The sequence below is a fragment of the Streptomyces shenzhenensis genome, from assembly GCF_003688995.1.
Classification (GTDB): domain Bacteria; phylum Actinomycetota; class Actinomycetes; order Streptomycetales; family Streptomycetaceae; genus Streptomyces; species Streptomyces shenzhenensis_A.
The window spans coordinates 1-114540 of sequence record NZ_PENI01000003.1; the positions used below are offsets into that span (position 1 = coordinate 1).

Consider the following 114540-nt stretch of genomic DNA (forward strand, 5'->3'; position numbering starts at 1 on the left):
CTTGATGGGGTAAGGCTCCCAGTAGACGACTGGGTTGATAGGCCGGATCTGGAAGCACGGTAACGTGTGGAGGTGACCGGTACTAATAGGCCGAGGGCTTGTCCTCAGTTGCTCGCGTCCACTGTGTAAGTTCTGAGGCAACGAACGGTTTGCCGGCTTCGAGTAGAAGAGCTGGAACAGACAACTGAAGAGTGTGCTTGTTCGCTCGAAACCATTAGGGTTTCGGTGGTCATAGCGTGAGGGAAACGCCCGGTTACATTCCGAACCCGGAAGCTAAGCCTTACAGCGCCGATGGTACTGCAGGGGGGACCCTGTGGGAGAGTAGGACACCGCCGAACAATCTTTGTAGGACCCCTGGTCACCAGCGTTCAGCTGGGACCAGGGGTCCTTTTTGTTTTTCCGAAGCGTGCCGGACACGTCCGACTGCGCGAGAATGACTTGCGGTACTGAAGACAGGAGTCACCGATGTCCACCAACTCTCCCGACGACCGACCGGAGCGCGATCAGCGGCGACGGGACAGTGGTGACCGTGACCGTGGCGGCTACCGCGGGGGCCCGTCTCGCGGCAACGACCGGGGCGAGCGCGGCAGTTACGTACGCCGTGACGACCGTGGCGGCGACCGGGACCGGGACCGTGGTTTCCGGCGCGACGGCGATCGACCGTCGTATCGCCGTGATGACCGCGACCACCGGGGCGAGCGGCGGGACGACGACCGTGGCGATCGCGGCGGGTACGGCGGGTATCCCCGCCGCGACGACCGCGGTGGGCACCGTGGCCGTGACGACCGCGGCGGCGATCGCGACCGTGGTTTCCGTCGCGATGACCACGGCGAGCGCGGTGGATTCCGGCGTGACGACAGCCGCGGTGAGCAGCGGGGCGACTACCGGGGTGACCGGGGCGACCGCGGAGGGTTCCGTGGCCGTGACGACCGGGACCGAGGCTTCCAGCGGGACGACCGTCGTGATGACCGGCGTGGCGGTGACCGTCCCGACTTCCGCCGTGATGACCGTCGCGGTGGCGACCGTCCCGACTTCCGTCGTGATGACCGTCGCGGTGGTGACCGCCCTGACTTCCGTCGTGACGATCGGCGTGGCGGTGACCGTCCCGACTTCCGCCGTGACGATCGGCGTGGTGGCGACCGTCCCGACTTCCGTCGTGATGAGCGGCGTGGCGGTGACCGCCCTGACTTCCGTCGTGACGATCGGCGTGGTGGCGACCGTCCCGACTTCCGTCGTGATGAGCGGCGTGGCGGTGACCGGCCTGAGTTCCGTCGTGACGATCGGCGTGGTGGTGACCGTCCCGACTTCCGCCGTGATGACCGCCGGGACGATCGCGACCGTGGTTTCCGCCGGGACGACCGCGGCGATCGTGGTGACCGTGGCGGATTCCGCGGGCGTGACGACCGCCGGGACGACCGTCGTGAGGACCGCCGTGACGATCGGCGGGACTTCCGGCGTGATGACCGCGGCGACCGTGGTGAACGCGGTGGTTTCCGTCGCGACGATCGCCGGGATGACCGCCGGGATGACCGGCGCGACGATCGCGGCCAGGGTTTCCGGCGGGACGATCGTGGTGGCCGTCCCGGTGGTGGATTCCGCGGGCGGGACGACCGGCGCGGTGGCGGTGGGCGCTTCCGTGAGGACCGTGAGCGCGACCGGGACCGCGAGCCGATCAAGCGGCTGCCGATCCCGGAGGACGTCACGGGCGACGAGATCGACAAGGACGTACGGCAGGAGCTGCAGAGCCTGCCCAAGACGCTCGCCGAGGACGTCGCCAGGAACCTCGTGATGGTGGCCCGGCTACTCGACGAGGACCCCGAGGGCGCATACGGCTACTCCAAGGTGGCCCTGCGTCTGGCGTCGCGCGTCGCCGCCGTACGGGAGGCGGCCGGGTTCGCGGCGTACGCCAACCAGAAGTACGCGGAGGCGCTCGCCGAGTTCCGGGCCGCGCGGCGGATGACAGGGAATGTCGACCTGTGGCCCGTGATGGCCGACTGCGAGCGCGGTCTTGGCCGGCCGGAGAAGGCGCTCGACATGGCCGGTGCCCCTGAGGTGCACAAGCTGGACAAGGCCGGGCAGGTCGAGATGCGGCTCGTCGCGGCCGGCGCCCGGCGTGACATGGGCCAGCTGGACGCGGCCATCGTGACGCTGCAGAGCCCCGAGCTGGCCTCCAACTCCGTGCAGCCGTGGACCGCGCGTCTGCGGTACGCCTACGCGGACGCGCTGCTCGCCGCCGGGCGGGAGGGCGAGGCCCGCGAGTGGTTCGCCAAGGCCGTCGAGGCCGACCGGGACGGCAGCACGGATGCCTCCGACCGGCTGGCCGAGCTGGACGGCGTGGAGTTCGTCGACGTGCTGGACGACGAGGCGGGCGTCGAGGAAGACGACGTCAAGGACGGCGCCACCGCCGAGGGGCCGCGCGACGCCTCGGCGAAGGACACCCAGGAAGGCGACGGCGACAAGGACTGACGTACGCCGTCGAACGGGGCAGGTCCGGTTCCGGGCCTGCCCCTTCTGTCGTCTCAGAGGTCCTGTTGTCGGTCAGCGGTCCAGCATCCGCAGCACCAGGCCCGACGCCGGCTTCGGGCCGAACGACGTCGATTTGCGGGGCATCGTCACGCCCTGGCGGGCCAGATCGCGTACGACGTCCTCGTGGACCGGGTGCATCAAGACCGCCGTACCGCCGTCGCGTTCCGCCTTGGCGACGGTGGCGGCCGTGTCGTGGATGTAGGCGATGTGCGCCGGGGAGTCCTCGGGGATGCGCCAGACGTGGTCGAGGAGCGTGGCGTGCAGGACCGTCGCGTCGAGGCTGCGCCAGGCCGCGGGACGGTCGGCGGGGACGGTACGGGCCAGCAGGCCGGGGTCCGGGCGGTCGACGAGGTGGAAGGCGCCGTCGCCGGCGAGCAGGAAGGCGTTGCCGGCGCCCGCCGCCTCGGCCAGGGCCGCCAGGGCGTCCGGCAGCGGTGTCGCCAGGTGGCGTACCCGGAAGAGCCCGTCCAGAGCGGACAGCGCGTCCGCCACCGGCAGCCCGTGCAGCAGGCGGTGGATGGCGCGGACGCGCAGCGGATAGCGGGCCGTGTCCACCAGGAGGACCAGACCGTAGTCCCAGGGGCTGGGCGACGGATGCTCCGTGCGAAGCCGCAGACAGGTGGCCCAGCGGTGGTGGCCGTCGGCGATCAGGGCCTGGTGGCGGGCGAGGTCGGTCTGTACGCGGGCCACGTCCTCGGGGTCGGTGACCGACCACAGGAGGTGGCGGAAGCCGTCCTCGGTCGTCGTGGCGAGCAGCGGGGTGCGCTCGACGGTGTGTTCCACGACATCGGCCGCGGCGCCGTTGCCGTGGTAGGTCAGCAGCAGGGGTTCGAGGTTGGCGGAGGTGGCCCGCATCAGCGCGGCACGGTCCGCGACGACGGGCGGCATGACCTCCTCGTGCGGCAGCACGACGCCCTCGGCCGGTTCCGACAGGCGCAGGGCGCCGATGATGCCGCGCTGGAGCATGCCGTCGCCGTCGCGCTGCTCGTAGACGTACAGACCAGGTTCGGGGTCGGGGATCAGCACGCCCTCGGCCAGCCAGTGGTGCAGGGTCTCGGCCGCCTGCTTGTTGCTCTCGGCGGGCGTGTCCGCCTGCGGAAGGATCAGCCGAACGATGTTGTGGGGGTCGGCCGACTGGAGGTGCCGCAAGCCGTCCGGACGTACCACGACGTCGTACGGCGGGGACGTCACGGCCGCCAGACTTCCGACCCGTTCGGGGTCGTAGCGCAGGCCGCGGAACGGGGTGAGTTCCAGGCCGCGGCGCGTCTTCGCTTCCGGGTGACCTGCTGTGTTCATCCCGGCATCGTACGTGTGTCGGTGGCATGCGGGATGATCGGAGGAAAACGGCGCAGCAAGGAGCGATGCGGAATGAGCCAGGGCGTCAGGACGAGGCCCGAGGGCAGTGGACAGCCCCTGAGCGAGGCGTACGACACGGCGCTGCTCGACCTGGACGGGGTGGTGTACGCGGGCGGGAACGCCATCGTGCACGCGGTCGAGTCGCTGGCGGCGGCCCGCACGGGCGGGATGCATCTGGCGTATGTCACGAACAACGCGCTGCGCACACCGGACACGGTGGCCGGGCACCTGACCGAGCTGGGGATCCCGGCGGGGGCCGAGGACGTCATCACCTCCGCGCAGGCGGTGGCGCGGCTGATCAGCGAGCAGTTGCCGCCGGGCGCGCGGGTGCTGGTCGTCGGCGGCGAGGGGTTGCGGTCGGCGCTGCGGGAGCGCGGTCTGCGACCGGTGGAGTCGGCGGACGACGATCCGGCGGCGGTCGCGCAGGGGTACGGCGGGCCGGACCTGGCCTGGGGCCGGTTCGCGGAGGCGTGCTACGCCGTCGCGCGGGGCGTGCCGTGGTTCGCCTCCAACACGGATCTGACGATTCCGAGCGGACGCGGTATCGCCCCGGGCAACGGCGCGGCGGTGGAGGTCGTACGGATCGCCACGGGCGCCGAGCCGCAGGTGGCGGGCAAGCCGCTGCCGCCCATGCACCGGGAGACGATCCTGCGGACCGGAGCGGTGCGCCCGCTGGTCGTCGGGGACCGGCTGGACACGGACATCGAGGGCGCGTTCAACGGCGGCGTCGACTCGCTGCTCGTGCTGACGGGCGTCACCGACGGGGCCCAACTGCTCGCCGCGCCGCCCCGGCACCGGCCCACCTATGTGGACGCCGACCTGCGCGGTCTGCTCACGGGACAGCCGGAGGTCGCCCAGGACGGCGCGGGCTTTCGCTGTGCGGGCTGGACGGCGACGGCCACCGACGGCCGGCTGGAGCTGACCGGGGACGGCGCGGCCCTCGACGGGCTGCGCGCCCTGTGCGCGGCGGCCTGGACGGCGGCCGGCGAGGGTTCCTGCGAGCTGGACGGGGGTAAGGCACTGGCGCGGCTCGCACTGTGACGCGGACGGTTCCGGGGCTCGGGTTCGGCATCGAGATGCGATGCGAGGGTAGGCTAACCTAACCCCGTGTTGGTCGACAGTCCTCCCGAAGAACGCGCGGAACATGCCTCCGCGCCCCCGACCCGCCGTACGGCGCGGGCCCTCGGGCTCCTCGTCGCCGTCGCGGTCCTGCTGCTCGTCGCCCTGGCGAGCATCGCGATCGGGGCGAAAGAGCTGTCGCCGGAACAGGTCTGGCACGGGTTGTTCCACGATACGGGCACATACGGCGACGTGGTCGTCGACGAGCGGCTGTCGCGCACGATCCTCGGGCTGCTCGTCGGTGCCGCGCTCGGTCTCTCCGGAGCCGTGCTGCAGGCGCTCACCCGCAACCCGCTGGCCGACCCCGGACTGCTCGGCATCAACGCGGGCGCGTCCGCCGCGGTCGTCACGGCCATGACCTTCTTCGGCGTCACCAGCCTGAGCGGTTATGTGTGGTTCGCGTTCGTCGGCGCCGCCGCCGTCGGCGCGCTGGTGTGGTTCCTCGGCGGCAGCCGGGGCGCGACCCCGGTGCGGCTGGCGCTCGCCGGAACGGCGATCAGCGCGGCCCTGTACGGCTACCTCCAGGCCGTGATGATCACGGACGACGCCGCGCTGGGCAAGATGCGCTTCTGGACGGTGGGTTCGCTGGCCTCGGCCACCGGCTCGACCATCGTGCAGGTCCTGCCGTTCCTCGCGGCCGGCACGGTCCTCGCGCTGCTGCTCGCCCGGCCGCTGAACGCCGTGGCGATGGGCGACGACACGGCCCGTGCCCTCGGCGCCAACCTCAACCGCACCCGCGCGCTGGCCATGCTCGCCGCGACCGTGCTGTGCGGCGCCGCGACCGCGGCCTGCGGGCCCATCGTGTTCGTCGGCCTGATGGTGCCGCACGCCGTGCGCTCGTTCACCGGCCCCGACCTGCGCTGGATCCTGCCGTACGCGACCGTCCTGTCGCCCGTGCTGCTGCTCGGCGCCGATGTCCTCGGACGGATCGTCGCGCGCCCCGCGGAACTCCAGGTCGGCATCGTCACCGCGATCATCGGCGGCCCGGTCTTTATCTTTCTCGTACGACGGCGGAGGACGGCGCAGCTGTGAAGACCCATCAGACGAGCCGTGCGGGCCGCGCCGTGCGTGCCGTGCGCGCCCCCGGAGGGCTCTCGCTGCGGCTGGACCCGCGCGCCCTGACCGTGGTCGTCCTGCTGCTCATCGCCGCCGGGGCCGCGAGCGTGCTGCTGATCGGCACCGGCGACGCCGCGATCCCGGCCGGCGACGTCGTGCGCACCCTGGCCGGGAACGGCACCGCGTTCCAGGAGTTCATCGTCAACGAACTGCGGCTGCCGCGCGTCCTGGTCGGCCTGCTGGTCGGCGCCTCGCTCGGGCTCGGCGGCGCCCTGTTCCAGTCCGTGTCGCGCAACCCGCTGGGCAGCCCGGACGTGCTGGGCCTCTCGCAGGGCTCCACGGCGGGCGCACTCGTCGTGATCGTGCTGATGTCCGGGTCCGCCGCCGCGGTCACCGTCGGGGCGCTCGCCGGCGGTCTGGTCACCGGGCTCGCCATCTATCTGTTCGCCTGGAAGCGGGGCGTGCACGGATACCGGCTGGTCCTGGTCGGCATCGGCGTCAACGCGATCGTCACCGCCGTCAACGGCTATCTGCTCACCAAGGCCGACCTGGTGGACGCCGCCCGCGCGGTCGTGTGGATGACGGGGTCCCTCAACGGCCGTGACTGGACCCAGGTCTGGCCGCTGCTCGGGCTGTGCGCCGTCCTCGTACCGGTCGTCCTCGCCAACGCGCGGGGGCTCAGGATGACGGAGATGGGCGACGACGTCTCGTACGCCCTCGGGGTGCGCGTCGAGCGGGTACGGATGCTGATGCTGGTGGCGGCCGTGCTGCTGACCGCGGGCGCGACCGCCGCCGCGGGCCCCGTCAGCTTCGTGGCGCTCACCGCGCCGCAGCTCGCCCGGCGTCTGACCCGCTCGCCGGGCCCCAACCTGGTGCCCGCCCTGTGCATGGGTGCCACCCTGCTGGTCACCGCCGACTGGGCCGCGCAGCGCGTGTTCGGCGCCGACCAGTTGCCCGTCGGTGTGGTCACCGGCGTCCTCGGCGGCGTCTATCTGCTGTGGCTGCTGGTCACCGAGCGCAAGGCGGGCCGGATATGAGCGGCGTCCACGAGAACGGCGGCGCATCGCACAAGAACACCCTAAGGAGCACCGTGAACCGCCTGTCCGCCGAGAACGTCACCCTCGCCTACGACCAGCGTGTCATCGCCGAGCAGTTGTCGGTGGAGATCCCCGACAACTCCTTCACGGTGATCGTCGGCCCGAACGCGTGCGGCAAGTCGACCCTGCTGCGGGCGCTGTCGCGGATGCTGAAGCCGGCCACCGGCCGGGTGCTCCTGGACGGGCAGGTCATCCAGTCGATGCCCGCGAAGCAGGTCGCGCGCACCCTGGGCCTGCTGCCCCAGTCGTCGATCGCGCCCGACGGGATCACCGTGGGCGATCTGGTGGGCCGCGGCCGGTATCCGCACCAGGGGATCCTGCGCCAGTGGTCGGCCGAGGACGAGCGGGTCGTACAGGAGTCCATGGCCCAGACCGGCGTCGCCGAACTGGCCGACCGCTATGTCGACGAGCTGTCCGGCGGTCAGCGGCAGCGGGTGTGGATCGCCATGGCGCTCGCCCAGCAGACCCCGCTGCTGCTGCTCGACGAGCCGACCACCTATCTGGACATCCAGCACCAGATAGACGTTCTCGACCTGTGCGCCGAACTGCACGAGCAGCAGGGCCGCACCCTGGTCGCCGTGCTGCACGACCTGAACCACGCCGCCCGGTACGCCACCCATCTCATCGCCCTGCGGGCCGGCCGGATCGTCGCCGAGGGCGCGCCCGACGACGTGGTCACCGCCGACCTGGTCGAGGAGGTCTTCGGGCTGCGCTGCCAGGTCATCGACGACCCGGAGACGGGCACCCCGCTGGTGGTACCGGCGGCCCGCAAGGCACGCGCCCGCGTACCGGCCGGCGACGCGAAGTAGCCCCTGTCGTCACCTTCAGCTACTAGAGGAGCTTTCGCAGGCGGAACAGGTCGAGCAGGTTTGCCTCCAGCTTCACCCGGCCCGAGCCCCAGGCCCTGGCGAAGTTCAGCTCGCCGTCGACCAGGGAGACCAGGTCCTCACCCGCCATGGCGAGTCTGATCTGCGCCTTCGCGAGCGGTGGCCCCTGGAGGGTGTCGTCGATCTTGATCCGGCCGTCGGTCATCCGGCCCGTGAAGGTGACGTCCAGGTCGGTGATGTGACAGCTCACCGAGCGGTCCAGGGCCGCGGCGTCGCGGACGTCGCCCTCGGCCGACTGCATGTTGTCCGAAAGTTTTTCGAGTGCCGCGCGGCACTCCTCGATCGTGGCCATCGCGACCGACGGTACCCCAGCGCTTCGGGGTAGCGTCTGGGCATGAGCGACACTGTGCCCGAGAGCGGGGCCCGGGCGGACGCGCCGGTCCCGGCACCGCAGCCCCCGGCCGGAACCCGGCACGAGACCTCGTACGAGCCCGAGGACGGCCGCGGGCCCGCGCACGCACCCGGGTGGCCCGTCGGCGCCCCCGAGCCCGACCCGGCCCCGGCCCCGCTGGGCGTCCCGCGCACCCCCACCGGCGACGCCGACGTCGACGCGGGCCTGGAGCGGCTGGCCGACGCCGACCACCTCGCCACCGACGGACATGTCGAGGTGTACGAGGATGTACACAGGGGGCTGCGTGACGCGCTCACCGCGCTCGACGCCCGCCCGGGTCCGCCGGCGCCCCCGAGGCCGTCGTACGAAGTCAGGAGCTGAACCGAACGTGGCAGGAGTCGCACGCCGCCGTCTCGACGCGGAGCTGGTCCGCCGCAAGCTCGCGCGCTCGCGCGAGCACGCCGGCCAGCTGATCGCCGCCGGGCGGGTGTCCGTCGGCAAGACCGTCGCGACCAAGTCCGCCACCCAGGTCGAGACCGCCGCGGCGATCGTCGTCACCGCCGACGGCAGCGATCCGGAGTATGTCTCCCGGGGCGGCCACAAGCTCGCCGGAGCCCTGGCGGCCTTCGTGCCGCGGGGGCTCGTCGTCGAGGGCCGGCGGGCGCTGGACGCCGGCGCGTCCACCGGCGGTTTCACCGATGTCCTGCTCCGGGCCGGGGCCGCGCACGTCCTCGCCGTCGACGTCGGATACGGACAACTCGCCTGGTCTCTCCGCAACGATGAACGCGTCACGGTCAAGGACCGTACGAACGTACGAGAGTTGACGCTTGAAGCGATCGATGGGGAGCCTGTGGATCTTGTCGTGGGGGATCTGTCCTTCATCCCGCTCGGGCTGGTGCTGCCCGCCCTGAAGCGGTGCGTGACGCCGGACGCCGACCTGGTGATGATGGTCAAGCCGCAGTTCGAGGTGGGCAAGGAGCGGCTGGGCAGCGGGGGAGTCGTGCGCAGCCCGCAACTGCGGGCCGAGGCCGTGCGGGGCGTGGCCGCGAGGGCGTGGGAGCTGGGGCTCGGCGCCCGCGGGGTCACCGCCAGCCCGCTGCCCGGGCCGTCCGGCAATGTCGAGTACTTTCTCTGGCTGCGGGCCGGGGCACCGGAACTGGACCCGGCCGACGTTGACCGTGCAGTGGCGGAGGGGCCGCGTTGACACACAACCACGCTCGTACTGTTTTCCTGCTCGCCCACACCGGGCGGCCCGCGGCGATCCGCAGCGCCGAACTGGTGGTCAAGGGACTGCTGCGATCCGGCATCGGGGTGCGGGTGCTGGAGCACGAGGCGGTCGACCTGCCGCTGCCGGAGGAGGTCGAACTGGTCAAGGAGGCGACCCCGCAGTGCCTCGACGGCTGCGAGCTGCTGATCGTCCTCGGCGGAGACGGGACGCTGCTGCGCGGCGCGGAGTTCGCGCGGGCCTCCGGGGTGCCGATGCTCGGCGTCAACCTCGGCAGCGTCGGCTTCCTCGCGGAGGCCGAGCGGGACGACCTCGACAAGGTCGTGGACCGGGTGGTGAGCAAGGCGTACGAGGTCGAGGAGCGGATGACCGTCGACGTCGTCGTGCACCGCAACGGGGACATCGTGCACACCGACTGGGCGCTGAACGAGGCCGCCGTGCAGAAGATGTCGGCCGAGAAGCTGCTGGAGGTCGTGCTGGAGATCGACGGGCGGCCGGTGACGGGCTTCGGGTGCGACGGGATCGTGCTGTCGACGCCCACCGGGTCGACCGCGTACGCCTTCTCGGCCGGCGGGCCCGTGGTGTGGCCCGAGGTGGAGGCGCTGCTCATGGTGCCGATCTCCGCGCACGCGCTGTTCGCGAAGCCGCTGGTGACCTCGCCGGATTCGGTGCTCGCGGTGGAGGTCCTGCCGCACATCCAGCCCGGGGTGCTCTGGTGCGACGGGCGGCGGACCATCGAACTGCCGCCCGGGGCCCGGGTCGAGGTGCGCCGGGGCGCGGTGCCGGTGCGGCTGGCCCGGCTGCACCACGCCTCGTTCACCGACCGGCTGGTGGCCAAGTTCGCGCTGCCGGTCTCCGGCTGGCGGGGTGCGCGCTAGCGCTCCGCTGGGTGGGGTGGTGTCGCGTTGTCGTCTGTCTGCGGCTGCCTTGTGGCTGGGCGCGCAGTTCCCCGCGCCCCTTCGGGCGCTCCGGTCCGGCGCGGGACTCGTGTGGGTGACGGGCGTCGGTGATGCGCAATCGTCACCTGCGCCTTCACACGATGGGGGTGGGGGCCTTCGCACTTCTCCGTCCGGACCTCGTATGGTCGTGTCCGTGTTGGAGGAGATGCGGATACGGTCGCTCGGAGTCATCGACGACGCGGTCGTCGAGCTGTCGCCCGGGTTCACCGCCGTCACCGGTGAGACGGGTGCCGGCAAGACGATGGTGGTCACCAGCCTGGGGCTGCTGCTCGGCGGGCGCGCGGATCCGGCGCTCGTACGGATCGGGGCCGAGAAGGCCGTGGTCGAGGGGCGGGTGACGGTCCCCGCGGACGCGTCCGCCGCCGTGCGCGCCGCGGAGGCCGGGGCCGAACTGGACGACGGGGCGCTGCTCATCAGCCGTACCGTGTCCGCCGAGGGACGCTCACGGGCGCACCTCGGCGGGCGCAGCGTACCCGTCGGGGTGCTGGCCGAGCTGGCCGACGAGCTGGTGGCCGTGCACGGGCAGACCGACCAGCAGGGGCTGCTGAAGCTGGGCCGGCAGCGGCAGGCGCTTGACCGGTACGCGGGCGACGCGGTCGCCGGGCCGCTCACCAAGTACACGGAGGCCTACCGGCGGCTGCGGGCGGTCGCCGTCGAGCTGGAGGAGATCGTCACGCGCGCGCGTGAGCGCGCCCAGGAAGCCGACATGCTGCGTTTTGGGCTCGACGAGATCGCCGGTGTCGAGCCGCGGTCGGGCGAGGACGTGGAACTCGCGGAGGAGGCGGAGCGGCTCGGGCACGCGGAGGCGCTGGCCTCGGCCGCGACCGCCGCGCACGCCGCCCTCGCGGGCAACCCCGAGGACCCCGAGGGCATCGACGCGGCGACCCTCGTCGCGGGCGCGCACCGCGCCCTGGAGGCCGTCCGCTCCCACGACCCGGCGCTGGCCTCGCTCGCCGACCGGATCGGCGAGATCGGGATCCTGCTCGGCGATGTGGCGGGCGAGCTGGCCGGGTACGCCGACGACCTGGACGCCGATCCGCTGCGGCTCGCGGCCGTGGAGGAGCGCAGGGCCGCGCTGGGCGCCCTGACGCGCAAGTACGGCGACGGCATCGACTCCGTGCTCGCCTGGGCCGAGCATGGGGCCGCGCGGCTGACCGAACTCGACGGCGACGACGAGCGGATCGACGAGCTGACCGCCGAACGGGACGCGCTGCGCCGTGAACTGGGCGGTCTCGCACAGGCGCTGACGGACGCGCGCACGGAGGCCGCCGAGCGGTTCGCCGCCGCCGTGACCGCCGAGCTGGCCTCGCTCGCCATGCCGCACGCGCGCGTCTCCTTCGCCATCCGGCAGACCGAGGACCCGGAGGGTGTCGAGGTCGGCGGGCGCGCGGTCGGTTACGGGCCGTCGGGCGTGGACGAGGTGGAGCTGCTGCTCGCCCCGCACCCGGGTGCGCCGCCCCGGCCCATCGCCAAGGGGGCGTCCGGCGGTGAGCTGTCGCGCGTGATGCTCGCCGTGGAGGTCGTCTTCGCGGGCACGGACCCGGTGCCGACCTACCTCTTCGACGAGGTCGACGCCGGTGTCGGAGGCAAGGCCGCGGTGGAGATCGGGCGCCGGCTGGCCAGGCTCGCGAAGTCCGCGCAGGTCGTGGTCGTCACCCACCTGCCGCAGGTGGCCGCCTTCGCCGACCGGCAGTTGCTCGTCGAGAAGACCAACGACGGCTCGGTGACCCGGTCCGGCGTGAAGGTGCTGGAGGGCGAGGACCGCATCCGCGAGCTGTCCCGGATGCTGGCCGGCCAGGAGGACTCCGAGACGGCCCGGGCACACGCGGAGGAACTGCTGGCCACGGCCCGGGCCGACGGATAACGGCGGGGCGGACACGCGCCACGGCGCCGCGCGGCAGACAGCGCCGGGAGCGGACCGACCACGCCGGGCGCACCGCTGGCTGTACGCGGGTCCGGCGCGTGTCCACCCCGCCGCCGGAGCCGCCGTGTTCGCCGCCGGGGCCTGCGGTGCCTACGACGACCTCGCCGGGGCCGGTGACCCCCGCCGCGGTTTCCGGGCGCATCCGGCTGCGCTGCGGGACGCCGACGCGCGGGACTGGTGGCGCACGCCGCCGCCGTGGTGACGGCGGCCGTGCACGGGGACCGGGGCACCGCCTGGGCGCGCACCCTCGGCGGACCCGTCGGCCGGGGCTGACCGGACGGCCCGGCCGGCCTGGACGGGTGTTCGCTCGGCTCTCCGGGTTTTCACTCGTGTGGGTGACGCACTCCGGCGCATTGCTCCGGTACTTCGCGCTCCGCGCCTCCCCTGAGTTCCCGCAACACCGCACTGTGCTGGCATCCTTGGCAGGGAACGCGGTGCGCGCGGGAGGCGCGCGCGGAACATCCCCTCCACCCGATACCTTCTGTACGTTTCTTCGTGCCCGCCCCACGCCGAATCAGGAGCCCCGGCCACGTGAGCCCCGTGAGCAGCACCGCACCGCACGGACAGTCGCCGCTGCGCACCGTCCAGGTGCTGGGCGGGGGCAATGCCGGCAGCAGCGCGCACGTGCGTTCGCTGGCCGCGGGGCTGGTCGCGCGGGGCGTGCGGGTCACGGTGTGCGCCCCCGCCGAGGCCGATCGCGCCTACGACTTCACCGGTGTCGGCGCCGACCACGTCCATGTCCCGCGCAGCAGCGACCCGGCGTCCGTCGCCGCGCTGCGCGCCGCCTGCACCGATGCCGACCTGGTGCACGCGCACGGGCTGCACGCCTCCTTCCGCACCGTGCTGGCGCTCGCCGGACGCCGTACCCCGTTCGTCGTCACCTGGCACGACCGGGTGCAGGCCGAGGGCGCCCGCGCGCATCTGGTGCGACTGCTGGAGCGCCGGGTGGCGCGGGCCGCCGCCGTGGTGCTCGGCACCTCGTCCGACCTGGTGGACCTGGCCCGCAGGGCCGGCGCCCGGGACGCCCGGCTCGCCGGGGTGTCGCTGCCCCGGCCGCGCCGGTCCGCCGAGCCCGTCGGCCCCGACCCGGTGCGCCCCAAGGTGCGGGCCGAACTCGGTGCTCTCGGCCGCCCGTTGCTCGTCGCCGTCGGCTCCCTTGACCGGCACCGCGGATACGACGTGCTCCTGGACGCGGCGCGTGCCTGGCGCGGCCTCGACCCCCTGCCGCTGCTCGTCATCGCGGGCGAGGGCCCGCTGCGCGGCGAGTTGACGCGCCGGATCGAGGACGAGGAGCTGCCGGTCCGGCTCATCGGCCGCAGTGAGGACACGGACGAACTGCTCGGCGCCGCCGACATCGCGCTGGTGTGCAGCAGTTGGGAGTCCCGCTCCGTGCTCGCCCAGGAGGCGCTGCACGCGGGCGTGCCGCTCGTCGCGACCGCCGTCGGCGGCATCCCCGACCTGGTCGGCGACGCGGCCGAACTCGTCCCGTACGGCGACCCGGAGGCGCTCGCCGCCGCGGTCGTCCGGCTGCTCGGCGACCCCGAGCACTGCGAGCGGCTCAGGGACAAGGGCGTACGGCAGGCCGCGGGCTGGCCCACCGAGGACGAGACGGTCACCCAAGTCCTCAGTGTCTACGACGAGTTGACCCAGCCCAGACCCATGGCCTGAGCGTCCGTCAAGGCACGTGTCGGCGCGCTCGCAGGGCCAGGCTCAAGGCCAGTACGGTCTGCGGGTCGTCCAGGTCGGTGCCCAGCAACTCCCCGATGCGGGCGAGGCGGTTGTACAGGGTCTGCCGGTTGAGGTGCAGCTCGCGGGCGGTCTCGGCCTTGCGGCCCGCATGCGCCAGATAGGTCTCCAGCGTGGGCAGCAGCGGCGGCTTGGAGCGGCGGTCGTGGTCGCGCAGCGGGCCGATCGCCCGGTCCACGAAGGCCGCCAGGTCCGGATGGTCGCGCAGCCGCCACAGCAGGAGGTCGATGTCCAGCCGGCGCGCGTCGTACCAGGGGCGGTCCGCGAGGCCCTGCGCCGCCGTCGCCGCCTCCGCCGCGTGCCGCAGCCCGGCCGACGCGGACGCCCAGCCGCCGGCCGCCGCGACCACCACCACGGGCGGCCGGGCGCCGGGCCGGTGCATGCCCGCACGCTCCACCCCGGCCCGCAGCGCCGCCGCGACCCGGTCCGCGACCGTCGAGCGCTCCGCCTCCGAGCGCAGCCCCAGCAGCAGCGGGACCCGGCCCTCGACCGGCCGCACACCCAGCAGCACCGGCATGCCGAGGGAGGCCAGCTCCTCCGCGACCGCGCGGGCCAGGACGGCCCAGTCACCGCTCCGGGCCCCGCCGGTACGGGCGGTGCCCCCGCCCGGCGTCAGGGTCTCGCCGAGCCGCATCACCACCGGCAGCAGCGGGCTGCCGCCCGGCTTGAAGCCCAGCACCCGGGCCTGCGCGGGCGCGTCCTCGGCGGCGATCCGGCCCTCGGCGAGGTCGCTCAGGAAGTCGCCCCGGCCACGCGCCGCCAGTTCCTCCTCCTGGCGGGCCTGCATCAGCACGACGGCCAGGATGCCCGCGGCCTGCTCGGCGGCCATGCGGTGCACGGGCGCCAGAGGCGCGCGGACCGGCAGCAGTACGAGCCGGGCGCGTACCGACCCTGGACCCGGGCCGCCCCCCGGCACGTCCACCAGCACCGAACCGGCGGGCGGCGGGGCATCCCTGTGCTGGCCGCGCAGCCCCTCCCACACCTGCAGCGGGTCCGCGCCCTCGGGTCCGGCCCCGGCCGCGTACAGGAGCAGGCCGTCGGCGGTCTCGAGGAAGACCGGGTTGCCGCCGAAGCCGGCCAGGATCTCCAGTACCTGCGGCACCCCGCCACCGTCCAACAGCGCCTGGGTGCAGCGCCGGTGCACCTCCTCCGCCCGCTGGAGCAGGGCGTAGTGGCCGTTGACGATCTCGGTGTGGATCTCCTCGGTGACCGTCACGAACGGCACCTCGCGGTGCAGCTGCACGAGCGGCAGCCCGGCGCCGCGGGCGCTGTCGACCAGGGCGGCGGGCAGCCGGGTGAAGCGCGGGCCCAGCTCCACCACCAGGGCGGCGATGCCACGCTCGGCGAGGGTGCGTACGAACGCGCGCTGCTCGGCGGGGCGGGCGCCGAGGCCGTAGCCCGTGGTGAGCAGCAGCTCCCCGCCCTTGAGCAGGGAGGCGATGTTGGGCACTTCGCCCGCGTGCACCCAGCGGACCGTGCGCCCCAGCCGGTCGGCGCCCGCCAGGATCTCCGGGAGCCCGCTGCGCAGCCCGGGCAGTTCGAGTGCCCGCTGAACGGTGATCCCGCCGCCCCGCGTGGCCGATCCGCTGCCCGTACCGCTGTCCGTACCGCTGTCCATGCAGCGGACGCTACCTGCGTGAACCCGTTCAGGACATCTCCGGTCCCGGCTACACCGGCTTGATGTTGTGGTTGAAGCGGAACACGTTGTCCGGGTCGTGGCGCCGCTTGACCTTCGCCAGGCGCAGGGTGTTCCCGACGCCAAGCCCCGCCCGTACGCGCTCGGGCCCCTCGTCGCCGATCAGGGTGAGGCACACGGCCCCGGTCCGCCACGGCCGGACGTCGGCACGGGCGTCCTTGACCCAGGCCGCGGCCCGCTCGTCACCGGCCGGGCCCGCCCACATCGCGAAGGGGTGCACCAGCCAGGGCGCGTGCCGGTGGGCCACCGGACGGTCGGCGGGTCCCGCGGCGCCTGCGCCGCCCCGCGGGACGAGCACGTACCGGCTGCCGGTCGGCTCCGGCATGGTCAGCGCGCGGGCGCAGAAGACGTCCACCAGGTCGTCGGGCAGGCCCGCGAGGCACTCCGCCGACCCGTGGGTGCGCAGTCCGGGCGGCGCGGCGGGCAGGTAGGGGGCGTCGGCGTACGGCACCGCCCCGGCGAACTCCGCCTCGTGGGGCAGCACGAGCAGCGGCGCGGCGAGCCGGCGCAGCCCGGCCGGGCCGCCCGCGTACGTCAGCAGCGCCGCGCACACCAGCCGCCCGGCCAGGCGCTTTGGCAGGAACGGCGCGGGTGTGCCGGTGGTGTACAGGACGGCGCCGCCCGCCGCGTCGGGACCGGCGGCGATGACCTCGCGGAAGGCGCGCACCAGATCGCGGCCGCGGTCCGGCCGGCACACGACCAGGGCGAGGGAGAACTCGGGCAGCGGGTGCAGGCGCAGGGTGAGCGCGGTGGCGATGCCGAAGTTGCCGCCGCCGCCGTGCAGCGCCCAGAACAGCTCGGGGTTCTCGTCGGCGCCGGCCCGCACCCGCTCGGCGTCGGCGGTCACCAGCTCCACGCCGAGCAGGTCGTCGACGGCGAGCCCGAAGGCGCGGTCCAGCCGGCCGGTGCCGCCGCCCAGCACGAAGCCGCCGACGCCGATGCCCGGGGCGCACCCGCCGCTGCTCGCCAGGCCGTACGGCCGGGTGGCCCGGTCCAGGTCGCGCAGGGTGGCCCCGCCCTCGACCCGGGCCGTCGCCGCCCCGGGGCGCACGCTCACCCCGCGCATGCGCCGCAGATCGACCACGAGCGCCCCGTCGCCCAGGGCCGTGCCCGCCACCGCGTGCCCGCCGCCGCGCACCGCGATGCGCAGGTCCAGGTCCCGGCCGAAGCGCACGGCCCGGACGACGTCCGCCGCGTCCGCGCACCGCGCGATCACCGCCGGCCGCCGGTCGACCGCGGCGTTGAACACGGCACGGGCCGCGTCGTAGCCGGCGTCTCCCGGGGCGAACACGTCGCCGGCGAGATCCGCGCGCAACGCGGTGAGGGCCGTGCCCGCCGTCGAGCGGATTCCCATGGCCGCCCCTTTCCCGAGGGGGGCAGACTGTGCTTCCAGCCTAGGGCGGGCCGGGTGATCGGTGGGGGTCAGCCGCCGTAGGCGCCCGAGGCCGTCAGGCGCAGGGCCGTGTCGATCAGCGGGACGTGGCTGAAGGCCTGTGGGAAGTTGCCGACCTGGCGCTTGCGGGTCGGGTCCCACTCCTCGGCGAGCAGACCGAGGTCGTTGCGCAGCGACAGCAGCTTCTCGAACAGCTTGCGGGCCTCGTCCACGCGTCCGATCATCGCGAGGTCGTCCGCCATCCAGAACGAGCAGGCGAGGAAGGCGCCCTCGTCCCCGGGGAGGCCGTCGACGCCCTTGCGGTCGCCCTCGGTGGGGTAGCGCAGGATGAAGCCGTCCGGAGTGGACAGCTCCCGCTGGATCGCCTCGATGGTGCCGATCACCCGCTTGTCGTCCGGCGGCAGGAAGCCCATCTGCGGGATCAGCAGCAGGGAGGCGTCCAGCTCCTTGGAGCCGTAGGACTGGGTGAAGGTGTTGCGCTCCTTGTCGTAGCCCTTCTCGCACACGTCCCGGTGGATGTCGTCGCGCAGTTCGCGCCACCGCTCCAGCGGGCCGTCCGCGTCGCCGGACTCGATCAGCTTGATGGTGCGGTCCACCGCGACCCAGGCCATCACCTTGGAGTGCACGAAGTGGCGGCGCGGGCCGCGCACCTCCCAGATGCCCTCGTCCGGCTCGTCCCAGTGGTCCTCCAGGTAGCGGATCAGCTTCAGCTGGAGCAGCGACGCGTAGTCGTTGCGGGCCAGGCCCGTCATGTGGGCCAGGTGCAGGGCCTCGGTGACCTCGCCGTACACGTCGAGCTGGAGCTGGTGCGCGGCGCCGTTGCCGACCCGGACCGGGGCGGACTTCTCGTAGCCGGGCAGCCAGTCCAGCTCCGCCTCGCCCAGCTCGCGCTCGCCCGCGATGCCGTACATGATCTGCAGGTTCTCCGGGTCGCCGGCCACCGCCCGCAGCAGCCACTCGCGCCAGGCGCGGGCCTCCTCGCGGTAGCCGGTGCGCAGCAGCGAGGACAGGGTGATCGCCGCGTCCCGCAGCCAGGTGTAGCGGTAGTCCCAGTTGCGTACGCCGCCGATGTCCTCGGGCAGGGACGTGGTGGGCGCGGCGACGATGCCGCCCGTGGGGGCGTAGGTCAGGGCCTTCAGCGTGATCAGGGAGCGGATCACGGCCTCGCGGTACGGCCCGTGGTACGTGCAGTGCTCGACCCATTCGCGCCAGAACTCCTCGGTCGCCTCCAGCGACTGCTCCGGCTCGGGCAGCCCGGGCGGCTCCCGGTGCGAGGGCTGCCAGGAGATGGTGAACGCGATCCGGTCGCCGGGGGCGACCGTGAAGTCGGCGTAGGTCGTGAGCGACTTGCCGTAGGTCTCCGCGGTGGTGTCGAACCACACCGAGTCCGGGCCGGCGACCGCGACCGTGCGCCCGTCGTGCTTGTGCACCCAGGGCACGACCCGGCCGTAGGAGAAGCGCATCCGCAGGGCGGAGCGCATCGGCACCCGGCCGGTGACGCCCTCGACGATCCTGATCAGCTGCGGGGCGCCGTCACGCGGGGGCATGAAATCCGTCACGCGGACCGTGCCGCGCGGGGTGTCCCACTCGGACTCCAGGATCAGTGAGTCGCCGCGGTAGGTGCGCCGGGCGGCCGTGGGCGGCTGCGCGTCGGCCGCGTGGGCGGGGCCGAGCCGCCAGAATCCGTGCTCCTCGGTGCCCAGCAGACCGGCGAAGATGGCATGTGAGTCGAAGCGGGGCAGGCACAGCCAGTCCACTGTGCCGTCCCGGCAGACCAGCGCCGCGGTCTGCATGTCTCCGATGAGTGCGTAATCTTCGATGCGCCCGGCCACGTGCAACTCCAGTCGAACGGCCACGTCACCCCGGAACGGGGTTGTCGCTAATTGCGGTCAAGGGGTTCGTTGTTAAGCGTCGTTGAGTGTTGAAGCAAATCAGCCGCTCGGCCCTGAGGCAAAACGACGATCACAACTCAACGAACTGACGAGCTCTCGTTGTTCCGGTGGATACGGGCGGGGGTGTGCCGTCTTGCCGGCCGGGCTCGGCAGCGAGTGTCCGAGCAGGATACGACGCACGTAGATGATCTGCGTGCCGCTCCGGGCAACCTGTGTGGGCCGAACGAGTGAGCAATGGGTGAGAAGCGGGTAAGCAGTGCGTGCCCGTGTCGACGTGTGCGCGGAGCGTGGCCGGAAGCCATCTCCTTGCGGCGCTGATACCCTGGTAGCCCGTGGACCGGTGGGCGCCCCCGAGCGAAATGCAGCAAATGCAACAGAAGGGGTCCCCCGAACCGCAGCGACGGCACCCCGGAAGTCTCCGGACCAGGAGCCGCACCGCACTCCAGACCGCGACCACGGGAGCCCCCTCTTGGCCATGCTGCCCAAATCCACGACGACCAAGCACATCTTCGTCACCGGGGGTGTCGCCTCCTCGCTCGGCAAGGGCCTCACCGCCTCCAGCCTGGGCATGCTCCTCAAGGCCCGGGGGCTGCGCGTCGTGATGCAGAAGCTCGACCCGTACCTGAACGTCGACCCGGGCACGATGAACCCGTTCCAGCACGGTGAGGTGTTCGTCACCAACGACGGCGCCGAGACCGACCTGGACATCGGGCACTACGAGCGCTTCCTCGACCGTGACTTGGACGGCAGCGCCAATGTCACCACCGGGCAGGTCTACTCGACCGTGATCGCCAAGGAGCGGCGCGGCGAGTACCTGGGCGACACCGTGCAGGTCATCCCGCACATCACCAACGAGATCAAGCACCGCATCCGGCGCATGGCCACCGACGAGGTGGACGTCGTGATCACCGAGGTGGGCGGCACCGTCGGCGACATCGAGTCGCTGCCGTTCCTGGAGACCGTCCGCCAGGTGCGGCACGAGGTGGGCCGGGACAACGTCTTCGTGGTGCACATCTCGCTGCTGCCCTACATCGGTCCGTCCGGCGAGCTGAAGACCAAGCCGACCCAGCACTCGGTCGCCGCCCTGCGCAACATCGGCATCCAGCCCGACGCGATCGTGCTGCGCTGCGACCGCGAGGTGCCCACCGCGATCAAGCGCAAGATCTCGCTGATGTGCGACGTCGACGAGGCCGCCGTGGTCGCCTGCCCCGACGCCCGTTCGATCTACGACATCCCGAAGGTCGTGCACACCGAGGGCCTGGACGCCTATGTCGTCCGCAAGCTGGACCTGCCGTTCCGCGATGTGGACTGGACGACCTGGGACGACCTGCTGGACCGCGTCCACAACCCCGAGCACGAGGTCACCCTGGCGCTGGTCGGCAAGTACATCGACCTGCCCGACGCCTACCTCTCGGTCACCGAGGCGCTGCGCGCGGGCGGCTTCGCCAACCGGGCCCGCGTGAAGATCAAGTGGGTCACCTCGGACGACTGCAAGACCCCGGCCGGCGCCCAGGCGCAGCTCGCCGACGTCGACGGCATCTGCATCCCGGGCGGCTTCGGCGACCGCGGCGTGCTCGGCAAGGTCGGCGCGATCCGCTACGCCCGCGAGAACCGGATCCCGCTGCTCGGCCTCTGCCTCGGCCTGCAGTGCATCGTGATCGAGGCCGCGCGCGACCTGGCCGACATCCCGGACGCCAACTCGACCGAGTTCGACTCCGCCACCGCCCACCCGGTCATCTCCACCATGGCCGAACAGCTCGACATCGTCGCAGGCGAGGGCGACATGGGCGGCACCATGCGCCTGGGCATGTACCCGGCGAAGCTGGCCGAGGGCTCGATCGTGCGCGAGGTCTACGACGGCAAGGAGTACGTCGAGGAGCGCCACCGGCACCGCTACGAGGTCAACAACGCCTACCGCGCGGAGCTGGAGAAGAAGGCGGGCATCGTGTTCTCCGGGACGTCGCCGGACGGCAAGCTCGTCGAGTACGTCGAGTACCCGCGCGATGTGCACCCTTATCTGGTCGCCACGCAGGCGCACCCGGAGCTGCGCTCGCGCCCGACCCGCCCGCACCCGCTGTTCGCCGGCCTCGTGCAGGCGGCGGTGCGGCGGGCGGTCGGGGCGGAGCGTGATTCCGAGTAACACACCGGCGGTACGGTGGCCGGGGTGCGCCCCCGCACAGGTGGGCGCCCCGGTTTCTCGTGTGCACGCGGAAGGACAGGGCATGACGATCAAGGACACCCCGGAGGAATGGGAGATCCGGGCGACCGAGACTCCCTTCGTGGGGAACAAGACCTCCGTCCGCACGGACGAGGTGGTCATGCCCGACGGCGCGGTGGTCCGCCGCGACTACCAGGTCCACCCCGGCTCCGTGGGCGTGCTCGCCCTCGACGAGGAGGACCGGGTCCTGGTCATCCGCCAGTACCGGCACCCGGTCCGGCAGAAGCTGTGGGAGATCCCGGCGGGACTGCTCGACGTGCCCGGCGAGAACCCGCTGTCCGCGGCCCAGCGCGAGCTGTACGAGGAAGCGCACGTCAAGGCCGAGGACTGGCGTGTGCTGACCGACGTGTACACCACCGCGGGCGGCTGTGACGAGGCCGTACGGGTCTTCCTGGCCCGGAACCTGTCCGAGGCGGACGGCGAGCGCTTCGCCGTCGAGGACGAGGAGATCGACCTGGAGTACGCGCGCGTGCCCGTCGACGAGCTGGTGCGCGGTGTGCTGGCCGGGGAGCTGCACAACAACTGCCTCGTGGTGGGTGTCTTCTCGCTGGTCGCCGCCCGGGCCGGCGGCGGTCTCGACGCGCTGCGCCCGGCCGACGCGCCCTGGCCCGCGCGCCCCTTCGCCTCCTGAGTCCGGCCACCCCACCACCGGTGTGACGATCGCCTGATGCGATCGGGCGACCCACCCGCCGCGCTCCGCCCGGATCGTCGCAGAGCGTGAACTAGGCTCCTCGCGGATGAGCCGAAGAGAAGGCGCGGCGCCCGGACCGGAGTCCCGGCGGACCGTGCGTGCGGTGGGACGGGAGTGTGGCCCGTGACGGATCAGGCGGTGGACACCGGCGGCGTGCAGCTGTTTGGACCCCCGACCGCGGAAGGCCAGTTCCTGGGCCGTACAAGGGAGTTGAAGGAACTGCGCGCCGACATCGAGCGCGCGGGGCTCGACACCATCGCCGGGCGCAAGGCCCCCCGCGCCCGGGTGCTCCTGGTCGCGGGCCGGCCGGGCTCCGGCCGCAGCGCGCTGGCCGGCGAGCTGGCCCGGCAGGTCGCCGACCGTTACCCCGACGGCGTGCTGCGCGCCCGGCTCGGCGAGCCCGACGGCACCCCCGTCCCGGTCGAGCGCGCCGCCCGCGACCTGCTGACCGTGCTCGGGCTGCCCACCCCGCCCGGCGCCGCCGAGGACGATCTGACCGCCGATCTGCGCGAGGCCCTGGCCGGGCGCCGGGTGCTGCTCCTGCTCGACGACGCGAGCAGCGCCGAGCAGGTCGACATGCTGCTCCCGGACAGCCCGGAGTGCCTGGTCGTCGCCGTCTCCCAGGGCCCGCTGACCGGGATCGCGGACGTCCGCCCGTGCACCGTGGGCGGGCTCGACACCAAGTCGGCCCTGGACCTGCTGACCCGGTACACCGGCTCGGTGCGCATCACCGTCGACCCGCGCTCCGCCGAGGACCTCGTCGAGGCGTGCCAGGCCCAGCCCACCGCCCTCACCCTGGCCGGCGGCTGGCTCGCCGCCCGCCCCCAGGCGGCCGTCGCCGACCTGGCCAAGCGCCTGCATGCGGAGAGTGACGAGCAGACTCCGCTCGGCCGGGTGTTCCGGCTCGTCCACGAGTCCCTGCCCGGGCCCGCGGCCCGGATACTGCGACTGCTCAGCCTGGCCCCCGCGGGCCTGGTCGACCCGCACACCGCCTCCGCCCTGGCCGGCTGTTCGGTCGGCGCCGCCCACACCACCCTCGACGACTTCGTCGCGCTCGGCCTGCTGCGCGCGGTGGCCTCCCCGCTGCCGCAGTACGAGGTCCCCGGCTGCCTCCACCCCCTGCTGCGCGCCCTCGCCGAGGCCCAGCACCGGCCGGGCGAGCTGCAACTGGCCCGGGCCCGGATGCTGGAGCGGACCGTGCGCCTGCTCCACTCCTGCCGGGCGATCACCGAGACGGACAACCCCGAGGTCCGCGCGAAGCTCCAGGGCCTGCCCCGCACCCTGCGCTTCCCGACACCGCGGGCCGCCGCCGACTGGCTGCGCATCCGCCGGACCGCGCTGCTGGCCGCCGCGCGGCTCGCGGTCGCCGACGGTGAGCTGGACACGCTCGCTCGCCGGCTGATGTCCCAGCTGGTCAGGGCCATGGTGGCGCACTTCGGCACCCAGGCGGCCGCCGCTGATCTGTACGGCATCCACGGCCTCGTGCTCGATGTCGCCGAGCGCCGGAACCTGCCCAGGGAGCGGGCCGCCGCGCTGCTGAACCTCGGCGACCTGGACGCCCGGACCGGCCGCACGGCCGAGGCGCTGGTCCGCTACCGGGCCGCGCTGGACGCCGCGCGGGAGGCGAACGACCCGTATGCGACCGGCCGCGCGATGGAATCCGTAGGCGGCGCGCACCAGGAGCTGGGGGACCACGACCGGGCCGCCGACTGGTTCGGGCGGGCCCTCGCCGAGCGGCTGGCCCGCGACGAGCGGGCGGACGCCGCCCGGCTCTACGGCCGGATCGCCACCGCCCACACCTACGCGGGCCGCTACGGCGAGGCGCTCAGGGGCTGGCGCGCGGCCGTCGTCGGCTACCGCAAGGCGGGCGATGTCGCCGCGCAGGCGCGGGCGTTGAGCGAGCTGGCGCGGGTCCAGGAGTACGCCGGACGGCCCGAGGATTCGCTGCGCACCTGCCAGGAGGCGGTGGAGTGGGCGCGCCGCGCCGAGGACGTGCGGCTGCAGGCGGCCCTGCAACTGCGGCTCGCCGACACCCTGGACCACCTCGGCGACAGCGCCGCCGCCCGACTGCACCGCAGCACCGCCGAGCGCATGCTGGGTGAGGAGGCGCAGGACCCCCAGGAGGGCCGGGCGAGCGAGTCAGACCCGGAACACGGTGCTAACGCCTACGAAATCCGTAGTACACCCGACGAAGATTGATGCAATGAAAGGCTAGACAGCCGGAACACCTTCATTAAACTGGCTCTGCCGCACCTTCTCCTGCGGTGTATCCCGGTGTGCCCGCGCGTGCCCGGAATATCTTGCAACGCCCCCACATCCTCTGAGCCAAGGACCGTGATCGACGTGAAGGTCGGCATCCCCCGCGAGGTCAAGAACAACGAGTTCCGGGTGGCCATCACCCCCGCCGGCGTGCACGAACTGGTACGCGGCGGTCACCAGGTCGTCGTCGAGCGCGCCGCCGGCGTCGGCTCCTCGATCCCGGACGACGAGTACGTCGCCGCGGGCGCCGAGATCCTGGAGACCGCCGACGAGGTGTGGGCCGCCGCCGACCTGCTGCTGAAGGTCAAGGAGCCCGTCGCGGAGGAGTACCACCGGCTCCGCAAGGACCAGACGCTCTTCACCTACCTGCACCTGGCCGCCTCCAAGGAGTGCACCGACGCCCTGCTGGAGTCCGGCACGACGGCGATCGCGTACGAGACCGTCGAGCTGCCGGGCCGCGCCCTGCCGCTGCTCGCCCCGATGTCCGAGGTCGCGGGCCGGCTGGCCCCGCAGGTCGGCGCCTACCACCTGATGCGCGCGAGCGGCGGCCGTGGCGTGCTGCCCGGCGGTGTGCCGGGCGTGCTGGCCGCCAGGGCCGTCGTCATCGGCGGCGGCGTCTCCGGCTGGAACGCCGCTCAGATCGCCATCGGCATGGGCTTCCAGGTGACCCTGCTCGACAAGGACATCAACAAGCTCAAGGAGGCCGACAAGGTCTTCGGGACGAAGATCCAGACCGTCGTCTCCAACGCCTTCGAGCTGGAGAAGGCATGCCTGGAGGCCGACCTGGTGATCGGCGCCGTCCTCATCCCGGGCGCCAAGGCCCCGAAGCTGGTCACCAACGAGCTGGTCTCCCGGATGAAGGCGGGAAGTGTCCTTGTCGACATCGCGATCGACCAGGGCGGCTGCTTCGAGGACTCCCGCCCGACCACGCACGCCGAGCCGACCTTCCCGGTCCACGACTCGGTCTTCTACTGCGTCGCCAACATGCCGGGCGCGGTGCCCAACACCTCCACCTACGCGCTGACCAACGCCACCCTGCCGTACATCGTGTCGCTCGCGAACAACGGCTGGGCCGAGGCGCTGCGCCGGGACCCCGCGCTGGCCAAGGGCCTCAACACCCATGACGGCAAGGTGGTTTACCGAGAGGTCGCCGAGGCACACGGCCTGGAGCACGTGGCGCTGGAGAGTCTGCTCGGTTAAGTCACCTTTTCGTAAAGGCGATACGTCAACTCGGCGCGTCAACCGCACGCACTCGGCCGGACCTTGTCCCGCAAGGTCCGGCCGGATGTGTGTATGGTCACTTTGCGGCTCTCGGTCAACTCGCCTCGAACGTAACCCTTCGACCGATTCGTACACGGGTGAAACCTGCTGTGCGACGGCCGTACGCCCTTGACAGAGGGATGTTTCATTGCCGACACATCCTGCCGGGTCCGGCGGATTGTGTTGCTGCGGACCGCCGACACGCCATAGAGTCGCCAACCGTCGGCATGGTGCCACGCTGACCTGTCTAGAAGTTCCCTGGTCACCAAGGAGGTAAGACGACTTGTGAATGAGTCGACATTTTCTCCCGGGGGTGGTCAACCAGGAATGCCTGTACGGGGCCGGGGTCCCGCGGGGTTCGAGGCTGTCGGCTCCGTCGCCGTGCGCACCTTCGCAGCCCACCAGAGTCACCGGATTCCTGGGGTGACTCAGCCAGCACACCAGAGCATGGATGGCCATCACGTGAACGCCATGGCCGGCGACGGAAGTGGCGCGCCCCACAACCACTTCGCCGACTACGACGAACTGCCCGACGGGCACTTCTACGACCCTGACGCCGAGTACGAGCCCGACCCCGAGTACGCGGCCACGCTCGCGCCCGACGCTGCCCGCCAGCGCCGCGAGCGCATCGGCCCGACCGGGCGTCCGCTGCCGTACTTCCCGATCCCGGGTCCGCTGACCGACCACGGACCCGCGAAGATCATCGCGATGTGCAACCAGAAGGGCGGCGTCGGCAAGACCACGTCGACCATCAATCTGGGTGCCGCGCTCGCGGAGTACGGCCGGCGCGTACTGCTCGTGGACTTCGACCCGCAGGGCGCGCTGTCGGTCGGTCTCGGCGTCAACCCGATGGAGCTCGACCTCACCGTCTACAACCTGCTCATGGAGCGGGGCATGTCGGCGGACGAGGTCCTCCTGAAGACCGCGGTCCCCAACATGGACCTGCTCCCGAGCAACATCGACCTGTCGGCCGCCGAGGTCCAGCTGGTCTCCGAGGTCGCCCGCGAGTCGACGCTGCAGCGCGCCCTGAAGCCGCTGCTGCCCGACTACGACTACATCGTGATCGACTGCCAGCCCTCGCTCGGCCTGCTCACCGTCAACGCCCTGACGGCAGCACACAAGGTCATCGTGCCGCTGGAGTGCGAGTTCTTCGCCCTGCGCGGGGTGGCGCTGCTCACCGAGACCATCGAGAAGGTCCAGGAGCGGCTCAACCCGGAGCTGGAGCTCGACGGGATCCTCGCCACGATGTACGACTCGCGCACGGTGCACAGCCGCGAGGTGCTCGCGCGTGTCGTCGAGGCGTTCGACGACCACGTCTACCACACGGTCATCGGCCGCACGGTCCGCTTCCCGGAGACCACGGTCGCCGGTGAGCCCATCACCACGTACGCCTCCAACTCCGTCGGTGCCGCCGCCTATCGCCAGCTCGCCAGGGAGGTGCTCGCCCGGTGTCACGCCGAGTGAGTCTGCCCGGGGCCGACGAACTGTTCCGTACGACAGGGGGGATGGCGCTCCAGGCGTCCACTCCTCGGCGCCAGGCCAACGGCGAGGCCCGGGTGCCGGCTCCCGCGGGGGAGAGCGACGCGGCCGCCGCCGACGACGCGCCGCAGTCCGTGCCCGTGCGGGGCGGCGACGGTGAGGGCGCGGAGCATGTGGCGGCGGAGGCGGAGCCGGCCGACGCCGGCGCGTCCCGCAGCCGCACCGCCGCGGAGCGCTCCGCGCGGCGTCAGGCGGTGCAGGAAGGTTCTTCTGCCGCTTCCGCCTCCGCCGCCTCTGCTGCTTCCGCCGCCGGTCAGCAGTCGCGCAAGCGTGGACGTGCCGCTGCGCGGCGGCCCAGTGGGCGCGAGCGGCACGACGAGAAGATCACCGTGTATGTGTCCGCCGAGGAACTGATGGACCTGGAGCATGCGCGCCTGGTTCTGAGGGGCGAGCACGGGTTGGCTGTCGACCGTGGGCGCATTGTGCGTGAGGCGGTCGCCGTGGTGCTGGCTGATCTGGAGTCTCGGGGGGATGCGAGTATTTTGGTGCGGCGGTTGCGGGGGCGCTGAGCGCTTGGCTTGGGCCGTGAGGGGTTGTTGTTCGTCTGCGGCGCCGTTGTGGCTTGTCGCGCAGTTCCTCGCGCCCCTGTGGTGGTGGCGGTTGTTGGTTGTCTGCGGCGCTGTTGTGGCTGGTTGCGCAGTTCCCCGCGCCCCTTTCGGTGGTGGCGGTTGTTGGTTGGGTGCGGTGCCGTTGTGGGTGGTTGCGCAGTTCCCCGCGCCCCTGGCGGTGGTGACGGGTTGTTGGTTGTCTGCGGCGTCGTTGTGGGTGGTTGCGCGGTTCCTCGCGCCCCTTTTGGTGGTGGCGGTTGTTGGTTGGGTGCGGGTTCTTCGTGGTTCGGTGGTCTGTGTTCCTTTGGGTGGGCTGGTGGGGTTTGCTGGGGTGCTTGGAGGTAGCCTGCGGGGGTCATGACCTCGAACGAGTCTTTTGCCCGTGGCGCATCCGTCGGCCGTCGGCGTGCGCTGGGCCGGGGTCCGGGCGTCGCGCCGCCGGCCGATGTGGCCGAGCCGGAGTTCGATGAGCCTGCCGTCGCCGACGGTGTGTTCAAGGTGCGGCTCGCCAACTTCGAGGGGCCCTTCGATCTGCTGCTCCAGCTGATCTCGAAGCACAAGCTCGACGTCACCGAGGTCGCGCTCTCCAAGGTCACCGACGAGTTCATGGCGCACATCCGGGCGATGGGGCCGGACTGGGACCTGGACCAGACGACCGAGTTCCTGGTCGTGGCCGCCACCCTGCTCGACCTGAAGGCGGCCCGGCTGCTGCCCGCAGCCGAGATCGAGGACGAGGCTGACCTCGCCCTGCTGGAGGCCCGCGACCTGCTGTTCGCCCGGCTGCTCCAGTACCGCGCGTACAAACAGATCGCCGACATCTTCAACCGCCGGCTCGTCGAGGAGGCCCGGCGCTACCCCCGTACCGTGGGCCTCGAACCGCACCACGCCGAACTGCTGCCCGAGGTCGTCATCAGCATCGGCCCCGAGGGCTTCGCCCGGCTCGCGGTCAAGGCGATGCAGCCCAGGCCGAAGCCCCAGGTGTACGTCGACCACATCCACGCGCCGCTGGTCAGCGTGCAGGAGCAGGCGGGCCTCGTGGTCGCCCGGCTCAGGGAACTGGGCGAGGCCAGCTTCCGGGCCCTCGTCGAGGACACCGACGACACGCTCACCGTGGTCGCCCGCTTCCTCGCCCTGCTGGAGCTGTACCGCGAGAAGGCCGTGGCCCTGGACCAGGAGACCGCGCTCGGCGAGCTGATCGTGCGCTGGACCGGCGGCGACGGCGACGACGCACCGACGGTGACGGACGAGTTCGACCGGCCGCCCGAGGAGCCCAAGGAGGAGAAGAAGGCGTGAGCGAGGACACCAGCGGGCTCCCGGCGGGCGCGCCCACCGTCGCGGACCTCGATCTCCGGCCCGCCCTTGAGGCGGTGCTCATGGTCGTGGACGAGCCGGCGACCGAGGAGCACCTCGCCAAGATCCTGCAGCGGCCCAAGCGGCAGATCGGGGACGCGCTGCGCGCGCTGGCCGACGAGTACACCATGCAGGGCCGCGGCTTCGAACTGCGGCTCGTCGCCGGTGGCTGGCGCTTCTACACCCGCCCCGCGTACGCGGCCGCCGTCGAGGGCTTCGTCCTGGACGGCCAGCAGGCCCGGCTCACCCAGGCCGCGCTGGAGACCCTGGCCGTGGTCGCCTACCGCCAGCCGGTCAGCCGTAGCCGCGTCTCGGCCGTACGCGGTGTCAACTGCGACGGTGTCATGCGCACCCTCCTGCAACGCGGTCTGGTCGAGGAGGCGGGCACGGAACCCGAAACAGGTGCGATCCTGTACGGGACGACGAACTACTTCCTGGAGCGGATGGGCCTGCGCGGTCTGGACGAGCTCCCGGAGCTCGCGCCCTTCCTCCCGGAGGCGGAGGCGATCGAGGCCGAGACCCAGGAGGGCGTGCCGTCGTTCGACCCGGACGCACCCGATGCGCCCGGCGGTCAGGACGCAGACGACTAAGACGGAATTTTGATGCGAAGCAGCGGCAGCGGCAGGAACGGCGGGCGCGGCAACCACCGCGGTGCCGGCAACAACAGGGACGAGCGGCAGGGGCAGGGCCGTCCCCGCAAGCCCCGCCCCGAGGAGCGCCGCTACGACGTCGGCCCCGGCGCGACGAAGGACGGCCCCCGGTCCGGACGCGGCGGTGCCGCGCGCGGTGGCGCCAAGGGCGGGCCCAGGCAGTCCCAGCAGCGCGACGGGCGTACCGACCCGGGACGTTCCCGCGAGTACGAGGTACGCGCCGAGGAGCGCAACCGCGAGCGGTATGCCGACAAGAAGGACGTCAAGCCGCCCAAGACCTTCCCGGGCGCCGAGCAGGAGGGCGAGCGGCTGCAGAAGGTGCTCGCGCGCGCGGGCTACGGCTCCCGCCGGGCCTGCGAGGAGCTGATCGACCAGGCCCGCGTCGAGGTCAACGGGGAGATCGTCACCGAGCAGGGCAAGCGCGTCGACCCGGAGAAGGACGAGGTCAAGGTCGACGGGCTGACCGTCGCCACGCAGTCGTACCAGTTCTTCTCGCTCAACAAGCCGGCCGGCGTCGTGTCCACCATGGAGGACCCCGACGGCCGCCAGTGCCTCGGCGACTACGTCACCAACCGGGAGACCAGGCTCTTCCACGTCGGCCGGCTCGACACCGAGACCGAGGGCGTCATCCTGCTCACCAACCACGGCGAGCTGGCGCACCGGCTGACCCACCCCAGGTACGGCGTGAAGAAGACCTACCTCGCCGCGATCGTCGGCCCGATCCCGCGGGACCTGGGCAAGCGCCTCAAGGACGGCATCCAGCTGGAGGACGGGTACGCGCGCGCGGACCACTTCCGGGTGGTCGAGCAGACCGGCAAGAACTACCTGGTCGAGGTGACCCTGCACGAGGGCCGCAAGCACATCGTGCGCCGCATGCTCGCCGAGGCCGGCTTCCCGGTGGAGAAGCTGGTGCGCACCGCCTTCGGCCCCATCACCCTCGGCGACCAGAAGTCGGGCTGGCTGCGCCGTCTGTCGAACACCGAGGTCGGGATGCTGATGAAGGAAGTCGAGCTCTGAGGGCCTGACGGCTTGTGCACCGGGCAACCCCCTCTTTATAGTCGTGGTGACTATTAAAAGGAGGGGGTGTCGGTGCAGGGCTACGACAAGCACGCGTACGAACTCTTCGCCGTCACCGTCGACCTGGCGGTCCTCACCGTCCGCGAGGGCGCCCTGCACGTACTGCTCGTCGAGCGCGGGCAGCAGCCGTACGCCGGCCGCTGGGCACTGCCCGGCGGCTTTCTGCTGCCCGACGAGTCGGCGGAGACCGCCGCCCGGCGCGAACTGGCCGAGGAGACCGGGCTCGGCGACGTCACCGGGCTGCACCTGGGGCAGTTGCGCACCTACAGCGAGCCCGGCCGCGACCCGCGGATGCGGGTCGTCTCGGTCGCCTTCACCGCGCTGCTGCCCGACGCCCCCGAACCCCGCGGTGGTGGCGACGCCGCCCAGGCCCGCTGGCTGCCGTACGACGCGGCCCCGCCGCTCGCCTTCGACCACGGCCTGATCCTGGCCGACGCCCGCGAGAGGGTCGGCGCCCAGCTCGAACACACCTGTGCCGCCACCGCCTTCTGCCCGGCCGCCTTCACGCTCGGCGAGCTGCAACAGGTCTACGAGGCGGTCTGGGGCAGCACGCTCGACCGCGCCAACTTCCGCCGCAAGGTGCTCGCCACGCCCGGCTTCGTCGAACCGGCCGCCGGAGCCGCCCGGCTGACCGGCGGCCGCGGCAAGCCGGCCGCCCTCTACCGCGCGGGCGGCGCCACCACCCTGCACCCGCCCCTGCTCCGACCGTCCAGGGAAGGACGTTCCGCATGACCGGCACCGTCTCCAAGCGCGCCGCCACCGGATCCCTGCTGGGCCTCGCCCTCGGGGACGCGCTCGGCTTCCCCACCGAGTTCGACGACGTCCCGTCGATCCTCGCCAAGTGCGGTCCCTGGCGGGAGATGGAGCTGCCGCACCGGGCCTTCGTCTCGGACGACACACAGATGACGCTGGCCCTGGGGCGGGGGCTGCGCACGGCCATGGACCGCGGGGTGCTCGGGCCGAAGCGCCTGGAGCGGCCGCTGCGCGAGGAGTTCGTCGACTGGTACCAGTCGCCGGAGAACAACCGGGCCCCGGGCCGTACCTGTCTGACCGCGTGCAGCCTGCTGAAGGAGGAGGGGCGCGGCTGGCAGGAGGCCAGCCAGCTCGGCTCCAAGGGGTGCGGCGCCAACATGCGGGTGGCGCCCGTCGGGCTCGCCCCCGGGCTGAGCGACGAACAGCGGGCGGGCGCCGCCCAGTTGCAGTCCGCGCTCACCCATGGCCACCCCACGGCACTGGCCGCCTCCGACCTCACCGCTCGCGCCGTACGGCTGCTCGCCCAGGGCGCCGAGCCCGCCGGACTGGTCGGCCTGCTGCGCGCGTACGCCCGCGACAACCGCACCCGCTACCACCACGCCTGGCTCGGCGACCTGTGGACCCGCGCGCAGGACGCCACGCCCGAGCAGTTCGTCGCGCGCGGCTGGGACGAGTGCCTGGCGATCCTTGACCGCATCGAGGACGCCCTGCGCACGCCCGCGCCGGAGACCGACCCGTGCCTGGCCACCGGGGCGGGCTGGATCGCCGAGGAGGCCCTGGCGACCGGCCTGCTGTGCTTCCTGCTCTTCCCCGAGGAGCCGGTCACCGCCCTGCGCCGCGCCGCCTGCTCCAGCGGTGACTCCGACTCCATCGCCTGCCTCACCGGGGCCTTCGCGGGCGCCTGGCTCGGCACGGACGCCTGGCCGCCGGAATGGACGGACCGCATCGAGTACCGGACAGACCTCCTCACACTGGGCGCGCTCTGGGACGATTAGCCCGTGACCGGCGGACTCGCGTGCAGGGCTGAGGTGCGGCGGGTCCGGGACAGGAAGTCCGCCACGCGGCGGTGGTCCGGTTCTGCGGGGAGCGGGGTGCCGAGTGCGGCCCGTTCGGTCTCCGCGGCCAGGCGGGTCATCCGGGCCTCGACCTCCGGCCACGGGACCTCGCCGCGCCGCACCGCCAGCAGGGCATCCCGCCGGTCGCCGACCTCGACCGTCAGCACGCCCGTGCGCAGCAGATCGCGGGCGGTCGTGAGCAGGCGCAGCAGATGCATCGCGTGCTTCCAGCGCGGTGCGCCGCGCCCGCGCAGGTCGGCTTCGAGCTTCCTGCGCTGGCTCAGGGCGTACCGCGTGAACGAGTCGTACACCTGGCGGGAGAGGAACGCCCCGCGCAGCGCCAGCAGTTCGCGGCCCGTGTCGTCCAGATGCGCCACCAGCGGCGAGTGCAGGCACTCCAGGACGTTCGGGTTCGCGCGCAGCGCCAGCCCGCAGAAGCGCTCCAGCTCCCAGCTGAACTGCTCGGGCGCCGGGCCCGCCACATGCGTCGGCGGCTTCTCGAACCGCCAGAACAGGGGAGTGGGCGCCAGGAACACACCGCGCCGGTCGGTGTCACTGGCGTCGGTCGCGAGGCCGAAGGCACGGGAGCCCATCACACAGGCGTAGATCGTGTGGTCGCGTACCAGGTCCAGGGGCTGCATGCCCGGGAGGGTACGCGTCCGGTCACGCCAGGCGGATCGAATTTCCCTCCACCGTGATGCTCTCGGCGGGCAGCGGCCGGGTCGCCGGGCCGTGGGCCACCGAGCCGTCGGCGATGTGGAACCTGCTGCCGTGACAGGGGCAGTCGATGGTGCCGTCGGCCACCTTGTCGACCGTGCAGCCGCGGTGGGTGCAGATCGCCGAGAAGGCCTTGAAGTCGCTCTGCGCCGGCTGGGTGACCACGATCTTCTGCTGGGCGAAGACCTTGCCGCCGCCGACCGGGATGTCGCCGGTGCGCGCCAGCTCCTGGCCCGCGGCGCCCGCGGACGTGGGACTGCTCGTGGGGCTGCCGGTGCCGGTGGGGGCGGCCGTGGTGGAGGGCGCGCCGGCCGTGGTGGGGCTCGTGGCCGAGGACGATCCGCCCTCGCCGCCGCAGCCGGCCGCGGTCGCGGCGATCGCCGCCGCGCCCGTAGCCAGAACCGTGCGCCGCGTCGAGTCGTGCGTCATGTCGTCACTCCGAACGTGCGGGAGGACCGGGCCGCAGCCGGGTCGTGGGGGAGTCGCTCCGAGCGGAGCAGGAGCATCTTGGCATCGAAGGCACCCCCGAAGCGGCAATTCATGATGAAGCGCGCTAAAGGGCGCATTTCCCTCACCCGATAGGGACAGCTCGTCTCAGCGGGCGAGCGGCGCGCACCCGGCGGACGGCGGCTGACTAGGCTGGACGGTCAAAGAGCCGATACATCACTCATCCGAGCAAGGAGCAGCGCCGTGGCGGTACGAGCGGTCCGGGGGGCCGTCCAGCTGGAACGGGACGAGGCCGGCCACATGGACGAGCAGGTGGGGTCCCTGCTCACCGCCCTCCTGGAGCGGAACGGGCTGACCGCCGACGACCTGATCAGCATCTGGTTCACGGCCACCCCCGACCTGCACAGCGACTTCCCGGCCGCCGCCGCCCGCAAGCTGGGCATCGCCGACGTACCGCTGATCTGCGCCCAGGAGCTGGACATCGAGGGCGCCATGCCCCGGGTGGTCCGCGTCCTCGCGCACATCGAGACCGAGCGGCCCCGGGCCGGCCTCGCCCATGTCTACCTCGGTGCCGCCGCCGCCCTGCGCAAGGACATCGCCCAGTGAGGACCGCACTCGTCATCGGCACCGGGCTCATCGGCACCTCCGCCGCGCTGGCCCTGACCCAGCGCGGCGTCGTCGTCCACCTGGTGGACCACGACCCCGGGCAGGCGCGCACGGCCGCCGCGCTCGGCGCCGGCACCGACGAGGCCCCGGACGGCCCCGTCGACCTGGCGATCGTCGCCGCACCGCCGGCCCATGTGGCCGCCGTTCTCGCGGACGCCATGCGCCGCGGCGCCGCCCGTGGCTACCTCGACGTGGCCAGCGTCAAGGGCGGCCCGCGCCGTGAGCTGGAGGCGTTGGGCCTCGACGACGCCGCCCTGTCCCGGTACATCGGCACGCACCCCATGTCGGGCCGGGAGCAGTCAGGCCCGCTGGCGGCGAGCGGCGATCTGTTCGAGGGCCGCCCCTGGGTGCTGACCCCCACCCGGGACACCGACACCGAGGTGCTGAACCTCGCCCTGGAACTGGTCTCGCACTGCCGCGCGGTGCCGGTCGTCATGGACGCCGACGCCCACGACCAGGCCGTCGCCCTGGTCTCCCACATGCCCCATCTGATCTCCAGCATGGTGGCTGCCCGCCTGGAGCACGCCGAGGAGGCCGCCGTACGGCTGTCCGGACAGGGCATCCGGGACGTGACCCGGATCGCCGCCTCCGACCCCGGGATGTGGATCGACATCCTGTCCGCGAACCCGGGGCCGGTCGCCGATCTGCTCGCCGACGTCTCCGCCGACCTCGACGAGACGGTGCGCGCCCTGCGCGCCCTGCAGTCCTCCGACGAGACCAAGCGGCAGCAGGGCACCGCCGGCGTCGAGAAGATGCTGCGGCGCGGCAACGCCGGCCAGGTCCGGGTGCCCGGCAAGCACGGCAGCGCTCCGCGCCTGTACGAGACGGTCGCCGTGCTCATCGACGACCAGCCGGGCCAGCTGGCCCGCATCTTCGCCGACGCGGGCCGGGCGGGCGTCAACATCGAGGACGTACGGATCGAACACGCGACCGGTCAGCAGGCGGGTCTGGTGCAGCTGATGGTGGAGCCGAAGGCGGCGCCCGTGCTGGCGGCCGCCCTGCGGGAGCGGGGCTGGGCGATCCGGCAGTAGGCGGCCGGACGAGTGACATTCACCCAGTAACCTTGTCCAGGGCGGTCTCACGCCCCGCACCCCGGACCAGGAAGGCGTCCTCACCGTGGAAAGCGCTCCGCCCGTAGTCGTCGCGATCGACGGCCCCTCCGGCACGGGCAAGTCGAGCACCTCGAAGGCCGTGGCCGCCCAGCTCGCTCTGAGCTACCTGGACACCGGGGCCCAGTACCGGGCCATCACCTGGTGGATGGTGAGCAACGGCATCGACCTGGAGGACCCCTCGGCGATCGCCGCCGTGGCCGGCAAGCCGGAGATCGTCTCCGGCACCGACCCCGGCAACCCCACGATCACCGTGGACGGCATGGACGTGGCCGGGCCGATCCGCACCCAGGAGGTCACCGCCAAGGTCAGCGCCGTCAGCGCGGTCCAGGAGGTGCGCACCCGGATCACCGAGCTGCAGCGCGCGCTGGCCGGCTCGGCGGAGCGCGGCATCGTCGTCGAGGGCCGCGACATCGGTACGACCGTGCTGCCCGACGCCGACCTGAAGGTGTTCCTCACCGCCTCCCCTGAGGCGCGGGCCGCCCGGCGCAGCGGCGAGCTGAAGGGTTCGGACGTGCACTCGACCCGCGAGGCGCTGCTGAAGCGGGACGCGGCCGACTCCAGCCGCACCGCCTCGCCGCTCGCCAAGGCGGCCGACGCGGTCGAGGTGGACACCACGGAGCTCACGCTGGCGCAGGTCATCGAGTGCGTCGTCACACTCGTCCAGGAGAAGCAGGCCGGGAAGTGACCGCAGCTCCAGCGAGCGGGGCGCCCTCCGCCCGGGGCGCCGAGGTCGGCCGGCGCATCGGCGTCGGGCTCATGCACGGGCTGTGGCGGCCGCGGGTGCTGGGCGCCTGGAAGGTGCCCGTGAGCGGTCCGGTGATCCTCGCCGTCAACCACTCCCACAACATCGACGGGCCGATGGTCATGGGCGTGGCGCCCCGGCCGACGCACTTCCTGATCAAGAAGGAAGCGTTCATCGGCCCGCTCGGCAACTTCCTGACCGGCATCGGCCAGCTGGAGGTGGACCGGGCCACCGCCGACCGGACGGCGATCACCCGGGCGCTCGGTGTGCTGGCGGACGGCGGCGTGCTGGGCATCTTCCCGGAGGGCACCCGGGGCGAGGGCGACTTCGCCTCGCTGCGCGCCGGGCTCGCCTACTTCGCCGTCCGCAGCGGGGCGCCGATCGTGCCGGTCGCCGTGCTGGGAAGCACCGACCGCCGGGGACGGTTGATAACCGCGCTGCCCCCGCTGCGCTCCCGCGTCGACGTCGTCTTCGGCGACCCCTTCCAGGCCGGTGACGGCAGCGGGCGGCGGACCCGCAAGGCGCTCGACGAGGCCACCGAGCGCATCCAGAAGCAGCTCAGCGCGCATCTGGAGAGCGCCAGGCACTTCACCGGCCGCCGGGCGACACTTTGAGTAGTGGATCTCCGTGAGCACGGAGATCCACCGATCACCACGATGAACGAGGTACGGACTTCATGAACGACCAGATCCAGCCCGACGGCTCGGCCGAGCACGAGTACGAGCACGGGGCGCTCGGCGACGCCGAGTACGCGGAGTTCATGGACCTCGCCGCTGAGGAGGGCTTCGACGTCGCGGACGTCGAGGGCGCCATCGAGGCCGCGGGTCACGGTCCGCTGCCCGTGCTCGCCGTCGTCGGCCGCCCCAATGTCGGCAAGTCGACCCTGGTGAACCGGATCATCGGCCGCCGTGAGGCGGTCGTCGAGGACAAGCCAGGCGTGACCCGCGACCGGGTCACCTACGAGGCCGAATGGGCGGGCCGCCGCTTCAAGGTCGTCGACACCGGCGGCTGGGAGCAGGACGTCCTCGGCATCGACGCCTCCGTCGCCGCGCAGGCCGAGTACGCGATCGAGGCGGCCGACGCGGTCGTCTTCGTCGTCGACGTCAAGGTCGGCGCGACCGACACCGACGAGGCGGTCGTACGGCTGCTGCGCAAGGCCGGCAAGCCGGTCGTGCTGTGCGCCAACAAGGTCGACGGCCCGAGCGGCGAGGCGGACGCCACCTATCTGTGGTCGCTCGGTCTCGGCGAGCCGCACCCCGTCTCCGCCCTGCACGGCCGCGGCACCGGCGACATGCTGGATGCCGTCCTGGAGGCACTGCCGGACGCGCCCGAGCAGTCCTTCGGCGGCGCGCTCGGCGGCCCGCGCCGCATCGCGCTGATCGGCCGCCCCAATGTCGGCAAGTCGTCCCTGCTGAACAAGGTGGCAGGCGAGGAGCGCGTCGTCGTCAACGAGATCGCCGGCACCACCCGCGACCCGGTCGACGAGCTGATCGAACTCGGCGGCACCACATGGAAGTTCGTCGACACCGCCGGCATCCGCAAGCGCGTCCACCTCCAGCAGGGCGCCGACTACTACGCCTCGCTGCGCACCGCGGCGGCGGTGGAGAAGGCGGAGGTCGCCGTCGTCCTGATCGACGCGACCGAGAACATCTCCGTGCAGGACCAGCGGATCGTCACGATGGCCGTCGAGGCGGGCCGGGCGATGGTCATCGCCTACAACAAGTGGGACACGCTCGACGAGGAGCGCCGCTACTACCTGGAGCGGGAGATCGAGACCGAGCTGGGCCAGGTCGCCTGGGCGCCCCGGGTCAATGTCTCGGCGCGCACCGGCCGGCACATGGAGAAGCTGGTGCCGGCGATCGAGACGGCCCTTGCGGGCTGGGAGACGCGCGTGCCGACCGGCCGCCTCAACGCGTTCCTCGGTGAGCTGGTCGCGGCCCACCCGCACCCGGTCCGGGGCGGCAAGCAGCCGCGCATCCTGTTCGGTACCCAGGCCGGCACCAAGCCCCCGCGGTTCGTGCTGTTCGCGTCCGGCTTCATCGAGGCGGGCTACCGGCGCTTCATCGAGCGTCGGCTGCGCGAGGAGTTCGGCTTCGATGGGACGCCGATCCATATCTCGGTGCGGGTGCGCGAGAAGCGCGGCGCGAAGAAGAAGTAGCCCGAAGACGTCCGCACCCGAGGAACCCGCGGACGCAGCAGACGAAGGGGCGGCCCCTGTGGGGGCCGCCCCTCGCTGTCCCGGCGGTCATGCTCCCCGGCGCGGCCCGGGTGGCAGCGCGGCCCGCACCTGGTGCATTCCGTTCTCGTGCCGCCCCACCGATCCGACCCGCTGCCACTGCGCCTGCTGCTGCCCGCTGCCGTGGCGGGCGCTGTAGGCCCCGGCGCTGTAGGCGGTGTACGCGTGCGAGCCGTACGACCCCGTGCCGTACGTACCCGTCTCGTGCGCGCCGGTGCTGTGCGGGGCGAGCCCGAAGGCGATGAACTTCAGCTCCTCCTCGCCGGTGCGGTCGCCCGGCAGCGCCCGGAAGGCCTTGAGCCACTCCGCGTAGATCGAGTCGTAGATGGGCGTGGCCGAGGCGCTGCCGGGGGAGTCCTGACCGGTCCTGGCGGAGGGCACGGAGGCGAAGGACGGGAGGCGGGAAGGAACGTCATATGCGTGCACGTATGTCCAAACGACCCGGAGCTGCTGGGGATGCGGCCCGGCCGGGCCCCTTTGGGAGCGCGCGGAACTGCGTGACGAGCGACGCACCGGGCCCGGCCCTCAAGGGGCGTGCGGCGCCGTCAGGTTCCGGCCAGCGGCAGTGTGGCCGCGACCAGCTTCCCGTGCGCCGCGGCCGTGTCCAGCGCGTCCCGCAGCAGGTCCTCGCGGGGCTGGCGGCCGATGGAGCCCACGGGTGCCGCGAACATCAGCACCTGCTGGTGCTTGTTGGCGGCGGCCCGCCAGCTGTCGGTCACCTGCAGCGGCTGGTGCGCCTGCCACCAGGCGACCGGCTGCCCTCCGTTGCCGCCCGGCTGCAGGACGGCGTGCAGCTGACCCACCGCGAGCAGCACGGACCAGCCGTGCAGCACCGGCGGCACGGCGTTCAGCACGGTCAGCGGCATGAAGCCCTGCTCGATGAGCAGCGGCAGGAAGTCGTCCCCGGTCCCGATCGTGCCGGGGCGCACGATCGGCGCGGTCGGCTCCACCACGAGCGCCGGGTGCAGTTCCCCGGAGATCAGGACGAGGCCGCTGGTCACCCCGAGCACCGCCTGCTCGGGCACCGCCCGCGCCGGGCCGCCGGCGGAGGCGGCGTCGCCGCTGATGGAGCGGACCGCCCCGCGCAACTGCTCCTCGGTGACCTGGACGACCTGCGAGGGCAGGCAGCTGGCGTGGGCGAAGGCGAGGACGGCGGTCTCGTCCCCGATGAACAGGACGGTGCTGGTGCGCTCCTGCTCGGAGTCGCCCGGGGTGCGGCAGGAGGTGCAGTCGTAACTGCCCGGGGCGTTCTCTCCGGCGAGCAGCCGGTCGGCTTCTTCGTCGCCGATCTCGGCGCGTACGGCGTCGCTGACGTCGAGCATGCGCGGCACGGTGGCTCCCTCGGGATGCGGTGCGGTGTGCGACCGGGTGGCTCCCGGCCCGTGAGCCCCGGCATTCCGGGCTCATGAAGAAGACAACGGGCGACCTGTGGCGGGAGTCACGCTCCGGGGAGAACGGAATCGCACCACTCGGTGTGCCGGGTCACCCCTGGTGCGGAATCGTTCACTCCCTGTCAACTTCTTGTGAATCAAGGGGACTTGAATCGGTGAACTGGGTCACAGGTGGGTAGGGCGACGGGTCGACAAATCGGGAAATCGGCGAATGAAATGGGTGTCCGGAAATCGCTGATACCTGAGGTAACAGTCAACTGGCCTGGACGGACGAGGAGTTGGTTGAAACCGGGCCGCCCGGCTGCCTAGATTCCTCCGCCGTGTGCAGCGAGCACCGCTCGGGTACGTCCGCTGCCGCGCCGGGACCGGCACCATCACGGCACCGGTGCGGGCGGACGGGCCGGAGCGCGGTGCCCCCGCGTCCTTGCGCGGGGGCCGCGCCCCGGCTTGGGGGAGCCCGGGTCCGTGGAGAGGGAACTACATGTCCGAATGTGCCGATATAAATGCCGACATCACTCGCAACGACGTTCGTCAGGACGGCGCCCCGGGCGACAGCGCCCGCCGGGTGCGGACGGCGGCGGTCCTCGCCGGGGCGGCGCTGCTGGCCCCGCTGGGGGTACTGGCCGCGGCCGGCAACGCCGCGGCGGCGGACGGCGGAGTGTGGGACCGCATCGCCCAGTGCGAGAGCGGCGGCAACTGGCACATCAACACCGGCAACGGCTACTACGGCGGGCTCCAGTTCTCCGCCGGCACCTGGCGCGCCTACGGCGGCACGGCGTACGCGCCGACGGCCGACCGCGCCACGCGTGCGCAGCAGATCGCCGTCGCCACCAAGGTCCAGGGCGCCCAGGGCTGGGGCGCCTGGCCGGTCTGCTCGACCCGCGCCGCGTCCGGCTCCGCCGCGAGCACGCCGCAGAGTGCTCCTGCGGAGTCCGTACGGTCCACGCAGCCACGGCAGCGGGACACCGGCGATGACTACACCGTCCGCGAGGGCGACACACTCAGCGGCATCGCTGCCCGGCACGGCACCAGCTGGCAACGGATCTACGCCACCAACAAGCCCATCATCGGCACGAACCCCGACTTGATCGTCCCGGGCCAGCGCCTGGCGCTCTGAGCGAAATCCCAGCAGGGCTCCGGCGGTGACTGCTCAGGGGCGTCGCCGCCCGGCGTGGGACCGGCTGGTAGTGGGTCTACGCCGCCGACAAGGCCGTCATCGGCGGCGGACCCGGACTTGATCGTCCCGGGCCGGCGCCTGGCGCTCTGAACGGGACCCCGCCCGGTCCACTGCCCGGGCGGGGTCTTGCGCAGCGGGGGGAAGCGCGAGCGGAGCAGTGAGTGCGACGCGCCCTGCGGAGTCCTGCGGTCCACGCGACCGTGGTAGCTGGGCTCCGTCCGTTCCGTGTCCGGTGGGCATGCTCAGGGGCGTCGCCGCCCGGCGAGGGACCGGCTGGTAGTGGGTCTGCGTCGCCGACAAGGCCGTCATCGGCGGCGGACCCGGACTTGATCGTCCCGGGCCGGCGCCTGGCGCTCTGAGCGGCCCTTGCCGCCAGTCAGCGACGCGCCCCGCCGGATCCGCTACCGGGGCGGGCGGAGTCCGTGCGGTCCACGCGACCGTGGTAGCTGGGCTCCGTCCGTCCGTTCTGTGTCCGGTGGGCACGCTCAGGGGCGTCGTCGCCCGGCGTGGGATCGGCTGGTAGTGGGTCATCGGCGCGGACCCGGACTTGATGGTCCTCGGTTACATGGGCCTGGGGGTCGGTGTGGGGTGGGTGGATTCCAGGGCTGCGTATTCGGGGTGGTGGAGGTCGAACGCCGGGGACTCGGAGCGGATTCGGGGCAGGGTGATGAAGTTGTGCCGGGGTGGCGGACACGAGGTCGCCCACTCCAGGGAGCGCCCGTAGCCCCAGGGATCGTCGACCTGGACCCGCTCGCCGTACCGGGTGGTCCGCCAGATGTTGTAGAGGAACGGCAGCGTCGACAGGCCGAGCAGGAAGGCGCCGATCGAGGAGACCGTGTTCAGCGCGGTGAAGCCGTCGGCGGCGAGATAGTCGGCGTAGCGGCGCGGCATGCCCTCCGCGCCCAGCCAGTGCTGCACCAGAAAGGTGGTGTGGAAGCCGACGAACAGCGTCCAGAAGTGGATCTTCCCGAGCCGCTCGTCGAGCATCTTCCCGGTGAGCTTCGGCCACCAGAAGTAGAAGCCGGCGAAGATCGCGAAGACAACGGTGCCGAACACGACGTAGTGGAAGTGCGCGACCACGAAGTACGAGTCCGTGACGTGGAAGTCCATCGGCGGCGACGCCAGGATCACCCCGGTCAGCCCGCCGAACAGGAACGTCGCCAGGAAGCCGCACGACCACAGCATCGGCGTCTCGAAGGACAGCGACCCCTTCACCATGGTCCCGGTCCAGTTGAAGAACTTCACGCCCGTCGGCACCGCGATCAGGAACGACATGAAGGAGAAGAACGGCAGCAGCACCGCACCCGTGGCGAACATGTGGTGCGCCCACACCACGATGGACAGCCCGGTGATCGACATCGTCGCGCCGACCAGGGTCAGATACCCGAAGATCGGCTTGCGGCTGAAGACCGGGATGATCTCCGTGATGATCCCGAAGAACGGCAGCGCGATGATGTACACCTCGGGATGCCCGAAGAACCAGAACAGGTGCTGCCACAGCAGCGCCCCGCCGTTCGCCGCCTCGAACACCCGGGAGCCGAACCGCCGGTCGGCCTCCAGCACCAGCAGCGCCGCCGCCAGCACCGGGAACGCCATCAGGATCAGGATCGACGTGAACAGCGTGTTCCAGGTGAAGACCGGCAACCGGAACATGGTCATGCCCGGCGCGCGCATCCCGACGATGGTGGTGATGAAGTTGACCGCGCCGAGGATCGTCCCGAAACCGGCCAGCGCGAGCCCCATGATCCACAGGTCGGGCCCGACGCCGGGGGAGTGCGCGGCGCTGTTGAGCGGCGCGTAGGCGAACCAGCCGAAGGCGGCCGGGCCGTTCGGCACCGCCAGCGAGCCGAGCACGATGAGGCCGCCGAACAGGAAGAACCAGTACGACAGCATGTTCAGCCGCGGGAAGGCGACGTCCGGGGCGCCGATCTGCAGCGGCATGAGCTCGTTGGCGAAGCCCGCGAAGCTCGGCGTCGCGAACAGCAGCAGCATGATCGTGCCGTGCAGCGTGAACAGCTGGTTGAACTGCTCGTTGTCGACGATCTGCAGCCCGGGGCGGGCGAGTTCGGCGCGCATCAGCAGGGCCATCACCCCGCCGACCAGGAAGAACCCGAACGAGGTGATCAGATACAGGTGGCCGATCTTCTTGTGGTCGGTGGTGGTGAGCCAGTCCACGGCCACCCGGCCGCCCCGCCGGCCCGGCCCCGGGCGCACCGTCGTCGCTGCGGTCTCGGTCCCCATCGCTCGCCCCTTCGCTCGTCGCGCCGGGTCCGCCGCGGTCGCCGCCCGCCCCGCGGTGGGCCCGGCGGCGGGCATGCGGTGGGCATACGGGGATGCTGTGTCGGCGCGGTGAATTTCCTATGCGACGTCAGTTCCTGTGAACCGCTTGGATTCAGCCGGGAATGCAGCTCCTTGGTCGTCCCCGAGCGGCACTCCCGGAACTTTCCTCGGTGCTTTTCGAAGGGCCCCCGCAACACGCGGCAATTTCGTTCGAATGCGCCGGTAAGACGTAGGGAACCGCCCGTACGTGTGACGTAGTTCGACCGAAACGCATGTCGTGATTCTGTGACAGAAGCGTGACCGGAGAGGTATCCGCGGGCGCCCGCGGCCGTTCCGGCTTCCCCGGCCGCCGGACAGGGCCTAGCGTGGCCGCATGGCACCGATTCCGACTCCGCCAGCGGAGCCCAAGGACAGTCCGGAAGGGTACGTCGGCCTCGACGCGGCCGCTGCCGAGCGGTTGGCGCGGCAGCGCGGCTGGTCGACCGTGCGCTCGCTGCCGCCGGGCGCGATCATCACCATGGAGTACCGGGTGGGGCGGCTGAACTTCGAGGTGCGGGACGGCAGGGTGGCGCGCGCCTGGAAGGGCTGAGACGGTGCGGCGGCGGGTGGTCGTGCGTACCGGACCCGCCGCCGTGGCGCCGTCAGCCGCCGGTCATGGGGCGGGCCGCCGGGGCGCCGCTGCGCGGGACGCGGTCCGCGTGCGGCGGGCGGCGGCTGCCCACCGGGGTGACCGGGGTGCGCTCCGAGCGCGTGGTGTGCGGGCCAGGTGCCAGGTGGATCGGTGCCCGGGGGGCGCGGACCGAGGCGACCGGCTCGCGGGCCGCGGGCGCCTCGTCGGCGGGCGTGGTGCGCGGCTTGAGCACCACGGGCGTGACCGGGACGGCGGACGCGGGAGCCGTGCGGCCGGCGCGCCAGCGGTCGCGCAGGTCGAACAGGGCGGTCTCGGCCTTGGCGATCAGCGGCTCGAACCACGGCAGTGCCAGCAGGATCAGCAGTCCCGCGGCCCAGCCGAGGAGCACGTCGCTCAGCCAGTGCGTACCGAGGTAGACGGTGGTGAGACCGACGCCGAGCGAGGTCACCGCCGACACCGCGGACAGCCAGCGGCGCGCCCTCGGGGTGGAGGCCAGATACGCCAGGATGCCCCAGGTGACCACCGCGTTGGCGGTGTGGCCGCTGGGGAATATATCGCCGCCGAGACCCATCTCGTTGGAGCCGATCACGGTGGCGTAGTGCGGTCCGAGCCGGCCCATGCCGAGCTTCGCGGCGCCGACCGTGATGTTCAGCAGCAGCAGTGAGGTGCCGAGGGTCAGCAGCGGACGGAGCGTGTGCTGCCGCCAGGAGCGCCAGCCCAGCCAGGCCGAGACCATCACCGCGGTGGGGCCGCGCTGGCCGAGCACGACGTAGTAGTCGAGGAAGGCGTGGATCTCCGGCCATTGCTGGTAGGGCCGGAAGAACATGACCTGCCAGTCGAGCCGAACCAACCACGAGGTGGTCACCACGGCCCAGACGATCGCCAGGTAGAAAGCCAGGGTCGCGGAGAACAGAACGACCCGGTGCCGGCTCATCTTCGGCACATCGATGTGGGCCGGTCGTTCCGGCTCACGGTCCAGCCTGGCGAACACCCGGTCCAGACGGGTGAGGTTTCGTTCGGTACGCACCCAATCGACGTTACAGCGAGTGAGCTGGGTGCCCGGACGAATCAGCGGCTTTGTGATGACGATGTGATGTGGGAAACCTCTCAACTGACGGCCAATTACCGAAGATTCCACAATCCACGGACGATGCTCCGTGCAATTCCTTTGATCATGCCGGGTGTTCGTTTTACGGCGCTTATGAATTCGTTCACCGGGGCATCGGGTGAAATTTCCCTGCCGCTCACCAGGCGGCCGGGGGTGATCACGGCGGTCCTGAACCGTTCAGCCAGAACGCGCCGTAGACCGCCGACGCCACCGCGACACCGGCCGTGACCTGCACCGATCGGGATGTGGGCAGCCGCGCCAGGGACCGGGCGAGCGGCAGCAGCAGCGGGAAGGCCGGCAGCAGCAGGCGCGGCTTCGAGCCGAAGTAACTTGACGCGCACAGGGCGAGCGCGGTGACGACGCCGGTGTACACCAGCAGGGAGAGCGGCTGGCCCTGGCGTATCCCGGCCACGTACAGCCAGATCAGCAGGGCGACCCCGATGATCAGCCCAAGTCCGGCGAGGGCCGATGGAATTGACGTGAACTTGTCGGCGATGAAATGCGCGAAGGCGTATCCGCCGTCGAAGCCGTTGCGCCAGCCCGCCTGCACATCGAGGTAGCCGAGCGGGCCCCCGCCGGTGCGATGGCCGACCCACAGGACATAGCCGGCCGCCCCGAGGGGAGCGATCAGCGTGCCGAGGGCCCGCCGCCGCACAGATGCGGCCGGAGTGACGGAAGGGGCGCGTGTTGCGTCGCGCGCGCCCCTCACGCTCCGAACGCGCCGGGCGCGGGCGGCGCTTACGGCGTCGGGGGCGCATTCGTCATTGTGCGCGCCGTCCGAAGTCGAGGTGCGCCAACCTCGCACGAACGGCGCAACGGCCGCCACCCACACCGCGGCGACCACGGCGAGCCCCACCGGCCGGGTCAGCCCGGCCGACGCGGCGAGCAGCCCGGCACTCACCCAGCGCCCCGTCAGCACCGCGTACAGCGACCAGGCGGCGAGCGCCGTGAACAGCGACTCGCTGTACGCCATCGACTGCACGATCCCGACGGGCAGCACGGCCCACAGCAGGACGGCGCACACCCCCGCCCGGCGGCCGTACACCTGGTCCGCCACCGCGAAGATCCCCCAGGCCGCGGCGCACGAGGCGAGCAGGGCGACGACGAATCCCGCGTCCGCGTACGACAGCGGCGTAACCGCGTGCAGCAGCCGCTCCAGCCAGGGCAGCAGCGGAAAGAAGGCGAGGTCGGAGTGGACGTCGCCGTTCGGCAGCCGCACCTCGTAGCCATAGCCGAGCTCGGCGACCCGCGTGTACCACAGCGCGTCCCAGCGGGCGGTCAGCAGCGTGTGGGCGCTCTTGTCGCGCGCTGCGCTCCACACCGCCAGCACGACCAGGCCCAGCGCGCGGACGGCGGCGTACCCGAGCAGGGCCGGGGCCGCCCGGCGCAGCGGTGTGGCGCGAGCCGGGGTCACGCGCGTCGCAAGATCCGTCACGGGCTCGATTATCGACCGGCCGGGGAACCACGCCGCAGGCCGGGAGGCGGTCAAGGGTTTGGGGAGTGGTGTACGCCACACGGGTTGGTGTGCACGGTGAGAGGTCCGCCACGTACCACCGCGACGAACTCGCGTACGCTGGCGTGTCACTCGCGTTCGTATCGCGCGCAGCTGGAGACCCCGCTCCTCTCCGGCCGTACGGCGGGGCGTCCCCACCCCGCCGATGTACGCCGGACGCGAGGGAACTTCTTGGAGGTACGTACATGTCCGGGACGACCACGGCCGCCGCTGGGCTGCGCCGTCGGGCGGCCGGGGCCGGTGCCAACCGGTGGGTCGTCCTCGTCGTTCTCTGTGTCAGCCTGCTGCTCGTCGCCCTCGACGCGACCGTGCTGCACGTCGCGGTGCCCGCCGTCACCGAGGACCTCAAGCCCGGCGCCATCGCGCTGCTCTGGATCGTCGACGTCTACCCGCTCGTCTGCGCCTCGCTGCTGATCCTGTTCGGCACGCTCGGCGACCGGGTGGGCCGCAGACGGATCCTGCTGCTCGGCTACGCCCTGTTCGGCGTCGCCTCCGCGCTGGCCGCCGCCGCGTCCAGCGCCGAGGTGCTGATCCTGGCGCGGGCGCTGCTCGGCGTCGGCGGCGCCATGATCATGCCGGCGACGCTGTCGATCCTCCGCCAGGTCTTCCCCGACCGGCGGGAGCGCGCGCTGGCCATCGGCGTCTGGAGCGCGGTGGCCGCGGTCGGCGCGGCGGTCGGACCGCTGCTCGGCGGCTTCCTCCTGGAGCACTTCTGGTGGGGCTCGGTGTTCCTCGTCAACATCCCGCTGATGCTGGTCAGCCTGCCCGTCGGGCGGCTGCTGCTGCCCGAGTCGAAGGGGGAGCGCGACGGACCCTGGGACGTGGTCGGCGCGCTGACGGCGGCGGCCGGGCTGTTCGGGCTGGTGCTCGGCGTGAAACGGCTCGGCGGCGGGGAACCGGCGGCGAGCCCGTACACGCTGGTGCCGCTGCTCCTGGGCGTGCTGCTGCTGGTGGCGTTCGTGCGCCGGCAGCGGCGGCGCCCGTATCCGCTGGTGGACCTGCGCATGTTCGCGCGGCCTGCGTTCAGCACCGCGGTCGGCTGCATCGTGCTGGCCATGCTCGCGCTGGTGGGCCTCGAGCTGATCGCCGCACAGTATCTGCAACTGGTGCTGGGTCTTTCGCCGCTCCAGACGGGCCTGCGGCTGCTGCCGCTGACCATCGCGGCGATGGCCGCGGGGCTGGCCGGGGCGCGGCTGCTGCGCCGCTTCGGGCCCCGGCGGACGGTGTGCTTCGGCTTCTGTCTGACCGCGGTGGCCGTGCTGATGCTGACCGCGATGGGCGGCCACGACAACACCGGGCTGCTGCTGTCCGGCTTCGTCCTGCTGGGCTTCGGCCTGGAGACCACCCTCTTCGGCGCGTACGAGTCGATGCTGAGCGAGGCGCCGGCCCGGCAGGCGGGCGGGGCCGCGGCGATCGGGGAGACCTCCTACCAGCTGGGTGCCGGGATCGGGATCGCGCTGCTCGGCAGCGTGATGAACGCGGCCTACGCGCCCGGCCTCACCGCCGTGCCCGGGGTGCCCGCGCCGGCCTCCGCGGCGGCCGGGCATTCGCTCGGGGAGGCGTACGAGGTGGCGGGGCGGCTCGGCGGACCGGCCGGAGCGGCCCTGCGCCGGGCGGCCAAGGACTCCTTCGTGCACGGACTGCATGTGACATTGCTCGTGAGCGCGGGCCTGCTGCTGCTCGGCGCGGCGATGGCGCTGCGGCTGCCCCGGGCGATGCAGTGCGAGCCGGCGCCGGTGGAGCTGCCCACGCCCCGGGGAGCCGAGCGGGCCCCCGTCTCGGCGTGAAGCGCACGGCAGCGCCGGTCGGACAGCGGGGTGGACGCCGGGCGTGCCGCGTCGTAGCGTCGGGGCGGAAATGTAACTGGCGGTGCTCAGCGGGTCGAGCGAAGTCCGCTGTGGTTCGGCGGCGCCCGAAAGGGACGCGGGGCTGTATCGAGCATGCGGTTCCGCGCGCGGGAGTGGCCGGCCACGATGCCGCCGCGGCCGGCCGACGGCGCAGCACGGCGCTTCCCGCGGAGCGCTTGGTTCTGTGTCTCGGAGGGTGTTCCATGTCCGCGTCCTCGACGTTGCCCCCGTTCGACCCGGCCGACCCGCTCGGCCTCGACGACCTGCTGGATCCGGAGGACCTGGCCGTCCGCGACACCGTGCGGGCCTGGGCCGCGGACCGCGTCCTGCCGTTCGTCGCCGACTGGTACGAGAGCGGTGAACTCCCCGGCATCCGCGAGCTCGCCCGCGAACTCGGCTCCCTCGGCGCCCTCGGCATGTCCCTCACCGGGTACGGCTGCGCCGGCGCCTCCGCGGTGCAGTACGGCCTCGCCTGTCTCGAACTGGAGGCCGCCGACTCCGGGATCCGCTCGCTCGTCTCCGTGCAGGGCTCCCTCGCCATGTACGCCATCCACCGGTTCGGCAGCGAGGAACAGAAGCGGCACTGGCTGCCCCGCATGGCCTCGGGCGAGGTCATCGGCTGCTTCGGACTCACCGAGCCCGACCACGGCTCCGACCCCGCCTCGATGCGCACCCACGCCAAGCGCGACGGCGGCGACTGGGTGCTGAGCGGCCGCAAGATGTGGATCACCAACGGCTCCGTCGCGGGCGTCGCCGTCGTGTGGGCGCAGACCGACGACGGCATCCGCGGCTTCGCCGTGCCGACCGACGCCCCTGGCTTCGCCGCTCCGGAGATCAGGCATAAATGGTCGCTGCGCGCCAGCGTCACCAGCGAACTGGTGCTGGACGACGTACGGCTGCCCGCCGACGCCGTACTGCCCGGGGTGGCCGGCCTGCGCGGCCCGCTGAGCTGCCTCTCGCACGCCCGGTACGGCATCGTCTGGGGCGCGATGGGCGCCGCGCGCAGCTGTTTCGAGACCGCTGTCGACTACGCGAAGTCACGGGAGCAGTTCGGGCGGCCGATCGGGGGCTTCCAGCTCACCCAGGCCAAACTCGCCGACATGGCGGTGGAACTGCACAAGGGGATCCTGCTCGCCCACCATCTGGGGCGGCGGATGGACGCCGGCCGGCTGCGCCCCGAACAGGTCAGCTTCGGCAAGCTCAACAACGTACGGGAGGCCATCGAGATCTGCCGTACCGCACGGACCGTCCTCGGTGCCAACGGGATCTCCCTCGAATACCCCGTGATGCGGCACGCGACCAACCTCGAATCGGTGCTCACCTACGAGGGCACCGTCGAGATGCACCAGCTGGTGCTGGGCAAGGCGCTCACCGGACTCGACGCCTTCCGCTGACCCGGCCCGGAGGCCGAGGCAGGGCCGGTGAGCGGCCCTGCCTCAGCTCTGGTTGAAGAAGCCGTCCGAACGGTGCGCGGCCGGCTCGCCGTTGATGATCTCCGTGTCGGCCGGTGTGAGCAGGAAGACGCGGTTGGACACGCGGTCGATGGAGCCGCGCAGGCCGAAGATGAGCCCGGCCGCGAAGTCGACGACGCGCTTGGCGTCGGCGGCCTCCATGGCCGTGAGGTTCATGATGACCGGGACGCCCTCGCGGAACAGCTCGCCGATGGCGCGGGCGTCCCGGAAGCTGTCCGGGGTGACCGTGCCGATCCGGCGGCCCTTCTCCTCGGCGGTGTCCGAGGCCACCTTGACCCGCGGGTCGGTGACCCAGGCATCCCCGGGCTGCTCGGTCCCTTCGGAGTAGTCATCGTCGTAGTAGCGCTCGTCATCGTTGTCGTCGACGAGGCCAAGCCAGGCACTCGCCTTGCGTACCGATCCCATGGACGCCTCCTCTCACAGCGGTCTTTCTTGCTTTCCGCATCCCTATGGTCGTCCATGATGCGGATGGCGCGCCAAGTGGATAGACGCCGCGCGGGGGGTTTGTGACGCTACTGGTGCACAGCGAATACGTCGAGAGCCCGGTCCCCCCAAGGGTTGTGCCACGTACGGCTGCTGACTGTGAGTGAAATATGATTCATCGCGGCGTATGGGTGAGAGGTGGTGCGTCCGGGTGAGCGGAGCGGCCGATCCGGGGCGCCGGCCGGCCGGCAGTTCGCCCGGGTCGTGACGAACTACGACGGGCTGCTGCTCTCGGTTCTGACGGGGGCTCAGGCCGGCCGGGCGGGGACGGGGCGGCGCACGGCGGGGCCCTGCCCGCTGCGCGGGATGCGTACCGCCTCCGTCGCGCAGGGCGAGGGCGCGCGGCTCGCGGCGGCCGTCTCGCCGGTGCTCGCCGCTTCCAAGGTGCGCGACCATGTCGCCGACGGGGACGGGCTGCTGACGCACCGTCCGGTGGCGCTCGCCGCGCGCCGGGTTGCCGCGCACTGGGGCCGGGCGGGCGCCCGCGGCGGCTCGCTGGTCGGCTTCGACACCGCCGTCCTCGTCGACGCCGTCGACCGGCAGGCCGGCATCGAGACCCTGGCGGGACCGGGCACGCCGATCCTGACCGTCACCGAACCGACCGAGACCGCGACCGCCGCCGTGCCGGCCGGCCGGGGAACGCCGCGCCGCTCGCCGAGGCCGGCCGGCTCTTCGGACGGCCCGCGCATCTGCTGGACGCCGTGGAGGACCGGGCGGCCGACGTCGCGTCGGATGCCTGGAACCCGCTCACCGCCACCGGCACCCCGCTCACCGAGGCCCGCCGTCTCGCCGACGACGCGCTGCACGGCATCCGGCTCGCACTGCGCGAGGTGGAGTTCGTCGACGGCGGGCTCGCCCATCTGTTGCTAGGCCGTGTCGTCAAATTCCCTCCCCCAGCCTCCGGCCGGGAGGTGCCCCCAGCCCCGCGACGCCATGCACGCTCCCCCGAGCTCTCCGAGCAGGGGGCACCCCCACTCGCCGCACCGGACACAGGCCCAAGTACGTCCAGTGCGAGGACCCGCGCCCGGCACACCGAGAGCACGCTCCCCCAAGCTCTCGGCTCCGCTCGACCAGGGGGGGACCCCCACGACGCCGCAGGGCCCGCCCTCCGGGCGGACGACGGGAATTTGACGACAGGACCTAACGCACGAGCTGCGGCGCTCGGTGGACCGGGCGTTCGGTACGACCCCCTGCGGGCACCCGCCCGAGGCCGCCTTCGGCCCCCCGCAGGCCCCGCGGGCCCCGCAGCCGCCGAACGGCCCCTACGGACCGCCTGGCGACCCCTCAGGCGGCGAGCTGCCGCGCCGGGACCGGCGGGGCATGCGGGCCGGGTGCGCGGCGGCCCTCGGGCTGTTCTGCTGAGCGCTCCGCTGGGGATGCCGTGATGTGCCGTCGGTCGGCTGCGGCACCGTCGTGGCTGGTCGCGCAGTTCCCCGCGCCCCTTCGGGGCGCTGTCGAACCGTAGTGGGCTTCACCGGGCCTGCTCAGTCCTTCGACTACGGCGCGGAAAGACGGGTGTTCGTATCGGGCAGCGGGCTCCTGCGGACGGAAGAGTGCTGGGCGCGAGGGGAGCGCGTGTGAAGGCGTGAGGAGAAAAGCGCGGGCGCAGGCGGAAAGGTGCGCGGAACGCAAGGGGAGAACGCGCGGGACACCCGCCGGCGGGCGGGCGCGCAGTGGGTCAGCTCAACAGGAGGAGGACCACACGCGACCGAAGTCGATGTGGGAGCGGGTGACCAGCCACTGCTGTGGACGCATGCGCCAAGTGGAACAGGTCCCCGGTGCCGCGTCAACCGGCCTGAGACGTGCCGCTCACAGTGTGGACACCCTTGACAGCGAGGGGAAACGCCCACGTACTCTCGTCGGACGGCTCTGCTGAGGGGCTCGGCCGTAGGCGCCGCGAGGCGCTCCGTGTGAAGACGCCCACCGTGTCCCCGCTATGTCACGGAGCCTTCGCATGTCATCCGACCCCCTCGCCAAAGTCCTCGTCCTGCTATGCCCGATCACCGGACCGACCCTGCACGAGGCCGCCTACGCCGCCGAGGTGGCGCGCGGCACCATGGTCACCTCCGTATTCGGTATTGGCCGGCACTATGTGGAGCGGCACTACGCGCGCGGTTCGGAGGCCCGCCGATGAGGCGCCGGCTGGTGATCGTCGGGGCCGGACCGCGGGGGACCGGTCTGCTGGAGCGCATCGCCGCCAACGCCCCGGAGCTGTACGCCGGTCAGGGCCTCGACATCCATCTCGTCGACCCCTGCCCGCCGGGCGCCGGACGCATCTGGCGCGCGGCGCAGTCCCCGCTGCTGTGGATGAACTCGCACGCCGAGGACGTCACCATGTTCACCGACGAGACGGTGCGGATGGCCGGCCCGGTGCGGGAGGGCCCCACCTTGCACGAATGGGCGGGGCTCGACGGCCGGACCTTCGCCGACCGGCAGCTCCAGGGCCGGTATCTGCGCTGGGTGTACGACCGGGCCGTCGCCGACCTGCCCGCGGACGTGGTCGTCCACCACCACCCCCGGCGCGCCCTGCGGATCAGCGGCCCGCGCGACGGGCGCCAGCAGGTGTGGCTGGAGGGCCGCCCGCGCCCGCTCTCCGCCGACGCCGTCATCCTCGCCCTCGGCCATCTGGATGCCGAACTCGACTCCGAACAGGCCAAGTTGGCGGCGTACGCGGACACCCACGGGCTGCTTCACCTGCCGCCCGACTTCACCGCCGACACCGATCTGTCCCCGATCGAGGCCGGCGAACCCGTCCTGGTCCGGGGCTTCGGCCTGGCCTTCGTCGACCTGATGGTGCTGCTCACCGAGGGCCGCGGCGGACGGTACGAGGGCGACGCGTACCTGCCGTCGGGGCGGGAACCGGTGCTGTACGTCGGCTCGCGGCGCGGCGTGCCGTACCACTCCAAGATCGGCTACGACTGGACCGGCGAACGCCCCCCGCTGCCCCGCTTCTTCGGGCCCGCCGAGGTCGACGCGCTGCTCGCCCGGCCGGCGGGCTTCGACTTCCGGCGGGACGTATGGCCGCTGGTGGCGAAGGAACTGGGCTTTGCCCACTACCACCGGCTGTTCACCGACCATCCCGAGCGGACGGCCGTCGCCTACGCCGACTTCGAGGAGAAGTACGCGGCCGCCCGGACCCGCGACGAGATCCGTGCGCTGGTCGCCGGCGCCGTACCCGACCCCGCCGACCGGCTCGACCTCGCCGCGCTCGACCGCCCCCTCGACGGGGTGCGGCACGCCTCGCACGAGGAGTTCCAGGACGGGCTGCGCGCCTACGTCGAGGCCGATCTGAGCCGCCGTCACGATCCGCGACACAGCCCGGACCTGGCGGTGTTCCTCGCGCTGCTGTCCGTCTACGGGCAGTTGATCCGGCTCGGCGGCGTCGGCCCCTGGTGGCACGGCTTCTTCAGCTACCTCGCCTCCGGGCCGCCCGGACCCCGGCTGCGGCAGCTGCTCGCGCTGTCCCGGGCGGGCGTGGTCAAGTTCGTCGGCGCCGACATGACCGTGACCGCCGAGGACGGGGTGTTCCGGGCCGCCTCCGCCACCGTGCCCGGCTTCCGCGTCGAGGCGCGCGCCCTGGTGGAGGCCCGGCTGCCCGAACCCACCGTCGGGCGCGCCCGCGACGGCCTGCTGCGCGCGCTGCACGCCGACGGCGCCGCCGAGACCCCCGACGGGCTGCTGCGGGTGGACCCCGCCGACGGACGGATCCTCGACGGCGCCGGCCGGCCGCATCCCCGCCGGTTCGCGCTCGGCCCCTACACCGACGGCCGCACCCCCGGCGCCTTCACCCGGCCGCGCACCGGCGGACCGGCGTTCCGGCAGAACGACGCCACCGCCCGCGCGGCCCTCGTCCTGCTGCGCGAGGCGGCCTGTCGCACCGCCGCCTGAGCCGCCCCGTCCACCCCACCGTCACCAAGGGATTCACACGATGAGCGTCATGGCCGGCATCAGGCCCGTGCACAAGAACTTCGGACAGCTCGTGCTGTGAGGCCGCCGGCCCGGCACAGAAAGGTCTGCCTCCCATGACCCGATCGTCCGGCCGGGGGCTGCTGCACCTGGCCGCCGCCGTCGACCAGCCGGGGGCGTACGACGCCGCCGCGTACACCGAGCCGGCGCGGCTCGCCGAGCGCGGCGGGCTGGACTTCGTGACGCTCGGGGACGGTCTCGCGCGCCCCGGGCCCGACGCGCTCACCGTCCTCGCCCGGGTGGCGCCGGAGACCCGGCGCGTCGGACTGGTGCCCACGGTGACCACCACGCACACCGAGCCGTCCCATGTCCAGGCGGCCGTCGCCACCCTCGACTGGATCAGCCGGGGCCGGGCCGGCTGGCGGCTCGACGCCCCGGCCACCGAGAGCGCGGCGCGCCTCTCCGGCCGCCGTGGCGCCCGGGACGGGCGGCACCCCGTCGACCGCACGGGCTCGGGCTTCCCGGTCCGGGGCACCTCGACCGGGCCGCGCCCGCCCCAGGGGCACCCCGTGCGCGTGGTCGACGCCACCGAGGGGCCCGCCCGGTCCACGGCGGCCCGGTACGCGGACGTGGCGCTGGTCCGGGCGCCGGGGTGTGCCCAGGCGGCCGCCGCGCGCGAGGAACTCCGGTCGGCCGCGGCCCGGTTCGGACGGGACCCGGAGACGCTGCGGGTGCTGGCGAGCCTCGTCGTCGACCTCGGCGGCGGCGAGGCCACGGCGGAGCCCGGCTGGGGGTTCCCGCTGCCGGGCCGGGGGCGCGGGCCCGGGCGACGCGGCGGGACCCGGCAGGGCGTGCAGGGGCCGCCGCTGTACCGCGGGGGTCCCGTCGACCTGGCCGAGCTGATCGCCGCCTGGCACGGGGAGGGCGCCGTGGACGGCTTCCACCTGGTCCCCGCCGAGCCGCGCCGCGACCTGGAGCGGCTGGTCAACGGCACCGTGGTGCTGCTCCAGCACCGCGGTCTGTTCCGCACCTTCTACCCGGGCGGCACACTGCGGGAGCACCTGGGTCTGGCCCGGCCCGCCCACCGGTACGCGCCCGCCGGGGACGGGTCATGACCGCGCGCGGGCCCGCCGGGAGGCAGATGCACCTCGCCGCGCTGGCCCCCTGCGGGCCCCGTGCGGACGGGTCCGCCCCGGACGGGACACCGTGGCGCGCGTTCTCCTCCTACGAGCGGTTCGCCCGCACCGCCGAACGCGGGCTGTTCGACTTCCTCCTCCTCGCCGGCGGGCGGCTCCCGCGCGAGCACGAGGGCCGGATCCCCGACGCGGACGCGAGGGGGCCCGAGCCGGTCACCGTGCTCGGTGCGCTCGCCGCGGTGACCGAGCGGCTGGGGCTCGCCGCCACGGTCGACACGGCCTTCGGCGAACCGGACGGACTCGCCCGGCGGCTGGCCACGCTGGACCACCTCAGCGGCGGCCGGGCGGCGTGGCAGGTGGTGACCTCGGCGGACGCCGTCACCGACGGGAACGTCCGTCGCGCCGCAGCACAGTTCACGGTGCCGCGCTCGCCGCAGGGGCACCCGGTGCTGATCGCGGCGGGCGATGCGGACGAGGACCGGGAGTCCGCCGCGGCCCGGGCCGATGTCGTCTGCTGCGACCGGGGGTTCGGAGTCCGGCCGGCGGCGGGCCGTGCCTTCTCCGCGGATGTGAAGCGCCGCCTGGAGAAGTACGGCCGGGCGCCGGACGACCTGAAAGTCATGCCCGTTGTCGCTGTCGTCCTCGGCGACACCGCGGCCGAGGCCCGGGAGCGGGCCGCCGAACTGAAGGAGGCGGGCGAACGCCCGTGCTTCGTCGGCACCCCCGAGGCGGTCGCCGCCGAACTCGACGCGTGGGTACGGCAGGACGCCGCGGACGGCTTCGTCCTCGTACCGCACACCGGGCCCGGCGGGCTCGACGAGTTCGTGGACCGGGTGGTGCCGCTGCTCCAGGAGCGCGGCGCGTTCCGCACGGAATACCGGGGTGCCACGCTCCGCTCACACCTGGGGCTTTCGGCCCCGGCACGGAAGGACTGACGACGCCATGACGACGGACCCGAACGACGACTGGAAGCGCTGGCACGAGCGGCGCACGGAGACGGTGGCGGCCCCCTACGGGCCGCTCGCGCTGGTCGGCACGCACTGGATCGAGGACCATCCGGAGGGGCGACTTCCGGACATTCCCGGGAAGTGGGTGGTGGACGGCGCCGGTGTCGTGCTAGCCGCCACCGAGAGCGACGGGCTGGCCCTGGACGGGCGGCCGTTCGCCGGTGCGGTCGGGCTCGGCGCCGACGCCGAACCGGCGGCCCGCGTCACGCTCGGCGAGCGCCGGCTCGTGGTGCTGGTCCGCGAGGGGATCTGGGGTGTGCGGGACTACGACCCGGACGCCGCGCCGCGCCGCGCCTTCCGGGGCATCGACGCCACGCCGTACGATCCCCGCTGGTCGGTGCCCGGCCGCTACACCCCGTACGAGGCGGCGCGCACCGTGCGGGTCGGCACCGCGGACGGGGTCGAACGCGGCCTCGGCCTCGCCGGTGAACTCGTCTTCACCGTGGCCGGACAGGAGCGGACGCTCCAGGTCGCGCGGCGGGCCGACGGGCGGCTGTGGGCGGTGTTCGCCGACGCCACCAGCGGGGACGGCAGCTTCCGGTTCCGCTTCCTGTACCCGGCGGCGCCCGACGCCGAGGGCCGTACGACGGTCGACTTCAACCGCGCCCAACTGCCGCCGTGCGCCTTCGCCGACCACTTCATATGCCCCTTCCCGCCGCCGGGGAACACACTGGGCGTCGCGATCGAGGCGGGGGAGCGGAACCTGGCCTGAAGGTGGGCGGAACCGGTCTGAAGGGGGGGTGGAGCCTGGCCCGATGGCCGGCGGAATCCGGCCTGCGGGGGAGTGGAACCCGGTCCGAAAACGGGGCGGTGCGGGCAAGAGCGGGCCAACAACTCGCAAAGCGCGTTCAAAGGGTGACGGCTGAAAGGCACCCTTGCGCCGACCGGCCGTTCGGCCGAATACTCCCCCTCAGCGTTTGTCAGGGACACGTCGTGACTGGGATCCGGTCGTTCGTGCCCCTGGCTGCGCCTCACGGGCCCCGACCCCACGCGGGCCCCCGACTTCCCCTGGGAGGGAACGAAACGTGAGGATCAAGCGCACCACCCCGCGCAGCGGTATCGCGAGACGGACTCGGCTGATCGCCCTTGCCTCCGGATTCGTGGCCGCGGCAGCGCTCGCAGCCCCCACCGCCAGCGCGAGCGACGTACCGACGTTCAGCACCAACCAGCTCAGCACGGCGAGCAACTCCGTCCTCAAGGCCGACATACCCGGCACGGCCTGGGCGGTCGACAGCAAGACCAACCGTGTCGTCGTCACCGTCGACAGCACCGTCTCCCAGGCCGAGATCGCCAAGATCAAGGAGCAGGCGGGAGCCACCTCGGGTGCCCTGACCATCAAGCGCACCCCGGGCACGTTCAACAAGCTGATCTCCGGCGGCGACGCCATCTATGCGAGTAGCTGGCGCTGCTCGCTCGGCTTCAACGTCCAGGACAACAGCGGCAACTACTACTTCCTGACCGCCGGTCACTGCACCGACGGCGCGGGTACCTGGTGGTCGAACTCCGGGCACACCACCACGCTGGGCACCACGGCCGGCTCGTCGTTCCCCGGCAACGACTACGGCATCGTGCGCTACACGAACAGCTCGGTCGCCAAGTCGGGCACCGTCGGCAGCGTGGACATCACCAGTGCGGCCACGCCGTCCGTCGGCACCACCGTCTACCGCCGCGGCTCCACCACCGGCACCCACAGCGGCCAGGTCACCGGGCTCAACGCGACGGTCAACTACGGCGGCGGAGACATCGTCAGCGGTCTCATCCAGACCACGGTCTGCGCCGAGCCCGGCGACTCCGGCGGCCCGCTGTACTCCAACAGCGGCATCGCCTACGGTCTGACCTCCGGCGGCAGCGGCAACTGCTCCTCCGGCGGCACGACCTTCTTCCAGCCGGTCACCGAGGCCCTGAGCGCCTACGGGGTCCACGTCTTCTGACGTCCGCCCGCGCGACGGCCTTCGCGGCATCGGCCCCCGCACGCAACCGGCGTGCGGGGGCTCCCTTTTGGCCGCCCACCGGAGTTACCTTCGAAGGACGGGGGTGCTCTCCCGGACACTCCCACTTCGGACCCCTGGGGGCCGGCATGGTCGAGGAGTTGGCGGCGGCGGGGGCGGCCCTCGTGGCCGCCGGAGCGGTGTACGTGATGGCGGCGGCGCGGATCGTCAAACAGTACGAGCGCGGTGTGGTGTTCCGGCTCGGCCGGCTCCGCCCGGAGGTACGCGGACCGGGATTCACCCTGGTCGTCCCGTTCGTGGACAAGCTGCGCAAGGTGAACATGCAGATCGTCACGATGCCCGTGCCCGCCCAGGAGGGCATCACCCGCGACAATGTGACCGTGCGGGTCGACGCCGTCGTCTACTTCCAGGTGACCTCGCCGGCCGACGCGGTCGTCCGGGTCGAGGACTACCGGTTCGCGGTCTCGCAGATGGCGCAGACCTCCCTGCGGTCCATCATCGGCAAGAGCGACCTCGACGATCTGCTGTCCAACCGGGAAAAGCTCAACCAGGGCCTGGAGTTGATGATCGACAGCCCGGCCGTGGAGTGGGGGGTCGGCATCGACCGGGTCGAGATCAAGGACGTGTCCCTGCCCGAGACCATGAAGCGGTCCATGGCCCGGCAGGCCGAGGCGGACCGCGAACGCCGGGCCCGGGTCATCAACGCGGACGCGGAACTCCAGGCGTCTAAGAAGCTGGCGGAGGCCGCCCAGCAGATGGCCGAGACCCCCGCCGCGCTGCAACTGCGGCTGCTGCAGACGGTGGTGGCGGTGGCCGCCGAGAAGAACTCCACGTTGGTGCTGCCCTTCCCGGTGGAACTGCTCCGCTTCCTGGAGAGGGCGCAGCAGCAACTGCCCCAGACGCCGGGAGGGTCGGATTCCGGCCAGGGCTGAGGGTCACTGTCCGCCGAGCAGTTACTCGCACGTAGTGTTTGCAGTGCGAATCTCCTGCGGTGACGGTGCATGGTCAAAATGGCGGGGGCGCGCGAGACCGCCGTACGCGCGTCCTGAAGTCGACCTTGTGTGCTCCCTGTGGGCCTCGGAATAGTAGGCGCCCGTCAACCAGCCTTCCGGCCCGTGCGATCCCCACTATCGTTCCGGGCCATCCCCCCACAGGAGGACGTGAGTTGAAGCACCGACGCATACCCAGGCGGCGGGTCGCCGTGGCGGGCGCGGGAATCGCCGCGCTGGTCGCAGCGGGTGTCACCTTCCAGACTGCGAACGCCGGCGAGCCGGCGGAGGCCGCCGCGCCCCAGCTCCTGTCGGCCCCGGCGGCCGGAAAGCTCGCCTCCACGCTCGTGCGTGACCTCGGCGGCGACAGCGCGGGCAGCTACTACGACGCGCAGGCGCAGCACCTCGTGGTCAATGTGCTCGACGAGAGCGCGGTCCGGGCCGTCGAGGCGGCCGGCGCCGAGGCCAGAGTCGTCGCCAACTCCCTCGCCGAACTCGACGGCGCCCGTGCGACGCTGAAGCGGGACGCGACCGTTCCCGGTACCTCGTGGGCGGTCGACCCGGTCGGCAACAGGGTCGTCGTCACCGCCGACCGGACCGTCTCGGAGGCCGCCTGGGCCAAGCTCGCCGAGGTGGTCGACGGGCTCGGTGGCACGGCCGAACTCCAGCGCTCGGAGGGGGAGTTCAAGCCCTTCGTCGCGGGCGGCGACGCCATCACCGGCTCGGGCGGGCGCTGCTCGCTCGGCTTCAACGTGGTCAAGGGCGGGGAGCCGTACTTCCTGACCGCCGGGCACTGCACCGAGGCCATCTCCACCTGGTCGGACTCGTCCGGCACCGTGATCGGCCAGAACGATCAGTCCAGCTTCCCGGGCGACGACTACGGGCTGGTGAAGTACACCGCGGACGTCGACCATCCGAGCGAGGTCGACCTCTACGACGGATCCGCCCAGCAGATCACCGGCGCGGTCGAGGCCACCGTGGGCATGAGCGTGACCCGCAGCGGCTCGACCACCCAGGTGCACTCCGGCACGGTGACCGGTCTGAACGCCACCGTGAACTACCAGGAGGGCACGGTCAGCGGTCTCATCCGGACCGATGTGTGCGCCGAGCCCGGTGACAGCGGCGGCTCGCTGTTCTCCGGGAGCGACGCGATCGGGCTCACCTCCGGCGGCAGCGGCGACTGCGCCTCCGGCGGTGTGACCTTCTTCCAGCCGGTCACGGAGGCGCTCTCGGCGACCGGCGCCGAGATCGGCTGAGCCGCGCCACGTCCCCCGCGAAGTCCCGCCCCACGCGCGAGGGGCGGGACTTCCGCACGCGGGCCCCTGCGGGACGGGTGGCTCCGCCGGTGCTGTGGCGGGTTCTGGCGGTGGTGCGGGGATTCTCCGGCGCGGGGGCTCGGCGTTCGTGGCCGGTTCGGGCGGTTCTGTCGGTGTGGGTGGCTCGGGGTGCCGTCGCCTCCGTGCGTGGTGGTCTCGGCAGGGACTGGTGGGCGTGCAGAACTCTGCCGACCGCCGCGGCCTTGTCGGCGATCTCGTGCGGCACGCTCTCCCGCACCTCGGAGTCCGACCGGCCGTTCGGCAGCGGATTCGGCTCCGGCTGCATGAGCGCTTCCCCGTACGGCAATCCGCCGCAAAACGGGCCCGGTGGGTGGCGTTTGTGCAGGTGGGAGGCGTTCGAATGGGTGTCGTACACATGTTCGGGAATGAGGGTATGGTGGGGTGAGGGAGTTGGGAACTGATGTTCGAGAGCTGGTCGGGGCTCACGAGTGCGGGAGGTGCGTGTGCCGGGGTTCACGCATCTGCACACCGTCTCCGGGTTCTCCCTGCGCTACGGCGCCTCGCACCCGGAGCGGCTGGCCGAGCGCGCCGCCGAGCGGGGCATGGACGCCCTCGCCCTCACCGACCGCGACACCCTCGCCGGCACGGTCCGCTTCGCCAAGGCCTGCGCCGGTGCGGGCGTCCGGCCGCTGTTCGGCGTCGAGCTGGCGGTGGGCGAGCCGGAGGCTGTACGGCGTACGCGGCGCCGCACGCCCGTGCGCGGCGGTGCCTTCATCGACGAGTCGACACCCCGGGCGACCTTCCTCGCCCGGGACGGCGCCCGCGGCTGGGCCGACCTGTGCCGGCTGGTCACCACGGCCCACTCCCCGACGTCCCCGGCCCCGTCCGGGCGGGACGGACACCGGGCCGCGGGCGCCCCGCTGCTGCCCTGGTCCGGCAACCACGGCGACGGCCTGACCGTTCTGCTCGGCCCCGCCTCCGACGTCGGCCGCGCCCTCGCCGAGGGCCGCCAGGACCGCGCCGCCAGGCTCCTCGGCCCCTGGCGCGAGAGCTACGGCGACGCCCTGCGCCTGGAGGTCGTCTGGCACGGCCGCGCGGGCACCGGACCCGGCTCCCTGCGGCTGGCCGCCCGCACCGTCGGCTTCGCCGCCGAACAGCGGATCCGGCCGGTGCTCAGCAACGCCGTCCGGTACGCCGACCCCGGGCAGGGCCCGGTCGCCGACATCCTGGACGCGGCCCGCCGGCTGGTCCCGATCGACCCGACGAAGGAGCTGGACTCCGGCGAGGCCTGGCTGAAGGACGCGGACGCCATGCTGGGCGCCGCCGAGCGGATCGTGGCGGCCGCGGGCTACCGCCGCGACACCGCCCACCGCCTGCTGGAGCAGACACGGGCCACGGCCGCCGACTGCCGGGTCGACCCCGAGGACGACCTCGGCCTCGGTAGCGTCCACTTCCCCGAGCCGCACCTCGTCGGCGCCGGCCGCCGCACCGCCCAGCGGGCCCTGGCCTCGCGGGCGGCGGCCGGTATGGTGCTGCGCGGCTACACCGGCCGGCGCGCCTACTGGGAGCGGATGCACCACGAGCTGGACATCATCGCCCACCACGGCTTCGCCTCCTACTTCCTGACGGTCGCCCAAGTCGTCGACGACGTACGGAGGATGGGCATCCGGGTCGCCGCGCGCGGCTCCGGCGCGGGCTCCCTCGTCAACCATCTGCTCGGCATCGCGCACGCCGATCCGGTCGAGCACGGGCTGCTGATGGAGCGCTTCCTGTCGAAGGAGCGGATCGCGCTGCCCGACATCGACATCGACGTGGAGTCCGCGCGCCGCCTGGAGGTCTACCGCGCGATCATCGACCGGTTCGGCACCGAGCGGGTGGCGACCGTCGCCATGCCGGAGACGTACCGCGTCCGCCATGCGATCCGGGACGTGGGCGCGGCCCTGTCCATGGACCCGGCCGACATCGACCGCATCGCCAAGTCCTTCCCGCACATCCGCGCCCGCGACGCCCGCGCGGCCCTGGCCGAACTGCCCGAGCTGAGGCAGCTGGCGGGGGAGTCCCGGCAGGACGCCGCGCGGTACGACCGGCTGTGGGAGCTGGTCGAGTCGCTCGACGCCCTGCCCCGCGGGGTCGCCATGCACCCGTGCGGGGTGCTGCTGTCCGACGCCTCCCTGCTCTCCCGTACGCCGGTCGTGCCGACCAGTGGCGAGGGGTTCCCGATGGCGCAGTTCGACAAGGAGGACGTGGAGGACCTCGGGCTGCTCAAGCTCGATGTGCTGGGCGTGCGGATGCAGTCGGCGATGGCGCACGCGGTCGCCGAGGTGGAGCGGGCGACGGGGGAGCGGATCGACCTGGACGCGGTCGCGGAGGGCGATCCGGCGACTTATCGACTCATCCGCTCCACCGAGACGCTGGGCTGCTTCCAGATCGAGTCGCCGGGGCAGCGGGATCTGGTGGGGCGGCTCCAGCCGGCCGCCTTCCACGACCTGGTGGTCGACATATCGCTGTTCCGGCCCGGTCCGGTCGCCGCCGACATGGTGCGGCCGTTCATCGAGGCGCGGCACGGGCGGGCGCCGGTCCGCTACCCGCACCCGGACCTGGCGGAGCCGCTGCGCGACACCTACGGGGTCGTCGTCTTCCACGAGCAGATCATCGACATCGTCGCCATCATGACCGGCTGCGGGCGGGGCGTGGCGGACCAGGTGCGGCGCGGGCTGTCCGACCCGGAGTCGCAGGGACGGATCCGGGTGTGGTTCGCCCGGCACGCGGCGGAGCGCGGATACGGCGCGGAAACGATACGGCGGACCTGGGAGATCGTCGCGGCGTTCGGCTCGTACGGCTTCTGCAAGGCGCACGCGGTGGCCTTCGCCGTACCGACGTACCAGTCGGCGTGGCTGAAGGCGCATCACCCGGCCGCCTTCTACGCCGGGCTGCTCACCCATGACCCCGGGATGTACCCGAAGCGGCTGCTGCTGGCGGACGCGCGGCGGCGCGGGGTGCCGATCCTGCCGCTGGACGTGAACCGGTCGGCGGTCGCCCATCGCATCGAACTGGTGTCCGAGCCGGACGGGTCGTCCGTGTCCGGATCCGCGTCCGAACCGGCCGTATCCCCTGGTTCTCCCGGGCGTTGGGGACTGCGGCTCGCCCTCTGCGACGTGCACGGCATCAGCGAGGCCGAGGCGGCGCGGATCGCGGACGGACAGCCCTACGCCTCCCTGCTGGACTTCTGGGAGCGGGCCCGGCCGAGCCGGCCGCTGGCCCAACGGCTCGCCCAGGTGGGCGCGTTGGACGCGTTCGGCGCCAACCGCCGGGATCTGCAACTCCATCTGACCGAGCTGCACCGGGGCGCCCGCAGCGGCGGCGGTGGGCAGCTCCCGCTGGCCGGCGGCCGGAAGACCGCCTCCGCGGGGCTGCCCGACCTCACCTCGGCGGAACGGCTCAGCGCCGAACTGGGCGTGCTGTCCATGGACGCCTCGCGCAACCTGATGGACGACCACCGGGAGTTCCTGGAGGAGCTGGGCGTGGTCTCGGCACGCCGGCTGCGGGAGACCCCGCACGGCGAGACCGTACTGGTCGCGGGCGCCAAGGCGGCCACCCAGACCCCGCCGATCCGCTCCGGCAAGCGCGTCATCTTCACCACCCTGGACGACGGCACGGGCCTGGTCGACCTCGCCTTCTTCGACGACTCCCACGACGCCTGCGCGCACACCGTCTTCCACTCCTGGCTGCTGCTGGTGCGCGGGGTGGTGCAGCGGCGCGGCCCGCGCAGCCTCAGCGTGGTGGGCGCCGCCGCCTGGAACCTCGCCGAACTCGTCGAACTGCGCGCCGAGGGCGGGCTCGACCAGGTGGCGGCGCGGCTGGCGGCGCCCGCGCCGCAGACGGAGGCGGCCCCTGCGGCGCCGGACCGGACGATTCGCATGGCCACGGGGTACGAGATGCACCCCTGGGCCGATCTGCGCCCCGCGGGCGAGGGCCCGGCGGGTGGAAAGAAGTTGTGGCACCAGAGCCCGGGGAGTGCGGGATGACCATTCTCTGCGTACGTTTCCAGCTGCCGCCGATGTACGAGGCGGCCCTGCCGGGGCTGCTCGGGCTGCTGGCGGAGTTCACCCCGGTCGTCGAGGCCCTGCCGCCGGACGGGGCGCTGGCCGATCTGCGGGGCGCCGAACGGTACTTCGGCCGCGGCGCCGCCGACCTGGCGGCCATGATCCGGGTCCGCGCCCTCGCGCTGTACGGCATCGACTGCGCGATCGGCGCCGGGCCGGGCCCACTGCTGGCCCGGATGGCGCTGAAGGACGCACGGCCCGGGGCGATCCGGGCGGTCCCCGAAGGCCCTGACGCCGTCGCGGAGTTCCTCGCCGACCGGCCCGTCGGCGCGCTCCCCGGCGTCGGCACGGCCACCGCCCGCACCCTGCGCGAGTACGGACTCGACACCCTGGGCCGGGTGGCCGCCGCGCCGCTGTCCACGCTCCAGCGGCTGGTCGGCGCGAAGGCGGGCCGCGAGCTGCACGAGAAGGCGAACGGCATCGACCGCGGCCGGGTCGTCCCGAACGCGGTCTCCAGCTCCCTCGTGGCCGAACGCCCCTTCCCCCTCGACGAGCTGGACCCCGACCGGCACCGCCGCGCACTGCTCTCGGCCGCCGGTGAACTGGGCGCCCGGCTGCGCGCCCTGGAGAAGGTCTGCCGCACCCTGACCCTCACCGTGCGCTACGCCGACCTCCCCCGCTCTCGAACCGGCTCGAACGGGGGGACCCCCATCGCGACCACCCGCAGCCGCACCCTCAAGGAGCCGACCGCGCACTCGCCGGCACTGACGCGGACCGCGTACGGCATGTACGAGGCCCTCGGCCTGCAACGCGCCCGGGTCCGCGTGCTCGTCCTGCGCGCCGAGGGGCTCACCCCCGCCGAACAGGCCTCCTACCAGCTCACCTTCGACCCCGTGGACGACAAGGTCCGCCGGATCGAGGAGGTGGCGGACCGGGCGCGGGCGAAGTTCGGCCCACGGGCGGTGCTGCCCGGCACGCTGGCCTCCTGAGCCCCCTCCGCTCAGGCAGGGCCCGGGGCCCGACCGGCCTGAGCCGCCGGTGGGGCCCCGGAGATCTGTTCAGCGGCCGTGCCGGCCGCCCGTCGCGCGCCGCCGCACCGACAGGAACAGCACCGCCGAGCCGAGCGACAGCACCGCCGCGCCCGCCGCCGCCAGATACGGTGTGCCGCCGTTCGCCCCGGTCTCGGCCAGGTCCGCCGAGGCGCCGGCGGCCTTCGGCTCGTTGGCCGGGGTGCCGGCCGCGGCCACCGCCGGCTCGGCCGACGTGCTCGCGTCGTCGTCGCCATGGCCGTGGTGCTCGATCGTCGACTTGTCGGCACCGGCCGCGAGCTGCTTCTCGGACGGCGCGGACGCGCTCGGCGCCGGCGCGGCGGCACCTTCGGCCGCACCGCCGCTGTCACCGGCGGCCGTGCCGCCGCTGCTGCCTTCGTCGTCCGTGTCTCCGCCGGTGCCGCCGAAGGTGACGTCCGAGCAGGAGTAGAACGCCTCCGGGCTGTCCGAGCGCTGCCAGACCGCGTACAGCAGCTGCCGGCCGGAGCGCTCGGGGAGCGTGCCGGAGAACGTGTAGAAGCCGCCCGCCGCCACCGGGTCGGTGGCCGTCGCGACCGGATGCTCCAGATCCAGGTCGGCCCAGGCCAACGGCTCGGCCGGGTCGTAGCCCGGCCGGGTGAGATAGACGTGGAACGTGCCCTTGTGCGGAGCGGTCACCCGGTACTTGAAGGTGTACGAGCCGCCGCTCACGCGCGTCGCCGGCCAGTCGGCGCGGGCCAGGTCGAGCCCCTTGAACTCGTCGTTGTTCGCGCTGCACAGCTTGCCGTCCGGGATCAGCTCCTGGTGCCGGCCGTTCGCGTCGCCGATCCGGATGCCGTTCCAGTCGTAGAGCGCCTGGGTGCCGCCGGCCGCGACCGCCGCCCGGCAGGCCGCCGAGCCGGGGCTCTCCGGTCCCTCCGCGTAGCACTGCGCCACCCGGCTGACCGGGTCGCCCATCGAGCCGTGCGCGGCGGCCGGCACGGCGGCGAGCGCGGTCAGGGCGAGCGGTGCCGCGCCGAGGACGGCGACGGCCGCGGCCGTGCGGCGTGCGGGCACCTGGCGGCGTGCGGGCATGGGGACTCCTACGGTCTTCGGGGGGTGGGTCGATCCCGTGGGGGGCGATCAGAAGCTAGCCCGAAGAAACCGGGAAATCGCCTGCTGGAGGCGGGCGGGGGAGATCCTTATGGTCCGCTTAAGGGAGTGCTCAGACTGCGCTCAGGTAGATACCGTGCGCACCATGACAGACGACGCCGTCCGCCCCGCCCGCGCCGCCGACGTACCGGCGGTGCGGGCCGTGACCGACGCGGCCTACCGCCCCTACCTCGAGCGCATCGAAGTGGTGCCGCAGCCCATGGAGGCGGACCACATGGCGAACGTCGCCCAGGGGAAGGTGTTCGTCACCGGCGATCCCGTGATCGGCCTGGTCGTGGTCGAGGCGCGCCCGGACCATCTCTTCCTCGACAGCATCGCCGTCCACCCCGACGCGCACGGCCGGGGCGTCGGGGGCCGGCTGCTGCGGTTCGTGGACGCACACGCGCGTGCGCGGGGACTGACCGAGGTCAGGCTCTACACGAACGCCCTGATGTGGGAGAACCGCAAGATCTACCCGAGGTACGGATACGAGATGGTCGAGCGGCGTGTGGACGGCCCCTACGACCGCGTCCACTACCGCAGGCGGCTGGACTGACCGGGCTCACGGCCGGTCAGCCGTCCGGCCACCAGGTGCGGGCGATGTCTCTGCGGACCTCCGGGCGCCCCGCGGGGCGCTCCTCGGCTTCCTCGTGTACGCGGCGGGTGTCCGTCTTCTTCAGGGGCTTCTGCACGGTCGCGCGGCGCATGGCTGCCTCCTTCGGCGCCTGCCGGAATCCGCGATCCCGCGGCGGCAGACCCTTTGGCCGAGAGTCGCTCATCGGCGGCGGTCTGTCAGTGGCGGCTGTCACCCTCGGACTGTCAGTGGCGGGTGTCACGCTGGGGGCATGACGGACGAGAGCGAGCGCAGGACAACGGCGCGTGTCGACTGGGACGCCGCCGCCGCGACCTTCGACGACGAGCCGGACCACGGGCTGCGCGATCCCGAGGTGCGCGCGGCCTGGGCCGACAGACTCCGCGCCTGGCTGCCCGGCCGCCCCGCGGATGTGCTCGACCTCGGCTGCGGCACCGGCAGTCTGGCGCTCCTCGCCGCCGAGCGGGGACACCGCGTCACCGGAGTCGACCTGTCCCCGGCGATGGTGGACCTGGCCCGCGCCAAGACGGCCGGGCGCGACGCGGTGTTCCTGGTCGGTGACGCGGCGGCGCCCCCGGTGGGGGAGCGGCGCTTCGACGCCGTGCTCGTCCGGCATGTGCTGTGGACACTGCCCGGGCCCGGCCGTGTGCTGCGGCACTGGAGCGGGCTGCTGCGGCCGGGCGGGCGGCTCGTGCTGGTCGAGGGCGTCTGGGGAGCGGTCTCCCCGGTCGGCATACCCGCCGCCCGGCTGACCGCCCTGCTGGAACCGATCGCCTCCGACGTGCGCACGGAGCCGCTGTCGGACGAGCCCGCGCTGTGGGGCGGACCCGTGACGGACGAGCGGTACGCGGTGGTGGCGACGGTGTGATCCCCGGCCGGGGGCGTCAGGCCAGCAGCGCCTCGAAGCGTTCCGTACGGGCGAGCGCCGCCAGCTCGTCGAGGGCGGCCACGGCGGCGGCCGCGGCCGCAGGATCGGTCCGGGTCAGCCCGCTCTGCGCGAACTCGTCCTCGTCCAGCCGCCGTACGTCCGTGCCGTCCGCGGAGCGCCACAGGTCCAGATCGAGGTCCTCGACGACCAGCTCCGTACCGGACAGCACGGCCGGCCGGGCGATGTCGCAGTACCAGCCCTTGAGCGCGCCCGCCGGGTCGCGGACCTCCATCACCGCGTACCAGCGGTCCCGCCAGTAGTACTCGGTGAAGACGTCGCCCGGCTCGAAGCGCACAAAGCCGAAGTCGCGGACCGTGCCGCCCGCGAAGGGGGCCCGCACCACGATCCGGGTGCCGTCGTCCTGGAGCAGCTCGGCCGGGTAACGGATCTTCGTACGGCCGCCCTTGACCAGGACGACCTCCAACAGCCGGCCGGTGTCAGCCGAGTTCGCGGACATGGCGCACCTCCGTCGCGCAGACCCGGTAACCGAACCACGTGTTGATCGCGATCATCGGGCCGTTACCGGCGTCGTTACCCGTGAACGCCTCCGTGAACCCGGCGGCGCGGGCGCGGTGCAGGGAGGCGTTCTTGGCGAGCTTGGCGAGACCGCGGCCCCGGAAGGCGCGCGCGGTGCCCGTCATCACGGTGCCGTAGCGCTGCCCGCCGTCCGTACGGGCCGCGCTGAACGCGGCGGGACGCCCGTCGACCAGCGCGACCGAGGTCAGCTCGGGGCTGAACAGGGGGTGCCGCCAGGTCTCGTCGAGCCAGGCCTCGTAGTCCGTGAACTCGGTGTCCAGGTCGCTGGGCTCGTCCGCCGTCGTCTCCGCGTCCAGCCGGAACAGCGGGCGCGGGTCGTCGGCGAAGTCCGAGCCCTTGCGCAGCTCGACGCCCGGCGGCGGGTCCGGCAACGGGGGCAGCGTCGCATGCGCCAGGTCCAGCCGGAGGAAGTGCGCGGAGCGGGCGGCCCGGTAGCCGTGCCGTTCGGCGAAGGCGAGGTTGCCCGGCTCGTCCAGCACCCAGGCCAGCAGCCGGCGCGCGCCCCGGGCCGCCAGATGCTCCTCGGCGGCGCGCACCAGCAGCCCGCCCGCGCCGCGCCGGGTCCGCTCCGGGTCGACGTACACATTGACATAGCCCTGGCCCGGCTCCGGGCTGTCGTGGGCGATGCCCACCTGGGCGGTGCCGATGATCTCGCCGTCCTCCTCCGCGACGAGCCTGCGCAGATGGGCGTCCGGGTGGGCGTGGGCGATGTCGTGGGCGACGGATTCCGGGGTGAACAGCATGAAGGGGAGAGCACGGTGCCGGACCCGGACGAAGCCGTCCAGGTCCGCACGCGCGTCGGGGCGCAGATCGCGCACGAGCACAGTCATGGGGCCGCACGGTACGGGGGATCCGCACCCGGGTGCCCCTCATTTTCCGGCGGGTGCGGGAGAATCGCAGTGTGACCTTGAAGATCCACATCGACGACAGCGCACCGCCGTACGAGCAGGTGCGGGCCCAGATCTCGGAGCAGGCGCGGTCCGGGGCGCTCCCGGTGGGCTACCGGCTGCCGACCGTGCGGGGGCTGGCCGAGTCGCTGGGTCTGGCGGCGAACACCGTGGCCAAGGCGTACCGGGCGCTGGAGACGGACGGGGTGATCGAGACGCGGGGCCGCAACGGGACGTTCGTGGCGGCCGCCGGTTCGGCCGCGGCACGCGAGGCCGCGACCGCCGCACAGACCTATGCGGAACGGGTGCTCCGCCTCGGCCTGGACGAGGCGGAGGCCCTGAGCACCGTACGGGACGCACTGCGTGCGGCCTACGGGACGCACTGAGGGGCCGGTGCCGAAGGACTGCGTCGCCTTGATGCGGTACGGCCGCGGTGGTGACGGAGATCAGCCGTGTGCGGTCAGGGCCGGGGTGCGGGTGGTCGGCAGGCCTGCCCTGGTTGCCGTCGCGGCGAACGCCGTCGCGTCCTGTACCGCCGCTCCGCCGGGGTCGTTGTTGAAGTACGCGTAGACGTCGTCGGTACTGGACCAGGTGGTGGCGATGCGGTCGGTCCAGGTCTCCAGGGAGCGTCGGCCGTAGCGCGGCCAGGGCCGGGCGCGGCCCTGGTGGAAGCGGACGTAGCCCCAGTCCGCGGTGCGCCACAGCGGGGTGACCGGGTGGGCCAGCACATCGGCCCAGCACAGTGCCGCGCCCCGGGACTCCAGGACGGCACGGGTCCGCGGCGTCCACCAGGAGTCGTGGCGCGGCTCGACCGCGACCCGGGTGCGGGGCGGGAAGCAGGCCAGGCACGCGTCCAGCAGGTCCGGGTCGGCGCGCAGGGTCGGCGGGAGCTGGAGCAGGACCGGGCCGAGCCGGTCGCCGAGGCCCGCCGCGCTGCCCATCAGCCGCCCCACCGGCTCCTGCGGATCGCGCAGCCGTTTGATGTGTGTGAGGTAGCGGCTGGCCTTCACCGCGACCACGAAGTCCGCGGGCACGCGCTCCCGCCAGTTCTCGAAGTTCTCCCGTGTCGGCAGCCGGTAGAACGCGTTGTTGATCTCCACCGTGGCGAAGCGCGCCGCGTACTCCTCGAGCCACAGCCGCATCGGCCGGTCGGCCGGGTACAGAACGCCCCGCCAGTCCCGGTACTGCCACCCCGACGTGCCCACGAACAGGGTCATACCCCCATCAAAACACCGACCACCACCCGAGGCCCGCCACCGACGGCCGGTCGCGGCCCCGCACCGGCCGACCGGCCACGGTTCCGCACCGCCGGCCGGATGGGGCCCCTGACGGTCGGGCGCGCCCTGCACCGAGGTCCGGTCGCGGCTCCTTGCCGTCGGCCGGCCGCGGCTCCGTACGGTCGGCCGATCTCGGCCTGTACCGGTGAGCGGCTGCGGCCCTTCCCTGATGGGCGGGGTATGGCCATGTGCCCAAAACCGATCACGGTCCTGCGCCGAGGTCCGGCCGCGAGGGCTCGCCGGTGGTCTGAGTCTTCCCCAGCAGCCCGTCGGGGCTGCTCACAGGTACAGGCCCGCGTCCCTGGACTCGCGTGCGCCCGGTACCGACGTCGGTGTCGTGCCGCGGCGCAGTGCGTACAGCTCGGCCAGCGTCGCGCCCTCGCGGCCGATTCCCTGCTCCGTGCCCAGCCAGGCCACCGACTCCCGGTGGGTCAGCGGGCCCACCTCGATCCGGGCCAGACAGCGGCCGGGCCGGACCACGGCGGGGTGCAGCCGCTCCAGGTCCTCGTTGGTGGTCACACCGACGAGCACGTTGCGGCCCTGGCCCAGCAGGCCGTCGGTCAGGTTCAGCAGCCGCGACAGCGCCTGGCCCGCCGTGTGCTTGGCCTCGCCGCGGATCAGCTCGTCGCAGTCCTCCAGCAGGAGCAGCCGCCAGCGGCCCTTGCCCGCCGCGTCCTCCTCGCCGATGGCGATGTCCATCAGATAGCCGACGTCGCCGAAGAGCCGCTCCGGGTCCAGGACGCAGTCGACCTGGCACCAGTCCCGCCAGGAGCGGGCCAGCGTGCGCAGGGCGGAGGTCTTGCCGGTGCCCGGCGGGCCGTGGAGGAGCAGCAGCCGGCCCGCGATGTCCTCGGGGGTCGTCTTCATCAGCTGGTCCATCGCCTCCGCCACCGGAGCCGTGTAGTTGGGCCGCACCTCCTCCCAGGTGCCCGCCGAGATCTGCCGGGTGGTGCGGTGCGGGCCGCGCCTCGGGGACACGTACCAGAAACCCATCGTCACGTTCTCCGGCTGCGGCTCGGGCTCGTCCGCCGCGCCGTCCGTGGCCAGCTCCAGGACCTCCTTCGCCAGCTCCGCGGTGGTCGCGGTCACCGTGACGTCGGCGCCCCGGTTCCAGCGGGAGACCAGCAGGGTCCAGCCGTCGCCCTCGGCGAGGGTCGCGCTGCGGTCCTCGTCCCGGGCGACGCGCAGCACCCGGGCGTCCCGCGGCAGCAGGGTCGCGCCGGAGCGGACCCGGTCGATGTTGGCCGCGTGCGAGTACGGCTGCTCGCCCGTCGCGAAGCGGCCGAGGAACAGCGCGTCGACGACGTCGGACGGCGAGTCGGAGTCGTCGACGTTGAGCCGGATCGGCAGCGCGTCGTGTGGGTTCGCAGACATGCCGCCATGATCCGGCACGTGGGCCCCCTGCGCACCCGGTTTCCGAAGTGGGCGCGGAGTGTCGGGCATGCGAACCATCACCTGATCATCGCCATATGTTCCTTCCGAACTCTCTCGCTGCGCTGCCCCGTACGTCCCCCTTCGTCCGCTCCGGTCCGGTGCCGGAGCCGTGCGTCGCCGACACCTGCCGCGCGCCCGTCCCCCGCCGCTACTGTTGTCCTTGATGACACGTCATGGGGGGAATTCGGGGGCTCGGCGGTGGCGGCTCACCGCTCTGCTCGGTGTGGGTGTGGTTGCCCTGGCCCTGGTGGTGACCCTGATCAACACGCTTCCCGGCGGCGGCAGCACCGCGGGCACCACCCGCGACGGCGACAACGTGCACGGCACGCCCGCCGCCCCGTCCGGCCGGCCGCAGCCGTCCGTGGGCTGGGGGTTCACCCACACCCAGTACAGCGCCGACCAGGGCGGCACGGCCACCGAGCGCGTCGAGGGGCTGCTCGCGCGCAGCCCGGGACTCCCGCAGAACCAGCACATCATGGGCTGGGGCGCCGACAACCCCGAGCCCGCAGCGGGCCGTTACGACTTCGGCGCGCTCGACCGGCGCGTCGACTTCATGCGTGCCTCCCAGGCCACCCCGGTCATCACGCTGTGCTGCGCCCCGGACTGGATGAAGGGCGGCAGGGCCGGCGCCGACCACACCGACTGGAGCCAGGCCGCGCTGGAGACTGCCCCGACCCCGGACCACTACCAGGACTTCGCCGACCTCGCCGCGACCGTCGCCAGGCGCTATCCGGACGTCACCCACTTCGTCGTCTGGAACGAGTTCAAGGGCTTCTGGAACGACGCGAAGAACCGCTGGGACCACGAGGGATACACGCGGATGTACAACCTCGTGTACGAGGCGCTCAAGAAGGTCGACAAGGACATCATGGTCGGCGGCCCCTACCTGGTGATGGACAGCGTCGGCCCGCACCGGACGGAGCACGCCTCGACGACCCTCAAGGGCCCCTGGGGCGCCATGGACCAGCGGGTCCTCGACGCCTTCGCCTACTGGAACAGCCACCGGAGCGGCGCCGACTTCGTGGTGGTCGACGGCTCCAGTTACACCGACGACGACGAACTGCTGCCCGACGCGTTCGCGGCCACCGACAAGTTCACGGCCGTCGGCGCCTGGCTGCGCCGGCAGACCCATGACCTGCCGCTGTGGTGGGCGGAGTACTACGTCGAGCCCGCCGACGCCGCCGACGAACGCACGGGCTGGTCCGAGGCCCGCCGGGTCGCGGTGCAGGCGGCCGGCCTGATCGCCATGGTCAAGGGCGGTGCCGACTCCGGCTTCTACTGGAACCCGGAGAGGAAACAGGGCACCGACTGCCCCGGCTGTCTGTGGACGCCCACCGGCGGCCCGGCCGGGGGCGCCGAACTCCCCATGTACGACCTGGTCTCCCGGTTCGACCGGGCGTTTCCGCCGGGCACCGGGTACGAGACCGTGTCCGTCGCCAGGGACGACGCGCCCCACGTCCGCGTCCTCGCCACCGACGAGGTCGTCCTGGTGGTGAACACCTTGGACCGGCCGATCGGCGCGCGGGTCGACGGGAAGCGGTTCGACATGGCGGCGTACGAGGTGAAGTGGCTCACCAGATGAGCCGCTTCCCGCCTCACTTCATCGTCAGGAACCGCTGCACCAGTGCGGCGAGCAGCACCGCGAGCAGCGGCAGCGAGAACCAGAAGCCGCCCTGCACCAGGCGCAGCCGGCGCGCGCTCGGGCGCATCGCGACACGGACCGTCTCGCGCACGGTCAGCAGCAGAACCAGCGCGACGGCCATGAGTCCGCCGACCACCGACCATGGCGTCCATGTCACCCGCGGTCCGATCGGGCCGGGCGCCGGTCCGGGCACCGCACCCGCGGGCCGCTCGCGCAGCGCGTACATCGTGACGTCCTCGTTGACCCGGACCTTCGTCAGCTCCGGGCGTCCGTCCAGGTTCCGGATCAGCCGGGGCTCCCAGGTCACCGGGTAGCCCACGTCCAGCTCCAGATAGGTGACCTGACTCCGGTTGATCATCAGATACGCGTTCGGACCCGCGTCCTCCAACGCCTTGACCAGGCCCGACACCAGCACGGGGTCGGCCGGCGCGAGCGTCGGCACATAGTCGACGCGTTCCATGTCCCGGGCGCCCCACGGCATGGCCGGCGTCACATTGTCGACGGTGTCGTCGCTCAGCCAGAGCAGGCGCACGGTCGGCTTGTCGTGGGCGTACACATAGTCCATGGCCGCGACCTCACCGGGTCTGATCCGCTCGAACGGCTCGTTGCCCCAGCGGGCCACCAGGAAGCCGCCCATCAGCAGCAGACCCGTGAGGAGGGCGGCCAGCGGAGCCAGCCTCACCCGGTCCCGCGCGCGCTCCTTCGCGGTCACGCCGGTGCGCGGGAACAGGGCGAGAGCGGCCAGCATCGCCGCGCCGGGCAGCGCGAACATGAAGACGCGCAGGGCCATTTCACCGCCGTACGACTGCATGCCGAAGCCCAGGAACGGGACGAGGGCCAGCACCGGCAGCGACCGTTCGCGGTACCGGTGCTCGTGCCGCCGCCACCAGCCCCAGCAGGCGAGGGCGAGCACCCCGCCGGCCAGCAGCACGCGCGCGTACAGCACCAGCCTGTGGCTCGAACTGCCGCCCTGGATACGGCCGGACACCGACGTCGAGACATTGCTGCCGACCCCGCCGACCCCGCCGAACAGGTCGTCGAAGTGCCCCGACCAGTACGGCTCGGCCATGAAGCCGACCCAGGCGGCGACCAGCACCGCGAACAGCAGGGGCAGGCCACGCAGTTCGGACTTGCCGACCAGGACCAGCGCGGTGAGGACGCCCAGCATCATGAACGGGGTGAGCTGGTGGGCGGGCACGCTCGCCGCGTACAGGCCGATCACCACCAGGAGCAGCACGGCCCGTTGCCGCCGGTCGGTCGGCTCGACCTCCGCCTCGCCGGGGCGGAACCGCGCCCCGATCGCCCGGGGGGCGCGGAACCAGACGAGCAGGATCGCCACGAAGAGGAGATACAGGAGATAGGTGAAGCCCTGCGGGGAGAAGTAGTCCTGGCCGACCCAGCCGCTGAGCACAAAGATCCAGATGCCGGTCCACTTGGCCCGCCAGCTCGCTCGCAGCGACCGCACGAGCAGGAACAGCGGTGCCAGGAAGGCGAGTTGGATCGCCGTCGGCCACCAGCGGATGATCTCGGTGAAGTCCGTGATCCCGCAGGCCTCGGCGACGAACGCGGCCACGGCGAAGAAGCCGGGCCAGCTCCAGCGGGCGTCCAGGTCCGGGACGGCGGACCCGGTGCGGTCGATGTAGTCGATGAACCCGAGGTGCTGCCAGGCCGTCGCGAACCGCGGCTCGGTCTCGATGACCGCGGGCAGGGCGTGCAGCGACACCACCGTCGCCAGCAGCGTGACCAGTAGCAGCGCCCGGTGCTCACGGCGCAGCCGGAGCAGCGCGGCGAACACCGTGATCAGCAGCGCCGCCCCGATCAGCGTCGGCAGCGGCAGCACGGAGATCAGCCCGAGCCCGCCCATCCGGTCCAGATCGGCCTCGCCGAGCCGCGCCGCCGGCACCCAGTACAGCAGGAGCGCGACCGACAGCAGACAGCCGAGGACGACGCCGGAACGGGTGGGCAGCAGGTTCCGGCGCGGGGGAGCCGTGGGCGGCCCGGGGGCCGCCGGGTCACCGTCGGGTTCCGCCGGTCGGACCCACCCCGCTTCCGCCGGGAAGGCCGTCCCGAACGGCGCGTCGTTTTCCGCCCCCTTCAGCAGTGACGCCTCGGCGGGACCCGGTGAGGCACCGGCGCCCGGCCCCCGGTCCTGGTCCGCCGGCGAGGTGCCCGCGGGCGGGGTGCCGGGTCCGGGGCGCACGTCGGGGCGGCGTTCCTGGTGGTCGAAGTCGACGTGGAGGCCGAGGGCCAGGGTGTCGCTGTCCAGCGCCCAGGCCGGGCCGCGTCCGCGGGACCGGGCGCCGGGGACCTCGCGTATCCCCAGGTCGGCGAGGTCCCCGTCCGGTGCCGTCGGCGCGGGGACCTCCGCCGCCGGTGCGGCCCGGAGCGTCCGCCACAGCCGGGGCGCGGCGATCGCCACGATCACCGCGAGGCCGGCGATCTCGGCGACGCCCGCGCCGGTCAGGCCCATGCGGGGGAGCAGCAGCAGCGTCAGACCGAGCACCAGCACACACAACAGGCCCTGCAGCCAGGCGAGTCCGGCGGTCCGGCTCCGCGCGCGCAGCGTCGCGAAGTACGTCTCCATCACGACCCGCAGCAGCGCGCCCACGGCGAACCAGCGCAGCAGCGGGGTCGCCGCGTCCGCGTAGCCCGCGCCGAACACGCCGAGGATCCATGGCGCACCGACGAACAGCAGCCCGCAGACCGGCAGCATGATCCGGGCCATCCGGCGCAGCGCGGCCCGGGTGTCGGCGGCCAGCCGCGCCGGGTCGTGCGCGCCCTCGACGGTGAGGGACGCGCCCATGTTGATGGCGAGCAGATTGACGGTGCCGCCGATGGTGGTGGTGATGTAGAAGTAGGCGTTGTCCTCGGAGCTGACCCGCGTGGCGATGATCACCGGGACGAGGTGGACCACGGCCAGCGAGAACAGCGAGCCGGTGTAGTCCCCGGCGAGGAACCTGCCGATCTCCTTCGGCGTCGGCGGCTGCGCCCGCCCCTCGGTCGCCCGCGCGTGCCGGGGCACCAGCCGGCGGAACACCAGCCAGCCCAGCGGCAGTACGGACGTGGCGATCGCCGCGACCCAGGACACGAAGACCCCGATCGTCGGGACCGCCGCGGCGAACACGACGAGCAGCCCCAGCTTCACCGCCGAGAACACGGTATTGCCGACCGGCACCCAGGGCGCGCTGCGCAGCCCGGTCAGCACGCCGTCCTGGAGGGTGAGCAGGTTCCAGGCGACGACGGCCAGGACAAAGCCGAGGTCGTTCAGCGGCCCGTGCAGGAACCGGTACGACGGCCCCCACGCGTCCAGCGTCATCAGGAAGACGCCCGCGGCCAGCGCCACCACCAGTGAACTGCCCGCATACGTACGGAGGACGAGCTGACCGGTGCGGCGCCCGGACACCGGGATGAAACGGGCCAGGGCGCCGGTCAGGGTGACCGCGGTGAGCCCCGCGAGGAGCTTCATCGCGGCGATCGCGGCGGACCCCTGGCCGACCGCGGACTCGGAGTAGTAGCGGGCCGCGGCGAGCCAGAAGCCGAGCCCGAGGACGGCGGAGATACCAGTGTTCAGCATCAGGGCGTAGGCGTTGCGGAACAGCGGGTGGCCGCCGCCCGGCCCGCCTCGTCCGGGCAGGCGCAGCCGGCGTCCCGGCTGCGCCCCGGCGCCGGGTGCCGCGGCCTCGGTCGTGGTCGTCGTGTCAGACACGGATACGGGTTGCCTTCCGGCGGACCCGGCGGGCCCTGCGGACCAGGGCGTACCCCTGGGTGAGGGCACGGTCCCGGGCGAAGGCGCGGGCGATCGAGCGGCCCTGGAGCAGCCGTTCGAACTCCGCGACGCCCGTGCTGCGGCGCACGGTGAGCCGGCGCAGGGCGTACGGCCCCTGGCGGCGCCGGGCCGGCGCGTTGCCGACGGCGAGCGCCTGGGCGAACCCGGCCGCGCGCACCGCCCGGCGCACCCGGCGGCTGGAGTAGCCGTACGGATAGGCGAACGAGGCCGGTACGGCGCCCAGTTCGGCACTGACGATCCGGACACAGCGGGACAGCTCGGAGCGCAGCGTCGCGTCGTCCAGCTGGTCGAGCTGCGGATGCGTGTGGCTGTGCCCGCCGATCTCGATGCCGGCGCCCGCGAGGTCGCGCACCTGGTGCCAGTCGAGCATGGTGTCCGGGCCGCCTCCGGTGTCGTGGGCGCCCCTGATCCAGCCCGTGGCGACGAACAGCGTGGCCGGGAAGGCACGCTGGGCGAGTACCGGCAGGGCGTGCCGGTGCACGCCTTCGTAGCCGTCGTCGAAGGTGATCAGGACCGGGCGGGCGGGCAGCGGCCGGCCCGAGCGCCAGCGCGCCGCGAGGTCGGCCGTGCCGAGCGGGGTGAGGCCCAGATCGGCGATCAGCGCCATCTGTTCCGCGAACGCCTCGGGGGCGACGGACAGGGCGCGTGTGGCGTCGTTCGGCGCGGTCGCCACCGAGTGGTACATCAGGATCGGCACGGACGCCTCAGCCATGTCGTGTCCCCTCGGCCGTCCTCCGCGCGGCCGGCCCGGCCCGTGTGACCGGCCCGGCCGATCCGACCGGCACCACCGAGAACGTGGCCTCGCCGCGGCGTGCCCGGGCGCTGCCCACCAGGTATCCGCCCGCCGCGGCGAGCACGCCCGCGACGATCGCGCCCGCCCGTCCCGCGCCGCCCGGCCGGGCCAGCAGGGCGTCCCGCAGACCGCGGGCGACCCCGGCGGGCAGCACCCGTGTCGCGTACCGGCGTTCCGACTCCAGCGCCTTGGTCGCGCCGACGCTGCGCGCCACCAGGGCCTTGGACAGCCCCTCGGCGTAGGCGCGGGTGCGGAAGTAGCCGAAGCGCTCGCGTGCCGCGGGCACCCGGTGGTGGATCACCGCCCGGTCGTCGATCAGCAGGACCGCGTCCGGCCGGGCGCGGCCGAGCCGGATGCACAGCTCCGTCTCCTCGCAGCCCAGCGGCCGGCTGCCGGCGTCCCGGCCGATGCCGGTGGCGAAGCCGCCCGCCGCGTCGAAGGCCGTCCGCCGGAACGACGCGTTCCCGCCCAGTACGTTGCGGACCCGGACCCGGCCCGGCGGCAGTCCCCGGTAGGTGCAGCCCACCACCCAGTCGAACTCCGCCGGGAACCAGGCCGGCCGGCGGCCCGACGCCCAGACCGGCACCGTCCGGCCGCCGACGGCCAGCACCTTCGGGTCGGCGTACCCTTCGGCGAAGCGGCGCAGCCAGTCCCGCTCGGCGACGGCGTCGTCGTCCAGGAAGGCGATGATCGCGCCGCGCGAGGCCGCGACGCCGGTGTTGCGGCCGGCGGACAGCCCGCGGGGGCCCGCGTTGGCGAGCACCCGCACGCCTCCGGCCGCCCGTGCCGTGCGCTGCTCCCCGTACTCCTCGGCCAGCCGGTCCAGGAGCGCCGGGTTGTGGTCGACGACGAGCAGCGTCTCCAGCGCCGGGTACGACTGCGCGCGCACCGAGGAGACCGCCGCGAGGATGTCCTCCCAGCGGTCCTCGGTGTACACGCAGATCACGACGGAGACGCCGGGATCGCTCAAGACACCTCTCCCCGGACCGAGTCGAGCTGTACCGGGTCGAGCCGGACCGCGTCCGGCGCCGGCGAGCGGTGTGCGCGCCGGCGCAGGTCACGGCGGTTGGAGCGTTCCTTCAGGATCACCTTGAGGACCCGCAGTCCGTCCCGCACCGCCCGCAGATTGCTGGTGCCGTGGATGCGCAGATACTCGTGGCTGGGTATCTCCTGCACTCTCAGCCCCGCCTTGACCACTCTGATGTTCATCAGGGTCTCCACCTCGAAGCCGGTGCAGTCGAGGTCGATCCGGTCGAGGCAGTGCCGCCAGAACGCGTTGAAGCCGTAGCACAGATCGGTGTAGCGGGCGCCGAACTTGCGGTTGACGACCGTGCACAGCGCCCAGTTGCCCAGCTTGCGGACGAGGGTCATGTCGTCGGTGCCGCCGCCGTTGGCGAAGCGCGAGCCCTTGGCGAAGTCGGCGCCCGAGACCAGGGCCGAGACATACGAGACGATCTCCTGGCCGTCGGCCGAGCCGTCCGCGTCGACCATCACGATGATGTCGCCGGTGCACGCCCCGAACCCGGTGATCAGGGCGTCCCCCTTGCCCCGCCCCCGCTGTCCGACGACCCTGACCCCAGGCCACAGCCGGCGGGCCACCGCCACGGTGTCGTCGCTGGAGTTCCCGTCCACGAGCACCACTTCGTGTATCCACGCGGGCAGGGTTCTGAAGACGTACGGCAGGTTCTCCGCCTCGTTCATGGCGGGAATCACGACGCTCACCGGCGGCGCGATGGCCAGGTGCGAGGAGATCGGCCGGTAAGGGCCGGGTTTCGACGGATCTTGGCCCGAGGTCGGCGGGCGCAGAACGGAACTCACGAGTGTTGTCCCTCTCGTCCGGTGGACCGCCCGCCCCTGGGCGGCCCGGCTCTGTGTCCGGTTCGAAAGGGGGGTACTCACTCACGGCACGGCGAGCGGATCTTCGTGCATGCGAGTGAGCTGGCAAAGCTGGCCGGTCCGTCGGGGACGGCGGACGGCAGCCGGTCGCGCGGCACGGCTCGGTCACACGTGCGGTCACCGAGCACGGCACCCCCCTACCGCGCCCCGCGCCGGAACGTCACGGTCCTCAGCCCTCCCCTGGAGCCGCTTGGTGACGGACCGATGCGGGTGAGATGTTCGACGGTATTGACGATTGAACCCGTATGGCAAGGCCTGGATCGAGCCCTCACGTTTTTCGTCGGTTTGGCCGTCATCCGGCGCTGTCGGCCCTTGCTCCGTGCCGCGCACGGGCCTTCCGTATCCGGCCGAGAACTCCGTCGGCCAGGAGCAGCAGCAGGCTGAGCGCGGTCACGGCCACGATCCCGCCGCCCACCGACCAGCGGTGCACGGTGAGCATGCCCTGCGCCACCAGCATGTCGACGACGACCGCGCCCGCCAGTGCGGCGAGCAGCCGGCCGAACGGATCGAGCCCGCGCAGGGCTGTCGCGATGGCCGCTGCCGGCGCCGCGAGCAGGAAGAAGAGCGTGAGCGGGCCGCGCAGCGGCGACTGCGAGCCGGTGAGCGCGAGCAGCGCCCCGGCCCCGCCGACGGCGGTCGCGACCCCGGTGAGCAGCGGCGCCAGATCCCTCCCCGGACCCGGCCGGGCCCGCGCGGAGCCGTCCGGCGCAAGTGGCTTGGCACGTGTGATCCGCATGGCCGACTTCGCCCCCCGAAGAGCCGGATGCCGGGCTTCAATGTCGCGCGGCGCCGACGGGCCGTCAAGACGCCGCGGTGGCAGCTGGTCGCGGGTCCGTACGGCCGTGCTCGGAGCGCAGGACCGCGGTCGTGTCGGCCGGGATGCGGGCGCCGGTCGCGATGCGCACGGCCTCGCCGTCCGTCAGCCGCCGCGCCGGTGACCGGCCGCCGGCCCCGGACGGACGTTCCCCGGAGGCGCCGGCTGCCTCCGGGGAACGGGTGGTTCGGTGGGTGCGTGGCGGGGTTACGGCACGACCTTCAGGAGCTTGTTCGGCGAGCCGGTGCCCACGCTGGAGAGCACGTTGGAGGTGGCGCCGTTCACCAGGGCCGTGGCGACCTGGGCCGGGGTGGCCGAGGTGTGGCTCGCCAGGTAGACGGCCGCGGCACCCGCCACGTGCGGGGTGGCCATCGACGTGCCGGAGATGGTGTTGGTGGCGGTGTCACTGGTGTTCCAGCCCGCCGTGATGGAGGAGCCGGGTGCGAAGAGGTCGAGCACCGAGCCGTAGTTGGAGTAGCTGGCCTTGGCGTCGGAGCTGGTGGTGGCGCCGACCGTGATCGCCTCGGTCACCCGGGCGGGGGAGTACGAGGAGGCGCTGAGGCCGTTGTTGCCCGCGGCGACCGCGTAGGTGACGCCGCTGGCTATGGAGTTGCGCACGGCCGCGTCCAGCGTCGACGAGGCGCCGCCGCCGAGCGACATGTTGGCGACCGAGGGCCCGCTGTGGTTGGCGGTCACCCAGTCGATGCCCGCGACGACCCCGGCGGTGGTGCCCGAGCCGCTGTTGTCGAGCACGCGGACCGCGACGATGTTCGCCTTCTTGGCCACACCGTAGGTGGAGCCCGCGATGGTGGTGGCCACATGGGTGCCGTGGCCGTTGCCGTCCTGGGCCGTGTTGTCACCGTCCACCGCGTCGTAGCCGTAGGAGGCCCGGCCGCTGATCTGGCTGTGTGTGATGCGCACACCGGTGTCGATGACGTACGCGGTCACGCCGCCGCCCGCGCTGTCCGGGTAGGTGTAGGTGCCGGACAGCGGGAGCGAGGTCTGGTCGATGCGGTCCAGGCCCCAGGGGGCGTCGGACTGCGTCGTGTCGGTCAGCCGGACGGTCTGGTTCTGCTCCACGGAGGCCACCGCCGGGTCGGCGGCCAGTCTCGCGGCCTCGGTGGCCGAGAGGTTCGCGGTGTAGCCGTTCAGCGCCGCGCCGAACGTCTTCTTCACCGTGCCGCCGTACTCCTTGATCAGGCCCTTGCCGGTGCTCGACGAGGCCTTGAAACCGGCGGAGTTCTTCAGGGTCACGAGGTAACTGCCCTGCACCGCGGTGGGGGAGTCCGCGGCGAGCACCGTACCGGTGGCGGGTACGGCGTGCGCCGGGAGCGCGGTGAGCCCGCCGACGAGGGCGGCGGCGGCCACGCCGGTGAGGGCGGCGAGGCGGAGCTTCCTGCTACGCAGTTGTGCCATGACGAAGGGGTCCTCCTCCTGGCGGAGCGCGCCCGGGTGCGGCGCGCTGCTGTGGGGGGCGCGGGCGGGATCGCCCGCACGGCCCTGGAACGTCGCGTTCCATCCCGGGGCTGAGTAAAGCGTGGGCCGTCTACAGGCGTAGAACAAGGGAGTTGACGCATTGTCAACATATCTGTCATGAACATGCAATCAAACGGGCAGTAACGAGCGCTGTCGATCCAGTCCGGACCTGAAAAGTATTGGCATGAACACTTCCAGTCAACACGCGTAGCTGGTACCAAAGTTGAGGCAGAGATCCTGCTAAAGGGAGGTTCCATGAGACGTTCCCGACTTACCGCATATCTGATCTCGACTCTTCTCGCGGTCGGCTTCGCCCTCACCGGGGCCGCCACGGCGCAGGCGTCCGCGGCGGCCGGCGGCTATGTGGCCCTCGGCGACTCCTACTCCTCCGGGGTCGGAGCGGGCAGTTACATCAGTTCGAGCGGCAGCTGCAACCGCAGCACCAACGCGTACCCCTACCTGTGGAACGCGGCCCACGCCCCCGCGTCGTTCGCCTTCAACGCCTGCTCCGGCGCCACGACGGACGACGTCCTCGCGAACCAGCTCGGCTCGCTCAACTCCGCCACCGGCCTCGTGTCCATCTCCATCGGCGGCAACGACGCCGGTTTCGCCGACGTCATGACGACCTGTGTGCTCAACTCCGACAGCACCTGCCTGTCCCGGATCAACACCGCCCGGTCCTACGTCGCCTCGACGCTGCCCGGCAAGCTCGACGCCGTCTACTCGGCGATCAGGTCCAAGGCCCCGTCCGCCCGAGTCGTCGTGATCGGCTACCCCCGCTTCTACAAGCTGGGCACGACATGCATCGGCCTCTCCGAGACCAAGCGGTCCGCGATCAACGACGCGGCCGACTACATGGACAACGCCATCGCCCAGCGCGCAGCCGCCCACGGCTTCGTCTTCGGCGACGTCCGCACCACCTTCGGCGGCCACGAGATCTGCTCCGGCAACTCCTGGCTGCACAGCGTGAACTGGCTGGACATCGGCACCTCGTACCACCCCACCGCGGCCGGCCAGTCCGGCGGCTACCTGCCGGTGCTCACCAACAACGCCTGATCCGTCAGGGCGCGTTCGACGACGAGTCCGTAGGCGAAGCGGAGGCCCCGTCCGTCGGGGTCTCCGCCGCCGTGCACGTCACCGAGAACGGCACGGCGTCGGACGTCGTCCGCACCGGACCCCGTACCTCCACGCTGATCGCGTTCTCGATCGTTCCGCTCTCGGAGTAGGTGGTCACCACCACCTTGTCCTGCTGCGTCCGCCCGCCGCCCGCCGGGAACGACAGCGTCTGCCACCCCGGGTCGGAGACCGCCCCGTGCTTCGCCACCCACCGGTACTCCACCTGTGCGGGCAACCGCCCCACGGTGAACGTCGCCGTGAAGGCCGGGGCATGCGCGGCCGGCGGCGGACAGGCCCCGGAATACCGCGTGTCGGTGCCGGTCAGGGTGACCCGCACCGACTGGACCGGCTCGCTGTCGGACGGGGTGGTGTTCGCGTCGGGCGGCGTGTTCTGGGCGCCTGAGCCGGTGCCGCCGCTCGGCGCGGGGGAGCCGAGACTGCTCCCCGGCCCGCCGTCGGCCGCGGAGCCGCCACCGCCGCCGTCGCGGTTCAGCAGGGCGTACGTCAGCCCGGCCAGCGCGAGCGCCATGGCGACCAGGCCCGCCACCAGGACGACGACGGCACGACGGCCGCGCTCGGGTGCGGGCGCCGCGATCGCCGTGGTCGGCGCCGGGGACGACGGGCCCTCGGAGCGGACCGGCACCGGCCGCGTCGGGTCCGGGCGGACCGGCCGGGTCGGGGCCGTCGCCGCGTACGCCGTGCCCGCACGCGGCGCGCCGCCCGCCGCGACCAGCCGCAGCTCCCGCTCGGCCAGCTCGGCCGTCGGCCGCTCGGCGGGATCCTTGCGCAGCAGCCCCTCGACGACCGGGGTGAGCGGTCCCGCACGGCGCGGCGGCGGCACCTCCTCGTCGACCACCGCGCGCAGGGTGCTGAGCGCGGTGTCGTGCCGGAACGGCGAGGTGCCCTCGACCGCCACGTACAGCAGCACACCCAGCGACCACAGATCGGACTCGGGGCCCGGGGTACGCCCCAACGCCCGCTCCGGGGCGAGGAATTCGGGTGAACCGACCATCTCGCCCGTCATGGTCAGCGCGGAGCTGCCCTCCACGGTGGCGATGCCGAAGTCGGTGAGCACCACCCGGCCGTCGTTCGTCAGCAGCACATTGCCCGGCTTGACGTCCCGGTGCAGCACCCCGGCCCCGTGGGCGGCGCGCAGCGCGGCCAGCACCTCGGCGCCGATCTGCGCGACGCGCTGCGGCGGCAGCGGGCCCTCCGCCGCCAACTGGTCGGCGAGCGACAGACCCCGGATCAACTCCATGACGATCCACGGCCGGCCGCCCTCCATCGCCACGTCGTACACCGTCACCACATTGCGGTGCGCGACCCGGGCCGCCGCCCACGCCTCGCGCTCCAGACGGGCGTACATCCGCTCCACGTCCGGGCCCGGCAGGCCGGCCGGGGCCCGCACCTCCTTGACCGCCACCTCGCGGTGCAGCACCTCGTCGCGCGCCCGCCACACGGTGCCCATGCCGCCCTCGCCGAGCGGGGACAGCAGTCGGTAACGGCCCGCGATCACACGTTCGTTGCCCGGTTCTTCCGACACGGGTGCCCCCCCGACGCCAGCTCGCGAGACATCTCCACAAAGTAGCTCATCCGAACGCGGATGCCGTCCCCTTGAGCACCAGTCCGATCCCCAGGGCCACGACGGCGACCGCCGATGCCAGGGGCACGGTCCGGCGTACCAGGGCGGCCACCGGATGGGTGGTCCAGCCGGGTCGTCCGTCCAGCACCCGGGTCATTCCCGTACCCAGCTTGACGACGGCGAACCCGGCCGCGGTCAGCGTCAGGGCCAGTCCGGTCCCGTAGGCGACGACGAGCAGCAGCCCGAACCAGGCGTGACCGAGCGCGGCGGCGCCGACGAGCACCACCACCGCGGACGGGCTGGGCACGAGCCCGCCCGCGAAGCCGAGCAGGATCGTGCCGCGGAGCGTGGGGGCGCTGGGGTGCGTGTGGGTGGAACCGCCGTGGGTGTGCTCGACGGTGTGCGGGTGGTCGTGGTCGTGGTCGGGGAGATGGTCGTGCGGGTGCGGGTGCGGGTGCGGGTGCGGGTGCGGGTGCGGGTGCGGGTGCGGGTGCGGGTGCGGGTGCGAGTGCCGGTGCGGGTGCCGGTGCGCGCGCGGGCGGTCGCGCCATGTCCGGCGTACGAGACCGGTGCCCGCCAGCATCACCAGGATTCCGCTCGCGATGCCCAGCCACGCGATCACCGAGGGCGCCGCCGCCGAGCCCGCCGTGACGAGCAGGCCGAGGGCGACGACGCCGAGGGTGTGGGTGACCGTCACCGAGGCCGCCAGGGGCAGCACGTCCCGCAGCCGGGCCCGGCCGCCCCGGGCGGCCGCCGTCGCGGCCATCAACGTCTTGCCGTGGCCCGGGGCGAGCGCGTGCAGCGCGCCGAGTCCGGCCGCGACGACCAGCGCCAGGAGGGCGAAGCCGGCGGTCGGACGGTGCCGGGCGACGAGGTCGTCCAGCGCGCTGGTCCAGCGGTCGGCGGCGCGCGGCAGGACCGTGGCGGCGGGCGCGTCCCGGTCGGGCCCGGCGAGGGCGGGACCGCCGGGCCGCACCCGTACGGCGGCGCCGCCGGCGTCGGCGGGGGAGGACAGCAACTCCCCGGGATAGCTGGTGAGTTCGTGCGAGACGGAGCGTTCGGGCACATCCGTCGCGGTGAGCGTCATCCGGTCGCCGCGCGCCGTGATCTCCCGCCAGCCCGGCCCGCTGTCCGCGCCCGCCGCGTGGAAGCCGATCGCGACGGCGCCCTCGGGCAGCGGGGCGGTGAACCGGCACTCCACGCGGACGGTGTCGAGCCCGGCCTGTCCGGGGCGCCGCAGCGCGTGACTGCGTTCGACGGACAGCGCGGTCCGCCGGCCGGCCACGCTGAGCGCGCTGCCCTCGGCGGCCTCGGCGCACCGCTGCCGGGCCCACCCGGCCGTCCCCAGCCGCTCGATGTCCGGCCGGGCCTGGGTGGCGGGGATCTCGGCGAGATCCTCGACGTGGTCGACGCGGAGCTGCCCGGGCGCCGCCACGAGGCCGTCGTACCGGTTGACGGTGAAATTGCCGAGCGGGTGCGCCCACGCGCCCGCGGCCGGGACCAGCGCGAGCACAGAGGCCGCCGTGAGCACGGCCGCGGCGGCGGCGAAGGGGTGACGGAGGCTCACTCGGCCGCCTCCGGCCCGTGCAGTGCCGTACGGGCCCGGGCCGCGCCGAGCGGCGAGAAGCCGGGGTTGAGCCGCAGGGCCGCCCTGAGCGAGGCGCGGCCCTCCCGCCGGTCGCCCGCGGCCAGCTCGATCATCCCGCGGTGGTAGAGGAAGGCGGCGTTGCGGTACCCGGTCGCCGTGGCCCGGCGGGCGTACGGCAGTGCCTCCCGGTCCCGGCCGTTGACGTGCAGCGCCCAGGCGAGCGCGTCCGCGGTGTGCACGCTGTGCCGGCGGGCCCACTCGGCGCGCGCCGCGCGCAGGGCGGCGGCCCGGTCGCCGTGGTCGGCGGCGGCGAGCGCGGTGTCCAGGTCGGCGTCGACACCGCCCGCGCGGGCGAGGTCCGTCCACGCGCCGACGAGGGCGTACTGGTCACGGGCCCGGTCCTGGTCGCCCGCCGCGCCGCGCGCCTCGTACAACTCGCCGAGTCCGACCAGCGGGCCGGGCAGCGGGGAGCGGGCGACGACGGCCTCCAGGCCCCGGACGGCGGCGGCCCGGTCACCGCTCGCCGCCTGGGCGCGGGCCCGGCCCTCCAGGGCGGGGAGGTAGGTTTCGTCGGCGGCGAGCGCGCGGGCGTAGTGGGTCAGGGCCGTCCGGTGGTCGCCCTGGTTCCAGGCGAGTTGGCCGAGCTGGGTGGCGACGTACGCCACATCCCCGGGCGTGGCGGCGGCGGCCAGCGCCCGCTCCAGCACCCGCCGGGCCGTGCCGACGTCGCCGCGCAGCTCGCGGACATAGGCGTACCGGGTGAAGACCGGCACCCCCGGGCGCCGCGCGTCGGCGGTGTCGGCGGCCCGGGCCGCCTCGTCGTAGCGGCCGAGTTCGACGAGGGCGTCGATCCGGGAGCACAGGGCGCGCTCGCTGTAGGGGTTCTGCGTCAGCGCCCGGTCCGCATGGCGGAGGGCGCCCGTGAAGTCGTGCCGGGCGGCGGCGAGCGCGGCGCGTCCCGCGAGGGCCTGGTCGTTGTCCGGGGCCAGCCGCAGGGAGCGCCGCAGGGCCCGGTCGGCCTGCGGGTACCGGGACGGGTCGCCCTGGACGCGGGCCTGTTCGACGTACGCGAGTCCGAGCACGGCCCAGCCGGAGAAGTCCCGTGGCTGGGCAAGCAGATGCGCCTGCAGCGCGGCGATGCCCGCGTCGAGGTCGCCGCCGCTCAGCAGGGCTGGGGAGACGGCGGCTGCGGAGACCGCGGCGGCGGAGGCGGGTGCCCCGTCCCGCGCGGCGCCCACGGCGACGGCACCACCGGTGAGCGCGACGGCCAGCAGCACCGCGCAGCCGGCGGTCCGGGCCCGCCGCCACCGCCGCCCGGCAGCCGCCACCCGCCGCCCGGTGGCGCTCCGCTCGTCGACCGCGGCGTCCGGCGGGGCGGCGCCGGCCGGTCCCGTGCTCGTCGGCCCGCTCCCGGAGGTGTTGCTCCCCGGCTCGTTCTCGGGGACGGTGTTCTCCGGGGTCTCCGGCTCGTTCCCCGGGCGATCGGGGCGGCCGGTCCCCGGTTCGTGCTCAGGTGCGTTCGCCGGCCGTGCGGCCGGTCCGTCGTCGTGCGTACGCGGGGGCATGCCCTCTCCTCCGTCGCCTGGGCGGGTGGTCGTGCGTGGGGTGGCGCGGCCCGCGCCGTGGGGGAGACGGGGATGCGGGCCGCGCCGGTCGGTGGGGGTGGGGTGCCCGGTCAGTACGGGCGCTGCAGCCGACGGCGCCACCACGCCAGGGCGGTCCCGATCAGCAGCACCCCGGCCGCGCCCGAGGCCGCCGAGGCGGCGATCAGCACCGTATTGCCGGAGCCGGCGGACGAGCCGGCCGGCCGCAGCGCGTCAGCGAGCCCGCTGCGGACGTCGGCGCCCTCGGTGGTGCCCTTGGCGAGCGCGCCGCGCGAACCGGCCGTCGGCTCGGCCACGTACGGGAAGCGGTGCTCGAACTTCTTGTCGTTCGCGTCCACCGCGTCACCCAAGTCGTTCTTGGCGCCGACCAGTTCACCCTCGACCACCTGGAGGGCGATATCGATCACGTCGTCGGTCAGCCGACGGCCGTTCGGGAAGCCCGCGTTGTCACCGTCGAGCACACCGAGCCGCTTGGGGTGCGCGCTCGGCTTGATCGAGGTGTTCAGGCGCAGCTCCTCCGCCGGGCGCACGTTCGGCGGCCGGTTGAGCCCCTCGACCCCCTTCAGGAAGACATCGACCAGGTCGTTGCGCGGCTCGGCGGGCGCCGGGATCTTGTAGATCGCCTCGATGAGCTTCGGCAGCTCCGGGTTGGTGACGTTCTTCAGGAACTGCGCGTCGTCCCACGGCACGGAGGCATTGAACTTGTCCTTGTCCTTCTGCGGGTTGACGACCTCGTTGACCAGCGGGTTGCCCAGCCGCGACACCTGTGCGTAGTACCCCTGCGCGTTTCTGCGCTGCGTCGTCGACCAGATGCCGACGACCGGCTGCTCCGCCGACTCGCGGATCAGGTCGTTCGGCACCTGCAGGGCGATCGTGTTGACGTTGTAGCCCTTGAGGGTGTCCCGGCCGACCTCGGACAGGTTGCCGCCGTACAGCAGGTCGAAGACGCGCAGGTCCAGGAAGAACGGGTCGTCCGCCTGTCCGGCGAAGGTCCGGGCGCCGCCCGCCGCCTTGTGGATCGCCTGCGCGCGCAGCGCGCCGTAGTCCGGCATCGAGGCCTTGCCCACATTGGACGGCGCGACCGGCACGTCGTCCGCGATCCTCGTCTTCGACATCACGTGCTGGTCCTTCAGCCGGATCAGATCGATGTCGTAGGTCTGTGTGATGTTCAGGTCGGGGTCGTCGAGGCTGGTGACGGGTCCCGTGTTGTAGAGGAACGTGTCCCCGTTCTTGCGGTGGGTGGTGAAGGTGCAGCGGAACAGCAGCTCGCCCTGCCCGTCACCGTTGTTGTCGATGTGGATGTCGTACTGGGCGTCGTCCGCGAACGTGTAGAAGTTCGGTCCGCCGGCCGGCTCCTCGAACGGGATCCAGTTGGCGATGACCGTCGTCGTGTCCGGCTCGTCCGGGCTGACGAACGCGTACACGTCCGTGTTGTCGTACTGCGGGGTCCCCGAGATCAGCGGGGCCTCCCGGTGCGAGGAGGCGGAGGCCGCCCCCGGTTCCAGCGTGGCCACACCGGCGGCTGTGAGCCCTCCGGCGGCCAGCGCACCACAGATGAGGGTGACGAGACCCGAACGTCCCGTGGCCCTCCTGGAGATGAGAGGAGTCATGCCGTCCGTCCTCCGTGCCGACTTGCCTGATGCCGGGGATTCGGAGACGGCGCCGGGGCGGATTGGTCGGCCGGGAAACTTTTTTCTTCCCCGGCCCGACCCGCGTTTTCGCCCGGCTGATCCGTAACACCGTCCGGAGGTGCGTTCGGTGCGAATGCCTGGTGTGACGGGACGGTCCGGGTGCGGACGGCGAGAGAGGGATGCGGTGGAGGCGGACGAACTTCTGGTGCTCGTGGCGGGCGGCGACCAGAAGGCATTCGAGGACCTGTACGGACTGGTGTCCGGACCCGTGTTCGGCCTGGTGCGGCGCGTGGTGCGGGACCCGGCCCAGTCGGAGGAGGTGGCCCAGGAGGTGCTGCTCGAACTGTGGCGCTCCGCGGGGCGGTTCGACCCCGCCCGGGGCAGCGCCCTCTCCTGGATCCTCACCCTTGCCCACCGGCGTGCCGTTGACCGGGTGCGCAGCGTCCGCGCGGCCGGCGAACGCGAGGAGCGCGAGGCCCGCCGCGCCCACCACCCGGCCTTCGACCAGGTGACCGAGGAGGTGGAGGCGGGCCTTGAGCGCGAGTGGGTGCGCCACTGTCTGGACCGGCTCACCGCCCTCCAGCGGCAGTCCGTCACCCTCGCCTACTACGACGGCTACACGTACCGTGAGGTGGCCGAGCGGCTCTCGTTGCCGCTGGGCACGGTGAAGACGCGGATGCGCGACGGACTGACCCGGCTGCGCGAGTGCCTGGGAGGTGCCGCATGAATGCCCTCCGCCGTCTGCTGCGCCGCGAGGACCTGCACTCGCTGGCCGCGCCCTACGCGCTCGACTCCCTCGACGCCGGCGAGCGGCGCCGCTTCGAGAAGCACCTCGACCGCTGCGAGCACTGCGCCGGCGAGGTCCGGGCGCTGTCCGAGGACGCGGTGCGGCTCGCCTGGTCCACGGCGGCCCCGGCGCCGGCCGCGCTGCGCGAGCGGGTGCTGGCCGCCGTGCGCGCCACCCCGCAGGAGCCGGTCCCCGGGCGGCAGGCCCCCGGGCGGGAGCGCACACCGCAGCTGCCGCCGCACGTCTGGGGCACCCAGCCCCCGCCGGCACGCACCCGTACGCCCCGGGTGCGCCCCCTGCTCGTTCCGCTCACCACGGCGACCGCCGCCGCGGCCCTCGTCGTCGCCGGACTCTTCGCGGTCCAGGCGGGCCGGACCCAGGACCGGCTGGACGCCGAGCGGGCCCGGGCGAACGAGATCGCACAGGTGCTCGCGGCCCCCGACGCACGGGCGACCAGCAGCAAGGATGCCCGTGGCCGTGGTATCGCGGTGATCGCCTCCGCGACCGAGGGACGGGCCGTCGTCACCCTCAGCGGGTACGACAGTCCGCCCGGCGGGCGCGTGCACCAGCTGTGGCTCATGCGCCCCGATGTGCAACCGCGCTCCCTCGGGCTCCTCGCCGGCGACACGCCCTTGATCGCGACCGGACTTGACGCGTCCGCGATGTCACTCGCGGTGACCGTCGAGCCCGGCGGCGGCTCCGCGCAGCCCACCAGTCAGCCGATTGCGCAACTCGCCCTGAAATCGGTCGGATTCGGAGAGTAATCGTCAACCTCCTTGCGGGGAAGGTGAATCCTGCGGGCCCGATACCCGAGTGCCCGGATGGGGCGATAGGGTTACTCTGCCCGCGCCGGGTGGACTCGTTACGGGTGGGGAGTGACATGGAGCAGATAACAGTGCGCAGCAGGGCGAGGGTCCCTGCGATCACCTGCGGGAGCAGCGCGACCAGTTCGCGCCTCGACCGCCATCTTTCGGTGCTGGCGGGCCCCGCCATACCGCAGCAGAAGACGGCCGAGGCGACGTCACTGATGCGCGAGCTGACCGCGCGTGACACCACGCACAAGCGCAGCGACCGGGACACACGGGTGCGCCGTGTGTCGCTCTTCGCGCCGCTGCGTCGGCTGCGGCGTTCGCTGTTCGGCGGCCACAGGCACTGACCGACGGGCGCACTCGGGCCGCCACACCGTCCCGGCGCCACGCTGCGATCCGGTCGTCCGTCATCCCCGCGGCACGCAGCGGGCCGCGGTGTGCTGCCCGAGCGCCCGCACGTCCCCCATCCCTGCCCGTCCCCACCCGGCATCGATGGGGGACAGACGCCGACACCCCCACTCCCCACCCCCGCTCCCCGCACCGCCGCCACCCACCCCGCGGCCCTCGTGTAACAGGTTTGTCATACGCGGATGTTGACGGGGCAATCTCGTGGGGCCATCGTGACTGATCGTTTGCTGTGTCATGTCGCTGGTACACCGATCCTCACCACCGGAGGCGCGCGTGTGTGACCTGCACGATCAGCACGACCACGAGACGAGCGGCACGGACGGCGCGCGGCCGAGCCGGCGCCGGATCATGCAACTGCTGGGCGCGGCCGGTGTCACCGGCGCCGTCATGAGCGCCGAGGCCGACCCCGCGATGGCGGCCGCCGTCGACGTCACGGCCGCCGGCTACCGGCCGCCCGAGGGCCTCGCCCAGGACAGCCCCGCCAAGGACTCCGCCCTGGCCTGGATCACGGGCAACTCCGACCGGATCACCGGACTCAACACCGAGATCTGGGAGAACGCCGAGCTGAGCCTGCGCGAGTGGAAGTCGTCCCTCGCCGAGGCCGAGTTCCTGCAGCGGGCCGGCTTCGACGTCCGGTTCGGCACCGCCGGCTTCCCCACCGCCTTCACCGCGACCTACTCCTACGGCAGCGGCGGGCCCGTGCTCGGCTTCAGCGGCGAGTACGACGCCCTGCCCGGCCTCTCCCAGCACAAGGGCGTCGGCCACCACGACCCGCGTGAATACGTGCACGACCCGTTCGCGCCCGGCTACGGCCCCGGTCACGGCTGCGGCCACAGCGCCCTGGGCACGGCGGCAGCGGCCGCCGCCGCGGCGGTCGCGCACTCCGCGAAGAAGCACCGGCTGCCCGTCACCGTGAAGTTCTTCGGCTCGACCGCCGAGGAGGCCCTGATCGGCAAGACCTACGCGGTCAGCAGGGGCGTCTACGACGGCCTCGACGCCTTCCTCGACTGGCACCCCTCCACCGCGAACGCCACCGGCTGGGGCAGCTCGACCGCGATGACCGCCGTGACCTTCACCTTCCTCGGCGTGGCCGGACACGGCGGCACCCCGCTCGGCAACAAGAGCGCCCTGGACGCGGCCGTGATGATGGCGACGATGTCGGAGTTCCTGCGCGAGGAGAACCTGGCGCCGTCCGGCCGGCTGCACTGGGTGATCAACAACGGCGGTGACATCCCCAACGTCACCCCGGAGATAGCGGAGATCAGCTACTACGTCCGCGAGGGCAGCACCGCCCGCGTCCAGGTCCTGCTCGACAAGGTGATCGCCGTCGCGGAGGCCGCGGCGAAGGCGTCCCGGACGACGGTGCGCCACCGCATCACCTCCGCCTGCTGGAACCAGCTGCCCTCCAAGTCGTTCGCCGAGCTGATGTACGACAACATGAAGCGGATCGGACCGCCGCGGTTCACCGAGGAGGCCCACCAACTGGCGAGGGACCTCCAGGAATCCCTCGGTCTCCCGCAGCGGGGCATGCACGCCGAGATCGCCGAACTCACCCCGCCCAACCCGGTGTTCCTCGGCGGCGGCTCGACGGACGTCGCCGACATCAGCTGGAACGTGCCCACGGTCTCGATGGGCGCCGCGCTCGCCCCCATCGGCGGCAAGTTCCACACCTGGTCCACCGCGGCCTGCGCGGCCGCCGCCCCCGGCCAGACGGCCGTCGTCGCCGCGGCCCAGTACCTCGCGGCGACCGCGGTCGACCTGATCACCCAGCCCGAGCGGCTGAAGGCGGTCAAGGACGAGTTCGCGGCGCGGACCCAGGGCATCACCTGGAAGACCGCGCTGCCCGACGGCTATGAACCGCCCATGTATGAGCCGCCGGAGTGGTTCCTGAAGAAGACCCGCCAGTCGTGGCCGCCGGACAACATCACCTGGCCGCCCCGGCGGATCGTGTCCCAGGAGAAGTTCTCGTCCCTCGGCCCCGAACTGGCCCCCCAGAAGTAGCCGTTCACCGCTCGCCGCGCGCGTACCGGCGCACGGCGAGCGGCAGGGACACCGCGATCAGGACCGCGCTCCACGCCAGCGCCCCGGCGACCGGATGCGCCACCGGCCAGGCCGCGCCCTCCGGTACGGGGGCGTTGCCGAACCGGTCCCGCAGCGCGGTGGTGACCGCGCTGATCGGGTTCCACTCGGCCGACGCGCGCAGCCAGCCGGGCAGGTTGTCGGTCGGGATGTAGGCGTTCGACAGCAGGGGCAGCACGAAGGTCGAGGCGCCGAGCTGCCCGGCGGCCTCCTCGCTGCGGGTGAGCAGCCCGAGGAGGATCCCGACGCTCGTGCAGGCGAACCGGAACAGCAGCAGCAGACCCACCGCGCCGAGCGCCCCGGCCACCGACCCCTCGACCCGCCACCCCACGGCGAGCCCGACCAGCAGCAGCGGTACCGTGCCGAGCGCGGAGACGACCAGGTCCGCCACGGCCTGGCCGAGCGGCACGGCGGCCCGGCTCACCGGCATCGTGCGGAACCGGTCCATCACACCCCGGTGCGTGTCCTGGGCGGCCTGGAACATCCCGGTCATGATCCCGCCCGCCGCGGTCGCCACCAGCAGCCCGGGGACCAGGAAGGACCGGTACTCCCGGCCGGGCATCGCGAGGGCGCTGCCGAACACGTAGCCGAAGAACAGCAGCATGTTCACCGGCATGATCTGGGTGAGGATCGCGATCCCCGGACTGTTGCGGACCCGGCGCAGCTGCCGGCCCACCAGCGCGGCACCGTCGTACGCCCATGCGCTCATGCCGTGGCCTCCTCGCGCTCGGCGGTGCCGGCCTCCGGGTGCTGTGCCGTCCCGGTCCGGGCGCTCTCGCCGGTCAGCCGCAGGAACACATCGTCGAGGGTCGGCGGGCGCAGGCTCGCGTCCAGCAACGGCACGCCCGCCGCGTCGAGTTCGCGCACCAGGCGGGGGAGCGTCAGGGTGGGGTCGGTGGTGACCGCGCCGACGGACCGCCGGTCGTGGTCGAACGACGGCTCGCGGCCGGTGAGCCGGTCGAGGACGCCGGCCGCCCGCGGCAGCGCGTCGGCGTGCGCGACGACGACCTCGGCACAGGAGCCGATGAGGGACTTCAGTTCGGCCGGCGATCCGGTGTGTGCGACCCGGCCCCGGTCCAGCAGGGCGATGTCGTCGGCGAGTTGGTCGGCCTCCTCCAGGTACTGCGTGGTCAGCAGCACGGTTGTGCCCTCGGCCGTCAGTTCGCGTACCGCGTCCCGGATCCGGTTCCGGCCGACCGGGTCGAGACCGGTGCCGGGCTCGTCCAGGAAGAGCACGTCGGGGCGGCGGACGAGGCTCGCCGCGAGGTCCAGCCGGCGTCGCATCCCGCCCGAGTAGGTGGCCGCCCGCCGGTCGGCCGCCTCGGTCAGTCCGAAGCGGTCCAGCAGGTCGGCGGCCCGCTCGGCGGGGCCGCGTACCCGGTGCAGGCGGGCGAAGAGCCGCAGGTTCTGCCGCCCGGTGAGGTCGCCGTCGACCGACGCGTACTGACCGGTGACGGCGATCCGGCGCCGCACGGCCGCGGCCTCCCGCACGAGGTCGTGCCCCGCGACCCGGGCCGAGCCCGCGTCCGGCCGCAGCAGCGTGGTGAGCAGCCGCACGGCCGTCGTCTTCCCCGCCCCGTTCGGGCCGAGCAGCCCGCAGACCGTGCCCTGCGCGACGGCCAGGTCCAGCCCGCGCAGGGCGTGCACGGCGCCGAAGCGCTTCTCCAGCTGTTCACTGAGTACGGCGTACGTAGTAGGCATGGGTCGACCATAGCGCACTGCGTACGGTGTACGTAACTAGGATGGTGGCGTGAGGTGATGATCCATGGCAGGCCGAGCGGCCGTCCCCGAAGTGATCTGGGCCCGTCCCGAGCGCACGGGTCGCGGCCCCAAGTCGGCGTACACCCGCGCCGACATCGCGGCGGCGGCCGTGCGGATCGCCGACGCCGACGGTCTCGACGCGGTCTCGATGCGACATGTGGCGGCCGAACTGGGCTGCGGCACCATGTCGCTGTACAACTACGTCCCCCGCAAGGAGGACCTGTACGAGCTGATGGTGGACGCGGTCAGCGGTGAACACGAGCTGTGGCCGCCGAGCGGGGACTGGCGCGCGGACATGGGCCGGGTGGCGCGGCAGACGCGTGCCCTGATGCACCGGCATCCGTGGCTGCCGCGGCTGATGTCACCGGTGTACGGCTTCAGCCCGAACGCCCTGCGCTACCTCGAGCACTGCCTGGCCTGCCTGGAGCCGCTGGAGGGGGCGCAGGGCACGAAGCTGGAACTCGTCGCGATGCTCAATGGGGTCGTGACCACCTACGTCAGGACCGAACTGGAGAGCGCCGAGCGCACCCGCGCCCTGCCCTGGACGGAGGAGCAGGAGAACGCGGCCCGCGGCGCCTACCTCGGCGGCCGGATCGCCTCGGGCGCCTACCCGCACCTGGCGGCGGCGTTCGCGCAGGATCCCGGGCCGGTCGATCTGGCGGTGGTCTTCGAACGGACCCTGGACCGCCTCCTCGACGCCTTCGGCCCGCCGGTGGCCTAGAGACGCGTCGGAGCGGCGCCGCCCCTCAGAGCAGCGCGAACTGCCCCTCCGGGCCCTCCTCGTGGTGGTCCAGGACCGAGGCGGGCCGACGGGACGAGGCCGGCGGCGGGAGGACGGCCGCCGCGCGCAGCTCCGCGGCCGTGATCGGCGCACCCACGGTCAGCTCGGCCTGCCGGGGCCGCAGTTCGGCCAGCAGGGCCAGGGCCGTGATCAGTTCGAGCAGCTCCGACGTCCAGGACTGCGGCCAGGTCGCGGGGCGGACGGCCGCCAGGGTGCCGGGCGCCGCCTCCGCCGTCCGCGCGGTGAACCACTGCTCCAGCACCCGGACTCCGGCCACCTCGAACTCCCAGGCCGCGGGCGGGACCGGCGCGATGCGGCCCTCGTCGAGCTGGAGGCACTCCTCGTCGCGGTTGTAGTGGACGGCGAGCGGGCGCGGCGGGAGCGGGGCGCGGACGTAGGGGCGGCGGCCACCGGGGAGCTTGGGGCGCTCGCCGTCGCGGCGCATCAGCCACAGCAGGCGGCGGCCCAGCTCCACGCCCCGCGACCACAGTTCCGGGTCCTCCGTGAGCGGCACCGCCGGGCCCGGCCGGGCCGCCGCCAGGACCCAGGCCAGCACGTCCAGGGGCGTCGGGGTCAGCCCCAGCCGGGCGCCCAGGTGGTCCAGCAGGCCGGGCGCCAGATTGGGCTCCCGGCCGCCCGGCCGCCGGTACAGCGGGCGGATCCGGCCGGGGCGCAGGGCGGGCAGCAGCGATGTGGCCAGGAGCACCGGGCCCGGCCCCTCCGCGGCCGTCTCCACCGCGAACACCTGGTGCGCGTCCGCCACCCGCCACAGCTCCGGGCGGGCCGAGTCGATCAGCCGGTGGTCGGGGATCAGCCACTGCTCGTCGAAGGGCGCGGTCAGCACACGGACCGGCTCAGGACACGGGCCCGCCGCCCGCGTCAGCCGCTCCGTGCCGGTGCCCTGGCCGGGCAGCTGGCCGACGGCCGAGTGCAGGGTGCGGGAGCGCGTCGGCTCGAACAGGGCCTCCCGGTCCGGGCCCTCGGCCTTCACGAGGGCGTCCCAACGGGCCTTCAGGGCCGCCGGATCGGGGGCCGCCGGCCACCCCCGGCCGAGTCGCGGCGGTGCGACGGACCACGGCATGAGGTCCGCGAGCAGCGGAGCGTCGTCGTGCGTCACGCTGGGCATCGTACGACCTCCCACCTACGAACGGCCCCGGACGGGCGCCGCCGTCGCAGCCCCGAAGGGGCGCGGGGAACTGCGCGCCCAGCCACGACGCTGCCCGCACCTGGCGACCGCCTGTCCGTCGGAGTCATGGTGTCGTGTGTGTGAAGGCGGGGGTTGCCGTTGTCGCCCTGAAGGGGCGCGGGGAACTGCGCGCCCGGCCACGACGCTGCCCGCACTCGGCCACGGGCCTGTCGCATGACGGTGATCGCCTGCCTGGGGCTGGTCCGTCGGAGTCATGGTGTCGTGTGTGGCGGGCCGGGGGTGTTGTCGCCCTGAAGGGGCGCGGGGAACTGCGCGCCCAGCCACGACGCCGCCCGCACCCGGCCACGGGCCTGCGGCACGACGGCGACCGACCACCCCCGCCCAAACCGACGGAGTCACGTCGCTTCGAGGGTGACCGTGAACGAGAACCGGTCCCCGCGGTAGTGGATGACCGCCACGTCAAGCACCCGGCCCGCCGCGTCGTAGGTCACCCCCGTGTAGTGCAGGATCGGGCTGAGCAGCGGCACCTGAAGCAGCCGTGCCGTCTCCGGGTCGGCGAGCCGGGCCTCGACGGTGTCCGTGATGCGGCCGATGTCCGCGCCCACGACGTCCCGCAGCACCTTCGTCATCGGCCAGCGGACCAGGTCCTCCGGGTCGATGCGCCGGGCCAGCGCGGGGCGGACGTAGTTGCGGGCGTGGTTGGTCGGCTCGCCGCTCTTCTCGTCGCACCGCAGCCGGTGGTACGTCGCCACCTCGGTCAGATCCGGGAAGTGCTCGGCGAGCCCGGCCGGGACCGCCGTCCGGCCCCGGCCGAGCAGTTCGGTGGTCATCCCGGACTGCTGGGCCACGATCGCGTCCACCGAGCCGAGCAGCCGCACCGGGGTGCCCCGCCGGGCGGCGGGCTCGATGAACGTGCCGCGCCGCCGGTGCCGGCTGATCAGCCCCTCGGCCTCCAGTTCCTTCAGCGCCTGCCGCATGGTGAGCACGCTCACGCCGTAGTGCTCCGCCAGCCGCTCCTCGGTGGGCAGCCGCAGCGGGTCCTGGGGCGAGCGGCCGAGTATCGAGGCGCGCAGCGACTGCGACACCTGGTACCAGAGCGGCAGCTTGCGGTTCAGGACGATCGAGTCCGGGGCGAAGGAGGTCACCGGCCTATCCGTACCCGTCGGGACCGATCAGCGCAACGGGCGGAAGTGCCGTTCCAGGCCCCGCCAGACGCCGTCGTAGTCCTGCTGGAGGTGGTCCGCGCGCGCCGCCTGCGGGGCGAGCGTGACCGGCCAGCGCGTCTCGAACATGAACGCCAGCCCGTCGTCGACGCGCTGCGGCGTCAGCTCGGCGGCGCTCGCCCGGTCGAACGTCTCCCGGTCAGGTCCGTGCGCCGACATCATGTTGTGCAGCGAGCCGCCGCCCGGCACGAAGCCCTCCGCCTTGGCGTCGTACGCGCCCTCGATCAGGCCCATGTACTCGCTCATCACGTTCCGGTGGAAGTACGGCGGACGGAACGTGTCCTCGCCCACCAGCCAGCGCGGCGCGAACACCACGAAGTCGACACCGGCGAGCCCGGGAGTGTCGGACGGCGAGGTGAGCACCGTGAAGATCGACGGGTCCGGGTGGTCGTACGAGATGGTCCCGATCACATTGAAACGGCGCAGATCATAGGTGTACGGCACATGGTTGCCATGCCAGGCGACCACGTCGAGCGGGGAGTGGTCGTACGTCGCCGTCCACAGGTTGCCGCAGAACTTGTTCACCACCTCCACCGGGCCGTCGACGTCCTCGTACGCGGCGACCGGCGCCCGGAAGTCACGGGCGTTGGCCAGCCCGTTGGCGCCGATCGGGCCGAGGTCCGGCAGCTGGAACGGCGCACCATAGTTCTCGCACACATAACCCCGGGCCGAGTCGTCCAGGAGCTCCACACGGAAGCGCACCCCACGCGGAATCAGCGCGACCTGGCCCGGCTCCACATGCAGCAGGCCGAACTCCGTGCGCAGCAGCAGCCCGCCGCGCTCCGGCACGATCAGCAACTCCCCGTCGGCGTCGCTGAAGACCCGCTCCATCGAGGCGTCGGCGTGGTAGAGATGCACGGCCATACCGTTGCGCACGCCGGCGTCGCCGTTGCCGCCGAGGGTCCACAGACCGGCGAGGAAGTCCGTCCCGGCCGGCGGCGCGGGCAGCGGGTTCCAGCGCAGCCGGTTCGGGTCGGGCACCGACTCGGCGAACGGCGCCGTGCGCAGCGCCCCGTTGTCGGCGCGGGTGAACGCCGGGTGCGCGGCGGACGGGCGGATGCGGTACAGCCAGGAGCGCCGGTTGTGCGCGCGCGGCTCCGTGAACGCCGAGCCGCTGAGCTGTTCCGCGTACAGCCCGAGCGGGGCGCGCTGCGGTGAGTTGCGGCCCTCGGGCAGCGCGCCGGGCACCGCCTCCGAGGAGTGCTCGTTGCCGAAGCCGGACAGATAGGCCAGGCGCTCGGCCGTCTTGCGTGCGTCCCCGCTCATGATCGCTCCCTTGCGAACCCGATTCCGCCGCCGACTCTATTCCTGTGTATCACCATAGGATTGCGGGAATGCGGACGCAAGAACGCCCGCCTGCTCCCTGAGGGGTACGGCACCGACCGGAACTCCCGACTCCAGGGGGATCCGGGCCGCGGAACGGTGTTCTACGCTCCCGGGCATGCCGTGGACCCGTGGACTTCTCAGCACGCTCGCCGTCTGCGTCCTGCTCCTGACCGGGGCGACGGGCTGCGGGACCGGCGAGGCGCGCGAAGGGACCGGCGCGCGGTCGTCCGCACCGGCGGGCCGGCTCCTCGACAAGACGGACGACGAGGGGCGGCGCTACCGCGAGGCGCCCGCGGCCGGCGCACCGGACATCGATATCGAGGTGACCCCCGACGCCGCCGGCGGCTGGGACGTACGGCTGACCGTCCGCGCCTTCCGCTTCTCGCCGGACGAAGAGCAGGAACGGGCGCACCCCGGGCGCGGACTCGCCAACCTCTTCGTGGACGGCGAACCGGTCGCGCGGCTGCGCACCCCGCGCCACCACCTCGCCGCCCACCTCCTCCCGAAGGGCACCCACCAGGTCACCGCCCGCCTCTACGCCGACGACGGCACGGTGTGGGCGGTGCACGGCAAACCGGTCGAGAGCACCGCCGACGTCACCGCGTCGGGAGCGGAGACGGCACCGGCCCCGACGATGTCACCGGGCACACCGGGAGGGAAAAGCGGCACGGCCGGGTGAGCGCACCGGCCGGGGAAAGCGGCAGGGGCGGGCCGGGCACACCGGTCCACGTGCTCCGTACTGTGGGACGGGGTTCACCGGCTTCCGCCCGAAAGGCATCATGAAGCCCGTGCCCCATGCGACATCGCTCCGCCGCGCCCCCGTCCAACGACGCAGTGCCGAACGCCTGGAGAGGATCCTCGACGCCTGCGCCGACCTCCTCGACGAGGTCGGCTACGACGCCCTGAGCACCCGCGCCGTCGCGCTCCGCGCCGGCGTGCCCATCGGCTCCGTGTACCGCTTCTTCGGCAACAAGCGACAGATGGCCGACGCCCTGGCCCAGCGCAACCTGGAACGCTACGCCGAGCGCGTCACCCGGGGTCTGAAGGACGCCCGGCCGGGCGACTGGCGGGCGGCCATGGACGCCGTACTGGACGAATATCTGGCCATGAAGCGCACCGCACCCGGCTTCTCCCTCGTGGACTTCGGCAACCAGATCCCGGTCGGCGACCGGCACGCCGAGCCCAACCACCGTGTCGCCGACAGCCTCACCGACCTGCTCTCCGGCTATCTGGGCCGCACCCCCGACGAGGAGTTGCGGCGGACCTTCCTGGTCGCCGTGGAGGCCGCCGACACCCTCGTCCATCTCGCCTTCCGGGTCGCCCCGGAGGGCGACGAGGCGATCATCGCCGAGACCCGGGAGCTGCTGCGCGCGTATCTGGCGCGGGTCCTGGACTGACCGCCCGGTACGGCCGTGTCTCCAGGCCCGCTCTTCGGCATCATCCGACCGCACCAGGGAGGACCGCATCGTGAGGCCCGGCAGGAACCGCGGCTGGCTGCTCCGGCTCGTCATCGCCTTCGGCTTCGCGCAGGGGGCGGTGTCGATGGCCCGGCCCGCCGTCTCCTACCGGGCCCTCGCGCTGGGCGCCGACGAGCGGGCGATCGGCGTCATCGCGGGCGTGTACGCGCTGCTGCCGCTGTTCGCCGCCGTACCGCTGGGCCGGCGCACCGACCACGGCCGCTGTGCGCCCCTGCTGCCGGCCGGTGTCGTCCTCATCGCCGGCGGCTGTGCGCTCAGCGGCCTGGTGAACTCCCTGTGGGCGATGGCCCTGTGGAGCGGCGTGATGGGTCTCGGCCACCTCAGCTTCGTGATCGGCGCCCAGTCGCTCGTCGCCCGCCAGTCGGCCCCGCACGAACAGGACCGCAACTTCGGCCACTTCACCATCGGCGCCTCGCTCGGCCAGCTCGTCGGGCCGATCGCGGCGGGCGGCCTGATCGGCGGCCCCGACATGGCCGGCAGCAGCGCCCTGGCACTCGTGGTCGCCGGGGCGGGCGCGGCGGTCGCCGTCACCTCGCTGTGGCGCGTCGAGGACCGTACGGCCGGCACGGCCCGCACCGCGTCCGGCGCACGCGTCCCCGTCGGCCGGATCCTGCGCGCCCGTGGCGTGCCCGCGGGCATGCTGATCAGCCTGTCCGTGCTGTCCGCGACGGACATTCTCACCGCCTATCTCCCGGTGGTCGGCGAGCACCGGGGCATCGCGCCGTCCGTCATCGGCGTCCTGCTCAGCCTGCGGGCCGGCGCCAGCATCGCCTGCCGTCTCGTGCTGACTCCGCTGCTGCGGCTGCTCGGCCGGCCCGCGCTGCTCACTGTGACCTGTCTGCTGGCGGCCCTGCTGTGCGCGGGCATCGCGCTGCCGCTGCCGGTGTGGGCGCTCGGTCTGACCCTCACCGTGCTCGGTTTCTGCCTCGGCGTCGGCCAGCCGCTGTCCATGACGACGGTCGTGCAGGCCGCCCCCGACGACGCCCGCTCCACCGCCCTCGCGCTGCGGCTGACCGGCAACCGCCTCGGCCAGGTCGCCGCCCCCGCCACGGCCGGCCTGGTCGCCGGAGTCGCCGGCGTGGCCGCGCCGTTCGTCATGCTCGGCGCGCTCCTGCTGCTGTCATCGGCGGTGGCCCTGCGTTCCCCGTCCCGCCCCGAACCCACCACCCCCATCGAACACCGCCGGGGGGTGAGCGCGTCGGGGCCCACCCCGGGGGAGGAAGCCCCCCGCTGTCGCTGAGTCCTGCCGTGGGGCCGGTAGGGCCGCCGCCGGGAGTTCGCCCCGCCGGGGGTGGGTGCCTGCGGGGACCACGACCGTGCTGGACCGGATTCGGCCGGCGGGCCGGTGGCGGCCCTGGACCGTCCGGCGCACGCCGATGCCGCCCCCGTGCCCTTGGCGGGCCGACTGCCGGGTGACGCCGTCGGCCCCGCGGCGCGCCCGGCGCCGGGCTCAGCACAGCGTGCCGAGGTCGATGCCCAGCAGGGTGGACAGGGCGTGCCCGCCGATGGCGGTGAGCTGGACGGCGCGGCGCGAGCCGATGCGGACGCACCGGCCTGTGTCCGGGGCAAGCGTGTCTGCCGGACCTGGAGGAGTGCGCCGTCGGACGCGCGGCCTGCCCGGGGTCGGGTTTGGCGCAGTGTGCCGAGGTCGATGCCCGGCAGGGTGGGCAGGGTGTGTTCGCCGGTGGCGGTGAGCTGGACGGTGCGGCGCGGGCCGATGCGGTCGTGCGTGTCTGTCCGTGCCCGTAGCGGTTGCCAGACCTGGATGGGTGACGCCGTCGGACGCGCGGCGTGCCCGGGGCCGGGTTCAGCGCAGCGTGCCGAGGTCGATGCCCGGCAGGGTGGACAGGGTGTGTTCGCCGGTGGCGGTGAGTCGGACGGCGCGGCGCGAGTCGATGCGGATGCACCGGGCCGTGTCCGGGGCGTGCGGAGTGACGCCGTCGGCCCCGCGGGGCGCCCGGGGCCGGGTTCAGCGCAGCGTGCCGAGGTCGATGCCCAGCAGGGTGGACAGGGTGTGTTCGCCGGTGGCGGTCAGCCGGACTGCGCGGCCCGAGCCGATGCGGACGCACCAACCCGTGTCCAGGGCGTGCCGGCACAGTTCCGCGCCCGCGACGCCTGCCAGATGGGGGCGGCGCTCGGTCCAGTCGAGGCAGGCGCGGGCCAGCGGGCGGCGGCCCGTGTGTGCCAGCCCGATGCCGGCGTCGCCGAACCACTTCAGCCCCGCCTCCGTGAGCGCGAACCCGGTGCCCCGCTCCTCGGTCACCGGCCACACGGGCGCCGCGACGGCCGCCGAGGTGGCGTCCGTCGCCCCGCCCGTGACGCTCAGCAGCCCGCGCTCGGTCAGCGCGTCGGTGATCGCGATGCCGAGCCGCCCGGCGAGGTGGTCGTAGCAGGTGCGCCCGCGGGCCAGCGCGGAACCGGCGCTCGCCTCCCGCAGCGTGCGCGGGCGCGGGGCCGCGGCCTCCGGTGCGACCCGCGCGGTCAGCTCCTCGACGAGCTGGGCGACCCGCACGTCGGCCAGCCGCACATACCGGTGCCGCCCCTGCCGTTCCTCGACGAGCAGCCCGCCCGCGACCAGCTTGCCCAGGTGCTCGCTCAGCGTGGACGCGGCGACCCCGGCATGCCGGGCCAGCTCGCCGTTGGTCCAGGCCCGTCCGTCGAGCAGCGCCAGCAGACAGGCCGCCCGGGTCCGGTCGGCGAGCAGTCCGGCGAGCGCCGCGAGCCCCGCGGCCCGGGGATCCTTGACGGTCATGTCCCCAGGATCGGTCACGAACGGTTCGGCCGCCGCCGAAGGGTCATCGCACGGCGCGCCCGCTCGCCGAGCAGGCGCCGCGCCGATGGACGTGGCCTGCGCGGGCGGGCCTGCGCGGGCGGCAAGCCGGCGCCGGCCATCGCGCCGGGGGCGGTGTCGGCGAGACGCAGCGCCGCGGGCCAGGACCCGGACGATGCCGGGGCGGTCGCGCAGGGCGGCCCGGTAGGAGACGACCCAGCCGTGCAGCGCCGTCCGCCGGTCCCGGCCGTCCTCGGACATCGACAGATCGACCTGGCCGCTCACCGAGTAGGCGACCGCCTCCAGGATCTGAGCGCCCACGTGGGGTGCTGAGTATGCGGCTGAGTAGCTGAGCGGATGTGACGCCGGCCACTCCCGCGCGACGCTGGCCCGCATGAGCGACACACCGGTCAAGCAGCAGAGCACGACCGCCTTCTACGGTCAGGCCGTCGCATCCTTCGGCGTCGCCCTGACGGCCACCGCCCTCGGCATCTACAACCTGCACACGGACGCCTGGGTCCGCGCGTTCCTCGGCATCGCCGTCCTGTATCTGGTCACCTCCGCCTTCACCCTGGCGAAGGTCATCCGGGACCGTCAGGAGGCCGGCCAGATCGTGAGCCGGGTGGATCAGGCGCGGCTGGAGAAGATCCTCGCCGAGCACGACCCGTTCACGAAGCTCTGACCGGTGCGCGGCCGGCCGGGGGAGCGGCGGGGATGCCGGGAGGGAGGTGCGGCACGGAGGTGACCCATGCCTCCGGACGAGGAAGCTAAGCGCCCGCTCACCCTCGGCGGTATGGTGGAGCTCCTGTCAGCGAGAGGGGCGAGCGAGCGATGAGTACGGCGGAGGAGACGGCCGGCGGCGAGGTCGAGCCGTGGGACCAGGTCACCCCTGACGCGGCCCGGCGGCTGCTCATCGCCGCCGTGGAGGCCTTCGCCGAGCGCGGGTACCACGCGACGACGACCCGTGACATCGCGGGCCGCGCCGGCATGAGCCCGGCCGCGCTCTACATCCACTACAAGACCAAGGAAGAGCTGCTCCACCGGATCAGCCGCATCGGCCATGACAAGGCGCTGGACATCCTGCGTACGGCCGCCCGGCGCGAGGGCAGCGCCACGGAGCGGCTCGCCGACGCGGTGAGCTCCTTCGTCCGCTGGCACGCCGGCCGGCGCACGACCGCCCGGGTCGTGCAGTACGAGCTGGACGCGCTGGGGCCCGACGCCCGCGCGGAGATCCTCGCGCTGCGCCGTCAGGTCGACGCCGAGGTGCGCGGGATCATCCAGGAGGGCGTGGCGTCCGGTGAGTTCGACGTCCTGGACGTGCGCGGCACGACCCTTGCGGTGCTGTCCCTGTGCATCGACGTGGCCCGCTGGTTCAACGTGAACGGCCCCCGGACCCCCGAGGAGGTCGGCGCGCTCTACGCCGACCTCGTACTGCGGATGGTCGGGGCCGGGTAGTCGGCGATCCGGGTCCGCCGGGCGGTGGCGCTCAGAGGTAGTAGCGGGAGACCGACTCGGCCACGCAGACCGGTTTGTCGCCGCCCTCGCGCTCCACGGTGAAGGCGACGGTCAGCTGGACGCCGCCCGTGACGTCCTCGGCGCCGGTGATCCGCGCGGTGGCGCGCAGCCGGGAGCCGACCGGGACGGGGGCGGGGAACCGGACCTTGTCGGTGCCGTAGTTGACGCCCATCGTCGCGCCCTCGACGCGCAGCAGCTGCGGGCCGAACAGCGGCAGCAGCGACAGGGTGAGGTACCCGTGCGCGATGGTCGTGCCGAACGGTCCCGCCGCGGCCTTCTCCGGGTCGACGTGGATCCACTGGTGGTCGCCGGTGGCGTCCGCGAAGAGGTCGATCCGCTTCTGGTCGATCTCCAGCCAGTCGGTGTACCCCAGCTGCTCGCCCACGGCGGCCTTCAGCTCGTCGGGTGAGGTGAAGATCCTCGGTTCTGCCATGTCCCTGTCCCGGCCTCTCGCGTATGCACGGAATCTGTGCGGAATCGTCTACGCTGAGCGACTGCTTAGCATGGTCGCGGTCGGGGGCGATGTCAACGGACCGCGACGCCGGTGCGGTGAGTAGGCTCTGACGAGTGCCCCAGATCCCCGAGAAGATCCATGAGCTGACCGTCGGGCAACTGTCCGCACGCAGCGGCGCCGCCGTGTCCGCCCTGCACTTCTACGAGTCCAAGGGGCTCATCAGCAGCCGTCGGACCGCCGGCAACCAGCGCCGTTACACCCGGGACACGCTGCGCCGCGTCGCCTTCGTCCGGGCCGCCCAGCGGGTGGGCATCCCGCTGGCCACGATCCGCCAGGCGCTCGCCGAACTCCCCGAGGAGCGCACCCCGACCCGCGAGGACTGGGCGCGGCTCTCGCAGGCGTGGCGCTGCGAACTGGACGAGCGCATCGCACAGCTGAACCGGCTCCGCGACCATCTCACCGACTGCATCGGCTGCGGCTGTCTCTCCCTGGAGAGCTGCGTCCTGTCGAACCCGGACGACGCCTTCGGCGAACGCGGCGCGGGCTCACGCCTGCTGGTGGAACGCCGCCGTTAGGCGACTTGTCGGCGTCAGCGGCACCCGCGCACCGTCGGCGCTCCCGCGCCGCCCGTTGAGGCACACCCGCAGGATGCCGGCCGGCACTGACGCAGGGGTGCGGCATCCCCGGCGCACCCCCGGTCGGTCAGGCCGACATGAGCAGCCGCCCGCGCCGGGCGTATCCCAGCGCCTCGGGCGTGAGGACGGGCCGCGGTACCAGAATCCCGCAGTCCACGCAGACCGGACCGGACGAGGGTTCGTGGTCCAGGTCGTACTTCCAGAGGAGGCGCTCCCCGCCACACACCGGGCAGGCCGAGCCCGGCGCGCGCTCAAGGGCGGCGATCAGCCGTCGCAGCACCTCGGCGAGTGGTTCACGGGGGTGGACCCGCGGGTCGTCGCACCACGCGACCCCGAAGCCGCCCCAGGTCAGCCGGTGCCAGTCGTCCACGCTGCCCGGCCGGCGCAGCCCGTCCTGCTTCTCCTTCCTCCGGCGCTCGGCGAACTCCCCTTCGTAGCCGAGCCAGACCGCCCGGGCCTCCTCCAACTCCTCCAGTGCGGCCACGAGACGCACTGGATCGGGGGAACGGTCCTCGGGGTCGAACCCGGCCCGGGAGCACAGATGGTCCCAGGTCGCCCTGTGCCCATAAGGGGCGAACCGCTCAAGGCACTTGCGCAGCGAGTAGCGCCGCAGCGCCAGGTCGCACCGCGGGTCGCGCACCTGTCTCGCCAGACTCCGGAAACCGGCCATCGCCCTGCACCTCCGTCACACCTGCACCTGTACTTCGGTCACTTCGGCGTCGTCGTACGGACTTCGCGCGACGTCGCCGAATAGACGTGTCGATACGCGATTCGGCTCCATCCGATTTCCGATGTCCGCCATAAGGCGCCCCCGGTTGACGCGGACAACGGCTGCGGCGACTCCGAAAAGTGACGCATGTTCATCTTCAATGTCGGGGATACCGGCGGTAACGTCCGGCCCACCCCCGTCGGTAGGAGCTGCCATGCCCTGGCGCACCCCACGCAACGTGTTGTTCCACAGACTGAGAACTCCCGGCAGCCGCACCGGGTTCCTGAAGACGGCGTCCGTATGTGCTCTGCTGGCCGGTCTGCTGTCCCCGCTCACCCAGCAGGCGGCGGCCGCCGAGCCGGCGGCGGTGCAGGCCACGGCCGCCGACGACTACTGCGGCGGGCAGTGTTCCGACATCCTGCCGCCCGGCCAGAACGGCAACGCGACCCTCGTCCAGATCCTCCTCAACCAGGCCTTCGGCACCCAGCCCGACCATGCCGAGGACCAGCTCGGTCCCTATGCCGACCTGGCCACGGGCTACTCCGCGCTCACCGACGCGAAGATCAACACCTTCTTCAACGACGCCTCGTTCGGAGTACCCGCCGACCAGGTCGCCGCCACCGAGAAGCCGGCCGGCCGCACCGACGTGACGATCGTCCGGGACAAGAGGACCGGAGTCCCGCACATCACCGGCACCACCCGGTACGGCACCGAATTCGGCGCCGGCTACGCCGCGGCCCAGGACCGGCTGTGGCTGATGGACGTCTTCCGGCACGTCGGCCGCGGCCAATTGACCTCGTTCGCCGGCGGCGCCGCCGCCAACCAGGGCCTTGAACAGCAGTTCTACCGCAACGCCCCCTACACCGAAGCGGATCTGCAGGCCCAGATCGACAACGCCGTCGCCCAGAACGGCGACCGCGGCCGGCAGGCCATCGCCGATGTCAACGCCTACATCGACGGCATCAACGCCTACATCGACGCCTCCGACAGCGGCCGCTACTTCCCCGGCGAGTACGTGCTGACCGGCCACAAGGACTCCATCACCAACGCCGGCACCATCGAGCACTTCAAGGTCACCGACCTGGTGGCGCTCGCCTCCGTCATCGGCGCACTGTTCGGCGCCGGCGGTGGCGGCGAGGTCGACAACGCGCTCTCCCTGATCGCCGCCCAGTCCAAGTACGGCGTCGAGGAGGGCACCCGGGTCTGGGAGTCCTTCCGCGAGCGCAACGACCCCGAGGCCGTCCTCACCCTCCACAACGGCGAGAGCTTCCCGTACGGCACCAGGCCCGCCGACCCGAAGGGCGCGGCCCTGCCCGACGCCGGCTCGGTGACCCAGGAGCCCCTGGTCCACGACCGCACCGGCAGCGCCGCCACCGCGAGCGCCGACGGCGCCTCCACCGAGGCCGCGAGGACGGCGGTCGGCTCCGCCCGGCGCGGCATGTCCAACGCCCTGGTGGTGAGCGGCGAGCACACGGCCGGCGGCCACCCGATCGCCGTCTTCGGCCCGCAGACCGGCTACTTCGCACCCCAGCTGCTCCTGCTCCAGGAGATCCAGGGCCCCGGCATCAGCGCCCGCGGCGCCTCCTTCGCGGGCCTGAGCATGTACGTCGAGCTGGGCCGCGGCCAGGACTACGCGTGGAGCGCCACCACCTCCGGCCAGGACATCATCGACACCTACGCGGTCGAGCTGTGCCAGGACGACTACCACTACCTGTACCGCGGCACCTGCACCGCCATGGAGAAGGTCGAGCAGAAGAACGCCTGGAAGCCGACCGTGGCCGACGGCACCGCGGCCGGTTCGTACACCATGCGGGTCTGGCGGACCGAGTACGGACCGGTGGCGTACCGGGCGACCGTCGGCGGCAAGAAGGTCGCCTACACCACCCTGCGCTCCTCCTACCTGCACGAGGTCGACTCGATCATCGGCTTCCAGATGCTGAACGACCCGGACTATCTCAAGGGTCCCGAGGACTTCCAGACCGCGGCGCAGCACATCAACTACACCTTCAACTGGTTCTACGCCGACTCCCGGCACACCGCGTACTACAACAGCGGCAGCAACCCGGTGCGGGCGAGCGGCGTGGACGCCGAGTTCCCGGTGTGGGCGCAGCCCGCGTACGAGTGGCGCGGCTGGGACCCGGCGGCCAACACGGCCGCCTACACGCCGCCCGCCGAGCACCCCCACTCCGTCGACCAGGACTACTACATCTCCTGGAACAACAAGCAGGCCGAGGACTACGCGGCCGCGCCCTGGGGCGAGGGGTCGGTGCACCGCGGCAACCTCCTCGACGACCGGGTGAAGAAGCTGGTCCAGGCCGGCGGGGTCACCCGGACATCGCTGGTGAAGGCGATGGCGGACGCGGGGCTCGCCGATCTGCGTGCCGAGGGCGTGCTGCCGGACCTGCTGAAGGTGATCAACAGCTCGACGGTCACCGACGCCACGGCCGCGGCGGCGGTGAGCAAGCTCCAGACGTGGGTGAGCGCCGGCGCCAAACGCACGGAGACATCGGCGGGTTCGAAGCGGTATGCGAACGCCGACGCCATCCGGATCCTGGACGCCTGGTGGCCGCTGCTGGTGAAGGCCCAGTTCGAACCCGGTCTGGGCAGCGACCTGTACACCGCGTTCACGGCCAACCTGCCGGTGGACGAGGCGCCGTCGGCCGGGCACGGCCCGACCGGGTCGCACGCGGGAAGCGCCTTCCAGTACGGCTGGTGGAGCTATGTCGACAAGGACATCCGGGCGGTGCTCGGCGAACCCGTGCAGGGACCGCTCGCCGGGAAGTACTGCGGCGGCGGCAGCCTCACCTCCTGCCGGGACATCCTGATCAGCACGCTCAAGCAGGCGGCCGGGCTGACCGCCGGCCAGGTCTACCCCGGCGACGACCAGTGCTCGGCGGGCGACCAGTGGTGCGCCGACTCGATCGTCCAGCGCACCCTGGGCGGCATCAAGCACGGCAACATCAGCTGGCAGAACCGGCCGACCTACCAGCAGGTGGTGGAGTTCACCGCGCACCGGTGAGCTGACGGCGGCGGGCCGCGCGACGCGGCCCGCCGCCGGTACCACCCGCGCCCACTCGGGCTGCCCGAGGTCGCAGTGTCCCCGGCCGCCCGGCCGCCGCGCCGGACCACCACCGCCGCGTCGACGTTCACGCGCCCCGACGAGGAGCGGCTCGCTCGGGGCCTGGGCGAGTGGCCACGCGCGCGTACCCGGTCCGCCTGCGCACCCCGTCGTGCTCCCTCGTCCTCCGAGCGGTGCGCTGTGCGGGCATCGTCCCGCCACCGGGCGGGCCGGTCAGCCGCCGGGGCTCACCTGTAGTGGAGATACTCCCCGCGCACCCTGCGGAACGCCGCCAACTCCCGCTGCCAGGCGCCGGCCACCTCGTCCGGTCCCGCGCCCGCGTCGATCATCGTGCGCACCTGCGCGGAGCCGGTGAGCTTGTCGATCCAGTCGTCGGAGCGCCAGGCGAAGCCGCTCCAGACCCGTCTGGCGGTCACCAGGAGCGCGATCCCGGTGCGCACCGGGTCGTACGCGGCCCGGTCGTGGACGTGGATCTGTACGCCGCCGACGGTCGTGCCCTGGAACTTGGAGAAGGCGGGAGCGAAGTAGGCCTCCCGGAACCGCACGCCCGGCAGCCCGAGTTCGCCGGCCGCGGCGGCCCACCGTCCGTCGATGCCGTCCGCGCCGAGCAGTTCGAAGGGCCGGGTCGTGCCGCGCCCCTCCGACAGGTTCGTCCCCTCGAAGAGACAGGTCCCCGAGTACACCAACGCGGTGTCCGGCGTCGGCATGTTCGGGCTCGGCGGCACCCAGGGCAGTCCGGTCGCGTCGTAGAAGTCCGACCGCCGCCAGCCCGTCATCAGGACGGTCTCCAGGGGCACCGGCGTGCTCAGGAACTCCGCGTTGAACAGCCGGGCCAGTTCGGCGACCGTCATCCCGTGCGCCTGGGCGATCGGCTGCCGGCCGACGAAGGTGGCGAACTCCCGGTGCAGCACCGGTCCCTGGGCGGAGCGTCCGGTCACCGGGTTGGGCCGGTCCAGCACCACGAACCGCTTGCCCGCGAGCGCCGCCGCCTCCATGCAGTCGTACAGGGTCCAGATGTACGTGTAGAAGCGGGCGCCCACGTCCTGGATGTCGAAGACGACCGTGTCCACTCCGGAGGCGGTGAACACGTCGGCGAGCGGCCGGCCGCTCTTCAGGTAGGTGTCGTAGACCGGCAGCCCGGTCGCCGGGTCGTCGTGGCGTCCCTCGGAGCCGCCCGCCTGCGCGGTGCCGCGAAAACCGTGCTCGGGGCCGAAGACGGCGGTGAGGGACACCCGGGGGTCGGCGTGCATGACGTCGACGATGTGCCGGGCGTCCCGGGTGATGCCGGTCGGGTTGGTGACGATGCCGACACGCCGGCCGCCGAGGAGCGCGTAGCCGTCCGCGGCGAGGCGCTCGAACCCGGTGCGCAGCGGCCCGCGGCCGTCCTCGGCGGCCGCGGCGGGCGCGCCGGACACGGCCGCCGCCGTGGTCGCCGCCGCGAGGAGACTCCGTCTGGACAGGTGCATGGGGCGACCTCCGTGATCGATGTTGGCATGGGCACGCTATGCGCGTCCCGGCGTGGTCCGGAAGGTGCGGGGCGCCCGTGCCGGGCCGGGCCCGTGCCGCGAAGCCGCTCCCGGGCACGGTCCCGCGCCCCCGACGTGTCGCGGTCGCTCTTTCCCGTCAACATACCGACCGGTTAGTGTGGCACCGCAGGAGCCGGTTCGTGTCGTGTCCGGTCGGGTCGAAGGAGACCGATGGTGGAAGCCGTGCAGGACGCCGGAGTCGTCGTCACCGGGGCGGGCGGCGGGATCGGGGCCGCGCTCGCCCGCCGGTTCGCCGCCGCGGGCGCCCGGGTCGTCGTGAACGACCTCGACGCGGACCGGGCCGGGGCGGTCGCCGACGAGATCGGCGGCATCGCGGTCCCCGGCGACGCGTCGACGACCGTCGCCGCCGCCCGGGACGCGCTGGGCGGCACGGTCGACATCTACTGCGCCAACGCGGGGCTCGGCTCGGGCGGTTCTGAGGCCGCGCCCGAGGACGTCTGGGCACGGGCCTGGGACGTCAACGTCATGGCGCACGTACGCGCCGCCCACGCGCTGCTCCCCGGCTGGCTGGAGCGCGGTGCCGGCCGCTTCGTCTCCACCGTCTCCGCCGCCGGCCTCCTCACCATGATCGGCGCCGCCCCGTACAGCGTCACCAAGCACGGCGCGTACGCCTTCGCCGAGTGGCTGTCGCTGACCTACCGGCACCGCGGCCTGAAGGTCCACGCCATCTGCCCGCAGGGCGTCCGCACCGACATGCTGACCGCCACCGGCAGCGCGGGCGACCTGGTGCTCAGGCCGACTGCGATCGAGCCGGAGGACGTCGCGGACGCCCTGTTCGAGGGTATCGAGGAGGACCGCTTCCTGATCCTGCCGCACCCGGAGGTCGCCGACCACTACCGGCTCCGGGCCACCGACCCGGACCGCTGGCTGTCCCGCATGAACCACCTCCAGCACACCTGGGAGACGAACCGATGACCGGCTCCCACGAGATCCTGCCGGATCCGCCCAGGGCAGCAGGTGGAAAGATCCTCCGTCGGGAACTTCGTTCCCGCGCGCACGACAGCCAGTGAAGCACCACGGAAAGGCAGGTGGCGGCAGTGCCCAGGACGACGACGGACGGCGACGGGACTCCCGTCCCGCAGCGGCTGCTCGCCGCCGCCACACGGCTCTTCGCCGAGCAGGGCTACGACCGCACCTCGGTGCAGGAGATCGTCGAGGCGGCCGGTGTCACCAAGGGAGCGCTCTACCACTACTTCGGCTCCAAGGACGACCTGCTGCACGAGATCTACGCCCGCGTGCTGCGCGTCCAGCAGGAGCGCCTCGACGCCTTCGCGAATGCCGACGAACCGGTCGAGAAACGGCTGCGGGCGGCGGCGGCCGACGTCGTCGTCACCACGATCGAGAACCTCGACGACGCGTCGATCTTCTTCCGGTCCATGCAGCATCTCAGCCCCGAGAAGAACAAGCAGGTGCGTGCCGAGCGCCGGCGCTACCACGAACGCTTCCGTGCGCTCGTCGAGGAGGGGCAGCGGGAGGGCGTCTTCTCCACGGTGACCCCGGCCGACCTGGTGGCGGACTACCACTTCGGCTCGGTCCATCACCTGTCGACGTGG

The 114540-nt window shown here is 72.9% G+C and carries 99 protein-coding genes, 2 rRNA genes and 3 pseudogenes (1 of these 104 only partly in view); 65 read left to right on the top strand and 39 right to left on the bottom strand.

Features of this window, described 5'->3' with window-relative positions; translation table 11 throughout:
- The 4 genes from CTZ28_RS05510 to CTZ28_RS47650 form a co-directional block, all read left to right on the top strand.
- Positions 1-106, top strand: a 23S ribosomal RNA gene (locus tag CTZ28_RS05510); the annotation flags it as partial.
- A 115-nt stretch (positions 107-221) separates the two neighbouring features.
- Positions 222-338 (top strand): 5S ribosomal RNA (rrf, locus tag CTZ28_RS05515).
- A gap of 191 nt (positions 339-529) precedes the next feature.
- Positions 530-1789 (top strand): hypothetical protein, encoded by a 1260-nt coding sequence (locus tag CTZ28_RS05520; RefSeq protein ID WP_220795312.1) that lies wholly within the window; start codon positions 530-532, stop codon positions 1787-1789.
- Complete coding sequence (locus CTZ28_RS47650; RefSeq protein ID WP_259471501.1) at positions 1681-2466, top strand: tetratricopeptide repeat protein; 786 nt, start codon at positions 1681-1683, stop codon at positions 2464-2466. The genes CTZ28_RS05520 and CTZ28_RS47650 overlap by 109 nt, the downstream gene beginning before the upstream one ends.
- Before the next feature lie 72 nt (positions 2467-2538).
- Here the strand turns inward: CTZ28_RS47650 and CTZ28_RS05525 are convergent, their stop codons facing one another.
- On the bottom strand, positions 2539-3822 hold the full coding sequence (locus CTZ28_RS05525; RefSeq protein WP_121888117.1) for a DUF1015 domain-containing protein: 1284 nt from the start codon (positions 3820-3822) through the stop codon (positions 2539-2541).
- Positions 3823-3894: 72 nt separating this feature from the next.
- On the opposite strand from CTZ28_RS05525, the gene CTZ28_RS05530 reads away from it, so the two are divergent.
- From CTZ28_RS05530 to CTZ28_RS05545, 4 genes are all read left to right on the top strand, one after another.
- The gene (locus tag CTZ28_RS05530; protein WP_121888118.1) at positions 3895-4923 is read left to right on the top strand and encodes an HAD hydrolase-like protein; all 1029 of its coding nucleotides are present in this window, start codon (positions 3895-3897) and stop codon (positions 4921-4923) included.
- Between the two features lie 66 nt (positions 4924-4989).
- Positions 4990-6033: a FecCD family ABC transporter permease gene (locus CTZ28_RS05535; protein ID WP_121888119.1), complete on the top strand. Its 1044-nt coding sequence runs from the start codon at positions 4990-4992 to the stop codon at positions 6031-6033.
- Complete coding sequence (locus CTZ28_RS05540; protein ID WP_121888120.1) at positions 6030-7094, top strand: FecCD family ABC transporter permease; 1065 nt, start codon at positions 6030-6032, stop codon at positions 7092-7094. The genes CTZ28_RS05535 and CTZ28_RS05540 overlap by 4 nt, the downstream gene beginning before the upstream one ends.
- Positions 7091-7963, top strand: coding sequence for an ABC transporter ATP-binding protein (locus tag CTZ28_RS05545; protein WP_121888121.1), 873 nt, complete (start codon positions 7091-7093; stop codon positions 7961-7963). The genes CTZ28_RS05540 and CTZ28_RS05545 overlap by 4 nt, the downstream gene beginning before the upstream one ends.
- A 22-nt stretch (positions 7964-7985) precedes the next feature.
- Here the strand turns inward: CTZ28_RS05545 and CTZ28_RS05550 are convergent, their stop codons facing one another.
- Positions 7986-8333 (bottom strand): SCP2 sterol-binding domain-containing protein, encoded by a 348-nt coding sequence (locus CTZ28_RS05550; protein WP_121888122.1) that lies wholly within the window; start codon positions 8331-8333, stop codon positions 7986-7988.
- Between the two features lie 42 nt (positions 8334-8375).
- On the opposite strand from CTZ28_RS05550, the gene CTZ28_RS05555 reads away from it, so the two are divergent.
- The 6 genes from CTZ28_RS05555 to CTZ28_RS05580 all read left to right on the top strand — a co-directional run bounded on the left by CTZ28_RS05555 (position 8376) and on the right by CTZ28_RS05580 (position 14148).
- On the top strand, positions 8376-8753 hold the full coding sequence (locus CTZ28_RS05555) for a hypothetical protein (protein ID WP_121888123.1): 378 nt from the start codon (positions 8376-8378) through the stop codon (positions 8751-8753).
- Between the two features lie 7 nt (positions 8754-8760).
- The gene (locus CTZ28_RS05560; RefSeq protein ID WP_121888124.1) at positions 8761-9576 is read left to right on the top strand and encodes a TlyA family RNA methyltransferase; all 816 of its coding nucleotides are present in this window, start codon (positions 8761-8763) and stop codon (positions 9574-9576) included.
- Complete coding sequence (locus CTZ28_RS05565; RefSeq protein WP_121888125.1) at positions 9573-10475, top strand: NAD kinase; 903 nt, start codon at positions 9573-9575, stop codon at positions 10473-10475. The genes CTZ28_RS05560 and CTZ28_RS05565 overlap by 4 nt, the downstream gene beginning before the upstream one ends.
- Positions 10476-10677: 202 nt before the next feature.
- Positions 10678-12420 (top strand): DNA repair protein RecN, encoded by a 1743-nt coding sequence (gene recN / locus CTZ28_RS05570; RefSeq protein ID WP_183154277.1) that lies wholly within the window; start codon positions 10678-10680, stop codon positions 12418-12420.
- 124 nt (positions 12421-12544) lie between these two features.
- A complete protein-coding gene (locus CTZ28_RS49465; RefSeq protein ID WP_398655343.1) occupies positions 12545-12682 on the top strand; it encodes a hypothetical protein in 138 nt (45 codons plus the stop codon).
- Positions 12683-13011: 329 nt separating this feature from the next.
- Complete coding sequence (locus CTZ28_RS05580; RefSeq protein ID WP_121888126.1) at positions 13012-14148, top strand: glycosyltransferase family 4 protein; 1137 nt, start codon at positions 13012-13014, stop codon at positions 14146-14148.
- 7 nt (positions 14149-14155) lie between these two features.
- Here CTZ28_RS05580 and CTZ28_RS05585 read toward each other — a convergent pair whose 3' ends face one another.
- From CTZ28_RS05585 to CTZ28_RS05595, 3 genes are all read right to left on the bottom strand, one after another.
- On the bottom strand, positions 14156-15844 hold the full coding sequence (locus CTZ28_RS05585; protein WP_121888127.1) for a PucR family transcriptional regulator: 1689 nt from the start codon (positions 15842-15844) through the stop codon (positions 14156-14158).
- Between the two features lie 49 nt (positions 15845-15893).
- Positions 15894-17276: an FAD-binding oxidoreductase gene (locus tag CTZ28_RS05590; protein ID WP_121888128.1), complete on the bottom strand. Its 1383-nt coding sequence runs from the start codon at positions 17274-17276 to the stop codon at positions 15894-15896.
- 68 nt (positions 17277-17344) lie between these two features.
- Positions 17345-19147 (bottom strand): glycoside hydrolase family 15 protein, encoded by a 1803-nt coding sequence (locus CTZ28_RS05595; RefSeq protein ID WP_183154291.1) that lies wholly within the window; start codon positions 19145-19147, stop codon positions 17345-17347.
- Between the two features lie 535 nt (positions 19148-19682).
- Here CTZ28_RS05595 and CTZ28_RS05600 point away from each other — a divergent pair.
- From CTZ28_RS05600 to CTZ28_RS05650, 11 genes are all read left to right on the top strand, one after another.
- Positions 19683-21347 (top strand): CTP synthase, encoded by a 1665-nt coding sequence (locus CTZ28_RS05600; protein ID WP_121888130.1) that lies wholly within the window; start codon positions 19683-19685, stop codon positions 21345-21347.
- An 82-nt stretch (positions 21348-21429) separates the two neighbouring features.
- Positions 21430-22056, top strand: coding sequence for an NUDIX domain-containing protein (locus CTZ28_RS05605; RefSeq protein WP_121888131.1), 627 nt, complete (start codon positions 21430-21432; stop codon positions 22054-22056).
- 183 nt (positions 22057-22239) lie between these two features.
- On the top strand, positions 22240-24315 hold the full coding sequence (locus CTZ28_RS05610; protein WP_121888132.1) for a tetratricopeptide repeat protein: 2076 nt from the start codon (positions 22240-22242) through the stop codon (positions 24313-24315).
- Between the two features lie 135 nt (positions 24316-24450).
- Positions 24451-25575, top strand: a complete 1125-nt coding sequence (ald, locus tag CTZ28_RS05615; protein ID WP_121888133.1) for an alanine dehydrogenase — start codon at positions 24451-24453, stop codon at positions 25573-25575.
- A gap of 387 nt (positions 25576-25962) precedes the next feature.
- Positions 25963-27099, top strand: a complete 1137-nt coding sequence (locus tag CTZ28_RS05620; RefSeq protein WP_121888134.1) for a ParA family protein — start codon at positions 25963-25965, stop codon at positions 27097-27099.
- Positions 27084-27683 (top strand): hypothetical protein, encoded by a 600-nt coding sequence (locus CTZ28_RS05625; RefSeq protein ID WP_121888135.1) that lies wholly within the window; start codon positions 27084-27086, stop codon positions 27681-27683. The genes CTZ28_RS05620 and CTZ28_RS05625 overlap by 16 nt, the downstream gene beginning before the upstream one ends.
- A gap of 396 nt (positions 27684-28079) precedes the next feature.
- The gene (locus CTZ28_RS05630; RefSeq protein WP_121888136.1) at positions 28080-29015 is read left to right on the top strand and encodes a segregation and condensation protein A; all 936 of its coding nucleotides are present in this window, start codon (positions 28080-28082) and stop codon (positions 29013-29015) included.
- Positions 29012-29662, top strand: coding sequence for an SMC-Scp complex subunit ScpB (scpB, locus tag CTZ28_RS05635; RefSeq protein WP_121888137.1), 651 nt, complete (start codon positions 29012-29014; stop codon positions 29660-29662). The genes CTZ28_RS05630 and scpB overlap by 4 nt, the downstream gene beginning before the upstream one ends.
- A gap of 12 nt (positions 29663-29674) precedes the next feature.
- The gene (locus tag CTZ28_RS05640; RefSeq protein WP_121888138.1) at positions 29675-30739 is read left to right on the top strand and encodes a pseudouridine synthase; all 1065 of its coding nucleotides are present in this window, start codon (positions 29675-29677) and stop codon (positions 30737-30739) included.
- 72 nt (positions 30740-30811) lie between these two features.
- On the top strand, positions 30812-31531 hold the full coding sequence (locus CTZ28_RS05645; RefSeq protein ID WP_121888483.1) for an NUDIX hydrolase: 720 nt from the start codon (positions 30812-30814) through the stop codon (positions 31529-31531).
- Entirely contained in the window at positions 31528-32547 is a 1020-nt protein-coding gene (locus CTZ28_RS05650) for an ADP-ribosylglycohydrolase family protein (protein WP_121888139.1), read from the top strand. The genes CTZ28_RS05645 and CTZ28_RS05650 overlap by 4 nt, the downstream gene beginning before the upstream one ends.
- On the opposite strand, the gene CTZ28_RS05655 is transcribed toward CTZ28_RS05650, so the two are convergent.
- Both CTZ28_RS05655 and CTZ28_RS05660 read right to left on the bottom strand, forming a co-directional pair.
- Positions 32544-33248 carry a nucleotidyltransferase domain-containing protein gene (locus tag CTZ28_RS05655; RefSeq protein WP_121888140.1) on the bottom strand — a complete coding sequence of 235 codons (705 nt, stop codon included), beginning with the start codon at positions 33246-33248 and terminating at the stop codon, positions 32544-32546. The genes CTZ28_RS05650 and CTZ28_RS05655 overlap by 4 nt on opposite strands.
- Positions 33249-33270: 22 nt before the next feature.
- A complete protein-coding gene (locus CTZ28_RS05660) occupies positions 33271-33753 on the bottom strand; it encodes a Rieske (2Fe-2S) protein (protein ID WP_121888141.1) in 483 nt (160 codons plus the stop codon).
- A gap of 261 nt (positions 33754-34014) precedes the next feature.
- Here CTZ28_RS05660 and aroH point away from each other — a divergent pair, with 261 nt between their 5' ends.
- The 5 genes from aroH (at position 34015) to der (ending at position 38449) form a co-directional block, all read left to right on the top strand.
- Positions 34015-34377: a chorismate mutase gene (gene aroH / locus CTZ28_RS05665; RefSeq protein WP_121888142.1), complete on the top strand. Its 363-nt coding sequence runs from the start codon at positions 34015-34017 to the stop codon at positions 34375-34377.
- Complete coding sequence (locus CTZ28_RS05670; protein ID WP_121888143.1) at positions 34374-35468, top strand: prephenate dehydrogenase; 1095 nt, start codon at positions 34374-34376, stop codon at positions 35466-35468. The genes aroH and CTZ28_RS05670 overlap by 4 nt, the downstream gene beginning before the upstream one ends.
- An 85-nt stretch (positions 35469-35553) precedes the next feature.
- Positions 35554-36234: a (d)CMP kinase gene (gene cmk, locus CTZ28_RS05675; RefSeq protein WP_121888144.1), complete on the top strand. Its 681-nt coding sequence runs from the start codon at positions 35554-35556 to the stop codon at positions 36232-36234.
- Positions 36231-36905, top strand: coding sequence for a lysophospholipid acyltransferase family protein (locus tag CTZ28_RS05680; RefSeq protein WP_121888145.1), 675 nt, complete (start codon positions 36231-36233; stop codon positions 36903-36905). The genes cmk and CTZ28_RS05680 overlap by 4 nt, the downstream gene beginning before the upstream one ends.
- Positions 36906-36967: 62 nt before the next feature.
- A complete protein-coding gene (gene der / locus CTZ28_RS05685) occupies positions 36968-38449 on the top strand; it encodes a ribosome biogenesis GTPase Der (protein ID WP_121888146.1) in 1482 nt (493 codons plus the stop codon).
- A gap of 87 nt (positions 38450-38536) precedes the next feature.
- On the opposite strand, the gene CTZ28_RS05690 is transcribed toward der, so the two are convergent.
- Both CTZ28_RS05690 and CTZ28_RS05695 read right to left on the bottom strand, forming a co-directional pair.
- Positions 38537-38953 carry a hypothetical protein gene (locus tag CTZ28_RS05690; RefSeq protein ID WP_121888147.1) on the bottom strand — a complete coding sequence of 139 codons (417 nt, stop codon included), beginning with the start codon at positions 38951-38953 and terminating at the stop codon, positions 38537-38539.
- Between the two features lie 119 nt (positions 38954-39072).
- Positions 39073-39858 carry a hypothetical protein gene (locus CTZ28_RS05695; protein WP_121888148.1) on the bottom strand — a complete coding sequence of 262 codons (786 nt, stop codon included), beginning with the start codon at positions 39856-39858 and terminating at the stop codon, positions 39073-39075.
- A gap of 541 nt (positions 39859-40399) precedes the next feature.
- Between CTZ28_RS05695 and CTZ28_RS05700 the strand changes: the two genes are divergently transcribed.
- The gene (locus CTZ28_RS05700) at positions 40400-41035 is read left to right on the top strand and encodes a LysM peptidoglycan-binding domain-containing protein (RefSeq protein ID WP_121888149.1); all 636 of its coding nucleotides are present in this window, start codon (positions 40400-40402) and stop codon (positions 41033-41035) included.
- A 621-nt stretch (positions 41036-41656) separates the two neighbouring features.
- Here the strand turns inward: CTZ28_RS05700 and ctaD are convergent.
- Positions 41657-43336: an aa3-type cytochrome oxidase subunit I gene (gene ctaD / locus CTZ28_RS05710; protein ID WP_121888150.1), complete on the bottom strand. Its 1680-nt coding sequence runs from the start codon at positions 43334-43336 to the stop codon at positions 41657-41659.
- A gap of 412 nt (positions 43337-43748) precedes the next feature.
- Between ctaD and CTZ28_RS05715 the strand changes: the two genes are divergently transcribed.
- Positions 43749-43964: an I78 family peptidase inhibitor gene (locus tag CTZ28_RS05715; RefSeq protein WP_121888151.1), complete on the top strand. Its 216-nt coding sequence runs from the start codon at positions 43749-43751 to the stop codon at positions 43962-43964.
- Between the two features lie 52 nt (positions 43965-44016).
- On the opposite strand, the gene CTZ28_RS05720 is transcribed toward CTZ28_RS05715, so the two are convergent.
- Together CTZ28_RS05720 and CTZ28_RS05725 are read right to left on the bottom strand one after the other, a co-directional pair.
- Positions 44017-45033, bottom strand: a complete 1017-nt coding sequence (locus tag CTZ28_RS05720) for a phosphatase PAP2 family protein (protein ID WP_121888152.1) — start codon at positions 45031-45033, stop codon at positions 44017-44019.
- A 238-nt stretch (positions 45034-45271) separates the two neighbouring features.
- Entirely contained in the window at positions 45272-46549 is a 1278-nt protein-coding gene (locus CTZ28_RS05725) for a glycosyltransferase family 39 protein (RefSeq protein ID WP_121888153.1), read from the bottom strand.
- Between the two features lie 263 nt (positions 46550-46812).
- On the opposite strand from CTZ28_RS05725, the gene CTZ28_RS05730 reads away from it, so the two are divergent.
- The gene (locus tag CTZ28_RS05730; protein ID WP_121888154.1) at positions 46813-48414 is read left to right on the top strand and encodes an MFS transporter; all 1602 of its coding nucleotides are present in this window, start codon (positions 46813-46815) and stop codon (positions 48412-48414) included.
- Positions 48415-48677: 263 nt separating this feature from the next.
- The gene (locus CTZ28_RS05735) at positions 48678-49868 is read left to right on the top strand and encodes an acyl-CoA dehydrogenase family protein (protein ID WP_121888155.1); all 1191 of its coding nucleotides are present in this window, start codon (positions 48678-48680) and stop codon (positions 49866-49868) included.
- A 42-nt stretch (positions 49869-49910) separates the two neighbouring features.
- Here the strand turns inward: CTZ28_RS05735 and CTZ28_RS05740 are convergent, their stop codons facing one another.
- Positions 49911-50351 carry a cell division protein SepF gene (locus CTZ28_RS05740; RefSeq protein WP_121888156.1) on the bottom strand — a complete coding sequence of 147 codons (441 nt, stop codon included), beginning with the start codon at positions 50349-50351 and terminating at the stop codon, positions 49911-49913.
- A 219-nt stretch (positions 50352-50570) separates the two neighbouring features.
- On the opposite strand from CTZ28_RS05740, the pseudogene CTZ28_RS05745 reads away from it, so the two are divergent.
- The 12 genes and pseudogenes from CTZ28_RS05745 to CTZ28_RS05795 form a co-directional block, all read left to right on the top strand.
- Positions 50571-51298: pseudogene (locus tag CTZ28_RS05745) on the top strand (hypothetical protein); the annotation flags it as partial.
- Between the two features lie 271 nt (positions 51299-51569).
- Positions 51570-51788: pseudogene (locus CTZ28_RS48035) on the top strand (hypothetical protein); the annotation flags it as partial.
- Between the two features lie 595 nt (positions 51789-52383).
- Positions 52384-52563: a hypothetical protein gene (locus CTZ28_RS05750; protein ID WP_121888157.1), complete on the top strand. Its 180-nt coding sequence runs from the start codon at positions 52384-52386 to the stop codon at positions 52561-52563.
- Positions 52560-54317 carry an FAD/NAD(P)-binding protein gene (locus CTZ28_RS05755; RefSeq protein ID WP_121888158.1) on the top strand — a complete coding sequence of 586 codons (1758 nt, stop codon included), beginning with the start codon at positions 52560-52562 and terminating at the stop codon, positions 54315-54317. The genes CTZ28_RS05750 and CTZ28_RS05755 overlap by 4 nt, the downstream gene beginning before the upstream one ends.
- Positions 54318-54451: 134 nt before the next feature.
- Positions 54452-55450 carry an LLM class flavin-dependent oxidoreductase gene (locus tag CTZ28_RS05760; protein ID WP_121888159.1) on the top strand — a complete coding sequence of 333 codons (999 nt, stop codon included), beginning with the start codon at positions 54452-54454 and terminating at the stop codon, positions 55448-55450.
- Complete coding sequence (locus CTZ28_RS05765; protein WP_121888160.1) at positions 55447-56406, top strand: LLM class flavin-dependent oxidoreductase; 960 nt, start codon at positions 55447-55449, stop codon at positions 56404-56406. Before CTZ28_RS05760 ends, CTZ28_RS05765 begins: the two co-directional genes overlap by 4 nt.
- Before the next feature lie 7 nt (positions 56407-56413).
- The gene (locus CTZ28_RS05770; RefSeq protein ID WP_121888161.1) at positions 56414-57190 is read left to right on the top strand and encodes a DUF1684 domain-containing protein; all 777 of its coding nucleotides are present in this window, start codon (positions 56414-56416) and stop codon (positions 57188-57190) included.
- A 313-nt stretch (positions 57191-57503) separates the two neighbouring features.
- Positions 57504-58409: a S1 family peptidase gene (locus tag CTZ28_RS05775; protein WP_121888162.1), complete on the top strand. Its 906-nt coding sequence runs from the start codon at positions 57504-57506 to the stop codon at positions 58407-58409.
- A 146-nt stretch (positions 58410-58555) separates the two neighbouring features.
- The gene (locus CTZ28_RS05780; protein ID WP_121888163.1) at positions 58556-59359 is read left to right on the top strand and encodes a slipin family protein; all 804 of its coding nucleotides are present in this window, start codon (positions 58556-58558) and stop codon (positions 59357-59359) included.
- Between the two features lie 233 nt (positions 59360-59592).
- Positions 59593-60672 carry a S1 family peptidase gene (locus CTZ28_RS05785; RefSeq protein ID WP_121888164.1) on the top strand — a complete coding sequence of 360 codons (1080 nt, stop codon included), beginning with the start codon at positions 59593-59595 and terminating at the stop codon, positions 60670-60672.
- Between the two features lie 524 nt (positions 60673-61196).
- A complete protein-coding gene (locus CTZ28_RS05790; protein WP_121888484.1) occupies positions 61197-64718 on the top strand; it encodes a DNA polymerase III subunit alpha in 3522 nt (1173 codons plus the stop codon).
- Positions 64715-65725, top strand: coding sequence for a DNA polymerase Y family protein (locus CTZ28_RS05795; protein ID WP_121888165.1), 1011 nt, complete (start codon positions 64715-64717; stop codon positions 65723-65725). The genes CTZ28_RS05790 and CTZ28_RS05795 overlap by 4 nt, the downstream gene beginning before the upstream one ends.
- A 69-nt stretch (positions 65726-65794) precedes the next feature.
- On the opposite strand, the gene CTZ28_RS05800 is transcribed toward CTZ28_RS05795, so the two are convergent.
- On the bottom strand, positions 65795-66820 hold the full coding sequence (locus tag CTZ28_RS05800; protein WP_398655468.1) for a lytic polysaccharide monooxygenase auxiliary activity family 9 protein: 1026 nt from the start codon (positions 66818-66820) through the stop codon (positions 65795-65797).
- A 181-nt stretch (positions 66821-67001) separates the two neighbouring features.
- Here CTZ28_RS05800 and CTZ28_RS05805 point away from each other — a divergent pair, with 181 nt between their 5' ends.
- The gene (locus tag CTZ28_RS05805; RefSeq protein ID WP_121888485.1) at positions 67002-67451 is read left to right on the top strand and encodes a GNAT family N-acetyltransferase; all 450 of its coding nucleotides are present in this window, start codon (positions 67002-67004) and stop codon (positions 67449-67451) included.
- A gap of 16 nt (positions 67452-67467) precedes the next feature.
- On the opposite strand, the gene CTZ28_RS48040 is transcribed toward CTZ28_RS05805, so the two are convergent.
- Positions 67468-67602, bottom strand: coding sequence for a hypothetical protein (locus CTZ28_RS48040; RefSeq protein WP_121888167.1), 135 nt, complete (start codon positions 67600-67602; stop codon positions 67468-67470).
- Positions 67603-67740: 138 nt separating this feature from the next.
- Here CTZ28_RS48040 and CTZ28_RS05815 point away from each other — a divergent pair, with 138 nt between their 5' ends.
- On the top strand, positions 67741-68355 hold the full coding sequence (locus CTZ28_RS05815; protein WP_121888168.1) for a class I SAM-dependent methyltransferase: 615 nt from the start codon (positions 67741-67743) through the stop codon (positions 68353-68355).
- Between the two features lie 16 nt (positions 68356-68371).
- Here CTZ28_RS05815 and CTZ28_RS05820 read toward each other — a convergent pair whose 3' ends face one another.
- Both CTZ28_RS05820 and CTZ28_RS05825 read right to left on the bottom strand, forming a co-directional pair.
- Complete coding sequence (locus tag CTZ28_RS05820; protein ID WP_121888169.1) at positions 68372-68872, bottom strand: ribonuclease FAU-1 family protein; 501 nt, start codon at positions 68870-68872, stop codon at positions 68372-68374.
- On the bottom strand, positions 68853-69782 hold the full coding sequence (locus CTZ28_RS05825) for a GNAT family N-acetyltransferase (protein WP_121888170.1): 930 nt from the start codon (positions 69780-69782) through the stop codon (positions 68853-68855). The genes CTZ28_RS05820 and CTZ28_RS05825 overlap by 20 nt, the downstream gene beginning before the upstream one ends.
- A gap of 71 nt (positions 69783-69853) precedes the next feature.
- On the opposite strand from CTZ28_RS05825, the gene CTZ28_RS05830 reads away from it, so the two are divergent.
- Positions 69854-70225: a GntR family transcriptional regulator gene (locus CTZ28_RS05830; RefSeq protein ID WP_183154278.1), complete on the top strand. Its 372-nt coding sequence runs from the start codon at positions 69854-69856 to the stop codon at positions 70223-70225.
- A 60-nt stretch (positions 70226-70285) separates the two neighbouring features.
- Here CTZ28_RS05830 and CTZ28_RS05835 read toward each other — a convergent pair whose 3' ends face one another.
- Together CTZ28_RS05835 and CTZ28_RS05840 are read right to left on the bottom strand one after the other, a co-directional pair.
- Positions 70286-71056 carry a DUF72 domain-containing protein gene (locus CTZ28_RS05835; protein ID WP_121888172.1) on the bottom strand — a complete coding sequence of 257 codons (771 nt, stop codon included), beginning with the start codon at positions 71054-71056 and terminating at the stop codon, positions 70286-70288.
- Between the two features lie 339 nt (positions 71057-71395).
- A complete protein-coding gene (locus CTZ28_RS05840) occupies positions 71396-72490 on the bottom strand; it encodes a DUF5925 domain-containing protein (RefSeq protein ID WP_121888173.1) in 1095 nt (364 codons plus the stop codon).
- Positions 72491-72713: 223 nt separating this feature from the next.
- On the opposite strand from CTZ28_RS05840, the gene CTZ28_RS05845 reads away from it, so the two are divergent.
- The gene (locus CTZ28_RS05845; protein ID WP_121888174.1) at positions 72714-74132 is read left to right on the top strand and encodes a GH39 family glycosyl hydrolase; all 1419 of its coding nucleotides are present in this window, start codon (positions 72714-72716) and stop codon (positions 74130-74132) included.
- A 13-nt stretch (positions 74133-74145) separates the two neighbouring features.
- Here CTZ28_RS05845 and CTZ28_RS05850 read toward each other — a convergent pair whose 3' ends face one another.
- From CTZ28_RS05850 to CTZ28_RS05880, 7 genes and pseudogenes are all read right to left on the bottom strand, one after another.
- Positions 74146-77898, bottom strand: coding sequence for a lipopolysaccharide biosynthesis protein (locus tag CTZ28_RS05850; RefSeq protein ID WP_121888175.1), 3753 nt, complete (start codon positions 77896-77898; stop codon positions 74146-74148).
- A complete protein-coding gene (locus tag CTZ28_RS05855; protein ID WP_183154279.1) occupies positions 77891-78691 on the bottom strand; it encodes a polysaccharide deacetylase family protein in 801 nt (266 codons plus the stop codon). The genes CTZ28_RS05850 and CTZ28_RS05855 overlap by 8 nt, the downstream gene beginning before the upstream one ends.
- On the bottom strand, positions 78684-79742 hold the full coding sequence (locus CTZ28_RS05860; protein ID WP_121888176.1) for a glycosyltransferase family 2 protein: 1059 nt from the start codon (positions 79740-79742) through the stop codon (positions 78684-78686). Before CTZ28_RS05860 ends, CTZ28_RS05855 begins: the two co-directional genes overlap by 8 nt.
- Positions 79739-80590 (bottom strand): glycosyltransferase family 2 protein, encoded by an 852-nt coding sequence (locus CTZ28_RS05865; RefSeq protein WP_121888177.1) that lies wholly within the window; start codon positions 80588-80590, stop codon positions 79739-79741. Before CTZ28_RS05865 ends, CTZ28_RS05860 begins: the two co-directional genes overlap by 4 nt.
- Before the next feature lie 370 nt (positions 80591-80960).
- Entirely contained in the window at positions 80961-81404 is a 444-nt protein-coding gene (locus CTZ28_RS05870) for a hypothetical protein (protein ID WP_310887592.1), read from the bottom strand.
- 88 nt (positions 81405-81492) lie between these two features.
- Positions 81493-81642: pseudogene (locus tag CTZ28_RS05875) on the bottom strand (hypothetical protein); the annotation flags it as partial.
- A 47-nt stretch (positions 81643-81689) separates the two neighbouring features.
- Positions 81690-82898 (bottom strand): S8 family peptidase, encoded by a 1209-nt coding sequence (locus CTZ28_RS05880; RefSeq protein ID WP_121888178.1) that lies wholly within the window; start codon positions 82896-82898, stop codon positions 81690-81692.
- A gap of 315 nt (positions 82899-83213) precedes the next feature.
- Between CTZ28_RS05880 and CTZ28_RS05885 the strand changes: the two genes are divergently transcribed.
- Positions 83214-84014, top strand: coding sequence for an SGNH/GDSL hydrolase family protein (locus CTZ28_RS05885; protein ID WP_121888179.1), 801 nt, complete (start codon positions 83214-83216; stop codon positions 84012-84014).
- A 4-nt stretch (positions 84015-84018) separates the two neighbouring features.
- Here the strand turns inward: CTZ28_RS05885 and CTZ28_RS05890 are convergent, their stop codons facing one another.
- The 4 genes from CTZ28_RS05890 to CTZ28_RS05905 all read right to left on the bottom strand — a co-directional run bounded on the left by CTZ28_RS05890 (position 84019) and on the right by CTZ28_RS05905 (position 90458).
- Positions 84019-85617, bottom strand: coding sequence for a serine/threonine-protein kinase (locus tag CTZ28_RS05890; protein ID WP_121888180.1), 1599 nt, complete (start codon positions 85615-85617; stop codon positions 84019-84021).
- A gap of 46 nt (positions 85618-85663) precedes the next feature.
- Complete coding sequence (locus tag CTZ28_RS05895; protein ID WP_121888181.1) at positions 85664-87223, bottom strand: HoxN/HupN/NixA family nickel/cobalt transporter; 1560 nt, start codon at positions 87221-87223, stop codon at positions 85664-85666.
- Positions 87220-88809, bottom strand: a complete 1590-nt coding sequence (locus CTZ28_RS05900) for a tetratricopeptide repeat protein (RefSeq protein WP_220795309.1) — start codon at positions 88807-88809, stop codon at positions 87220-87222. The genes CTZ28_RS05895 and CTZ28_RS05900 overlap by 4 nt, the downstream gene beginning before the upstream one ends.
- Positions 88810-88919: 110 nt before the next feature.
- Positions 88920-90458 carry a DUF4331 domain-containing protein gene (locus CTZ28_RS05905; RefSeq protein WP_121888182.1) on the bottom strand — a complete coding sequence of 513 codons (1539 nt, stop codon included), beginning with the start codon at positions 90456-90458 and terminating at the stop codon, positions 88920-88922.
- Positions 90459-90612: 154 nt separating this feature from the next.
- Between CTZ28_RS05905 and CTZ28_RS05910 the strand changes: the two genes are divergently transcribed.
- From CTZ28_RS05910 to CTZ28_RS05925, 4 genes are all read left to right on the top strand, one after another.
- A complete protein-coding gene (locus tag CTZ28_RS05910; RefSeq protein WP_310887593.1) occupies positions 90613-91206 on the top strand; it encodes a sigma-70 family RNA polymerase sigma factor in 594 nt (197 codons plus the stop codon).
- Positions 91203-92030: an anti-sigma factor gene (locus CTZ28_RS05915; protein WP_121888184.1), complete on the top strand. Its 828-nt coding sequence runs from the start codon at positions 91203-91205 to the stop codon at positions 92028-92030. The genes CTZ28_RS05910 and CTZ28_RS05915 overlap by 4 nt, the downstream gene beginning before the upstream one ends.
- Before the next feature lie 116 nt (positions 92031-92146).
- Positions 92147-92422: a hypothetical protein gene (locus CTZ28_RS05920; RefSeq protein ID WP_121888185.1), complete on the top strand. Its 276-nt coding sequence runs from the start codon at positions 92147-92149 to the stop codon at positions 92420-92422.
- A gap of 334 nt (positions 92423-92756) precedes the next feature.
- Entirely contained in the window at positions 92757-94484 is a 1728-nt protein-coding gene (locus CTZ28_RS05925) for an amidohydrolase (protein WP_259471485.1), read from the top strand.
- A 4-nt stretch (positions 94485-94488) separates the two neighbouring features.
- On the opposite strand, the gene CTZ28_RS05930 is transcribed toward CTZ28_RS05925, so the two are convergent.
- On the bottom strand, positions 94489-95271 hold the full coding sequence (locus tag CTZ28_RS05930; protein ID WP_121888187.1) for an ABC transporter permease: 783 nt from the start codon (positions 95269-95271) through the stop codon (positions 94489-94491).
- On the bottom strand, positions 95268-96263 hold the full coding sequence (locus tag CTZ28_RS05935; protein WP_121888188.1) for an ATP-binding cassette domain-containing protein: 996 nt from the start codon (positions 96261-96263) through the stop codon (positions 95268-95270). The genes CTZ28_RS05930 and CTZ28_RS05935 overlap by 4 nt, the downstream gene beginning before the upstream one ends.
- A gap of 64 nt (positions 96264-96327) precedes the next feature.
- Between CTZ28_RS05935 and CTZ28_RS05940 the strand changes: the two genes are divergently transcribed.
- Positions 96328-97044: a TetR/AcrR family transcriptional regulator gene (locus CTZ28_RS05940; protein ID WP_121888189.1), complete on the top strand. Its 717-nt coding sequence runs from the start codon at positions 96328-96330 to the stop codon at positions 97042-97044.
- 25 nt (positions 97045-97069) lie between these two features.
- On the opposite strand, the gene CTZ28_RS05945 is transcribed toward CTZ28_RS05940, so the two are convergent.
- The 3 genes from CTZ28_RS05945 to hmgA form a co-directional block, all read right to left on the bottom strand.
- A complete protein-coding gene (locus CTZ28_RS05945) occupies positions 97070-98230 on the bottom strand; it encodes a type ISP restriction/modification enzyme (RefSeq protein ID WP_183154280.1) in 1161 nt (386 codons plus the stop codon).
- A gap of 416 nt (positions 98231-98646) precedes the next feature.
- Positions 98647-99396, bottom strand: coding sequence for a GntR family transcriptional regulator (locus CTZ28_RS05950; RefSeq protein WP_121888191.1), 750 nt, complete (start codon positions 99394-99396; stop codon positions 98647-98649).
- A gap of 27 nt (positions 99397-99423) precedes the next feature.
- On the bottom strand, positions 99424-100740 hold the full coding sequence (hmgA, locus tag CTZ28_RS05955; protein WP_121888192.1) for a homogentisate 1,2-dioxygenase: 1317 nt from the start codon (positions 100738-100740) through the stop codon (positions 99424-99426).
- 175 nt (positions 100741-100915) lie between these two features.
- Here hmgA and CTZ28_RS05960 point away from each other — a divergent pair, with 175 nt between their 5' ends.
- The 3 genes from CTZ28_RS05960 (at position 100916) to CTZ28_RS05970 (ending at position 103518) form a co-directional block, all read left to right on the top strand.
- Entirely contained in the window at positions 100916-101479 is a 564-nt protein-coding gene (locus tag CTZ28_RS05960; protein WP_121888193.1) for a hypothetical protein, read from the top strand.
- A 100-nt stretch (positions 101480-101579) separates the two neighbouring features.
- Positions 101580-102197 carry a TetR/AcrR family transcriptional regulator gene (locus CTZ28_RS05965; RefSeq protein ID WP_121888194.1) on the top strand — a complete coding sequence of 206 codons (618 nt, stop codon included), beginning with the start codon at positions 101580-101582 and terminating at the stop codon, positions 102195-102197.
- A gap of 70 nt (positions 102198-102267) precedes the next feature.
- Positions 102268-103518, top strand: coding sequence for an MFS transporter (locus CTZ28_RS05970; protein WP_259471486.1), 1251 nt, complete (start codon positions 102268-102270; stop codon positions 103516-103518).
- A gap of 729 nt (positions 103519-104247) precedes the next feature.
- On the opposite strand, the gene CTZ28_RS05975 is transcribed toward CTZ28_RS05970, so the two are convergent.
- Positions 104248-105030 carry an ArsR/SmtB family transcription factor gene (locus CTZ28_RS05975; protein ID WP_121888488.1) on the bottom strand — a complete coding sequence of 261 codons (783 nt, stop codon included), beginning with the start codon at positions 105028-105030 and terminating at the stop codon, positions 104248-104250.
- 412 nt (positions 105031-105442) lie between these two features.
- Between CTZ28_RS05975 and CTZ28_RS05985 the strand changes: the two genes are divergently transcribed.
- Both CTZ28_RS05985 and CTZ28_RS05990 read left to right on the top strand, forming a co-directional pair.
- Positions 105443-105730 (top strand): YiaA/YiaB family inner membrane protein, encoded by a 288-nt coding sequence (locus CTZ28_RS05985; protein WP_121888195.1) that lies wholly within the window; start codon positions 105443-105445, stop codon positions 105728-105730.
- 149 nt (positions 105731-105879) lie between these two features.
- On the top strand, positions 105880-106503 hold the full coding sequence (locus tag CTZ28_RS05990; protein ID WP_121888196.1) for a TetR/AcrR family transcriptional regulator: 624 nt from the start codon (positions 105880-105882) through the stop codon (positions 106501-106503).
- 31 nt (positions 106504-106534) lie between these two features.
- Here CTZ28_RS05990 and CTZ28_RS05995 read toward each other — a convergent pair whose 3' ends face one another.
- Complete coding sequence (locus CTZ28_RS05995; protein WP_121888197.1) at positions 106535-106996, bottom strand: MaoC family dehydratase; 462 nt, start codon at positions 106994-106996, stop codon at positions 106535-106537.
- A 134-nt stretch (positions 106997-107130) separates the two neighbouring features.
- On the opposite strand from CTZ28_RS05995, the gene soxR reads away from it, so the two are divergent.
- A complete protein-coding gene (soxR, locus tag CTZ28_RS06000; protein WP_121888198.1) occupies positions 107131-107592 on the top strand; it encodes a redox-sensitive transcriptional activator SoxR in 462 nt (153 codons plus the stop codon).
- Positions 107593-107719: 127 nt separating this feature from the next.
- Here the strand turns inward: soxR and CTZ28_RS06005 are convergent, their stop codons facing one another.
- Entirely contained in the window at positions 107720-108322 is a 603-nt protein-coding gene (locus CTZ28_RS06005) for a hypothetical protein (RefSeq protein WP_121888199.1), read from the bottom strand.
- 253 nt (positions 108323-108575) lie between these two features.
- Here CTZ28_RS06005 and CTZ28_RS06015 point away from each other — a divergent pair, with 253 nt between their 5' ends.
- Positions 108576-111380 carry a penicillin acylase family protein gene (locus CTZ28_RS06015; RefSeq protein WP_121888200.1) on the top strand — a complete coding sequence of 935 codons (2805 nt, stop codon included), beginning with the start codon at positions 108576-108578 and terminating at the stop codon, positions 111378-111380.
- A 287-nt stretch (positions 111381-111667) separates the two neighbouring features.
- Here the strand turns inward: CTZ28_RS06015 and CTZ28_RS06020 are convergent, their stop codons facing one another.
- Positions 111668-112906 (bottom strand): exo-beta-N-acetylmuramidase NamZ family protein, encoded by a 1239-nt coding sequence (locus tag CTZ28_RS06020; RefSeq protein ID WP_121888201.1) that lies wholly within the window; start codon positions 112904-112906, stop codon positions 111668-111670.
- A 231-nt stretch (positions 112907-113137) separates the two neighbouring features.
- Here CTZ28_RS06020 and CTZ28_RS06025 point away from each other — a divergent pair, with 231 nt between their 5' ends.
- Together CTZ28_RS06025 and CTZ28_RS06030 are read left to right on the top strand one after the other, a co-directional pair.
- The gene (locus CTZ28_RS06025; RefSeq protein ID WP_121888202.1) at positions 113138-113902 is read left to right on the top strand and encodes an SDR family oxidoreductase; all 765 of its coding nucleotides are present in this window, start codon (positions 113138-113140) and stop codon (positions 113900-113902) included.
- Positions 113903-114024: 122 nt separating this feature from the next.
- Positions 114025-114540, top strand: partial view of a TetR/AcrR family transcriptional regulator gene (locus CTZ28_RS06030; RefSeq protein ID WP_121888489.1) — the 5' portion only. 81 nt of this gene lie beyond the right edge of the window; only the first 516 of its 597 coding nucleotides appear in the window; it begins with the start codon at positions 114025-114027; the stop codon falls past the right edge of the window.

Coding starts and splice junctions, on each gene's coding strand:
- CTZ28_RS05985 (WP_121888195.1), top strand. CDS start 105,443: ATGAGCGACACACCGGTCAAGCAGCAGAGCACGACCGCCTTCTACGGT.
- CTZ28_RS05885 (WP_121888179.1), top strand. CDS start 83,214: ATGAGACGTTCCCGACTTACCGCATATCTGATCTCGACTCTTCTCGCG.
- CTZ28_RS05590 (WP_121888128.1), bottom strand. CDS start 17,276: ATGGGAATCCGCTCGACGGCGGGCACGGCCCTCACCGCGTTGCGCGCG.
- CTZ28_RS05770 (WP_121888161.1), top strand. CDS start 56,414: ATGACGACGGACCCGAACGACGACTGGAAGCGCTGGCACGAGCGGCGC.
- CTZ28_RS05975 (WP_121888488.1), bottom strand. CDS start 105,030: ATGACCGTCAAGGATCCCCGGGCCGCGGGGCTCGCGGCGCTCGCCGGA.
- hmgA (WP_121888192.1), bottom strand. CDS start 100,740: ATGAGCGGGGACGCACGCAAGACGGCCGAGCGCCTGGCCTATCTGTCC.
- CTZ28_RS05730 (WP_121888154.1), top strand. CDS start 46,813: ATGTCCGGGACGACCACGGCCGCCGCTGGGCTGCGCCGTCGGGCGGCC.
- CTZ28_RS05920 (WP_121888185.1), top strand. CDS start 92,147: ATGGAGCAGATAACAGTGCGCAGCAGGGCGAGGGTCCCTGCGATCACC.
- CTZ28_RS05880 (WP_121888178.1), bottom strand. CDS start 82,898: ATGGCACAACTGCGTAGCAGGAAGCTCCGCCTCGCCGCCCTCACCGGC.
- CTZ28_RS05655 (WP_121888140.1), bottom strand. CDS start 33,248: ATGCAGCCCCTGGACCTGGTACGCGACCACACGATCTACGCCTGTGTG.
- CTZ28_RS05600 (WP_121888130.1), top strand. CDS start 19,683: ATGCTGCCCAAATCCACGACGACCAAGCACATCTTCGTCACCGGGGGT.
- CTZ28_RS06020 (WP_121888201.1), bottom strand. CDS start 112,906: ATGCACCTGTCCAGACGGAGTCTCCTCGCGGCGGCGACCACGGCGGCG.
- CTZ28_RS05825 (WP_121888170.1), bottom strand. CDS start 69,782: ATGACTGTGCTCGTGCGCGATCTGCGCCCCGACGCGCGTGCGGACCTG.
- CTZ28_RS05760 (WP_121888159.1), top strand. CDS start 54,452: ATGACCCGATCGTCCGGCCGGGGGCTGCTGCACCTGGCCGCCGCCGTC.
- CTZ28_RS05835 (WP_121888172.1), bottom strand. CDS start 71,056: ATGACCCTGTTCGTGGGCACGTCGGGGTGGCAGTACCGGGACTGGCGG.
- CTZ28_RS05780 (WP_121888163.1), top strand. CDS start 58,556: ATGGTCGAGGAGTTGGCGGCGGCGGGGGCGGCCCTCGTGGCCGCCGGA.
- CTZ28_RS05660 (WP_121888141.1), bottom strand. CDS start 33,753: ATGACGCACGACTCGACGCGGCGCACGGTTCTGGCTACGGGCGCGGCG.
- CTZ28_RS05915 (WP_121888184.1), top strand. CDS start 91,203: ATGAATGCCCTCCGCCGTCTGCTGCGCCGCGAGGACCTGCACTCGCTG.
- CTZ28_RS05755 (WP_121888158.1), top strand. CDS start 52,560: ATGAGGCGCCGGCTGGTGATCGTCGGGGCCGGACCGCGGGGGACCGGT.
- CTZ28_RS05795 (WP_121888165.1), top strand. CDS start 64,715: ATGACCATTCTCTGCGTACGTTTCCAGCTGCCGCCGATGTACGAGGCG.
- CTZ28_RS05840 (WP_121888173.1), bottom strand. CDS start 72,490: ATGTCTGCGAACCCACACGACGCGCTGCCGATCCGGCTCAACGTCGAC.
- CTZ28_RS05550 (WP_121888122.1), bottom strand. CDS start 8,333: ATGGCCACGATCGAGGAGTGCCGCGCGGCACTCGAAAAACTTTCGGAC.
- CTZ28_RS06015 (WP_121888200.1), top strand. CDS start 108,576: ATGCCCTGGCGCACCCCACGCAACGTGTTGTTCCACAGACTGAGAACT.
- CTZ28_RS05630 (WP_121888136.1), top strand. CDS start 28,080: ATGACCTCGAACGAGTCTTTTGCCCGTGGCGCATCCGTCGGCCGTCGG.
- CTZ28_RS06025 (WP_121888202.1), top strand. CDS start 113,138: ATGGTGGAAGCCGTGCAGGACGCCGGAGTCGTCGTCACCGGGGCGGGC.
- CTZ28_RS05900 (WP_220795309.1), bottom strand. CDS start 88,809: ATGCCCCCGCGTACGCACGACGACGGACCGGCCGCACGGCCGGCGAAC.
- CTZ28_RS05855 (WP_183154279.1), bottom strand. CDS start 78,691: ATGGCTGAGGCGTCCGTGCCGATCCTGATGTACCACTCGGTGGCGACC.
- CTZ28_RS05930 (WP_121888187.1), bottom strand. CDS start 95,271: ATGAGCGCATGGGCGTACGACGGTGCCGCGCTGGTGGGCCGGCAGCTG.
- CTZ28_RS05700 (WP_121888149.1), top strand. CDS start 40,400: ATGTCCGAATGTGCCGATATAAATGCCGACATCACTCGCAACGACGTT.
- CTZ28_RS05750 (WP_121888157.1), top strand. CDS start 52,384: ATGTCATCCGACCCCCTCGCCAAAGTCCTCGTCCTGCTATGCCCGATC.
- CTZ28_RS05620 (WP_121888134.1), top strand. CDS start 25,963: ATGCCTGTACGGGGCCGGGGTCCCGCGGGGTTCGAGGCTGTCGGCTCC.
- CTZ28_RS05945 (WP_183154280.1), bottom strand. CDS start 98,230: ATGCCCAGCGTGACGCACGACGACGCTCCGCTGCTCGCGGACCTCATG.
- CTZ28_RS05525 (WP_121888117.1), bottom strand. CDS start 3,822: ATGAACACAGCAGGTCACCCGGAAGCGAAGACGCGCCGCGGCCTGGAA.
- CTZ28_RS05845 (WP_121888174.1), top strand. CDS start 72,714: ATGACACGTCATGGGGGGAATTCGGGGGCTCGGCGGTGGCGGCTCACC.
- CTZ28_RS05740 (WP_121888156.1), bottom strand. CDS start 50,351: ATGGGATCGGTACGCAAGGCGAGTGCCTGGCTTGGCCTCGTCGACGAC.
- CTZ28_RS05650 (WP_121888139.1), top strand. CDS start 31,528: ATGACCGGCACCGTCTCCAAGCGCGCCGCCACCGGATCCCTGCTGGGC.
- CTZ28_RS05765 (WP_121888160.1), top strand. CDS start 55,447: ATGACCGCGCGCGGGCCCGCCGGGAGGCAGATGCACCTCGCCGCGCTG.
- CTZ28_RS05965 (WP_121888194.1), top strand. CDS start 101,580: ATGAAGCCCGTGCCCCATGCGACATCGCTCCGCCGCGCCCCCGTCCAA.
- CTZ28_RS05640 (WP_121888138.1), top strand. CDS start 29,675: ATGCGAAGCAGCGGCAGCGGCAGGAACGGCGGGCGCGGCAACCACCGC.
- der (WP_121888146.1), top strand. CDS start 36,968: ATGAACGACCAGATCCAGCCCGACGGCTCGGCCGAGCACGAGTACGAG.
- CTZ28_RS05960 (WP_121888193.1), top strand. CDS start 100,916: ATGCCGTGGACCCGTGGACTTCTCAGCACGCTCGCCGTCTGCGTCCTG.
- CTZ28_RS05585 (WP_121888127.1), bottom strand. CDS start 15,844: ATGGACAGCGGTACGGACAGCGGTACGGGCAGCGGATCGGCCACGCGG.
- CTZ28_RS05555 (WP_121888123.1), top strand. CDS start 8,376: ATGAGCGACACTGTGCCCGAGAGCGGGGCCCGGGCGGACGCGCCGGTC.
- CTZ28_RS05805 (WP_121888485.1), top strand. CDS start 67,002: ATGACAGACGACGCCGTCCGCCCCGCCCGCGCCGCCGACGTACCGGCG.
- CTZ28_RS06005 (WP_121888199.1), bottom strand. CDS start 108,322: ATGGCCGGTTTCCGGAGTCTGGCGAGACAGGTGCGCGACCCGCGGTGC.
- CTZ28_RS48040 (WP_121888167.1), bottom strand. CDS start 67,602: ATGCGCCGCGCGACCGTGCAGAAGCCCCTGAAGAAGACGGACACCCGC.
- ctaD (WP_121888150.1), bottom strand. CDS start 43,336: ATGGGGACCGAGACCGCAGCGACGACGGTGCGCCCGGGGCCGGGCCGG.
- CTZ28_RS05530 (WP_121888118.1), top strand. CDS start 3,895: ATGAGCCAGGGCGTCAGGACGAGGCCCGAGGGCAGTGGACAGCCCCTG.
- CTZ28_RS05820 (WP_121888169.1), bottom strand. CDS start 68,872: ATGTCCGCGAACTCGGCTGACACCGGCCGGCTGTTGGAGGTCGTCCTG.
- CTZ28_RS05870 (WP_310887592.1), bottom strand. CDS start 81,404: ATGCGGATCACACGTGCCAAGCCACTTGCGCCGGACGGCTCCGCGCGG.
- CTZ28_RS05910 (WP_310887593.1), top strand. CDS start 90,613: ATGCCTGGTGTGACGGGACGGTCCGGGTGCGGACGGCGAGAGAGGGAT.
- CTZ28_RS05715 (WP_121888151.1), top strand. CDS start 43,749: ATGGCACCGATTCCGACTCCGCCAGCGGAGCCCAAGGACAGTCCGGAA.
- CTZ28_RS05940 (WP_121888189.1), top strand. CDS start 96,328: ATGGCAGGCCGAGCGGCCGTCCCCGAAGTGATCTGGGCCCGTCCCGAG.
- recN (WP_183154277.1), top strand. CDS start 10,678: ATGGTCGTGTCCGTGTTGGAGGAGATGCGGATACGGTCGCTCGGAGTC.
- CTZ28_RS05545 (WP_121888121.1), top strand. CDS start 7,091: ATGAGCGGCGTCCACGAGAACGGCGGCGCATCGCACAAGAACACCCTA.
- CTZ28_RS05905 (WP_121888182.1), bottom strand. CDS start 90,458: ATGACTCCTCTCATCTCCAGGAGGGCCACGGGACGTTCGGGTCTCGTC.
- CTZ28_RS05995 (WP_121888197.1), bottom strand. CDS start 106,996: ATGGCAGAACCGAGGATCTTCACCTCACCCGACGAGCTGAAGGCCGCC.
- CTZ28_RS05815 (WP_121888168.1), top strand. CDS start 67,741: ATGACGGACGAGAGCGAGCGCAGGACAACGGCGCGTGTCGACTGGGAC.
- CTZ28_RS05990 (WP_121888196.1), top strand. CDS start 105,880: ATGAGTACGGCGGAGGAGACGGCCGGCGGCGAGGTCGAGCCGTGGGAC.
- CTZ28_RS05935 (WP_121888188.1), bottom strand. CDS start 96,263: ATGCCTACTACGTACGCCGTACTCAGTGAACAGCTGGAGAAGCGCTTC.
- CTZ28_RS05735 (WP_121888155.1), top strand. CDS start 48,678: ATGTCCGCGTCCTCGACGTTGCCCCCGTTCGACCCGGCCGACCCGCTC.
- CTZ28_RS05605 (WP_121888131.1), top strand. CDS start 21,430: ATGACGATCAAGGACACCCCGGAGGAATGGGAGATCCGGGCGACCGAG.